Origin of the sequence: Nocardiopsis potens DSM 45234 (assembly GCF_000341105.1) — a bacterium.
Taxonomy (GTDB): domain Bacteria; phylum Actinomycetota; class Actinomycetes; order Streptosporangiales; family Streptosporangiaceae; genus Nocardiopsis_A; species Nocardiopsis_A potens.
Window position 1 is genome coordinate 1 of the sequence record NZ_ANBB01000022.1, and the last position, 114,634, is coordinate 114,634.

Sequence of the window (114,634 nt, forward strand, 5' to 3'; positions counted from 1 at the left end):
CCCGGGGCGGTGCGCCGGAGCCGCTCCAGCGCGGCGGGGACGTCCCCGCTGGGCCCGGTGCCCTGGTCCACAGCGATGCGCAGCGCTCCGGCCGACTCCATGCGCCCCCCATGACTCCGCGAGTGTGATGTTCGCGGACCCACTCTAGACGCAGGGATCGACCGATTCATTGCGTTCCACCCGGGGGTTCGTTGCGCATTCTTGGCAGTCCAGCGCGATTCATTGCGCCTCGGCGTCATGCTTCCACGGGGCCGCGGACGCGCCGCGGGGCGCCGGTCACCGACCGGCGCCCCGCGGCGGGCGGCCCGCCGTCCCTCCGGGCCGGCGGCCTCAGCCGGCCGCCTGCTCCTGCTCGGTCTCCCGGTGCAGCACCGAGCGCTTCATCGAGTAGCCGAAGTAGACGGCGAAGCCGACGGCCATCCAGACCGCGAAGGTGATCCAGGTGGCGACGCCCATGCTGAGCATCAGGTAGGCGCAGGAGGCGACGCCGAGGATCGGGGTGAGCGGGGCGAGCGGCATGCGGAACCGGCGCTCGATGTCCGGGCGGCTCCGGCGCAGCACCAGCACGGCCACGTTGACCAGCCCGAAGGCGAACAGGGTGCCGATGGAGGTGGCGTCGGCGAGGTGGCCGAGCGGGACCACCGCGGCCAGCACCGCGATCGCGACCGCGAGGATGACCGTGTTGGCCGAGGGGTTGCCGCGCCGGTCCAGCTTGGAGAAGACCTTGGGGATCAGGCCGTCCCTGGACATCGCGAACAGGATCCGGGTCTGGCCGTACAGCACGACCAGGACGACGCTGGCGATGGCGATGACCGCGCCGACCGCGAACACCACCGACCAGATCGGGGTGCCGGTCACCACGGTGAGGATGTGCGCGAGGCTGGCCTCGGTGTCGGCGAAGTCGGTCCACGGCATGGCGCCGACCGCGACGAAGGCCACCAGGCAGTAGATGGCGGTGACGATGATCAGCGAGAGCATGATCGCGCGGGGGAGGTCGCGCTGCGGGTTCTTGGCCTCCTCGCCGGCGGTGGAGGCGGCGTCGAAGCCGATGTAGGAGAAGAACAGGGTGGCACCGGCCGCGCTCACCCCCGCCATGCCCAGCGGCATGAACGGGGCGAAGTTGCCGTCCTGGATCGCGGTGAAGGCGATGGCCACGAACATGACCATCACGGCGACCTTGATCGCGACCATCACGCCGTTCAGCGCGGCGCTCTCCCGGACCCCGCCGAGCAGCGCGACCATGGCGAGCAGCACCACCACCGCGGCGGGGATGTTGACGATCCCGCCGTCGGCGCCGGGCGGCTGGGTCAGCGCGGCGGGCAGAGTGGCCCCGGTGAGCAGGCGGAGCAGCTCGTTGATGTACTCGCCCCAGCCGACCGCCACCGCGGCCACCGAGACGCCGTAGGTGAGCATCAGGCACCAGCCGCACACCCAGGCGACCAGCTCGCCCATGGTGGCGTAGGCGTAGGAGTAGGCCGACCCCGACGCCGGGATCATGCCCGCGAGCTCGGCGTAGGCCAGCGCGGAGAAGAGCGCGGTGACCCCGGCGATCACGAAGGAGAGGACCACCGCCGGGCCGGCGATCGGGACCGCCTCGCCCAGCACCACGAAGATGCCGGTGCCCAGGGTGGCGCCGATGCTGATCATGGTCAGCTGCGCGAGCCCCATGGAGCGCCGCAGGCTTCCCCCTTCGCCCTGTCCGGCCTCGGAGGCGAGGCGCTCGACCGGCTTGCGGCGCAGGATGCGCTCAGCGAGCGCGCCCCGCCGGGGGCCGGCCGCCGCCTGCGGCGCACCGGCCGTCTTCTGCTCAACCAACTGCGGACTCCTAGGGGGATTTCGGACATCGTGGCCGGACACGCACATAGGGAACCCTCCCCAGGAGAGTTCGCACTCGGCCCATGGCAGAACAAAGCGCGCCTCGGAAACAGTAGCGATGTTACCTGGATGACAGAACCACTGTTCATTGCCCATTAACCCGAGAAGCCCGCCGTTCGTTGCCATGTCATGCAATGATCCCGCGTTGAATGTGCAGGATGTCACACATGTTCGACACATGGCGTCCGTCACGCCACACTCGGTCGCGAGTGTCCGGTTATGCGCAACCACCCCCGCGAACATGCATCGGGAACGCCCGAAAACCCCGTCCGCGCCGGGTCCGCGGGCACCGAAAAGCCGAGGGGCGGGACGCGTCCGCGTCCCGCCCCTCGGCCGGTTCTCGGTTCCCCTCAGGGGCCCTTCCGGGTCAGCCCGCCACGGAGACGGTGGGCTCGCCGGAGTCGGCGCCGCCGTCCTTCATCTCCTCGGCGATCCGCATGGCCTCCTCGATCAGGGTCTCCACGATCTTGGACTCCGGCACGGTCTTGATGACCTCGCCCTTGACGAAGATCTGGCCCTTGCCGTTGCCCGAGGCCACGCCCAGGTCGGCCTCGCGCGCCTCGCCCGGACCGTTGACCACGCAGCCCATGACGGCCACCCGCAGCGGCACGTCCAGGCCGTCCAGCCCGGCGGTCACCTCGTCGGCCAGGGTGTAGACGTCCACCTGGGCCCGGCCGCAGCTGGGGCAGGAGACGATCTCCAGGCCGCGCTCGCGCAGGCCCAGCGACTCCAGGATCTGGGTGCCGACCTTGACCTCCTCGGCCGGCGGCGCGGACAGCGACACCCGGATGGTGTCGCCGATGCCCTCGGCCAGCAGCGCGCCGAAGGCCACCGCGGACTTGACGGTGCCCTGGAAGGCCGGGCCGGCCTCGGTGACGCCCAGGTGCAGCGGGTAGTCGCACTGCTCGGCGAGCTGCCGGTAGGCGTTGATCATCACGACCGGGTCGTTGTGCTTGACCGAGATCTTGATGTCGCGGAAGCCGTGCTCCTCGAAGAGCGAGCACTCCCACAGCGCCGACTCCACCAGCGCCTCGGGGGTGGCCTTGCCGTACTTGGCCAGCAGCCGCTTGTCCAGCGAGCCGGCGTTGACGCCGATCCGGATCGGGGTGCCTGCCTCGCTCGCGGCCTTGGCGATCTCGCCGACCTTGTCGTCGAACTTCTTGATGTTGCCCGGGTTGACCCGCACCGCCGCGCACCCCGCGTCGATGGCGGCGAAGACGTACTTGGGCTGGAAGTGGATGTCGGCGATGACCGGGATCTGCGACTTCTTCGCGATGATCGGCAGCGCCTCGGCGTCGTCGGCGCTGGGCACCGCCACGCGGACGATCTGGCAGCCGCTGGCGGTCAGCTCCGCGATCTGCTGGAGCGTGGCGTTGATGTCGGAGGTGACGGTGGTCGTCATCGACTGCACCGACACCGGGGCGTCCCCGCCGACGGGAACGTTGCCGACCATGATCTGCCGGGACTTGCGCCGCTGCGCCAGCGGGCGCGGACGGGCCACAGGGATGCCAAGATCGACGGTCACGCGGTCTCACCTCATGGGCCGCCGGGCCGATCCGGCGGCTTCGGTTGAAGTCGAAGGTACGGGGGCGCGTCCGGGCGCCCGCGGCGGAGCGGCACGGGAAGGGGCCGAGCGGCCGAGGGAACCTCGCCGTCCGCGCGCGCTGCCCAGGTTACCCGCCGCCCGCGCCGGGGTGTGCCAATCCGCGAAGGGCCCCGGAACGGCACCGCCCGGGGCGCCGAGGGTTCACCTCCGCGCCCCGGGCGGTGCCCGCGCCGTTCACCGCGGCGGGCCGCTCCGCGGTCCGGGCGTCACTGCATGATCCGGACCGGGTTGACCACGTCGGCGATGAGCAGCATGGCGCTGAACACCAGGAAGCAGGCGACCACCACGTAGGCGACCGGCATCAGCTTGGCCACGTCGAACGGGCCGGGGTCGGGGCGCTTGAAGACCTTGGCCAGGCCGCGGCGGACCCACTCCCACAGCGCGCCGAGCATGTGCCCGCCGTCCAGCGGCAGGATCGGCAGCATGTTGAAGGCGAACAGGAAGAGGTTGACCCCGGCCAGCATGTTCAGCATGAAGGCGGCGCGGTCCAGCAGCGGGATGGGCTGGGCCAGCACCTCGCCGCCGATCCGGGAGGCGCCCACGATGCCCACCGGGGAGTCCACGCCGCGCTCCTCGCCGAGGAAGGCTGCCCGGAACACGTCGTCCACCTTGCTCGGCAGCGAGACGATGGCCTGGCCCACGCCGACGATGGTGTCGCCCATGTAGGCGGCGGTCTCGCCGGCGGTGAGCGGGGCCCGCTCGTTCTGGAAGGTGATGCCGAGGAAGCCGGCCTTCTCCGTCTCCGGGATCTGGTAGCCCTGCTCGTCGGTGAGCGGCTCGCCGTCCGGGCCGGTCTTGACGATGACCTCGCCGTCGGCGTCCCGGGCGACGACGTCGTTCTCGATCAGGTCGGCGGTGAGCTCGACCCGCTCGCCGCCGCGCTCCACGGTGAACTCGGTCGGGCCGATCGAGGCGCGGATCAGCTCGTTGGCGGCGGCCCAGTCCGGGGCCGGCTCGCCGCCGACCTCGACGATCCGGTCGCCCGGCTTGAACCCGGCGTCGGCGGCGGGCGTGGGCGGGGCGTCCTCCGGGCAGGTCGGATCCGCCGCGTCCGCGGCCACCACGCACTCGGCGACCGACTCGACCGCGGTGCCCGGCTGCTGGACGCCGATGCCCATCAGGACCACGGTGAACAGCACCACGGCCAGGATGAGGTTCATGCCCGGTCCGGCGAACATGACGATCAGCCGCTTCCACGGGGCGCGCTGGTAGAACTGGCGCTCCTCGTCGCCCTCCTCCAGCTCGACGAAGCTGGCCTCCCGGGCGTCCTCGATCATCCGCCGCCAGCGGCCCATCGGCTTGCCCTCGTCCCGCTCCGAGGCGGGCGGGATCATCCCGACCATGCGCACGTAGCCGCCGAGCGGGACCGCCTTGACGCCGTACTCGGTGTCGCCCTTGGTCCGCGACCACAGGGTGGGGCCGAAGCCCACCATGTACTGGGTGCAGCGGATGCCGAACATCTTCGCCGTGGACAGGTGGCCGAGCTCGTGCCAGGCGATGGAGAAGAGCAGGCCCAGGAAGAACAGGACGATCCCGGCGACGGTCAGCACTGTGGCCATGTAGCTCGTTACCCCTCCATCAGGCGGCCCCGGAGATCAGCTCCCTGGCCCGGGCGCGGGCCCAGGCGTCGGCGGCCCGGACGTCCTCCGGCGTCAGCGCGGACGTTTCGTCGGCCCGCTGTCGTTCTGAGACTACCCGTGCCACCGTGTCCACGATCGCGGGAAATGCCAGGCGTCCGCCGAGGAAGGCGTCGACCGCCTCCTCGTTGGCCGCGTTGTAGACGGCGGGGGCGGTGCCGCCCGCCTCGCCCACCTCGCAGGCCAGCCGGACGGCGGGGAACGCCTCGTGGTCCAGGGGCTCGAAGGTCCAGTTCTGCGCGCGGGTCCAGTCGACGCCGGGCGCCGCCCCGCCGACCCGGTGCGGCCAGGACATGCCGTAGGCGATGGGGATGAGCATGCTGGGCGGGCTGGCCTGGGCGAGGGTGGAGCCGTCGGTGTACTCCACCATGGAGTGGATCACCGACTGCGGGTGCACCACGACCTCGATCCGCTCCAGCGGGACGTCGAAGAGCAGGTGCGCCTCGATCACCTCCAGGCCCTTGTTGACCAGGGTCGCGGAGTTGACCGTGATCACCGGCCCCATGCTCCAGGTGGGGTGGCGCAGCGCGTCCTCGGGGCCGACGCCGGCCAGGTCGGCCCGGCTCCGGCCGCGGAACGGGCCGCCGCTGGCGGTGATGACCAGCCGGCGCACGTCCTCCGGCCGGGCGTCGACCTGGCCCTGGGCCAGGCTGGTGAGCTCGGCGGCGGGCACCCGGGGGTAGCACTGGGCGAGCGCGAAGTGCTCGGAGTCGACCGGGACGATCTGCCCGGGCTGGGCCGCCTCCCGGACCAGCGGGCCGCCGATGATCAGCGACTCCTTGTTGGCCAGTGCGAGGAGCCGCCCTGCGCGCAGCGCGGCCAGGGTGGACTCCAGGCCCAGCGCCCCGGTGATGCCGTTCAGCACCACGTCGCACTGCCAGGCGGCGAGCTCGGCGACCCCCTCGGCGCCGGCCAGCACCTTCGCGTGGCAGCCGCGCTCCCGCAGCAGCCGCTCCACCTGCGCGGCCGCGCCGGCGTCGGCGACGGCCACCGCCTCGGCCCGCACCTCGGCGGCCTGGTCGGCGAGGAGGTCCGGGCGGCCGCCGCCGGCGGCCAGGCCGACGACCCGGAACCGGCCCGGGGCGCCCCGGACGACGTCCAGCGCCTGGGTGCCGATGGATCCGGTGGAGCCGAGGATCACCACCTCGCGCGGTTCGGACGGGGCGGGGTTCTGGAGGAGCTGTTCGGCGATTCGCACCCCGCCATTGTCCCGCACCGGGCGGTGCGCCGCCGCGCCCTGCGGGGACGTCCCGGTTTCGGGCCCTTTACAAGCCGGTGCGCCCCGCTTTACGTTACCGGCGTGTAAGTTACCTCACAGTAAAAAGCCGCGCGGTCCGCGGCACCCCGCGGGCCGCACCCCCCGGAGGACGCCGGCGGCGCCCCTCCCATCCGAGGCGCCCGCCGGCGCCGGCGCGACCCCGGGGCCACGGGGCGGTCCCCCGCACCGCCCTTCCCCCGTCATCCCCTGTTCCGGCCCGCCCCGCCGGGCCGGAGTGAGGAAGCCATGCGCACACTCAGAGCGGCCTGCGCCGCCGCACTCTCGACCCTGCTCGCCGTCGCGCTGACCGCGCCGCCCGCGCACGCCGGCACCGGTACCGACGTCGAGTACCAGACCATCACCGGCCACGGCGGGATCGACATCCCCGCCCTGGTCATCACCCCCACCGGCCACGAGGGGCCGCGCCCGCTGCTGGTGATGCCCTCCGCGTGGGCCACCAACAAGCTGCTCTACGTCGGCGCCGCGAAGAAGCTCGCCTACGAGTCCGGCTACCAGGTCGTCTCCTACACCTCCCGGGGGTTCTGGAACTCCGGCGGCCGGATCGAGGTCGCCGGCCCGGAGGACGTCGCCGACGCCCGCGCGGTCATCGACTGGGCGCTGGAGAACACCGACGCCGACCCGGACCGCGTCGGCATGGCCGGGATCTCCTACGGGGCCGGCATCAGCCTGCTCACCGCGGCCGCCGACGACCGGGTCAAGGCGGTGGGCGCGCTCAGCGGCTGGGCCGACCTGGCCGAGTCCATCTACGGCAACGAGACCATCGGCTACCAGGCGGTGGAGATGCTCATCGCGGCCGGCCACCTCACCGGCGACCCCGGGGAGAAGCTGCTGGAGATGGAGCGGGAGTACCGCAAGGGCAACGTCCAGCCCGCCCTCGACCTGGCGCCGGAGCGGTCGGTGTCCACCAAGGTCGACGCGCTCAACGCGAACGGGACCGCGGTGATGATCGGGCACGCCTGGAACGACGGGATCTTCCCGCCCGGCCAGATGACCGACTTCTACCGGGAGCTGGAGGGCCCCAAGCGGCTCATGCTCTCGGCCGGCGACCACGCCACCCCGGAGGCGTTCGGCGCGGTCGGCCTGCCCAACGAGACCTGGGCGGAGCTGAACCGCTGGTTCGACCACCACCTCAAGGGCGCGGACAACGGGGTGGACGCAGAGGACCCGGTGCGGGTCAAGCCGAACAACGGGCGCGGCGGGTGGGCCTCCTACCCCGACTGGGACGCGGTCTCGGAGGGCGAGCTCTCCTACGGGCTGGGCGAGCCGCGCCGCTCCTGGACGAACTGGCAGTCCACCGGCGCCCTGGAGGAAGGGGCCCAGACCGGCTGGGACTACCGGGTCGGCGCCGGCCGCGGCACCACCGCCGAGAGCGGGACGCTGCTGCTCAGCGGGGCCCTCCAGCAATTCGCCGACATCCCCACCGGGGTGTCGCTGCCGCTGGTGAACCGCTCGTACGCGGGCGTGTGGACCGGCCCGGAGCTGCCCGGCGGCACCCGGGTCAGCGGCTCCCCGGAGGCCACGGTGACGGTCACCCCGTCCGCCTCCGACCAGTCGCTCTACTTCTACCTGTACGCCGTGGACCGGCACGGCACCGGGGCGCTGGTCACGCACGAGCCCTACACGCTGCGCGGCGTCGAGCCGGGCGCCCCGGCCACGATCGGCGTCGAGTTCGAACCGGTGGTCTGGGACGTGCCCGCCGGCCACCGACTGGCGCTGGTCGTCGACACCGAGGACGCCCGCTACACCGACTCCGGTGCGCGCGGCGAGACGGTGGAGTTCTCCTCGCCCGAGGACGCCCCGTCCGGGCTGACCGTCCCCACCGCGGCGCCTCCGTCCGGCGCCGCCTGACCGAGCGCACCCGGTTCCGGTCACCGCCGTGCCCGTAGGGCACACGGCCGGAACCGGGGCCCGGTCGCGGGCGGCCCCGCCCCGGCAGGGCCGCCCGCCGCTCCGCGCCGCGCCGCCCGCCCTACCGACACCGAACCCAAAGTAGGGGCAAGATAACTCTCCGTGTGGCATGATCCCGTTCCATGACACCGTCCCTAGCCCGCATCCTGCTCGCGCCGGTGGCCGCCGCCGTCCTCGCGGCGACCGCGACCGGCGCCGCCTCCGCCGTCCCCGGCCCCCGCGCCGACCCCTCCGCCGAGGTCGCCCGGTACTCGGCCGCCGAGTCCCCGGCGGAGTCCCTCGCCTACTGGACCGAGGAGCGGATGGCCGCCGCCCGCCCGATCGCCCGGATCCTGGAGGGCACCGTCGGCGGCCTGCTCCCGCGGCCCCCCGCGGACGCCCCTGCGGAGCCGGGCGCCCGGCCGGACGGGGAGACCCGGCCGCAGAGCGCCGGGGCCACCGGGAAGCGCTGGACCGGCGGCGGGAAGGTCGCCCGGACCACCGGCCGGGTCTTCCTGACCATGGGCGGCCGCGACTTCACCTGCACCGCCTCGGTGGTGCCCTCGGACAACGGCGACACCGTCGTCACCGCCGGCCACTGCCTCAAGGACGGCACCGGCGACTGGGCCTCCAAGTGGGTCTTCGTGCCCGGCTACGACGACGGCAAGGCCCCCTACGGCCGGTTCGCCGCCCGGGAGCTGCTGGTGACCTCGCAGTGGTCCAGCCGCGCCGATGACAGCCACGACTTCGGCGCCGCCGTGCTGGAGACCCGGGAGGGCCGGCACGTCCGCCAGGCCGCCGGGGCGCAGCGGATCGCCTTCACCGGCGAGGGCGCCGGTACGGTGCACGCCTTCGGCTACCCGTCCCGCTCGCCCTACGACGGGCGGCACCTGCACTACTGCTCCGGCTCCACCCGGCCGGACGACGGCGGCACCACCGCCTACGGCATGTCCTGCGGCATGACCGAGGGGTCCAGCGGCGGCCCGTGGCTGTCCGGGTTCGACCCCTCCACCGGAGCCGGCACCGTGGTCTCGGTGGTCAGCTTCAAGTACGCCGGCCGGGACGGCATGCAGTACGGCCCGGTGCTCGGCTCCTCCGAGCGGGCCGTCTACGACCGGGCCCGGGCGCTCTAGCCCGGCCCCGGGGAAGGACCGGGGGCGCGGACGAGGAAGGGGGAGGGGCGTACGCCCCTCCCCCTCAGCGTGTCCGGCTCACTCCGTCCGGTTCACCGCGCCCGGCCGCGTCAGGACGCCCCGGTGCCGGCCGCCTCGCGCTGCGCGCCGCCGCCGGCGGCGGCCATGGCCTTGCGCCGCCCCATCAGGCCGATGAAGAGCGCGACCGCCATGGTCGCGGCCATCATGCCGAGGAAGCCCCACGGGCCGATCTGCGGGCTGGCGATCAGCGGGATCGCCGCGGCGGTGATCAGGCCGCCGCCGAAGAACGGCTCGAAGATCAGCTGCTTGTAGCCGAACGCCGAGTAGGCGGGGGTCTTCATCTCCGGGTCGACGACCCGCAGCAGCACCATGCCGGTCGCGGTGACGCCGAGGGACTGGCCGAACTCGGCGATCGCCCGCTCGAACCAGTGGCTGGGCATGATCCGCGGCGCCAGCACCAGGAAGGCGAACAGGCACCAGGCGATGCCGCTCAGGGCGAGCAGCAGGAACGGGACGAGGTTCTCCGCGATGGCCTGCAGCGAGAGGGTGGCCATGGCGGAGATGATCAGCAGGTCCAGGGAGAGGCCCTGGATCCGCTCGACCGTCCGCTCGTCCACGACGTGGTTCTTGTCGAACCGGTCGATGACCATCTGCAGCAGGATGCCGCCGATCATCGCCAGCGGGAAGAGCGGCACGAAGGCCATGATCTCGATGGTGTCGGCCCACAGCGCCTGCTCCAGGGCCTGCAGCCCCATCAGGATGACCTGGCCGATGAGGACCGCGACGGCGATCAGGCCGAAGTGCAGGGTGAGCGGGTCCATCGACGAGGGGTGGACGGTCATGACCGCGCCGGCGGAGCGGTTCTCCTTCTCGATCAGCCCGGCCTGCTCGCGCGCGGTCCCCCGCGCGTCGGCGCTGATCGCGCTGGTCTTCTTGCGGCGCGCACCCCAGTTGATCAGGATGATGCCCACGATGATCCCGCTGAGCAGGCCGACGGTGGCCATGCCGACCGACAGGTCCTTGCCCTCGGCCCAGCCGACCTGGTCGAACGTGGGGCCGAGCCCGGCCGCGGTGCCGTGCCCGCCGAGGAAGCCGATCTCGATCAGCGCGCCGGACATCGCCGGGATGTTGAACAGCGGCACCAGCACGAGCAGGGCCAGCAGCAGGCCGACCACGTACTGGCCGCTGGCCACCGTGATGCCGAAGGCCAGGTTGGGGCCGGCCAGGGAGACCGCCTGGCGGAACCGCGGCAGCGGCTTTCCCAGGAACAGGCCGGCGAAGACGACCGAGATGAGCAGCCCGGGCATGGCCGACCAGACCTGCATCACCCCGTCGCCGAACAGGCCGCCCTCGGCGAACCGGTCGGTGCCGATCGCTTGCAGCACCGGTCCGAGGAAGCCGCCCTCGGCATTCTCCATCGCGGCCATCGCCCGCCCGAACAGGTCGGGGCCGAAGAGCAGCGCGATGGCTCCCCCGATGATCGAACCGGGCAGGTAGAGCTTCTGCATCAGCTTCCACTTGACCCGGACCAGCTTAGAGACCAGCAGCAACACCCCCAGAAGGAGGAGTGCGAGGCCGACAATGTCGGGGGACATCTATACCTCTCCGTTGAAGTACGCCTACGCTCGGCGAGCAGCACGGAGCGGCGGTACGGGACCGCTGGACACCCGGCTCTCGGCCGAAGATGGGGGGATGCGCGGTGGCCGCGCCGGGCCACCCTAACGGCACTGTGACCCCGGGAACACCCAGGGGGTGTTCACCCCCGCGTCCACCGGGACGAACGCGCCCGTCACCGGAGAGTCTGCCACCCGACGCTTACCAATGGGTAACCCCTGGTTCCCGTGCGGGGCGACACACGGGGACCAGGGGTTTCTCACCGGACCGCCGGGGAGGCCCGATCCTCCGGCGGCCCAGGGCTCCGGGGCGGCGCGGCCCCCCGGACGGTGGTACTGCTCACACCTGCGCGTTCACCGCGTCACAGCTGGACGCCGGTGAGCACCAGGACGCGCTCGTAGGTGAGGTCGTCCATCGCGGCGCGGACGCCCTCCTTGCCCACGCCGGACTTCTTCACCCCGCCGTAGGGCATCTGGTCGGCGCGGAAGGTCGGGACGTCGCCGATCACCACGCCGCCCACCTCCAGCTCCCGGTGGGCCCGGAACGCGGTCTGCAGGTCGGAGGTGAACACCCCGGCCTGGAGCCCGTAGTCACCGGCGTTGACCTCGGCGAACGCCTCGTCGGCGCCGTCCACCCGCTGCACGGTGAGGACCGGCCCGAAGACCTCCTCGCGGACCACCTTGGCGTCGGCGGGCACCTCGGCCAGCACCGTCGGGGCGACGGTCACGCCGTCCCGGCCGCCGCCGGTGAGCGCCTTGGCGCCGGCCGCGACCGCCTCGTCGATCCAGTCCGCCACCCGCTCGGCGGCGGCCTCGTCGATCATCGGTCCGACGTGGGTGGCCGGGTCGGCCGGGTCGCCGGTGCCCAGCGCCTCGACCTCGCGCACCAGCTCGGGCAGGAACGACTCGTAGACCGCGGAGTCCACCAGCACCCGCTGCACCCCGATGCAGACCTGCCCGGCCTGGTTGTTGCCGAACAGCGCGATCCGCTTGGCCGCCCAGGCCAGGTCGGCGTCGGCGAGCACCACCGCGGCGGCGTTGCCGCCCAGCTCCAGGGTGACGTGCTTGTGCGGGGCCATCCGCTGCAGCTCCCAGCCGAACTGGCCGCCGGTGAACGAGATCACCGGCAGCCGCTCGTCGGTGATCAGCGAGGACGCGCGCTCGTTGGGCATCGGCAGCACGGAGAACGCGCCGCGCGGCAGGTCCGTCTCGGCGAGGATCTCGCCGAGCAGCAGCGCGGTCATCGGCGTGCCCGGGGCCGGCTTGAGGATGATCGGCGCGCCCACCGCCAGCGCGGGGGCGATCTTGTGCGCGACCAGGTTGAGCGGGAAGTTGAACGGGGAGATGCCCAGCACCGGGCCCTTGGGGACGCGGCGCACCATGGCGATGCGGCCGGTGCCGCCCGGGTCGGTGTCCAGCCGCTGCAGCTCGCCGCTGTCCCGCCGGGCCTCCTCCGAGGCCAGCCGGAACACCGAGGCGGCGCGGCCGGCCTCGCCGCGGGAGAGCGTGATCGGCTTGCCGCTCTCCGCGGTGATCAGCCGGGCGAACTCCTCGGTCCGCTCGGTGATCCGGCGGGCGACGTGCGCCAGCGCCTCGGCGCGGACGTAGGCGGGCAGCGCCGCGAAGGACGCGGCCACCGAGTCGGCCGCCGCGACGGCCTCCTCGATCTGCTCGGGGGAGGGCACCGCGACGGTCCCCGCGAGCTCCCCGGTGTAGGGGTTGGTCACCTGGATCTCGCTGTCACCGGTCATCGCCGCACCGGCCAGCCAAAACGGACGCGTAGACATGCCAGTGACGCTAACGCCCGCGGCCGCCCCGCCTCTTGTCCGATTTGGCCAATCCGCTGCCCGCGTTCATCGGTTTCGGCCTAGAGGCCCCGGCCTCGGCGCCGTCGCGGGGAGGGGCCGGTCAGTCTCCGGCGGAGCGGCGGGACCGGCCGCTCCCCTGCCACCAGCGGAGCAGCCGGGTGAGCAGGTCGTCGGGGCGCTCCTCGGCGGCGGGGGCGGCCGGGGCCGGCGGCGGCGCGGGGGCCTCCCGCTGCGGCGCCTCGACCGGGTCGAACAGCACCGGCAGCTCCACCAGGCCGCGGCTGAACAGGGCCGGCGCCCAGGCCAGCTCGTCCGCGGGGACCGCCGCGCGGAGCCGGGGCAGCCGGTCGAGCAGGCGCCGCACGCCGATGCCGACCACCCGCTCGGCGAGCGAGCGGGCCGGGCAGCGGTGCTCCCCCGCCCCCCACATCAGGTGGGCGCTGTTGCCCCCGGAGTCCAGCGCGGACCCGCCGGCGCCGCCCGGGCGCCCCAGCTTCGGGTCGGCGTGCGCGGGCGCGAACCCGATGATCAGCGGCTCGCCCTCGGCGACCGGGGTGCCGCCGACGACCACATCCCGGGTGGGGAACCGGGCGGCCAGCATCGGCAGCGGCGGCTCGGTCCAGATGACGTGGTTGACCAGGTCGTTCAGGGGCAGCGCCCCGGAGGCGAACTCGCGGGCGGTGGCCGGCTCGGCCAGCAGCGCGCGCAGCACGTTGCCGATCAGGTTGGAGGTGGGCAGGTGCGCCGCGCCGACCAGGAGCACCAGCTGGTCGGCCATCTCCTCGTCCGTCATGCCGAACTCCGGCGCCATCATCCAGCTGGTGACGTCCTCGCCGGGGGCGCTCCGCTTCCGCTGCACCAGGCCGCCGAAGTAGTTCCGCATCTGGGCGACGGACTCCGCCGCCCGGGCCCCGTCGTCCAGCCAGAGGCCGGCGCTGAGCTCGCCGAGCACGTAGCCGTAGGCGTCCTCCAGGCCGAAGAACCGGTTCATCAGCATGGCGGGCAGCATCATCGCGTAGTCGCCGATCAGGTCGGCCCTGCCGTGCTCGCAGAAGTCGTCGATCAGCCGGTCGGCGACGTCGGTGGCCTCGGCCCGGATCCGGGCGTCGGAGAGCCGGGAGAGCGCGTCGTCGATCGGCGCGATCAGCCGGGCGTGCTCGGCGCCGTCGGCGTAGAGCGCGCTGGACCGGTAGGACATGGTGGGGCGCAGTTCGGCGCCGAGCACCCGGCGGCCGTCGCGGATCTCGTTCCACCGGCGGGTGTCCCGGGAGTAGGTGGACCGGTCCCGGAGCACGTGCAGGTTCTCCTCGTAGCCGAGGAGCAGCCAGGCGCGCAGGTCGGGTTCGAGCAGCACCGGGGCGATCCGGCCGAACCGGGAGCGCAGCTCCTCCCAGAGCGGGCCGTCCAGCGATCCCGCCTGCTCGTAGAGCGGGACGGCGCCGTCGCGCAGGGGGCAGCGCGGGGCGCCGCCGTTCCGGGGGTCCGCGTTCAAGGACTCGGTCACGTTCTCACTCGCAGCCTGCTCAGCGACATGGGGGACGGCGCGCCCGGAGGCCCGGGCGCGCAGGGCTCATGAGAGTAGCCGCAGGTGCACCGGGGGTGCCAGCCCCGTTTTCCGGCCATGTCACTCGATTCCGGGACGGTCCCGCGCTATCGTGCTCACACACCGTGAAGCGGCCGCCACGCTCTCCAGCCGCCTCTGCCCGAGCCCGCCGACTGGAAAGGGACCGACCGATGGCGACCCCCCGCCTCCTTCCGGCGCCCCCGTCCCATCCGCACCGACCGCGCGGCACCGTCCGGCGTCCGGCCGTCCTCGCCGCCGCGCCGCTGGCCGCCGCCGCGCTCGTCCTGGGCGCGGCCGCACCGGCCGCGGCCGACGCCCCGTCCGGTGTCGCCGACCTCCGCCGCGACCTCGACGCCCTGCTGGCCGACCCCTCCCTGGAGGGCGCCTCCTCCGGCGTGGTGGTGCGCAGCCTGGACAACGGCGACGAGCTGTACAGCAGCGGCGCCGGCCGGAAGCTCACCCCCGCCTCCAACGCCAAGCTGCTGACCTCGGCCGCCGCCCTGGAGGTGCTCGGCCCGGACCACCGGTTCGGCACCGAGGTCAGCGCCGACTCCGCGCCCTCGGGCGGCAGGGTCGAGGGCGACCTGTACATCACCGGCGGCGGCGACCCCACGCTCACCGCCGAGGCCTTCGACGAGCTGGCCGCGGACGTCGCCGCGGCCGGGGTGCGCAGCGTCGGCGGCGACCTGGTCGCCGACGCCACGCTCTTCGACGACGAGCGGTACCACCCCGACTGGGACCCCGAGGACGCCCCCTACTACTACGCGGCGGAGATCTCCGCGCTGACCGCCGCGTCCAACGACGACTACGACACCGGCACCGTCACGGTGCGGGCCGAGCCCGGCGCCGCCCAGGGCGACGGCGTCGAGGTCGCCCTGGAGCCGATGGGCGCCAACCTGGAGGTGGTCAACGAGGCCGGCACCGGGCCGGCCGGCGGCACGCCGGACCTGAGCGTGACCCGCGCCCCGGGCACCAACGAGTTCACCGTCCGGGGCACCCTGCCGGCCGGCGGCGGGGCCGTCGAGGAGCTGCGCACCGTGCACGACCCGGCCGCGCACGCCGCGCACGTGTTCGCGGCCGCGCTGGAGGAGCAGGGGGTGCGGGTCGAGGGCGCCGTCGAGTCCGGCGAGACCCCGGACGGCACCGCCGAGCTGGCCCGGCGCGACTCCGCCCCGCTCGCCGACCTGCTGGTGCCGTTCATGAAGCTCTCCAACAACGGCCACGCCGAGATGCTGGTCAAGGCGATGGGCGCGGAGGAGGCCGGCTCGGGCACCTGGAAGGCGGGGCTGGCCGAGGTGGACGCCGCGGTGGAGCGGATCGGCGTGAACACCTCCCGGGTGGTGCAGACCGACGGCTCCGGGCTGGCGCACAGCAACAAGCTGCCCGCCGGCACCATCGCCGACCTGCTGCAGGCCGTGCAGGACGAGCCGTGGGCCGCGGTGTGGACGGCGTCGCTGCCGGTCGCCGGGGACCCGGACCGCATGGTCGGCGGCACCCTGTCCAACCGGATGCGCGACACCCCGGCGGCCGGGAACGTGCAGGCCAAGACCGGGACGCTGACCGGCGCCAGCTCCCTGTCCGGCTACGTCACCGGCGCCGACGGCGAGCGGCTCGTCTTCGCCGTGGTCAACAACGACTACCCGGGCGGCGCACCGCGCGGCGTGCAGGACCGGATCGCGATCCGGCTGGCCGAGTTCTCCCGCCACGCGGTGGTCGGCACCGGCCGCGCCACCCACTCGCCCCGGCCGAGCGAGGCACCGGGCGCCACCGGCACCGGCCTCGAATGCAGCTGGGCGGGCACCTGCTGACCGCAGCGGCCGCGGACGCCGGCCACGGCCCTCCGTGACCCGCGCAGAAGGCCTCCGCGCGACGGCCCCCTCGGGGACCCCGCCGCACGGAGGCCTTCGCGCTCCCCCGCGGCCCGCCCCGACGGCGGCTCGACCGCCGGCGCGGGCCGCACCTCCTCCGCCGGCGCCCCGTCTCCTGAGCCGCCGGTCCGATGGGGACCAGGGCGCGCCCGTTCCGCGAGGACGCCCGGAGGGGCGCCCTGCCGGGAAGGGCCCGGTCGGCGCGGGTCCCCGGCGCTGGGAGGCGGCCCGGCCGGGCGCCCCTGGGCCGTCCGCGCCGCCGTTCTCCCCTCCCCGGTGGCGCCTTTCCGTGTTCCATCCGGGTCCCTCCCCGATCGCGCGGCTTTCCACCGATCCCGTATCGGCGCTGGTGCCCGGGGTCGGCTTGGGCCAAAGTGGGAGAGGAGGCCCGGTGGACCGGCGCTTCGCAGGCCACAGCCGCGCGGCCCGCCGGGGCCGGAACCGACCGGGAGAGAACCACGGGTGTCGCTCGTCTACCGCAGCATCACGACCACGGCCCTCGACCGCGATCTGCCCGAGCAGGCCGCCTCCGCGCTGTCGGAGTGGCTGACCAGGCGCGGCGGCGCCGGGGCCCGGGTGGATTTCGCCCGGTCCGGCTCCTATGAGCTGAGCAAGCGCTCCAGAGCCATGGTGGTGCGCCACGACGACCCGGCGGAGCGCATCGCCCTCCTGCGGCTCACCACCGAATCCGACAAGCCCGACGGCAGGTGGCGCACGACCGTCACCGTCGTCTCCGCCCCCCGCCGCCTCCCGCACGGCTACCTGTGGACCGACATGACGGCGCACCCGCGCAACGGCGCCGGGAGCGCGGACCGGCTCGACATCGCCCCGCCCGACGCGGTCCGGCTCCTCCTGGAGCGCCTGCCCTGCCTCGACGGCGGGCACCCCGTCTCCGCCGAGCCGCAGATCGTCCGCGGCCGCGACGCGCACGCCGTCCCCGCCCTGCTGGACGCCATCGGCGACCCCGGCCGCCGGCTCGCCCTGGTGGTGTCCGGTCCGCCGCTGCGGACGACCGTCGCGGCCTGGCGCACCGCGATGACCGCGGCGCTCTCCCGCACCATCGGCATGTGCACCGTCCACGTGCTCGACGGCGCCGCCCACGAGCAGCTCTCCGGGAAGCTGCCCAAGGGGCTCGACGTGCCGGCCGGCGGCGTGCGCACCTTCCTCCCGGACGCCGTCCCCGGCTCCCCCGCCGACCCGCGGCGCCACCCGCTGATGAGCCCGCGCACCCTGGAGGGCGCCTGGGAGGGCGGCCGGATCCGCGCCTGGGTGGGCCGGGCCCTGGCCCGCTCGGTCCGGGACAACGCGGTGGACTCGCCGCTGCCGCCGGAGCTGCGCGACATCGACTCGCTGCTCAATGAGGAGGAGCTGGACGCCTTCCTCGGCACCGCGGAGGGACGCCACGGCTCCTCCGCCGCCCCCGCCGCGCCGGCCGCCTCGGACTCCCAGGCGGCCGTCCACATTTCACTGCTCAAATCGCGGCTGGCCGAGGCCGCCCGGGACAACGACCGGCTGCGCGCCGAGACCAAGCGGCTGAGCACCCGGGTCGGCGAGCACACCAAGGAGCGCGAGCGGCTCGCCGGCGAGCTGGCCGAGGCCACCGAGGAGCTGGAGTCCTCCCGCGCCGAGCTGCACGCCGCCCGGAGCGAGCTGGCCTGGCTCCGCCGCCGGCTGCGGGAGGAGGGCCGGTTCCGGCTGGCCGCGGAGCGCCCCCCGGCCGACCCCCGGCAGGCCCCTCCGCAGCGGGTCGAGGAGCTCCTGGACCGGATCACCGACGAGCAGGCCCTGCCCCACCTGTTCTTCACCATCGAGGACCGGGACACCGTCCGCGAGCTCACTGGGAGCCGCAAGGAGAGCCTGTGGGTCACCCGCGCCTGGGAGGCGCTGCTGGCGCTCGACGACTACGCCCGCTACCAGCTGGAGAACCCCTCCTCCGGGCTGGGCTTCCACGACTACCTGCGGGAGCCGCCGGACGGCTACACCGCGATCCCGGTCCGCCGGCTGGCCTCCCGGGAGAGCGACACCGTGCGCAACCGCGACAAGTTCAGCGAGAAGCGGGTGTTCCGGGTGCCCGAGGAGGTCAGCCCGGGCGGCGAGGTGCCGATGTTCGCGCACATCAAGCTGGACAGCGAGTACGGCATCTGCCCGCGGCTGTACTTCTACCCCGACCTCGGGCCGGGCACCACCAACCGCATCTACATCGGCTACCTCGGCCGGCACCTGCCGGTGCAGGGCACCAACTGAGCCGGGGCCGCCCGGGCCGGTGCGCCCCCGGGCCCGGATAGCCTCGAAAGGGTGGACACCAGGACCGAAACGCCGCCCGCGGGGCCGGCCGCGCCGGAGGCGCCCCGCGTGCTCCCCGAGGCCCGGTGGCGCGCCGCAGAGGAGCGGCACCGGGCGCGGGTCGACGCCCTCACCGCCGGCCATCTGGCCCGCCGGGAGCGGGGCGAGAAGCACCCCGTCGAGGACTTCCTGTTCACCTACTACAGCCACAAGCCGGCCCAGCTCCGGCGCTGGCACCCGGGGGCCGGAGCGGTGCTGGCCGGGTGCTCCGCCGACGGGCTGCGCTGGTACCGGCCGGCGACCGAGCGGCGGGACGGCGCCGACGGCGCGGTGCTCGACACCGGGGCGTTCCTGGCGAAGAAGGCGTCCACGGTCGGCTTCGTGCTGGGGCTGCTCCGCTCGGTGCAGGGCCGCCCCGCGCACCTGGGCTGCTTCGGCCTGCACGAGTGGGCCATGGCCTACCGGGCCGGCCAGGGCGGGGTGCGGCACTCCGCGGTCCCGCTGCGGCTGGGCCCGGAGGGCACCGACGCGGTCGTCGAGTCGCACCGCATCAGCTGCTCGCACTACGACGCGTTCCGCTTCTTCACCCCCGAGGCGCGGCCGCTCAACCGGCTCGCCCCCACCCGGGAGAGCCAGGCCGAACTCGACCAGCCCGGCTGCCTGCACGCCAACATGGACCTGTACAAGTGGGCCTACAAGCTCACCCCGCTGGCCCCGGCCGAGCTGGTCGCCGACTGCTTCGAGCTGGCCCGCGACATCCGCGAGCTGGACATGCGGGCCTCCCCCTACGACCTGTCCGGGCACGGGTACGAGCCGGTGCGGATCGAGACCGCGGAGGGCAAGGCCGCCTACATGGAGGCGCAGCGCGGCTTCGCCGACCGCGCCCGCGCGCTGCGCGGCCGGCTCATCGGGGTACTCGCCGCGGTCGAGCCGCTGCTCGACCGGGAGGCCGCCGCGCCCGGCACCGCCCGCGCGGAGTGACGGCGGCCCGGGGCGCCCGGCACCGCCGCCCCTCCCCGTGATCCGCCCGGCGGCGGAAGACGGCCCGCGCGGCCACGCGGCACAGAGCCGCCCCGCACCCCGGCGGGCCGCATGCGCGAGGCGGCGCGGCCGGAGCGAACACCGCGCGGTCCGCCCCGCGCGGGGCGCGCCGGTCAGCGGGGCGCGCCGTCCCGTCCGCCGGCGCCGGCCCGGACCAGGCCGGAGTCGTAGGCCGCGATGACCGCCTGGGTGCGGTCCCGGACGCCGAGCTTGGCCAGGATGTTGGAGACGTGCGTCTTCACGGTCTCCACGCCGACGAACGCCTCGGCCGCGATCTCGGCGTTGGACAGCCCGCGGGCCATCCGCATCAGCGTGTCGGCCTCCCGCTCGGTGAGCGAGGCGACCGCCCGGGCCGCCGGGCCCCCGCCGGCGGCGTGCGCGGCCGCCAGCGAGCGGATCGCGGCGGGGAAGAGCAGCGAGTCCCCGGAGTGCACCAGGCGGACCGCGGCCAGGATGTCCTCCGGGCGGCTCCGCTTGAGCAGGAAGCCCGAGGCCCCGGCGCGCAGCGCGCCGTAGACGTAGTCGTCGTTCTCGAAGGTGGTGACGACGATGACCTTGGGCGGGCGGTCCCGGCCGGAGGTGAGCGCCGCGGTGGCCTGGATGCCGTCCAGGCGGGGCATCCGGACGTCCATCAGCACCACGTCGGGGGCGGTGCGCCGGACCAGGTCGGCGACGGCCGCGCCGTCGTCGGCCTCCCCGGCGACCTCCATGTCCTCCTCGGCGCGGATCAGGGCCGCCAGCCCGGCGCGGATCAGCGCCTCGTCGTCCACCAGCGCCACCTTGATCATCGCTCTCCCTTCCCGGGGATCTCCGCTTCCAGCAGCCATGTTCCGCCGTCCGCGCCGTAGCGCAGCTCCCCGCCGAGGAGCCGGACCCGCTCCGCCATGCCGAGCAGGCCCCGGCCGCCGCGCCGCCGCGCCGGCCGCCGCCCCGGGGGCACCGGGTTGGCGACCGACACCCGCACCGAACCGCCGTCCGCCGACACCCGGACCCGCACCCCGCCGCCCCGGGCGCCGTGCCGCAGCGCGTTGGTCACGCCCTCCTGGCAGATCCGGTACAGCTCGCGGGAGATCACCGGCGGGACATCGCCGATCGGTCCCTCTGCGGCGCAGTCCAGGTCGGTCCCCGCCGCCCGGGCCGCCTCGGCCAGGTGCGGCAGGTCGGCCAGGGTGCGCCGCGGGGCCCGGTCGCGCTGCTCCTCGCGGAGCAGGCCCAGCACGTGGTCGAGTTCGGCGGTGGCGGTGCGGGCCTGCTCGGCGATGGCGTCCAGGGCGGTGCGGGCGAACTCCGGGTCCCGGTCCAGCACCCGCGCCGCCGCCCCCGCCTGCAGGGTGACCACCGACAGCGCATGGCCGATGGAGTCGTGCAGCTCGGCGGCGAGCCGGTTCCGCTCGGACAGGTCGTCGGCGCGGCTCTGCAGCGCCGCCAGCCGGTCGGCCGCCGAGGCGCCGAGGAACCGCGGCGCCGCCCGCGCGGCCGCCGCGCCGATCAGCGCGGCCCCGTAGATCAGCGCCAGCACCAGCGCGGCGCCCAGGAACGGGTCGGCCCAGCGGGTGCCGAGCAGCGAACCGGTGCCGTTCGGCAGCGCGACGAGCCGGCCGGCGGAGAGGCCGGGGTCGCGCACGATCGGGCTGAGCGCGAGCGAGGCGGCGTCGGTGAGCAGCACCATCGTGGCCAGCGCGGCCGCCATCCCGATCAGGAAGTGCAGGGCCAGCCAGCAGGCGGCGCGGACCCGGGCGGACCGGCCGGCCGACGGCGCCGGCGGCTCCTCGGCGAGCGGGCCGCCGACCAGGTGCCGGGTGAGCTGCACCTGCTGCCGGCGCACCCCGGGCAGCAGCCCGGTCGCCCCGCCGAGGACCGCGGCGATCACGCAGCCCAGCAGCAGCTGCCAGGTCGGCGGGCCCTGCCCCGGGGAGAGGTCCCACGGGGTGATCAGCGAGATCAGCACCAGCACCGCGATGAGGAACGGGGTGAACAGCACGCCGCCCAGGACGATGTAGACCCAGCGGGTGTAGGTCTCCGCGCTGATCAGCGGGGCGGCGGCGAACCGGAGGATCCTCACCCCTGGATCTTGGCACGCCCGCCCCGGCCCGCGCGTCCCTCCGGCGGGGGAGGAGGACCGCCCCTCGCCGGGGAGGAGGTTCACCTCGCGCCGGGAGGCGGCGCGACGCGCTGGAGGCGACCGTGGAGCCATCGGCAGACGGCACGGCGGCAGGAGGCCTCCATGAGTTCGCACACCACCGGTTCCGGGCGCGGCGGGCCCGCCCCCGCGGACCCCGCCCCGGAGCGCGCCCCCGCCGCCGGCGGGCACCGGCGGTACTGGGCCCCGCTCGCACTGGCCTGGTCGGCCGGGGCGGTGCTGCTCGCGCTGTGCTGGGCGGCGGGGCTGCTCCCGCACCCGTTCGGCGACCGGGGCGCGGTCGGCATCGGCGCGGTGCTGAACGCCTTCGACCCGCTGGTCGGAACGTCGTTCACGCTGGTCCTCGGGGCGATCGGGGTGGTCTTCGCGGCGGCGCTGGCGCGGTCCCGGAACCGGGCGGCGCTGCGCGCCGGGGCGGCGGTGGGGTGGCTGACCACCGGCGTGATCGTGCTGGTCCCGCTGCACGGGGCGCTGCTGACCCTGTTCGGCTACCTGCCGGTGGTGGTGTTCGCCGGCTGGACGCTGCCCGGGCTGCCGTCCCGGTACGTCGAGGTGGTCTCCGAGCCCGGCTCGCTGTTCCTGCTGTACTGCCTGGCCGGCGCGGTGCTGTGGGGGATGGCGGCGCAGACCGGCGCCCGCGCCCAGCGCGGCGCCTGCCCGCGGTGCGGCCGGCCGCACGGCTGGACCGGGGCGGACGAGCGGCGCTGCCGGACCGCGGCGCTGCGCACCGGGCGGATCGCGGTCGCGGCGGGCGTCGCCGCCGCACTGGCCTACCCGGCCATCCGGATCCCGTGGATCTTCGGCCACTACCCCGGGTTCTCCGCCGCGGAGGGCGCCGCGTTCCGGGAGAGCGGGATGGCGATCGTCGGCATCGGCCTCGGGCTGGCCGGGCTGGGCGGCGCGGTCCTCATGCTCGGCCTGGTGCAGCGCTGGGGCGTCCGGTTCCCGTTCTGGATGGCCGGCCTGGCCGGACGGCGGGTCCCGGTCCCGCTGGCGGTGGTGCCCGCGGGCATCGTCACCCTGGCGCTGCTCGCGATGGGCAAGGGAATCCTGGTGGGCTGGCTGGACGAGACCCTGGGCGGGGGCTCGGTGAGCCTGGCCTCCGCCCCGGGAGGGCACGGGCTGCTGTTCCTGGTGGCCTTCCCGGTCTGGGGCGTCGCGCTCGCGGTCGGCACCGCCGCCTACGCGCTGCGCCGCCGCGCCGAATGCGGCGCCTGCGGCCGCGGGCTGCCCGAGCCGGACGGGGTGCGCTGAGCACCCCGGCGGCGGGCCCGCACGGGCCCGCACGAGGGGGCCGCCTCCGCCGGGGCGGCCCCCTCCCCCGTCCCCGCCCCGGGGTCACAGGGAGGTGGAGACCGCCCAGCCCGCCACCCCGATGAGCAGCAGCGACACCAGCACCGACAGGGCGAAGAAGGGGTAGTGCAGCCACGGCCACCGGGCGTTGTTCCAGACCGTCCGGTTCCACTGGGAGGCCGCGGCGACCGCGGAGGCGGCGACCGCGCCGAGGCCCGCCGCCCACAGCGCCGGCGGGGTCACCGCCCAGGAGCCGAGCGGCAGCGCCAGCGCCAGCACGGCCACCGCCCCCAGCGGCATGGACACGATCCGCATCCGGTCCATCCGCCGCTGCCCGACCAGGGTCCGCCGCCGCACCGCGAACGCCCCGGCGAGCAGCACCGGGAGCAGCACCAGCGGCAGCGTCAGGCCCAGCGACAGCGCCGGCGGCCGCAGATCCTCCAGCGCGGCCGCGCCCATCACGTCCTCGCCGGCGAGCAGCTCCTGCCCGAACACCGCGGGCAGCGGGACCAGGCCGGTGTTGGTGAACGCGGCGACCGCGCGGCCGGACTCCCGGTCCACGGCGAGGAAGGCGGCGGTCCCGTAGGTGCCGCCGTCGTGGACGTGGAGCACGGTGCCGTCCTCCGCGGTCAGCTCGATCCAGCCGAGCCCCTGCCGCCCGGCGTCGCCGAGGCCGCTCTCGGCGCGCGGCTCCAGCGCGCCCATCCCCGGCGCGGAGCCGTCGGCCACCGCGCCCGCGAAGCGCCCCAGGTCCGCCAGGGTGGTCCAGGTGCCGACGCCGGCCGGGGCGTAGACGGTCGACTCCCAGGGCTCGGCCCGGGCGCCCGGCTCCTTGTGCGGCAGGGCCGCCCCTTCCGGCACCTCCTGGAAGTCGGCGCCGAGCACCCCGGTGGCGTCCATGCCGAGCGGCTCGAAGACCCGCTCCCGGACCAGCTCGGGGTAGCCGGTCCCGGCCTCGCGCGCCAGCGCCTCCCCGAGCACGGCGTAGCCGAAGTTGGAGTAGGCCCACTCGCCGCGCCCGGACGGCTCGACGCCGGCCAGCGCGGTCTCCACCGGGGGAAGCCCGGCGTAGACGTTGTCCATCGCGACCGAGGAGAGCGCCTGCCGCCCCGGGGAGGACCCGACCAGCGGCGGCAGCCCGGCGTGGTGGACGGCCAGCTCCTCCAGGGTGATCGAGGCCGTCTCCGCGGAGGCGAAGTCGACGTCGGCGAAGACCTCGCCGAGCGTCCGGTCCAGGGAGGTCTCGCCGTCCTCCGCCATATCGGCCAGGGTCATCGCGGTGAAGACCTTCCACACCGACCCGGTCTCGAACGGCGTCTCCGCCCCGATCGGCGCCGCGCCGTCCGCCGTACCGCCGAACGCCTCGGCGGTCCCGCCTCCGTCCACCAGCACCGCGCCGAAGCCCTGGTAGGCCCCTGCCGAGTCGCCGACCGCCCGCTCCGCGGCGGCGACGAGCTCCGGGGCCCCTTCGACCCGCAGCTCCGGCGCGCCCTTGAAGGGCATCAGCGCATACCCCGCGGCCGCGACCACCGCCCCGGCGAGCAGCGCCGCGCCCCACACCCGCCCGGACGCCCGCGGCGGGACCGGCGCCCGCCCGCCGCCGGCCGCTCCCCGCGGCGGAGTCCCCCCGCCCCCGCCCGGAGGCGCCTCCCGGACCTGCACACTCTCTGCCGCATCCATGCCCCCACCCTCCCGGCCCGCCGCAGGCGGGGGTAGACGGCGCTGTCACCGATCCCCGGTGACAGTTGTCAGTACGCGGACGGTGAGGATCGCACCCTCGCTAGAATCGGCCCCCATGCGGCGATTCGCACCGAGTTCCCCCGTTTCCGAGACGGCGCCTCGCCGCTCCGCTAGCATCGATGGTGTAGATAGTGGTGGAGCCCAGGAGCCCAGGAGCCCAGGAGCCCAGGAGCCCAGGAGCCCAGGAGCCCAGGAGCCCGTCTCCCTCTGGGCGCGCCCGCTTCCCGAGATCCGGCGCTGGACCACGTTCCGCGGCCCGATCGTCCTCGCGGTGGCGCGCACCCTGACCTCCGCCATCCGGCTGCTCGACGCGCTGACCGTCGCCTTCCGCGGCGACCAGCACCGCCTCCAGGTCCTCTTCACCTTCGACGGCGGATCCGCGTTCAGCACCCGCACCATGGAGATGCTGGAGGCGCTCGGCGGCACCGTCGTGCCCTGGGACGAGGCGCCACTGGTGCCCGCCTCGCTCACCGTCACCGCCAGTGAGAACGTCGACCTGGAGCGCCTGTCCGCGCCGGTGGTCGTCCTGCCGCACGGCATCGGCTTCCAGAAGTGGGTCCCCGACTCCGAGAGCGGCGACCGGCGGCTGTCCGGGGTGGTCCGCAAGGAGTTCGCGGACCGGCCGGGCATCGTGACCGTGGTGTCGCATCCGGCCCAGCGCGAGCAGCTGCGGAGCGTGCACGCCGGGCTCGCGGACGCCGCCGAGGTGACCGGCGACCACGTGCACGACCGGATCCGGGCCGGCCTCCGCCACCGCGCCCGCTACCGGGCGCACCTCGGCGTTCCGCGGCGCGCCCGGTTGGCCGTGCTCTCCTCCACCTGGGGCGGGCAGGGGCTGCTCGGCTCCCGGCCCGACCTGCCGGAGCGGCTCCTCGCCGGGCTCCCCTACGACGAGTACCGGGTCGCCGCCGTGCTGCACCCCAACATCGGCACCGCGCACGGCCCCTGGGCGGTGCGCCAGGCGCTGGCCCGCGCCGTCGACGCCGGCCTGCTCGTCCTGCCGCCCGAAGAGGGGTGGGAGGCGGCGCTGGCGGCGGCCGACGTCGTGGTGGGCGACCATGGCTCGGTCACGCTGTACGCCGCCGCGGCCGACCGCCCGGTGCTGCTCGGCGCGTTCGGCGAGGAGTCGGTGCCGGGGACCGCGGCGGCCCTCCTGGCCGCCTCCGCGGACCGGCTCGACCCGGCGGCGGACCTCCGGAAGCAGCTCGACGCCGCCGTGGACGGCCACGTCCCGGGGCGCCACGCCGAGGCCGCCGGGCACGCGTTCGCCCACCCGGGTGAGGGCGCCGAGCGCCTGCGGCGGCTGCTCTATCGCCTCATCGGCCTCACCCCGCCGCCCGGCCCGCAGGGGCCGCTGCGGACCTCCCCGCCGCCGGAACCGGAGAGCAGGCCGGTGACCTCGTTCGAGGTGTTCGGCCGCCTCTCCGAGGACGGCCGCACGGTCACCGCGGAGCGCTTCCCGGCCGCGGTCCGCCGCCCCGCCGACTCCCCCGGCGCCGTCCGGCACCTGGCCGCCTGGGACACCGAGCCGGACGCCGCCCTCGCCCGCTCCGCCTCGGTGGTGCTGCGGTCCCCGGCGCCCGCCGCCGACGACCGGACCGGCTCGGAGTGGGCCGCCGACGCCTTGGCCCACCACCCCGGCGCGCTCTTCGCCGCCGCCCCGGAGCCGGACGGCTGCGCCGCCCGCCTGCGCGACGGCCGGACCGTCGCGGTCCGCGTCCTCCCCGACCCCGGCGGCCCCCGCGCACCGGGCCTCTGCCCGGCCTCGGCGCTGGTCTACACCCTGCTCAGAACCGGCGCCCCGGTCCAGGGCGAGTACCTGCTGAAGGTCGGCCCCGACCAGTGGCGGTGCGAGGTGCACACGGCGCCCTGATCCTCCACCCCGACAGAGGTGGACGTCTCTGCGATGATCTTGACGTTCCGGCCCTATCAGAGCGCTCTGATAGGGCCGGAACGTCAAGATCATCGCGATCCCGGGTCAGCCCTCCCCGTCCTCCTCCAGGCGCCGCTCCAGGTCCCGGGCGCGCGGGCCGCCGCCCTCGCGGTGGATCGCCAGGGCCCTGCGCAGGTGGCGCCGGGCCTCGCCGCGCAGGCCGAGGGCGGTGAGCGCGTCGGCCAGGGACTCCCGGGCCGTCGCCTCGTAGTGGGAGTTCCCGCCCTGCCGCTCCAGGGCGCTGATCGCATCGGTGAAGTAGGGCAGGGCCCGCTGGGGGTCCCCCTCCTTCAGGTGGAGGTCGCCGAGGCTCGCGCGGACCCGGGCCGCCATCCGCTCGTCGGGCTCGGGCAGCCCCAGGAAGCGGCCGAGGGCGTCCTCCAGCTCGGCGGCGGCCTCCCCGGTCCGGCCCAGTCCGGCCAGGGTGCGGCCGCGGAAGTAGACGGCGAGGGCGGCGCCGCGGCGCGCGTTCTCCCCGTCCTCCCCGCCCTCCGCGGAGGAGCAGAGCTCCTCGGCCCGGGTGTAGGCGGCGAGGGCGCGCTCCCGGTCGACCAGGTCGAGGTAGCGGCCGTGGAACTCGTGCGCGGACGCCTCCAGCAGCACGTCTCCGATCGAGCCGGCGAGTTCCATGGCCCGTTCGATCTGCCGCTCCGCCTGGTCCATCCGGCCCAGGTCGGCCAGCGGCCGGGAGACCGTCGTGCGCAGCCGGATCTCGCCGCGGGGGTCGCCGTCCTCCCGCGCGGCCTCCGCGCCGAGCAGGCCGCTCTCCGCCCAGTCCTGCAGGTAGCGGATGTTCATGTAGAGCGCGGTGGCCAGCACGGCGGTCTTCCAGGCCCTGTCGTACAGGCCGGCGGCCGCGGCCGCGCGCACCGCGGCGGGCAGCGTCCCGCGCTCGCTCCGGAGCCAGGCCAGTGCGGCCTTCTTCCGCCCGTCCCCCGCCGGGAACGGGTCGCGGGCGCCGGCGGTCAGCGCGTCCAGGTCGACCGGGCTGGTCCGCTTCCCCATCACGGCGCGGTCGGCGAAGGCCAGCGGGACCATGAACAGGTCGAGCATCCGCCGCAGCCGCCCGGTGCGCACCGCCTCGGAATCCTCCTCCTCGGCGCGGTCCCGGGCGTCCAGCACGATCAGCCCGTGCCGGAAGCGGAACCGCCCGCCGGCCTCCTCGACCAGCAGGTTGGCCGCGGTGAGCTCGTCGAGGAGCGGCGCCGCGCCGCCCGACCCGGCGCTCTCGCCGAGCGCCGCCGCGGCCAGCCCGGCATCGAACGCCTCCCCCGGCCAGGCGCCCAGCGCCCGGTACAGCTCCGCCGCCCCGGCGGAGAGCCGCCGGTAGCAGAGGCCGAACGCGGCGGAGAGGGTGGTGCCGCCGTTCACCCGGATCGCGGCGAGCCTGCGCTTCTCGTCGGAGAGCTCGTCGGCGAGGGCGGCGGGGTCCGCGCGCCGGTCGCGGCCGAGCCGGCCGGCCACCATGACCAGCGCCAGCGGCAGGCCTTCGCAGGCGGCGGCCAGGCGGTCCAGCGCCGGGCCGTCCGCGTCCCGGTCCAACCGGGGGCAGAGGGCGCGCAGCAGCTCCCGGGCGTGCTCCTCGGACAGGGGGTCGAGCGGCAGCGGAAGCGCTCCCCCGGGTTCGATGCTCAGCTCGGCCAGGGCCGGCCCGTCACCGCAGGCCAGCAGGGCGCTCCGCGGTCCGGTGGGGACGAGCTGGCGCACCTGGGCGGGCTCTTCGGCGCCTTCCACGACCACCAGCACCGCGCGGCCGGCGGTGCGGTTCCGGTACTCGGCGAGCCGCCCTTCATAGGTGCCGGGCAGGAACTCCTCCCGCACCCCCAGGGTGAGCAGGAACTGGGTGAGGGCCGCGTCGGGGTCGGCGCGCCGGGGGCCGTCGTCCTGGGAGTAGTCGTAGTAGAGCCGCCCGTCGGGGAAGCGCGGCGCGAACTCGTCGGCGGCGCGCAGCAGCAGGGCGCTCTTCCCGATGCCGCGCGGCCCCTCGCAGAGCACCACGCAGGTGCCGGTGGCGCGGTCCAGCAGGCGCCCGATCTCCCCCAGGTCGTGCTCGCGGTCCACGAAGACCGCGGGCGCGGCCGGCATGTTGGTCCGCGCGGACTCCCGGTCCGCGCCGACGACGATCGTGGTCCGGTGGCTGGTGCTGTGCACGTCGCCGCGGACGGTTCCGGCCTGTACCGCCGAGCCCGCGTCTCCGCCGATCTCGTTGCCGACCTCGTCGCGGTGCGGACGGCCGTCGTGGTTCTTCAAGGCGCCTCCTGCGCTGGGGTCCACAGGAAATCCCGGAGCCGCCGCGGCCCGCGGGGATCACGGCGACCTTACCCCGGCGGTACACCTTGCTCGCACGTGCTGACCGGTTCGTGCCACGGCGCCCGCCGGGGCGGGAGTCCGGGCATCACGGAGGGTGCGCACCCCCGGCGCCCTCGTGAGGAGGCCGACCGTGTCACTGCTGCCCGTCCGCTCCCCCGTCCCCGAGCACCCGTACCACCGGTTGGACGGCCGCATCATGCTCCAGGTGAAGAACGCAGAGGACGCCCCGCTGGCGGACGTCTCACCGCTGGACAGCGGCATCGTCTTCTGCGGGGGCAAGGCCGCCGAGGACCTCCGGGCGCTGACCTCCGGGCACGGCTTCAGCGGCCCGGTGCTCATCGACCCCGCCGCCTACGAGCGGCACGCCGCCACGCCCGAGCGGCCGTTCATCGTCGGCCAGGCCTCGCTGTTCAACGACGATGAGCTGGAGGAGGAACTCGACCGGCTCCTGGAGCAGAAGTCGCTGATGGCCCTTACCCCGACCGGCTACCTGCGGGCCGGCGACACCCGGTCGCTCTCGGCCGCGGTCCACAGGGTCACCGGGTTGAACCGGAGCGACGTCCTGCTGACCGTCCCCATCGATTCCGGGTGGCTGACCGGGAACGCGTTCCCCGAACTGGTCTCGCTTCTGCGCCGGACCCCGGTGCCCAAGGCCGTGGTCCTCGGCGCGTCTTGGGATCCGCTGGACCGCGTCGGCGCCGCCGAACGGCTCCGCGAGCTGTTCGCCTCGGTCCCGGGGTGCGGCCTGCTCCGAACCGACCTCGCCGCGATCGACGCCATGGTGCACGGCGCCGACTTCGCCGCCATCGGCGACTCCCCGTCGGCCCGGCACACCCGTCCGCCCAGGCCCGAGGGGGGCGGTCCGCGTGCGCGGAGCAGCCCCGCCGTGCTCATCCCCCGGATGCTGACCTACCGCAGAGGAGAGGAGTTCGCGACCGTCCTCGCGGAGGCCGACCCGCCGCGTTGCCCCTGCGGATTCTGCGCCTCCTGGATGCGGCGGAGGGGTCTCCGCGACGACGGCAGGCCGCTCACCTCGTTCACCACGGAGCTGGAGAAGGCGGATGCGCACGCGCACAACCTCGCCGTGTGGAGCGCCCTGTGGAGTTGGGTCCAGGACGTGGACAGCCGGGCGCAGGGGCTCTCGAGATGGAAGCGGCTCTGCGACAGGGCGGTGCAGGAGCACCGGTCGCTGAACGAGGTCGCCCGGTCGCCGGGCGGCGGCTTCGAGGTCCCTCAGGCGCTGAAGGCCTGGGCCGGCCCGGTGTAGTGCGATCGCGGCAGGGCCTGCGGAGCGGCTCCGCCGGGGAGCAGGCCGCGAGCGCTCTGCGCGCCTTCCAGCCGTCCATCGGAGGCGGAGGTCAGTGGTCCGCCGCGGCCAGCACCCGCTCGGCGAACTTCCACTTCGGCGCCGAAAGCCGGCGCGGGCGGAAGGGCTCCGGGGGTGCCAGCCAGACGGCGTCCGAACCGTCCCGGACGGCCAGGCCGACCCCGTAGTAGTCGGCCTCGGCGGCGGCCGGGGCGGCGTCGCGCGGGGGCCGGTCGGCGAGGGCCGCGCGGGCGCAGAACGGGGCGAACCGGGCGGCCCGGGCGAGCGCCGCCCGCCAGGTCGGGCCGGTCGCGACGGCCAGTTCGACGCGGAGCGGGACCGAGGCCAGCCGCACCACCCGGCCGGCGTCTCGGGCGACCGCGCCCGGGGGCGCGGTACGGAGCAGCGCCCGCTCGCGCTCGGTCAGCGACGCCTCCGGGACCGGTTCGCCCAGCGGCAGCCCCATCAGCGCCTCCAGCGCCCCGAGGCGGAGGATCGGCGGCTGCCCGGCCTCCCTCCGGCGGCGCAGCTCGGCCCGGTCGGGCCGGTGGAACAGCAGGGCGGAGACGCCGAACACGCGCAGCTCGACGCTGTCCACCCCGGCGGCGGGCACGCCCAGTGCGTCCAGGGCGGCCTTCCCGCAGCCCAGCGCCGCGGCGTCCGCCCCGCCCCGCCGGGCCGGAGCGGACGCCGGGATGTCCAGGGGCAGGGTGCCCGCTTCGCCGTCCGTCCGCACCGTCCCGATTCTGCCGGAATCCGCCCGGCGCCGCGGCCGAACGCGCGCAGAGGCCGCGATCCCGGCGCCCCGCCGCCGGCGCCGCTCCCCGAGGGACGGCGGCGGCCTGCGCGGACGGCGGCGGCCGGCCCGGTGCCGGAGCGATCCCGGCGCACCGTCCGCACCTCCGTCTAAGGTCGTGCCATGGCACCCGCCCTGCTCGCCGACGGCACCGGCCCCCGCCCCTCCCCGGCCGGCCGCCGCCCCGACCGGGTGCCCGGAAGCGGCGCTTTGGCCGCTTCCCGCCACGCACCGCACGGCCCGCGGCGCGCTCCGTGCGGCACGATTGCGGTAGCGGTCACCACCGGAAGGACGCACCCGTGCACGTCTCCGCCCTTCTCGAATTCGACGCGGTCCCCCTGGAGACCGAGGACGAGGTCACCGTTCTGCTCGACATCACGGCGCCCGTCCGCGCCGGGGAAGAGGAGCGGCCGCCGTCGACGCTCCAGGTCGTGCTGGACCGCAGCTCCTCGATGAGCCGGGACGACCGGCTCGGCGGCGCGGTCCGCGCGCTGCTGTCCGTCGTCGACCGGCTCGACCCGGCCGACCGGTTCGGCGTGGTGGTCTTCTCCGACCAGGCCCGGGTGCTGGTCCCGGCGGGGCCGCTGACCGACAAGGCCGCGGTGAAGGAGCGGATCCGCTCGGTGCGCCCGGGCGGCTCGACCGACCTGTCCAGCGGGCTGATGCGCGGGGTGCAGGAGGCCCGCCGGGCCTCCCAGGACGGCGGCGCCACCCTGCTGCTCATCTCGGACGGCCACGCCAACCAGGGCATCACCGAGCACGGCCGGCTGGCCGAGATCGCCCGGTCGGCGCACGTGTCGGGGGTCTCGGTGACCACCATCGGCTACGGGCTGGGCTACGACGAGGCGCTGCTGGGCGCGGTGGCCGACGGCGGTGCGGGGGACGCCCTGTTCGCCGAGGACCCGGACACCGCGGTCGGGCTCATCCAGGGCGAGGCCGACCACCTGCTGGCCAAGACCGCGCAGGCGGCGTCGCTGCGGATCCGCCCCGAACCGGTGGTCGGCGCCGTGGGCCTGGTGGGCGGGCTGCCCGCGGACCGGCTGCCCGGCGGCGAGGTCATGGTCGAGCTCGGCGACTTCTACTCCGGCGAGCAGCGCCGGCTTCTGGTCCGGCTGGAGATCCCCGGCATCCCCCGCCTCGGGCCGGTCACGGTCGCCTCGCTGGAGACCACCTACGTCGACCCGGGCACGCTCGAATCGTTCACCGTGACGCTGCCGGTCCCGGTGAACGTGGTGCCCGGCTCGGAGGCGGCGGGCCGCGTCGCCGACCCGGCGGTCAGCACGGAGAAGGCCTACCAGCGGGCCCAGGAGGCCAAGCACACCGCGAGCGAGGCACTGCGCCGCGGAGACAGGGGGGCGGCGGCGCGCGCCCTGGACGAGGCGCGGCGCACCCTCGGCGCCCAGCTGGACGCGGCCCCCGAGGAGATGCGCGGCGGCGTCGCCGACCAGCTCGCCGAACTCGACCTGCTGGCCCGGAGCGCGCGCCGGGACGACACCTCGCTCGCCGCGAAGGCCGCCTACACCAGCGGCCACAGCCAGAGCCGCAAGCGCGGCAGCCGGCAGCAGTCCTACGGGCAGAACCTCCGCCTGCCCCGGGCCGCGCGGAGCGCGCCCGCCTCCCGCCTCCTGCTGGCCTCGCTGGAGGGGCTGGCGGTGGGGGACGCCTTCGGCGACCGGCACTTCCCGACCGCCGCCGCGGGCCGCCCGGAGGGGGTGCTGCCGCCGTCGCCGTGGCCGTGGACCGACGACACCCTGATGGCCTGCTCGATCGCGGACCTGCTGCTCAGGCGGGGCGGCATCGCCCCGGACGCGCTGGCCGCCTCGTTCGCGGAGCACTTCGACGTCGCCCGCAAGTACGGCGCGGCCACCGTGGACCTGCTGGAGCGGGTCCGGGACGGCGAGCCGTGGGCCGCCCTCGCGGCCGCCCAGTTCAACGGCTCCGGCTCCTGGGGCAACGGCGCGGCGATGCGGGTCGCCCCGCTGGGCGCGTTCTTCGCCGGCGACCTGGACCGGGTCCGCACCGAGGCGGCGGCCTCGGCCTCGGTCACCCACACCCACCCGGAGGGCGTGGCGGGCGCGATCGCCGTCGCCGTCGCCGCCGCCACCGCCGCGGGCGACCCCGCGGCCACCGGCCCGCTCGTCCTCGACGCCGCCGCCGAGCACACCCCGCCCGGCGCGGTCCGCGACGGCCTCCTCCGCGCCCGCACCCTGCTCTCCGCCCCGCCCGCCACCGCCGCCCTGGCCCTGGGCACCGGCACCCGGGTCAGCGCCCCGGACACCGTCCCCTTCGCCCTCTGGTCGGTCGCCGTGCACTGGGACGACTACGAGTCCACCGTCCGCACCTGCGCCCTGGCCGGCGGCGACCGCGACACCACCGCCGCCATAGCCGGCGGCATCACCGCCGCCCGCACCGGCACCGAGGGCATCCCCCCTGAATGGCGCCGCCGCACCGAGCCCCTGCCGGAGTGGGTGGACGGCTGACCCACCTCGGCGACCCCGGGTTTCGACCGCTTTTCCTGCGCCGCAGGGGGATCGGTAGGCCTGCCTCGACCGATGCCGAGACGCAGGAGTTCCTGCGGAGTCTGGTCCCTGCGGCGAAGAAGTGAGACCGGGGGCGGTGAGGCCCCCGGCCGGTCATGAGGAGCGGGGCGGGAACCGCTCCTCGTTGATGGCGACCTTCTCTTTGAGGGCGGCCTCCAGGTCGATGTCGAGGACGGTGGCCATGCGCAGGAGGTAGCTGAGGACGTCGGCCATCTCCAGGCGGACGGCCTTGGCCTTCTCCGGGTCGTCCATGACCCGGAGGGCCTCGTCCTGCTCCAGCCACTGGAATTCGGCGGCCAGCTCACCGGCCTCGCCGGCCAGGGCCATGGCGAGGTTCTTGGGGGTGTGGTAGCGGTTCCAGTCCCGTCGGTCGGCGAAGTCGGCCAGCAGGTCCTGCATTGACGAGATGCTCACCCGTCCATGCCTACCACCGGCCGGCCCCGTCAGCGACCGGCTTCGCCCTTGCGGAGGCCGAGGAGGAAGGCGCTCCACTCGGAGGAGGGGAAGGCGAGTACGGCGGCACGGGGGTGCTTGGAGTCGCGGACGGCGGCGCCGCCGGGGAGGTCGGCTACTTCGACGCAGTTGTTGTGCTGCCCGCTGTAGCTACTCTTCCTCCACACCGACTGTTCAGACACTGGGCTCACTTTTCTAGGGAATCGATGATGGTACGGATGAACTTGAGAGACTTGTCCGGGCTCAAAGCAGCCCCTTGAGCACCACCGAACATGGACTCGAACTCGGCGAGGTCATGATCTTCCTCTAGATACAAGCTAGAGGTGGGGGTGTCCATGTACGCGAGGCTCGCATCTCGCGAATCCGGGAAGTCCATGATGACGAAGCTCCCCGTGGTGGCCGTATGAGCACCTTCTTCAAAGGGAAGCACCTGGATGTCGATGTTATGGCGGGCGGCCATGTGGGTCAGATGCCTCAACTGGACGAGCATCGTCTCCGGTGAGCCCACGATGCGCCTGATCGCGGCCTCGTCCAAGATGACCCAGTACCTGGGCGGATCGACGCGGTTCAAGATCTCTTGCCGCTTCAGCCTGGCAGTGACCCTCGCCCTGACCTCATCATCGGTGCGCACTCGGTTGGCACGGAAGATCGCTTCCGCGTAGTCCGCAGTCTGGAGCAATCCGGGTACTACTTGGCACTCGTAGGTGCGGATGCGCGACGCCTCTGCTTCGAAATCCGGCAGAGCACCGGACAGAACATGCTGGTACCTCCACCACCAGCCCCGCTGCTTGGCTTGGCGGGCACATTCCTGCAGCTCGCTCCTCAACCGGGGATCTTTCTCCCCATAGAAGTCCAGGAGGGCATCCAGGTCAGTGGTCGTAACGCTCTTCTTGCTTCCGGTCTCGATCCTGGAGACCTTGGTCTGCTGCCACCCCAGCTCTTTGGCGACTTGCCCGGTCGTCATCCCCTTCGCCTCACGGTAGCGCCGCAGCTGAGCACTGAGGCGGCGGCGTCTCACGCTTGGGCTGTAGACCTCCTGCATGCGCGGCAGTCTATCCCCCTCTCACGAGTTTTTGCATAATGCAGTTTTTTGCTTGACTTTCAGCATAACCTAGCTAACGATGAGTTAGCCCTAGCTAGGTCAAGTCTGCTGGGACCGACGGAACTTCGCAGGAGAACAGCTGATGTCCTCACGACTCGATGGCAGCTCCATCCGCACCTCCCTCCTCACCCGCCTGCTCACCGCCGTCCGCGCCCGGGGCGGCCAGGCGCTTCTCGCGCTCGGGGAGACCGAGCACCCCGTCCTCTACGTCCGCTACCGGGGGCGGACGGTCCCGGTGGTCGTCGTGCAGGCGATCGGCGGCGGGCACTGGTTCATCTGGGGCAGGTCCTCGTTCCTGGACACCTCGCAGGTGGAGCGGGCCGCCGAGGTCCTGGCCCCCGCGCCGTCCCTCCGGCCGCCGCGGCTCAGGGCGGTGGCGTGACGATGGGCGTGCCGCCTCCGGGGCGGGTCGCCACCGTCTCCGCGTTCTGGACGCTGCCCGGCGAGGCCGCCTACTGCCCGTGCGCACGCGCGATGACCAGGGCCGCGCTCTCCGATGTCCCACGGGTGGCCGAGGACGCCGAACTGGTCGTCGCGGAGCTGTTCTCGAACGGCTGCCGGCACACCCGCAGCGGTGAGGCGGGCGGCAGCATCGACCTCAGCGTCAACCTGCTGGCCGACGGCCTGACCCTGGTCTCCGTCGCCGACGAGGGACCGCTGTGGTCCGCGCCGGGGCTGCGCCCGCTCCTCCCCCCGCTCCCGCCTTCCGGCCCGCTCCGCACCGGCCTGCACGGGCTCCGCCTCGTCGCGTCGGTCTCCGACGAGTGGGGGTGCGACGGCAACGAACGCGGCGGCCACACCGTCTGGGCCGCGTTCCGCCCGTAGCGCCTCCGCGAACAGGCGGAGGACTGACCGTCGCCTCTCCCTGATGATCTTGACGTTGCGGGGGTTTCAGAGCGCTCTGATACCCCCGCAAAACGCCAAGATCATCGGCCTGGGCGGCCTAGCGGAGGAACCTGCGGGCGGACGAGCGGCGGCGCGGGCGTGGCCGGGAGGCTTCGAGGCGCCTGGCGAGGAGTGCCGCGCCGAGGCCGGCCAGGAGGCCGGCGGCGGCTCCGGCCGCGGTGGGGAGGGCGGCGGGCGCCGGTGGGCGGGCGGGGGCCGAGGGCCGGTCCGGGGCCGGGGTGGGCGCCGCCGGGCGGCGCGGGCGTCCGGCGAACTCCTCGTCGAGGATCGCGTGGAAGCGGCGGCTGCGCCGGGAGGCCGCGGTGGAGATGCGGACCTCGCGGACGTCGGCCCAGAAGTCCCAGCCGACCCGGCCCGCGAAGAGCCTCGCGGCGAGGGCGCGGAGGTGGCCGTCGTCGATGGAGCGGGACTCGTAGGCCATCTCCCACTGGGACAGGATCATGTTGGTGTACATGCTCTGCCGCTGGGCGGTGCCGCCCGCGTCGGTCAGGTTCTCTCCCCAGCAGGCGGCGTAGACCGGGTCCTCCATCGCCATCCGGAGCAGTTCCGCGTTGGATTCCCGCAGGGCGTTCTCCCTGGACAGGCGGGTCTCCCGGGCCTGCAGGACGAGGGTGGCGGCGACTCCGATCAGCGCCGCGCCGGCGAGCAGCGCCGAGGCGGCGCCGTAGGTCTGGCCGATGAAGCTCAGCCGCTCCCAGTACTCGGGGCCGCCGCCGAGGCCGTCCAGGGCCAGCGGTGAGAGGCCGAGCAGGACGGCGCCGACGACGAACACCAGGACCAGCGAGAGCAGCGGCCAGGGGCGGAACGCGCCCCGGTCGGCCCCGCGCGGCGGGCGGGCGCGGTTCAGCGCCGGGCCGGGGCCGGTGCGGGCAGGCCCGCGATCTCCCGGTCGAAGAACGCGGTCAGCGGCTCGGCCCGGGCGAAGAGCCCCGCCAGCTGCGCTGCGCAGCGCGCGATCGCCCCGGGGTCGTCGATCCTGCGGCCTCCGCATGGGGCCCCTTCCCCGTCGTAGCGGACTTCGTACATCACCCTCTCCCCGAGTATGACGACCTCGGGAAGGGGGCGCTGCCGTTCCAGCCCGGCGACCTGGCCGGCGCGCAGGACCCGCAGCGACTGGCCGGCCTCGGCCAGCATCCGCAGGAACTGCATCTCCCACTGCACGTACGGGGTGACCGGGAACTCGACGATCCTGATCCGCTTGGTGGCGATGCCCTGCTCGGCGTCCTGGCGCGCCATCGCGTCGGCCTCGGTGCGGTCCTGCTCGTTGAGTTCCAGGGACCGCTCCCAGTCCCCCGCAGCGAACGCCTCCCAGCTGGCGTCACCGTGCTCCTTGAAGGTCTGCCCGCGTTCCAGTTTCCAGAAGACGCCCCGGGTCCGCCGGTATTCGGCCCAGTAGTCGGCAAGGTAGTCGGGGCTCGCCATCTCCCTTCCCGGCAGGTCCGCCACCTTCTCAAGCATCGGGGATCTCCCTCTTCGCCTCGGTCAGCATGATCCTGGGGATGACCACCAGGCTCTCGTCGTCTCCGATACTGACCTCCGAGGGCAGCCGGCCGCGGTAGGCGCGAGTGAGATCGCGGCCGATCACCGCGAAATCCCCGTTGTCGAGCTCCCATATGTCCGGGCATTGCGGACCTGCCTTGGTCACTCCCAATTCAATGGGCGATCTCCCGATTCGCCGGTTGAACTCCGATTCCGGGTCGGCCTCCCAGAGACGGGGCATGCGGGGCTCCTCCGATCTTTCCGGTCTCGCGATGCCCCGCCTATACCCGGGTTCACGCCGCGGACACGACCCATTCCGGTGAGGCTTCCTTCACCTGCCGCTTCCGGCCATAAATATTCTCCGGGGCGGCGGATGATCCATTCGCACAGCACTCAAGAGATATCGGGCCGGAGCCCTCGCGGCACCGCTTTCAGGAGAAACGGAAAGGGGATTTCGGAACTCTGATGCATTCCGCCCGCACGATCACCGATGGGCCGCCGGCTCGGCTCCGGCGCGAGGCGCTGCGGGCGAGCCGGGTCTCGGTCCGGGCGCGGGGTCATCGGAGCGCCTCGGCGACCTCGGCGACCAGGTGCCTCGGGCGGGCGAGGTCGTCGCCGGTGAACCTGAGCAGGCGCAGGCCGGGGCGGGCGCGGCGGAGGGCGCGCTCCTGCCCCGGGGAGAGGCGGCGGTCGGGGTCGGCGACGACCGGGCCGCGCTCCCACCAGAGCGGGGCGTGGACCGTTCCTCCGCCGGGGACCGGGACCGGGTGGTAGAGGTCGTCCGGGGAGACGCCCGCGTCGGCACAGACCAGCCGGATCCGGGTCTCCAGCGGGCTGCGGGCGCGCGGGTCGGCCAGCCACCACCAGCGCTCGGAGGCGGCCCCGCCGGCCCTCGCCTCGTTCAGCCCCGGCTGCTCGAACAGCCGCCGGCCGGTGATCAGCCCCTGGGCCAGGGCCGAGTCCATGAGCGAGACGGCGGTGTCCCGGTCGACGCAGAGCACGGTGTCGCGCAGGGTGCGGGCGGGATCGGTGACCCGGAGCCCCTCCCGGCAGGCCAGCTCGTGCCGGCCGATGTACCAGGTGCCGACCCGGACGCCGGGCGGCCGGGCCCGGCGGCAGGAGGCGGGCACGGTCATGTGCACCGCCCCGCCGTTCCAGGCGGGCAGCCCTTCCAGCCCCCACAGCCGGGCCGCGGTGGGCCCGGAGGCGACCGCCCCCGGCCCCAGCGCCAGCTGGGCCGCCTTCACCGCCCTGCGCAGCCGCGCGACGGCGGAGGGGGTGCGCTCCGCGCAGGCGGCGCGCACGGTGTAGACGTCCGGCAGCAGGCGCCCCCACTCGCGGCGGCGCAGCAGCAGGTGGATGCGGTTGTCGTCGATGCCGAAGTGCCGGGCCTGCCGGTGGCTGATCAGCCCGTACTGGCGGGAGGCGGTGTTCAGGACTTCGCGGATCTCGCGGGGGTGCAGACGCATGCCTCCACGGTGCGCTCCCGGGGCGGGTTCCGGTAGGGCGGATCACCGGGCTGTGGACGGCTCCGCGGCGCCCCCTGTGGACAACCTGAAAAGCCCGGTACGCAGTGGATTGCGGCGCGTCGCCGGGCGATAGCATCGCCGGGTCGGGCACAGCGCTCCGGGCGCCCCGCGCCGCGGGGCGCCGCCGGGGCCGGCGGGAGAGCCACAGGAGCCATGGGAACGGACGACACGACGCAGATGGAAAACGAAACGACCCAGGTCATGAGCAGGACGGGCGAGTTCTCCACCACGCTGGGCTGGGAGGAGTCGACGCGCAACCGGTTGGCCGCGGCGATGGACCGGTTCTCCGGGCCGCTGGCCGACCTGGTGGAGCGCGACGCCAACGACGGCGACACCCGCATGCTGGTCACCGATTTCCTGAGCTACGGCCTCAACTTCAGCAAGTACGAGGAACTCACCACCGAGTACCGCACCAGCGGCGACTCCATCGACTACGCGCTCCGCCTGGACGGGAAGCTGTTCGCGCCGATCGAGGTGAAGCGGGTCGGCCAGTCCCTGGACGCGCGCAACCTCCAGCCGTCCCGCCGGCTCGCCCTGGACGAGGGCGCCGAATGGCTCATCCTCACCAACGGCCGGGCCTGGCAGGTCTACCACCTGCGCCCCGACCCCGACGGCGGTTCCCCCGAAACCGTGCGGATCCTCGACGTGGACCTGACCGCCGAGGGCGAGGAGGCGCACAACCGCAGCGTGGACGCCCTGTTCCACATCACCCACGAGGCCATCGAGCACGGCCGGCTGGACGACCTCCGCAAGTGGCGGGAGGCGGTCGAACCGGCCCCGCTGGCCGAGGTGCTGCAGAGCGGGCCGGTGGTCCGCGCCATCCGCCACGAGCTGCGCCGGATCACCGGCCACTCCGGCCACATCGGGGACGACGAGGAGATCCTGCGCACCCTGGCGGAGGAGGTCATCGGGCGCCGGGTCGCCACCTCCTGACCGGATCCGGCCCGGCGGCGGGCGCCGCTCCCCGGGGCGGCCGGGCGGGGCGCGCCGCCGGGCGCCGGCGCCCGGCCGGAGGCGGCCCGCCGCTATAGCGTTGAAGCCCGACCCGACTCCGGAGAGGACGACCACATGCCGGACCACGCCACCTCTGGACACGTGAGACAGCTGGCCCGGGGGCGCCGCCGCAGCCCCGCGGTGGCGGCCCTCACCGGGCTGCTGGAGCGGACCGGCGCCGTCTCCCGGGTCGACGCCGCCTTCGGCGATCCGGTCTCGGCCGGGGGCGCGACGGTGGTGCCGGTCGCGCGGGTCCGGCACATCGCCTCGGCCGGGCTGGCCGCGGGCCGGGTCCCGGGGACCGGTGCCGACGGCGGCGGGGGCGCCGGCTACGCCAGCGTCCGCCCGATGGGCTACATCCTGCTGAACGGGGGCGGGGCCGAGTTCCACCCGATCCGCAGGCCGGCGGCGCTGCTGGTGCTGCCCCTCGCCGTGATCACCGCCGCCACCGCGGCCCGCATCGTCGGCGTATCGGTCCGCGCGGCCCGCCGGCGCCGCCGGGACCGCCTGGCCGCCCGCTGCGACTCCGCCCCGGCCGCCGCGCCCGCGGAGGACCCGGCGGAGGACTGACCCGCCCGGGATCGGGCGCTTCAGCCCAGGACGTACGGCCCGGCGGCTCTTCCAGGGGCGGCCGTTCCGCCTCCGGGGATGTGCGGTTTTCGCGTTCCGCCTCGCCCGCCTTCCCGGCCGGTTCCCGGAGGCGCCTTGCCGCCGAAGGCCTCCGGCCCCGGCCGAGGTGCCATCGCAGAACCCGGTGGGCGGGCGTCCGAAGGCGTCGGCGGGAAGCGCCCGGGCCGAATGCGGCATGCGGCTCCCGTGCTCCCCGCCTCTGCTCGGGCGGCCCGGGGAAGGCCCGCGAGGCGGCCGTCGCCCCTGAGCAGCCGAGACGGCGGCAGGGGCGCGCACCGCCCGACGGGCCGCTCCGCCCGCCCCGGGTCCTCTCCCGGGCGATGATCTCGGCGTTGCGGCCCCGTCGACGCGCGTCGACGGGGCCGCAACGCCGAGATCATCGGAGAAGGGACAGGGGCGGGGCGCTCTCCGGTGCTCGCGGTCCTTTCCCGTCAACGATCCCGGGCTCTTCCGGGAGGACTGCCGGGCGCCCGGCAGTCCGCGGCGATGCGCAGCAGGTCCTCCGGGGCGACCGCGCCGTCCGGGGCCGTCGGCCAGGAGAGGGCGCCGCGCCGAGGGGGCGGGGCGCCGTCCATGTCGGCCATGGCCGCGAACCCGGTGAGGGCGGTGAAGCGGAGCGCCTCGCCGGTCCGGAGCGGGACGGCCGGGTCGGCGCCGATCTCCACCGCCGCGCGCTCCTCGGCGAGCAGCCGGGATCCGGCCGCCGTCCGCGGCTCGGGGCGGCCGGCGGTCCGGTCCGCCAGTACGGCCGCCCCGAGCAGGCAGAGCAGCAGCACCGCGCCGAGGAGTTCCCAGCGGACCGAGGCGCCCGGCAGCGGGGCGGCCGCGAGCTGCAGCGCCGACCAGAGCACGAGCAGTGCGGCGAGGACGCCGATGAGCCGCAGCGCCCCCGCCCGGGCGGCGCGGGCGCCCGGCAGGCGCGGGTCGTCCCGGTAGAGGCCGAGGCCGGCCAGGCGCCGTACGGTCTCCGGGTGCTCGCCGGCCGCCGCCTCGGACAGCGCCGCCGCGGGGTCGGCCGGGCCCTCGCCGAGCGTGCGCAGCAGCGCCCACCCGGCCTCGGAGTCCTCCGGCGAGGGGCCCGGCGGAGCGGCCCGCTCCAGGCGGCCGCCGCTCCCGAGGCGGATCCGCCCGGCCAGGGCGAGGCCGGTGAGCGCCGTCTCCGCGGCGCGCAGCGGTCCGCCCGCAAGGAAGCCCAGCTCCTCCGGGGTGAGCGCGCCGACCGGCGCGCCCGGCCCGGACCCCGGGGCGGGGGCGCGGTGCAGCAGGTGCGCGCGGCCCAGCCGGACCAGCGCGAACAGGGCGGCGAGCCAGGCGGCGAGCAGCGGCCACATCTGCGGCCGGAGCAGGACCGCCCACCAGCCCGCGTCCTCCGGCATCGCTCCCCCGGCCTCCCGTTCCCGCAGGGCGGTCGTCCCGTACGGCCACCCTAACGACGACCTCGGCGCCGGGGCGGCTCCGAGCGGCCCTGCAGGGGCGGGAGAAATGGAGCCGGTCCGGTTCGCGTGCAGGGCTGGTATTCGGGGTGGGGCGGGGCGGGCGGCCTCGATCAGTAAAGAAACCTATCTATTTGGGCGCCGGTGATTTACGATGCGGTTCCCCCGGGAAAAGGCCGAGGTCTCAACGGTGCGACGCGGCCGGACCGGGGTCACCCCGCTCATGCAATGCAGGAGATTCCATGACCGAGAAGGCACCGGAGTCCGCCCCGCGCACCCGAAGCACCGCCCCCTCCGACATCGCCTCCCTCATCGGCCGGCTCGCCGTCGGCTCCGTCTTCATCGCCCACGGCCTGCCCAAGGCCACCGACCCGCAGGGCGCCGCGCAGGACTTCGCCGACCTGGGCGTCCCCTTCCCCGCCCTCTCCGCCCTGCTGGGGGCCGCCATCGAGGTGGGCGGCGGCCTGGCGCTGATCATCGGCCTGGCACTGCCGCTCGCCGGGCTGGCCCTGGCGTTCATGATGGCCGCCGCCTACTGCTTCGCCCATGTCGGCGCCCCCATGGTCGGCGGCTACGAACTCCTCCTGGTGCTGGGGGCGTCCGCGCTCGCCCTGGGGTTCACCGGAGGGCGCTACTCCCTCGACGGGCTCCTGCCCTGGAGCCGCCTCGGGCGGTCCGGCACCGCCGGGGCCGCCGCCTGAGCGCGGGGCGGCGCGGCGGACGGGTCCGTCACGGGCCCGCCCGCCGCGGCCGCTCCGCGGTGTCCGGGGCGATCTCGCCCGCGGCGATCCGCTCGGCGTGGTGGCAGGCGACCTTGTGCCCCTCGGCCACCTGGCGCAGCTCGGGGCGGACCGTGGCGCACAGCTCCTCCTGGCGCCAGGGGCAGCGGGTGTGGAACCGGCAGCCGGGCGGCGGGTCCGCGGGCGAGGGGAGGTCGCCCTGGAGCAGGATCCGGCGGCGGCCGTCCTCGACCGCCGGGTCGGGCACCGGGACCGCGGAGATGAGCGAGCGGGTGTAGGGGTGCAGCGGTTCGGCGTACAGCCCGTCGCCGGGGGCCTCCTCCACCAGGCCGCCCAGGTACATCACCCCCACCGTGTCGCTGACGTGCCGGACCACCGCCAGGTCGTGCGCGATCACCAGGTAGGCCAGGCCGCGCTCGCGCTGCAGCTCCTCCAGCAGGTTGAGCACCTGGGCCTGGATCGAGACGTCCAGGGCGGAGACCGGTTCGTCGCAGACGATCAGCTCCGGGGAGAGCACCAGCGCCCGGGCGATGCCGATGCGCTGGCGCTGCCCGCCGGAGAACTCGTGCGGGTAGCGGGGCAGGGCGCTCGCGGACAGGCCGACCGCCTCCAGCGCGTCGACCACCGCCGCCCGGCGCGCGGCGCGGTCCGCGCCCAGCCCGTGCACCTCCAGCCCCTCCAGCAGCAGCGACTCGACGTTCTGCCGCGGGTCGAGGCTGCCCAGCGGGTCCTGGAAGACCATCTGCACCCGGCGGCGGGACCGGCGCAGCTCCTCGGCGGGCAGCCCGGCCAGGTCGACGCCGCCCAGCCGGACCTGGCCGGCGGTGACGTCGACCAGGCGCAGCACCGCGCGGCCCAGGGTGGTCTTCCCGCAGCCGGACTCCCCCACCAGCCCGTAGGTGGTCCCGGCGGCGACGGAGAGGCTCACCCCGTCCACCGCGCGGACCCGGCCGACGGTGCGCTCCAGCAGGACGCCGCGACGGATCGGGAAGTGGACCTCGAGGTCCTCGATCTCCAGCAGGCTCATCGTCCCTCGCTCTCCTCACCCGGTGCGGGCTCGGTCGGGTGCAGGCAGCGGAAGCGGTGCCCGGCGCCCCGCTCGCGCATCGGCGGCGGGCCGCCCAGGCAGTCGTCGGCGAAGCGGTCGCAGCGGGGCGCGAACGCGCACCCGTCGTCCCAGGCGATCGCGTCGTCGACGGTGCCGCGGACCGGCGTCAGCGGCTCGTCGCGCGGGGCGTCCAGCCGGGGGATGGAGCCGAGCAGCCCCGCGGTGTAGGGGTGGGTGGGCGCGGCGAACAGCTCGTGCCGCTCGGCGCCCTCCACGGTCCGGCCGGAGTAGAGCACGTTGATCTCGTCGCACAGCCCCGCCACCACGCCCAGGTCGTGGGTGATCATCAGCAGCGCGGTGCCCTCCTCGGCGACGAGCCCGGAGAGCAGCTCCAGGATCTGGGCCTGGATGGTGACGTCGAGCGCGGTGGTGGGCTCGTCGGCGATCAGCAGCCGCGGCCGGCAGGCGACCGCCATCGCGATGAGGGCCCGCTGGCGCATCCCCCCGGAGAGCTCGTGCGGGTACTCGCGGAGCCGCCGGCCGGGGTCGGGGATGCCGACCCGGTCGAGCAGCTCGGCGGCCTGGTCCCGGGCGGCGGCGCCCTTGACCCCGCGGTGCCGGGTGAGCACCTCGGCGACCTGGCGGCCGATCGGCACCACCGGGTTGAGCGAGGAGAGCGGGTCCTGGAAGACCATCGCGATCTCGGAGCCGCGCAGGTCGCGCATGCGCGCGGGGGGCAGGGCGAGCAGGTCGGCCTCGCCGCCGCCGCCGAGGCGGAACCGGGCCGTGCCGCCCACCCGCACGCCGCGCGCGGGCAGCAGCCCCATCAGCGCCAGCGAGGTGACGCTCTTGCCGCACCCGGACTCCCCCACCAGGCCGGTGATCCGGCCCTCGTCCAGGGAGAAGGAGATCCGGTCCACGGCCTGGACGTCGCGCCGCCGGCGGCGGGTGAAGGCGACCGAGAGCTCGTCCACGTCGAGCAGCGGGCTTCGGGTCATGCTCACTTCCTCAGTCTCGGGTCGAGCGACTCGCGCATCGCCTCGCCCATCAGGGTGAAGCCGAGGGCGGTCACGATGATCGCCAGCGCGGGGAAGACCGCCAGCTGCGGTGCGCCGCCGAGGAACCGCTGGGCGTCGGCGAGCATGGTGCCCCACTCGGGGACCGACGGGTCGGGGTTGCCCAGCCCCAGGTAGGACAGGGCGGCGGCGTCGATGATGGCGGTGGCCAGGCTCAGGGTGAGCTGGACCAGCACCGGCCCCATCGAGTTGGGCAGGATGTGCGCCAGCGCGATCCTGCGCCGGCGGGCGCCCAGCGCCCGGGCCGCCAGCACGTAGTCCCGGCCCCCCTGGGCGATCATCGCGCCGCGCAGCAGCCGGGCGAAGATCGGGATCTGCGCGGCGCCGACCGCGATCATCACCGTGGTCAGGCCCTGGCCGAGCAGGGCCGCGATGCTCACCGCCAGCAGCAGGGTGGGCAGCGCCAGCATCATGTCGGTGAGGCGCATCAGCACCGTGTCGATCCGGCGGCCGGCCCGGCCGCCGAGGGTGTGCGCGGCCCCGGAGACCCCGCCGAGCAGCGCCCCGGCGGTGAAGCCCAGCCCGGCCGCCACCACGCCGACCAGCAGCGTCTGCCGGGCCCCGATCACCATCCGGGAGAACTGGTCCCGCCCGAGGTTGTCCAGGCCGAGCCAGTTCTCCGCGCGCGGCCCGACGAACACGTTGCGGTTGGGGAAGACCTCGGTGCCCCAGGTCTGCGCGGTGGGGCTGTACGGGGCGATCAGCTCCCCCAGGACGGCGACCAGCAGGAACACCCCGACGACGGCGGCGCCGGTGATCGCCATCGGGTCGCGGCGCATCCGGGTGAAGGCCTCGCGCCACACCCCGCGCCCCGCGCCGTCCTCCCGGCGGGCGGCGACCAGCTCGGCCAGCCGGTCGATCCGTTCGGCCCTGGACGTCATCAGCTCACCCGCACTCTCGGGTCGAGGAGGCTGTAGGAGATGTCCACCAGCAGGTTGATCAGGACGTAGACGGTGGCGATGATCAGGATGAAGCCGAGCAGCACCGGGTAGTCGCGGGTCTGCGTCGCCGCGTAGATGAACTCGCCGATGCCGCCGAAGGCGAACACGCTCTCGGTGAGCACCGCGCCCGCCAGCAGGCTGCCGCTGAGCAGCCCGATCGCGGTCACCACCGGGAGCATCGCGTTGCGCAGCACGTGCCGGGTGCGGATCGTGCCGCGGTGCAGCCCCTTGGCCTCGGCGGTGCGCACGTAGTCCTCGCCGAGCACCTCGATGACGCTGGCCCTGGTCATCCGCACGATCACCGCCAGCGGGATGCTGGACAGCGCCAGCCCGGGCAGGACCAGGTGCATGAGCGCGTCGGCGGCGGCGTCCCACTCCCGGGTGGCGATCCCGTCGACGACGAAGAAGCCGGTGATCCGGGTGGCGTCCAGCCCCGGCGACTGGCGGAAGGCCGACGGGAACAGCCCGAGCTGCTCGGCGAAGACCAGCTTGAGCACGAAGGCCAGGAAGAACACCGGGGTGCAGATGCCCAGCAGGGAGCCGCCGACGGCCAGCGCGTCCAGCGGCCCGCCGCGGCGGCGCGCCGCCAGGTAGCCCAGCGGGATGCCGATGGCCACCGCGAACAGCATCGCCATGGCGGCGAGCTCGGCGGTGGCCGGGAACTTGATCAGGAACTCGGTGAGCACCGGCCGCCCGGTCTGCAGCGAGGTGCCCATGTCGCCTTGGAGGAGCTGCAGCACGAACCGGCCGTACTGCTCGAGGATCGGGTCGTCCAGGCCCATCGTCCTGCGCAGTGCCGCCCGCTGCTCGGCCGAGGCGTCCTCGGGCAGCAGCGCGTACTCGGGTCCCCCGGGCAGCAGCCGCACCCAGAAGAAGAGCAGGACCGAGAGGCCGAAGAGGGTCGGCACGGCCGTCAGGACGCGCCTGGTGATGAAACGGAGCACCGTTGCAGCCGCCTGCCTGTCGGAGCGGCCGGCCCGCCGGGGCCGCCCGCCGGTCGTCGGTGGGTCTGCGGGCCGGGGCGGCGGCCGCCGCCCCGGCCCCTGTCGCCGGGTCCGGGCTCCGGCTAGCGGAAGGAGGCCTCGGCGAAGCTCTCCTGGGTGAGCGGGCTGACCGCGGGCGGTTCGACGTCGGGGGAGAACACGATGGAGGGCGCCGAGTGCGAGATCGGCAGGCCCGGCAGGTAGTCCATGATGACCTCGTTGGCGTCCTGGTAGAGGCCGGTGCGGGCCTCCGGGTCGGGTTCGGAGGCGGCCGCCTCCATCGCCTCGAAGACGCCGTCGTCGCGGAACCCCCAGGCGGTCTTGTAGCCGTCGAACCAGGTGCCGAGGAAGTTGTAGGCCTCGTTGTAGTCGCCGGTCCAGCCGAGCAGGTAGAGGCTGCACTCGCCGGCGTCGGTGTAGGGGATGTACTCGTCCCACGGCTTGGACTCGGGCTCCACGGCGATGCCCGCGGCCTCCAGGTCGGCCTGGACGATGTCGAAGATGTCCTTGGGCGCCGGCATGTAGGGCCGGGAGACGTCGGTGGGGTAGCAGGCGTTGAGGGTCAGGTCCGACTCGCCGGCGTCCTCCAGCAGCCCGGTGGCCTTGTCCGGGTCGTACTCGTAGGCGGTGACGTCGGGCGACCAGCCCTGCACGGTCTCCGGGACGAACTGGGTGGCCACCTCGCCGCCCTCGGGCAGGATGGTGTCGACGATGCGCTGCCGGTCGACCGCGTGCGCGATGGCCCGCCGCACGTCCGGTTCGTCCAGCGCCTCGTTCGCCTCGGGGTTGTAGGCCAGGTAGAGGACGTTGAACACGTCCCGGACCGGGACCTGGAAGCCGGCCTCCTTCAGCGGTTCGACGTCGGCGGGCGCGGCCAGGTCGTAGCCGTGCACGTCGCCGGCCTCCAGTGCCTGCCGGCGGGCGGTCTCCTCGGAGATGGTCTTGATGATCAGCGTCTTGACCCCGGCCGGCTCGCCCCAGTAGTCCTCGTAGCGGGTGAGGGTGACCTCCCTGGCGTCGTGGTCCCAGGACTCGTAGGTGTAGGGGCCGGTTCCGGCGATCACGCCGGCCTCCTGGCTGTAGTCCGGGAGCACCGGGGAGCCCTCGTCGCCGCCGACCTCCTGGCCCGCCGCGGCCTCGATGGAGGCGGGGCTCATGATCGCGAACGAACTCAGGCTGAAGGCGCCGGGGAAGGCGGCCGACGGCTCGGTGACGGCGATGGTGACCGTGGTGTCGTCCTCGGCGGTGCAGGACTCGTAGAGCGACTCGGGCAGGTCCTCGTCCTCGTTCTCCGCGAACCCCCCGAAGACGGCCTGCCAGTAGTAGGTCTGGTTGCTGCTCTGGTAGCCGCCGGTGAACTCGTTCCACCGGTCGAAGTTGGCGCAGACCGCCTCGGCGTCGAACACCTCCCCGTCATGGAAGGTGACGCCCTCGCGCAGCCGGAAGGTCCACTCGGTGCCCTCCTCGTTGGACTCCCAGCTCTCGGCGAGCCCGCCGATGATCTCGGTGCCGCCGGGCTCGTGCTCGAGCAGCGTCTCCATCACCTGCCGGGTGACCCGGAAGCTCTCCCCGTCGTTGACGAGGACCGGGTCGAGGGAGCGGGGGTCGCCCGCGCCCGCGAAGACCAGGGGCCTGCTCTCGTTGGGGTCGCCGCCGGCGTCCCGCTCGCTCTGCGCGCACCCCGCGGCGGCGACGGCGGTGGCCGCGGCCGCCGCCAGGGGCGCGAGGAACCTCTTGGACGTCCTCGTGAACACTGTCCACCTCATCCGGGGGTTGGTGGCACTTCCGGGAACTGGCCCGGACCCTATTTTCTTTTTCCCGCGGCGGCGGCGCCGTGATCGGCCGTCAACGGAAACGTTTCCTTTCCGCGCCTTACCGGGCCCAGAAATAAAGGCGCTTCCACGGCGAATCCACACCATCCACCCGTTCAGGTGCGGTTTCGCACCGGAAATCACCTTGGTGAACGGTGGTGCAGGCGGGGACCGCGCGAATGCCGCCCTTACCCCGGGGCCACTCCTCTTTCACCTTTCCCGATTCGGCGGCCGGCCGCCCCGGAAACCGATCTTCCGATACCCGGACCCGGGCCGGCCGACCGGAGGAGCCGCTTTTCCGGAAGAGGGCCGGGGAAAGGGCCGGGCGGCCCGGGCCCCGGGGCGACGCGGCCCCGGTGCGGCCGCACCGGGGCTCGGGCGCGGGCCGCGGCCGCCTCGAGCGCCGAACCCGGCCGCCCGGACCTCTCGCGCCGGAACGCGCCGCCGAGGTAAAGTCACCGGCCGCCGGGTAAAAACCCGGCAATGCGCGGGTGCCCCACCCTGCGCATTTCATCCCCTACCAGCAGAATCACCCCTGCCGTACCTGTGGGCACGTGTGTCCCGCACTGCTCCGCAGCCCCGGGAATCCGATTGGCACCACCCGATTCCCCCGTTTCAGGCCGGCCCCGACCGGGGCCCGGTCCCGATGCATACGGAGAGGACCCGAATGCGCGTCTCCCCCGCCGGCCGCCCGCGCCTCATCGCGGCCACCGCACTCGCAGCCCTGGCCGCCCTCGCGGCGTCCCCCGCTCCGGCCGCCGCGGACACCCTCCCCCCGGAGGAGCTGCGCGGCATCACCGACGACTACGTCTTCGCCTACTCGCTCCCCGAGTTCACCTCGGTCAGCGCCGAGCGCCCGTACGACGGGCAGCTCGACTGGTCCAACGACGGCTGCTCCTACTCCCCCGACCAGCCGCTCGGCAACGACTTCCTGCCCGGCTGCGCCCGGCACGACTTCGGCTACCGCAACTTCAAGCTGCAGGAGCGGTTCACCGAGGAGAACCGGGCGCGCATCGACAACGTGTTCCGCGACGACCTGTACGGCATCTGCGACGGCGACTGGGTGTGCCGCGGCGTCGCGGACATCTACTACGCGGCGGTGCGGGCCTTCGGCGGCCAGAACACCGACACCGGCGAGGCGCTGGAGCGCGGCCGGGTGGAGGAGAAGGCCGAGCTGCTGATGCTCACCGCCGAGAGGGTCGAGTCCGCCGACGACCCGGCCGAGGCGGAGCGCCTGCTGGAGACCTTCGAGGACAGCACCGGGGTCGAGCTGGCGACCGAGCACCCGGCCGCGGGCTGACCCGCCGCCGCCCGCGCCGGGCCGGCGCGGGCGGCACGGCCCCGGCTACTTCTTCTGGCAGCCGGGGCACCAGTAGAGGGTGCGCCCGGCCAGCTCCGCGGAGCGCACGCCGGTGCCGCACACCCGGCACGGCTCGCCGGTGCGGTAGCAGACGTAGAGCGTGTCCGGCCGGGGCACCGGGGCGGCGTCCGGGTCCGTCCGGTGCTCGGGGCGGGTGGTGACGATCTGCCCCTCCCGGACGCCGATCCGGAGCAGCTCGACCAGGTCCTCCCAGAGCGCCTCCCACTCGGACCGGTCGATCTCCCGGCCCGGCCGGTAGGGGTCGATGCCGGCCCGGAACAGCGCCTCCGCCCGGTAGATGTTGCCGATGCCGGCGATGACGTCCTGGCGCATCAGCAGCGCCGCGACGGTGGTCCGGGACCGGGAGACGGTGCGCCAGGCCCGCTCGGGGTCGGCGTCGGCGCGCAGCGGGTCGGGGCCCAGCTTCGCCTGCGCGGCGAGCTTGGCGTCCTCCCCGATGACCTCGCAGGCCGAGGGGCCGCGCAGGTCGGCCCAGCCGGTACCGCTGACCAGCCGGGCGCGGACCGCGCCGACCGGCTCGGGCGGCAGCACGAACCCCTCGCCGTCGCGCTCCAGGGTCCGGCTGCGGCCGCCGGGCGCCCGGGGCGCGCCCAGGTACCGCTCGCCGTCGGCGTCGCCGAAGGTCCACGCCCCGTACAGGCCCAGGTGGACGCGGAGCCATTCGCCGGAGTCGAAGCCGAGGAAGAGCTGCTTGCCGTGGGCCTCGCCCTCCTCCAGGACCCGCCCGTCCAGGCGCCGCGCCCCGTCGGCGAACCGGCCCTGCGGGCTGGACACCCGCAGCCGGGCACCCGCGTAGTTCTCGGTGAAGTGCGCCGCCAACCGGTGCAGCGTGTGGCCTTCGGGCACCCCGCCCCCTCGTCCCCGGGCAGGTCGGCCCGGCCTGTTCGTCCGCCTTCGCGGCCCGCTCCGCGCGGACCGAAGCGCACTCTATCCGGAGGCCGGCGGTGCCCGGTCCCGGGGCTCCGGCGACGGCGCCCCGGGACCGGCGCCCGGAGGCGGCGCACCGCGGGAGCGGCGGGGAGGAGCGGGGACCTCGGCGCCGCGCGGACGGGCGGGCGGCGGCCCCGGTGGTCTGCGGGGTCAGTCGCGGGGGTGCCGCCGCTCCGGTGCGGCGGCGAGGATCTCGGCCGCGGCGGAGCCGGGGGCGCTGAGGCAGCGCCAGGCCGGCACGCACACCACCGGTTCGCCGGAGTGGCGCTCCAGCAGCCGGCCCCGGTGCAGCAGGCGGCGCAGGCCGATGCCGGTCCGGGCCTGGTCGACCAGGACCAGCAGCGTGCCGTCGGGGGTGCGGACCCGCAGGTCGGCGCGGTATCCGGCGACGCGGGGGCCCGGTTCGGCCCCGGCTCCGCGGGCGCGCAGCGCGGGCAGCAGCGCGAGCGCCGCCGGGCCCGGCGGCTCGCCGGCGCCCGGTTCGCCCCCCGCCGCCCCGGGGGCCGTCTCCTCCGCGCTCGCCGCGCGGCACAGCGCGCCGCCCGTCCCCTCCCGGCCGGACCAGTGCGCCCTGTCCCCCACCACGATCAGCCGGGCCCGGGTGCGGGTGAGCGCGGCGGCCCACGCCCGGCTCGGGGCGTCGCCCGGGGAGGGCCGCCACCCGTCGGGGACGCCGGTCGCCGAGACCACCATGACGTCGACCGCACCGCCGTCCAGGGCGTCCCAGAGGCCCTCGCCGCGCCCGCCGAGTCGGAAGTGCCCGGCGCCGCCCACCCGGACCTCGTGCGCGAAGGTGCGCCGGCGCAGCAGCCGGCGGAGGAGCGTCCACTGCGCCTGGAACGGGGCGATGACGCCGATCCGCGCCCCGGGCGGCAGCGACCCGTCGAGCTGCTGGAGCAGGACCGCGACCCGGTAGGCCTCGTCCCGGTTGACCGCGGAGCCGCCCGGCACCGGCTCGCACCGGCCCGGGGCGTGCCGCCACTCCACCGCCGGCCCGGAGCGGACCGGCAGCGCCTCCGGGTCGGTCAGCGCGTGCAGCCGGCCGCCGTAGCAGTGCCGGGCGGCCAGGGCGGTGATCTCCGGGTGGGCGCCGTCCCGACCGTCCAGCCGGTGCACGGCCCCGCCCGACTCCTCCGCCGCCGCGGCGCACGCCCGGTAGGCCGACCCGTCCGCGCCTCCGCGGCGGGGCGGCCGGTCGGCGGGCAGCCCGGCCCGCTCCCGCATGGCGCGCTCCTCCTCCGGGTCCAGGGCGGCGGCCGGGGCGGGCGCCGCCGGGTCGCCGATCACCAGCGCGCGCTTGGCCCGGTACAGCAGCGGGACCAGTTCGGCGGTGCCGAACCGGTCCGCCTCGGCCACCACCACCAGGTCGAACAGGCCCGGGACCGGGGGCAGGGCACGCGCCCGGCGGACCGCGACCGACCAGGCGGGCACCGCCGCGAGCAGCCGCGCGAAGCCGCCCCAGGGGTCGTCCGGCCGGTTCAGCGCCTCCAGCCGGTCGGCGATGGCGGAGCGCCCCCGGGCGGTCCGGCGCTCCTCGGCGGCCTCCAGGTGGGCGGCGCCGGAGAGCAGGTGGCAGGCGAGCGCGGCGTCCAGGCCGGAGAGCAGTTCGGGCAGCGGTGCGGCGCGCCCGCGCCGGTCGAGCGCGGCCCGCCACTCCTCCTCCAGCGCCGCGGCGCGGCAGAGCAGGTCCAGGTTCTCCGCCGTGGGCTCCACGCCCAGGTCGCGCCGGATCGCGGAGCGGTGCGCGAGCCCGGTGAAGCCGCCCTCCCGGGCGCGCCGGGCGCGGCGCAGCCAGTAGCCGGGCTCCCGGCCGGCCGCCCCGAACAGCTCCTCGGGGTCCCAGCCCTGCTCGGCGAGGCGGCGGCGCTCGGCGGCGATCAGCGCCAGGGCGTGCCCGCCGGAGGCCGCCGCGTCGATCGCCCGCCACGCCTCCCGCACCCGGCCCCAGTCGTCGCGCAGGCTCCGCCGCCGGGCCACGTGGTCGGAGGGCTCCCCGGCCGGTCCGGCGAGCCGGGTGAGCACGGCCGCCTCGACGGCGCGCGCCCCGGGGCCGCCGGCCCGCATCACCGGGCCGCCCGGTCCGCCGCCGGGGCCGGCGCCGGGGAACGGCGGCAGCCGGTCCTCCGGGACGGCGACCAGAACGCTCTGCCCGTCGGCCCGGGCGGTGCGCACCGCGGCGTCGACCAGCGGGCCGACGCCGGTGCCCGGAGGTGCGGCGACCGCGGTGAGCGTGCGGCGCATCGCCGAGTCCAGGGCGGCGTGGTGCTCCTCGCCGAACCGCTCCGCCGCCACCGGGAGGACCGGTTCGTCCCGGGTCCGGGAGGCCCCGCCGAGGAGCGGCCCCAGGGCCGTGGCGGCGGCCCGCTCGGGGCGCACCGCGTCCCTGCGCCCGGGGTCGAGGTCGGCGACCACCCCGGTGCGGCCGGGGTGGGAGCCCCGGTCCCCGGTCCCGTGGCCCGCGCCGAATCCGGCCCGGAAGAGCAGGGCGGTGTTGTGCGCGCCGGGCCGCAGGTCGGCCAGGGGGACGGGGCCGCGCAGCAGGCCGGGGTCGACGTCGTCGATCCGGTCGATGTGCAGCCGGGCCAGCACGGCCAGTGCGGCGTCGCGCAGCCCGGGGCGGTCCGGGCCGCGCAGCGCCTCCCGGAAGGCGGCGAACTCCTGGGCGGTGTCGATCCCCAGGAAGCGGAGGAGGGCCGGGTTGACCTCGGGCGGCGCGGAGAGCCGGATCCGCGGCCGGCCGCCCGCCGCCGCGGGCGCGGCCACGGCGTCGGCGACGAACAGCGGTGCGGCCCGGAGCGGCCGGTCCGCCGGGACCGGGGGCGCACCGCCGGCGGGGAGGTGGTGGTCCGGTTCGGCGGCGTCCCGGGCGGCGAGCACGACGAGGGGGTAGCCGTAGCGGAGCCGGCCGCCGCGCGCCCCGTCCAGCGGGCCCGCGGCGCCGGGCGGTATCCCGATGCTGTTCTCCGCGCCGCTGAGCAGCTCCTCGGCGCCGCCGGGCAGCATCGCCCAGCGGCCCGCGGGCGGCTCGTCCGGGTCGATCAGGTGCTCCAGCTCGTCCTCCCGGACCAGGCACTCCCGGTAATGGGCGAGGAGGGCGGCGGCCCGCTCCTCGGCGGCCGCCTGCGGGGAGCGGGCCACGCTGCGGCGCACCGCGTCCGGCACCGCGACGGCCGCCACCGGCCCCTCCGCCTGCGCGGGGGCCGGGAGCACCCGGACCGCCGCCGGCCGCCGCGCCTCGGAGCCGCCGTGCACCGCCGGGTCGTGCTGGGGGACCGCCACGTCGCACCTCACGTGTCGAGGAGGGATCGGTACCGCCCGGAAAGGGCGGGAGGGACACCCGAAGCCGCTCGGTGAGCGCGATGTCACCCAGCGCCATCCCGGCCATTCTCCGCCGGTCCCCGCCTTCCCGCAGGAAGACGGCGGATTCCGCCCGGATGCCCTTTTCCCCGCCCCTTTTCGGCCCTCTCCCCTCCGCCCCGCCTCCGTTTCCCCGCCCGGGGCGGGCGCTCCCCGGTCCGGCGGCGGCTCGGCACGGGCGGCAGGCGTCCGCTCTCTTCTCCATGACGGCCGCATTCCCCGCGAGGCGGACGCGCGGAGGCGCCCGCCGTTCCCGCTGCGCAGGGTTCAGGGGCCGCCGGGGGCCTTTCGTTCCGCCATCAGCGCGGCGACGTCCTCGGCATCGAGAACCCTGCCGGCCCGGACGTCCTCCTCGGACTCGGCGAGCCGCCCCATCAGCTCGGAGTCGCCCTGGACCTCCAGGGTCTCCTCCAGCGCCGCCAGGTCGCCGGGGGCGATGAGGACCGCCGCCTCTCTGCCGTCTCTGGTGATCACCGCCCTCTCCCCGGTGCGCTCGATATCGTCCACGAGTTCGGAGAGCCGCTCTCGGGCCTCGGCCAGGGACATGGTCACCATGCCTGCAGCATGCCCGATCCCCGCCCCGCAGTCCTGCGGAACGCCCGGTACGGAGCGGAGGCGGTCCCGTTCCTCCCCGTCAGCCCCGGTCGCGTTCGAGGGTGCGCAGGGCGAGCCAGAGTTCGGTGCGGTAGTCGGGGTCGTCGAGGTCGCCGGGGAGCAGTTCGCGGATCCGGTTGATCCGGTACCGGAGGGTGTGCCGGTGGACGCCGATCGACTCGGCCGCGGCGTCCCAGCGGCCGGAGGCGGCGAGGTAGGCGCGGAGCGAGGCGAGCAGGTCCGCCGCGGAGCGGCGGCCGGTGAGCGGGGCGAGGACCTCGCCGGCGATGCGGGTCCCGGCCGGGCCGCCGACCAGGCCGAGGAAGCCGCCGGGGAGCTCGGCGGCGCGGACCACCGCGGCGCCCTCGCCGCGCGCCGCCTCCAGGGCGCGCTCGGCCTCGGCGCGCGCGGCGGGCAGGCCGGGCAGCGGCGCGGGGCGGCTCGCGCCGACCGGCCCCCCGGTGAGGCCGGCCAGCACCCCGGCGGGGTCGGCGGACTCCGGGCCCAGCACCGCGATCCGCGTCCGCCGCCCGCCCCCGCCGGAGGCCCTCCGGGCCGCCGGCTCCGGTTCGGCCCGGGCCGGCAACCGGGCGGCGAGGCAGTCGCCCGCGACCGCGGGGAGCGGCGCCGCGGCGTCCTCCGGCGGCGCCTCGGCCACCGCCACCACCAGCGGCGGTGCGGGCAGGGCCGCGCGCAGCCGGTCCGCGCCGGCCAGGTCCAGGCCGCCCTCCAGGAGGGCCTCCACCAGGCCGCCGACCAGGTCGCCGCCGGCCGGGTCGCGGTGCTCCAGCTCCAGGGAGAGCAGCGAGGCCGCGGCGCTGACCAGGGTCCGCTCGTCCGGGCCGAACCGGTGCGCGGCGCCGATCGCCAGGAAGCCGCGGACCCGGCCGGCCACCCCCAGGGCCTGCACCGCGACGGTCTCCCCGTGCGCGGCGACCGACGCCCCGGCGGGCCGCTTGGAGGCGCGGAGCCGGCGCACCTCGCCGGCGAGCCCGTCGGCGCGCTCCGCCGCGGCCGGCGGCACCGCGTGCCGGGGGCGGCCGTCCTGGTCGAGCAGGAGGACCCAGCCGCCGGCGCCGCTCTCCTCCGCCGCCGCCTCCGGGGCCGCCCCGCCCGGTCCGCCGGCGCCCGGCTCCGGTGCGCCGGCCTCCCTTCCGGCACGCGCGGCGGCCCGGGCCAGCTCGGTGGCGAGGCGCTCGACGACCGCGGCCTCGCCGCGCAGGGCCGCCTGGGTGAGCCGGCGCTGGGCGTCGAAGGCGCGGGTCAGCCCCTCGTACTCCTCCTCGGCGAGCAGCCGGGAGACGGCCTTGCCGACCGCCATGAACGGGGTGGGGCGGGGCACCTCGATGAGCGGGAGGCCGACCTCCCCGGCCGCCTCCAGCAGGGGCGCCGGGATGTCGTCGTGCGCCACCTCGACGCCGAACCCCAGCCCGGCCGCGCCCCGGTCGGCCAGGCGGCGGACGTAGGACAGCGCCGCGTCCCGGCCCGGCTCCTCCGGCCAGCGGATGCCGGTGGTCAGCACCAGCTCGCCGCCCTCCAGGTAGGGGGTGGGGTCGGTGAGCTCGCTGATGGCGACCCAGCGCACCCGGCGGGCGCCGGCGTCGTCGCCGCCGGCCCGCAGCCGCAGGCCGAGGCGGGGAATGCGCAGCACGGCACCGAGGGTCGGCGGCACGGGGCTCCCTTCCGGGCGGCGCTCCCGCCCGCCCTTCCAATTCGGCCAGGTGGCGGCTTGATTTTATCCGGAACGGAGATGGGGGGTCCGCTCCGAGCGGCCATAAGGTCGCAGGCGTCGAGCAGGCCGCCAGCGGCCGAAGCCAGGCACCAGGGGGCGGGCACACCGGCACGCCGCCGCACAGACGAGGGAGGAGAGCACCCATGGCCACCAGCGAGGTCGCCCAGGCCCGGCGGATCGTCACCGAGATCCCCGGCCCCCAGTCCCGCGCGCTCCAGGAGCGCCGACTCAGCGCGGTCGCGAAGGGCGTCGGCAGCACCATGCCGATCTACGTGCAGCGGGCGGGCGGCGGCATCGTCGAGGACGTCGACGGCAACGCGCTGATCGACTTCGGCTCCGGCATCGCGGTGACCAACGTCGGCAACGCCGACCCGCGGGTGGTCGAGCGCGCCTCCGAGCAGCTCTCCCGGTTCACCCACACCTGCTTCATGGTCAACCCCTACGACTCCTACGTCGAGGTCTGCGAGGCGCTGAACCGGCTCACCCCGGGCGGCCACGAGAAGCGCTCCGTGCTGCTCAACTCCGGCGCGGAGGCGGTGGAGAACGCGGTCAAGATCGCGCGCAGCGCCACCGGTCGCCAGGCGGTCGTCGCCTTCGACCACGCCTACCACGGCCGCACCAACCTCACCATGGCGCTCACCGCCAAGAACATGCCCTACAAGGAGGGCTTCGGGCCGTTCGCCGGCGAGGTGCACCGGATGCCGATGGCCTACCCCTACCGGTGGGCGACCGGCCCGGAGAACTGCGGGCCGGAGGCGGCCGCGCAGGCCATCGAGCAGATCACCAAGCAGATCGGCGCGCACAACGTGGCGGCCGTGGTGATCGAGCCGATCCAGGGCGAGGGCGGCTTCATCGTCCCGGGCGAGGGCTTCCTGCCCGCGATCGCCGAGTTCTGCCGCGCCAACGGCATCGTGTTCATCGCCGACGAGGTGCAGACCGGCTTCGCGCGCACCGGCCGGATGTTCGCCTGCGACCACGAGGGCGTGGTGCCCGACCTCATCACCACCGCCAAGGGCATCGCCGGCGGCCTGCCGCTGGCCGCGGTCACCGGCCGCGCCGAGCTGATGGACGCGGTGCACGGCGGCGGCCTGGGCGGCACCTACGGCGGCAACCCGGCCGCCTGCGCCGCCGCGCTCGCCACCATCGAGGCCATCGAGGCCGATGGGCTCGCCGAGCGGGCCGCCGCGATCGGCGAGCGGATGCTGGGCCGGCTGCGCGCCCTGGCCGGCAAGCACGACATCATCGGCGACGTGCGCGGCCGCGGCGCGATGATCGCCATCGAGCTGGTCAAGGGCGGCGGCGACAAGACGCCGAACACCGAGGCGCTGGCCGAGGTCGTGAAGTACTGCCACTCCCAGGGCCTCATCCTGCTGACCGCCGGCACCTACGGCAACGTGATCCGGATGCTGCCGCCGCTGGTCATCGGGGACGACCTGATCGACGAGGGGCTGTCCATCCTGGAGGAGGCCTTCGCCCGGCTGTAGCCCCCAAGGGCCGGCCGGACGGGCAGGACGGGCCCGCACTCCGCTGGGGTGCGGGCCCCTTCGCGTCCCCCATGGCCACCGCGGGCCGGGGGTGCGGCAGCATGGGTGCGCACGATGTGTTCACGGCGGTGGGAGGCTGGCCATGGTGGCGGTCGCGGTCGGGCAGTTCGCGCCCGGCGAGGACAAGGACGAGAACCTGGCGGCGGTGCGCGGCCTGGTGGCCGAGGCGGCGGGGAAGGGCGCCCGGGTGGTGCTGCTGCCGGAGTACGCGATGTTCACCGCGCCCCGCACCGACGAGCGGTTCGTCGCGGCCGCCGAGCCGCTGGACGGCCCGTTCGCCTCCGGCCTGGCGGCGCTCGCCCGGGAGTACGGCGTGCACGTGGTGGCCGGGGTGAACGAGTTCCTGCCCGATGCCCCCGAGCGGTTCTCCAACACCCTGGCGGCTTTCGGTCCGGACGGCGCCCTGGAGGCCCGCTACCGGAAACTGCACCTCTACGACGCGTTCGGGGTGACCGAATCCGCCGTCGTCGCCCCCGGCCCGATCACCGAGCCGGAGACCTTCGAGGTGGACGGCGTCCTCTTCGGCCTGCAGACCTGCTACGACCTCCGGTTCCCCGAGGTGACCCGGCGGATCGCCGACGCCGGCGCGCACGTGCTGCTGCTGGCCGCGGAGTGGGTGCCCGGCCCGCTCAAGGAGGACCACTGGACGACGCTGGTGCGCGCCCGGGCCATCGAGAACACGGTCTATGTGGCGGCCGCCGGGCAGAACGCGCCGATGGGCTCGGGCAACAGCATGCTGGTCGATCCGATGGGCACGCGCGTCGTCGCCCTGGGTGAGCAGACCGGGGTAGCGGTCGGCCGTATCGACCTGGCCCGTATCGCCGAGGTCCGGGAGCGGAACCCGGCACTCCGGCTGCGCCGGTTCACGGTCGTCCCCCGCTAGCTCAGCCAAGCGTCACCAACAAACCGGACAAAATACCCCATGCACCCCAAGACTTGACCGAGGTATTCCCTGGATGACTACCAAGAGTTAAGATGCATGGGCTTAGAGTCACATGAAACGGGCTGAGCCATTCCCGTCGCAGACCGTTTCTGGTTCAATAAGAGCCGATCTCTATAGGTCCGCCAGACTGTCCTAAACCACGGGGGGAGCAGGGACGTTGAGCGGTCTGAGCATATTGCCGTATGCGGGCACCGACGACGAAACGACCGATAACCACACTTTCAGTCCCGAGCTGTTGAGCGACGCGCAGTGCATGGGGGATGCCTGCGCAATCTGCCACGCGCGCTGGCCGCGCCCGCGCCACCCGCTGGGCGTGCTTCCCGACGGCGGCTGCGTCTTCGGGTGCGCGGAGTGCAGCGGCCTCGCCGCCGCCTATGGCGCGCGCGGCGAGGCGCCCGAGTTCGCCGTCCGCTGAGGGTCCGCCCGCCACGGCGGGCGTGCGGCGGAGCGAGCGGAGCGGGGAATCGAAGAGGGGGTGCCCCGGGCCCAGGGGGAGAGCGGGCCCGGTGGCACCCCCTCGACGCGCCCGCTTCCGTGGGGAGGAGGGGAATTGAGCGCGTCTTCCGGTTATGTCGGTTCTCGCCGGTGCGGTATTGCGCCCCCAGGCCGCCGCACGGCGAATCGGTCCCCACGATACTGCCCGCGGCCGCACTCCGACCCCTGGTAGAACGGATCCCTTCCGGAAATACCGCGCCGGGCGGCCCCGCCGGGGCGCCGCGCGCTCAGCCGTTGGTCGGGAAGCCCAGCTCCACCCCGCCGTGCGACGGGTCGAGCCAGCGCGCGGTGACCGCCTTGGTCCGGGTGTAGAAGTGCACCCCCTCCATGCCGTGCGCGTGCGAGTCGCCGAACAGCGACTTCTTCCAGCCGCCGAAGGAGTAGTAGGCCATCGGCACCGGGATCGGCACGTTGATGCCGACCATCCCGACCTCCACCTCGTTCTGGAACCGCCGGGCCGCGCCGCCGTCGTTGGTGAAGATCGCCGTGCCGTTGCCGTAGGGGTTGGCGTTGACCAGGTCCAGCGCCTCGGTGTAGCCGGAGACCCGGAGCAGCGAGAGCACCGGGCCGAAGATCTCGTCGGTGTAGCAGCTCATCTCCGGGGTCACGTGGTCCAGCAGCGACGGGCCGAGCCAGAACCCGTCGGCGGCGCCGCCCAGCACCGGGTGCACCCGGCCGTCGATGGCCAGGGTCGCCCCCTGGCGCACCCCGGTCTCCAGGTAGCCGGCGACCTTGTCCCGGTGCGCCCGGGTGACCAGCGGCCCCATCTCGCTGCGCTCGTCGTCGCCCGGCCCCACCCGGAGCTCGGCGACCCGGGCGCGGATCCGCTCCAGCAGGTCGTCGGCGATGGAGTCCACCGCGACCACCGCGGAGATCGCCATGCACCGCTCCCCCGCCGAGCCGAAGCCGGCCGACACCGCGGCGTCGGCGGCCAGGTCCAGGTCGGCGTCGGGCAGCACCACCATGTGGTTCTTGGCCCCGCCCAGCGCCTGGACCCGCTTGCCGTGCCGGGCCGCCGTCTCGTAGACGTACTGCGCGATCGGGGTCGAGCCGACGAAGCTGACCGCCTTGACGTCCTCGTGCTCCAGCAGGCCGTCGACGGCGGCCTTGTCGCCGTGCAGCACGTTGAAGACGCCCTCGGGGAGCCCGGCCTCGGCCCACAGCTCGGCGATGCGCACCGACGCCGAGGGGTCCTTCTCGCTGGGCTTGAGGACGAAGGTGTTGCCGCAGGCGATCGCGACGGGGAACATCCACATCGGCACCATGGCCGGGAAGTTGAACGGGGAGATCCCCGCGACGACGCCCAGCGGCTGCAGGATGGAGTAGGCGTCGACGCCGGTGGAGACGTTCTCCGAGTAGCCGCCCTTGAGCAGGTGGGGGATGCCGCAGGCGAACTCGACGACCTCCAGGCCGCGGGCGACCTCGCCGGCCGCGTCCGAGCGGACCTTGCCGTGCTCGGCGCCGATCAGCTCGGCCAGCTCCGGCGCGTGCCGCTTGAGCAGCTCGCGGAAGCGGAACAGCACCGCGACCCGCTTGGTCAGCGAGGTGTCGCGCCAGCCGGGGAAGGCGGCCTTCGCCGCCGCCACCGCGGCGTCGACGTCGGCCGGGGAGGCGAAGTCGACGGTGCCGGCGACCTTGCCGGTGGCCGGGTTGTAGATGTCCCCCCGGCGCTCCGCGGCGCCCGCGGCGGGCCTGCCGCCGATCCAGTGGGTGACGTGCTTGGACATGCTGGTGGACCTCTCGGCTCGGTGCTCTCGCGCCGGTCTCGGCGGCGGCGCCGGGACCGGCGTATGGGACAGGGGGGCGGGCGGGGCGGCGGAGCCCGGGAGGCCCGCCGCCCCGGCGGATCGGGCTAGCGCGCCGCGGCGTCGACCGCGCGGACCGCCTCGGCCAGGACGTCCCGGCCCTCGCGGGCCTCCTCCTCGGTGAGGGTGAGCGGCGGCGCCATCCGCAGCACGTTGCCGCGCAGCCCGCCCTTGCCGATGAGCAGCCCCCGGCGGCGGGCCTCCTCCAGGACCGCGCCGGCCAGCTCCGGCGACGGCGCGCCGGTGCCCGGGTCGACCATGTCGAGGGCGAACATCAGGCCCTTGCCGCGGACCCCGCCCACGGTGGGCAGCGAGGCCAGCGGGGCCAGCCCGCCGAGCACGACCCGGCCGAGCCGGTCCGCGTTGGCCTGCAGGTCGTGGTCGAGCACGTAGTCCAGGGTGGCGTTGGCCGCGGCGGTGGAGACCGGGTTGCCGCCGAAGGTGGACAGCCCGTTGGCGGGCAGGCCGTCCATCAGGTCGCCGCGGGCGACCACGCCGCCGATCGCGAAGCCGTTGCCGAGGCCCTTGGCGAAGGTCAGCGCGTCCGGGACCACGCCGTGGTTGCCGATGCCCCAGAACGAGGAGCCGGTCCGCCCCCAGCCGGTCTGCACCTCGTCGGAGATGAGCAGGGCGCCGTGCTCGTCCAGCACCTCCTTGTAGGCGGCGAGCAGGCCGTCGGGGGCCATGGTGAACCCGCCGACGCCCTGCACCGGCTCGGCGATCAGGCAGGCGACGTCGCCGGTGACCGCGGTGGCCAGCACCTCCCGCAGGTCGGCGACGCAGGCCTCGGTGTAGGCCGCGTCGTCCATGCCGCGGAAGGCGGGCAGCTCCCGGTCGGTGCCGTGCAGGTAGTGCACGTTGAGCGGGGAGAGGGAGGAGTTCTTCCACGCCTTGTTGCCGGTGACGGCGACGGCGCCGAAGGAGCGGCCGTGGTAGCTGCCGCGCATGGCCAGCACCTCGTCGGAGCGGCGCGCCGCGGTGGCCAGCAGCAGGGCGGTCTCGTTGGCCTCGGTGCCCGAGTTGGTGAAGAAGACCTTGGCGTCGGGGATGCCGGAGAGCCGGGCGATCTTCTCGGCCAGCTCGACCTGGCCGCGCAGCAGGTACAGCGTGGAGGTGTGCACGACGCCCCTGGCGAGCTGCCGCTCGACGGCCTCGCGCACCTCGGCCACGTCGTAGCCGATCATGTTGGTCAGGATGCCGGCGAAGAAGTCCAGGTAGGTCTCGCCGGCGGCGTCGGTGACGCGGTTCCCCTTGCCGCCGGTGATCTCGATCGGGTCGTCGTAGTAGAGGGAGAGCCACGAAGGCATGACAGCGCGGTGACGCTCGTGCAGTTCCGACATGACCTCAGTCTCACTCCGCCGCCCCTCCGCCCGCCAGCGCCACTGTGAAGTTTCCGCCGCTATGGATCTGACACTCTGTAAAGTATTTTTCTGGGTTTCCGCCATCACTCTGTAAATCGGGCGGCACTCGCGTTTGACACATAGCAGGAACCCCCGCCGTAGACTCGGAGTGTGCTCCCCACTCTCGCCGAAGTCCTCCGCATCCCCGTCGTGCAGCGGGCGCGCCCCCGCGTCGTGGTCGGCGAGGACCTGCTCGACGTCACCGTCCGCTGGGTCCACATCGCCGAGGTCACCGACCTGGCCCACCTGCTGCGCGGCGGCGAGCTGGTGCTGACCACCGGCATCGCCATGCCGGACTCCGCCGACGAGCTCCGCCGCTACGTGCAGGACCTGGCCTCGGTCGGGGTCAGCGGGATCGCCGTCGAGCTGGGCCGCAAGTACGGCGCCGAGTCGGAGCTGCCGCGCGCCCTGCTGGAGGCCGCCCGCGACGCCCGCATCCCGGTGGTCTCGCTGGAGCGGGAGACCCGCTTCGTGGAGATCACCGAGGCGGTGCACGTCCGGGTGGTCAACCGGCAGCTGGAGGAGTCCCGCGAGTCCGAGCGGCTGCACGAGGTGTTCACCCGGCTCTCGGTGGAGGGCGCCCGCCCCGAGCGGGTGCTGCACGAGGTGGCGCGGCTCTCCGGCTGCCCGGTGGTGCTGGAGAACCTCAGCCACCAGGTGCTCCTCTGCGAGCTCGGCGGGGAGGACCCGGAGGCGGTCCTGGCCTCCTGGGAGTCGCGCTCGCGCACCCTGCGCTCGGAGACCCGCACCGTGCACGACGCCTCGATGGGCTGGCTGGCCACCGTGGTCGGGGCCCGCGGGCAGGACTGGGGGCGGCTGATCCTGATCTGCGGCGCCGCGCCCTCGCCCCGGCACTCGATGCTGCTGGAGCGCGCCGCCACCACGCTGGCCCTGGGCCGGCTGCTGGAGCGGCACCAGGAGAGCCTGGAGCGCCAGACGCACCGCACCATCATCGCGGGCATCGTGGACCGCTCCTACTCCGACCCGCAGGAGGCGCTGGTGCGCGCCCGCGCCGTCGGGGTGCCGCTGGACGGCCGGTCGCTGAGCGGGCTGGTGCTGCGGCTGCCGGACGGCGGCACCGGGCTCAGCGCGGAGGCCCGGCTGGCCGACGGGGCCGAGGCGGTCGCCCGCGCCTGCCGAGAGGTCCGGCTGCCGGCGCTGGTCGGGTCGCTGGACGACGTCCGGGTCGGCGTGCTGCTGGCGCTGCCCCGCGGGCGCGACCCCGAACCCCAGCTGCAGCGGCTCGCCGAGCGGATCCGCGAGCTCACCGGGACCGGGCCGGTGCTGGCCGTCGGCTCGCCCACCGACGACATCCGCGAGGTCCGCCGCTCGTTCCTGGAGGCCCGGCAGGTGGGCGACGTGGCGCTGCGCCAGCCCGGCCGGCTGCTGTACCGCCTGCCCGACCTGCACCTGCGCGGCCTGCTGCACCTGTTCCGGGACGACGAGCGGCTGCAGACCTACGTGGAGCGGGAGCTGGGCGCGCTGCTCGCCTACGACGCCCGGCACGGCAGCGACCTGACCGAGATGCTCCGCTGCTACCTGGAGGCCGGCCGGAACAAGGCCCTGGCCGCGTCCACCGCGCACCTGTCCCGGCCCGCCTTCTACGAGCGGCTGCGCCGCATCTCCCGGGTGCTCGGCGCCGACCTCGACTCGGTGGAGACCTGCGTGTCGCTGCACGTGGCGCTGCTCTCCCTGGACGCGGTGCGGGACCGCCTCGGCCCGGTGGACGGGTGAGCGAGCGGTTCCCGGGACGGCCGCCCGTACCGTGCAGTAGTTTTGTTTCCGTCGTCCGACCGACCCCGAACGGCCGATTCCGTGCCCGCCGCCCCGGGCACCGGCCCTCTCTCCCAGCGGAGGAGCATGTGACCGAGCAGGAGGGCAAGTCCCCGGCGCCCCGGCGGAACCACGCCGCGCCGGTGCTCGACGAGACCGCCAAGCGCATCATCGAGCAGCTCCAGGAGGACGGCCGGCGCTCCTACGCCGCGATCGGCAAGGCCGTCGGGCTCTCCGAGGCCGCCGTGCGGCAGCGCGTGCAGCGGCTGCTGGAGACCGGGGTGGTGCAGGTCGTCGGGGTCACCGATCCGATGATGCTGGGCTTCAGCCGGCAGGCGATGATCGGGGTGCGCTGCGACGGCGACCTGACCGCGGTCGCCGACACCATCGCCGACCTGGACGGCTGCGAGTACGTGGTGGTCACCGCCGGCTCCTTCGACGTGCTGGTCGAGGTGGTCGCGGAGGACGACGAGCGGCTGCTGCGGATCCTCGGCTCGATCCGCGCCGTGGAGGGCGTCCGCTCCACCGAGAGCTTCCTCTACCTCAAGCTCCGCAAGCAGGCCTACGCCTGGGGAACGCGCTGACGCCGGCGCCCCCGGTGCCGCGGCACCGGGGGCGCCGGGGCGGTGCTCAGCCGGTCCGCAGGGCGGCGGAGACCGCGGCGACGGCCCCGGGCGCGTAGACCAGCACCAGGAACCGGGCGGAGCGGGTGGCCATGGTCACCGACGCGAACACGCTCAGCCGCATCCGCACCGCCCCGGCCAGCACGCAGACCACCATCAGCGGCGGGACGCTCACCAGCGAGGAGAGCGCCAGCAGCCCCGCCCCCCACCAGGGCTGCTCCTCGGCCCGGCGCCGCCACCGCCCGGCCCGCTCGGCCCACCTGCCCGGCGGCCGCTCGGCCTTCCGCTTCAGCCAGCGGACGTTCAGCACGCCCATGCCCGCGTAGTAGAACGCGATCTTGCCCAGCGTCTGCCCGGCCGCCGCGGCCAGCGCGACCGCGATCCGCAGCGCGTCGTCGCCGACGACCGCCGCGCCCAGCAGGTAGACCTCGATGTTGATGAACGGGACGAGGCCGGCGACGGCGCCCACCGCGAAGGCGAGGAGCGTCTCCGCCATCCGCCCCGCCCGGGATCAGTTCTCGGCGGCGGCGAGCTGGCCGCAGGCGCCGTCGATCTCCTGGCCCCGGGTGTCGCGCACGGTGACCGGGACGCCGTGCGACTCCAGGCGGCGGACGAACTCCCGCTCGTCCTCGGGCCGGGAGGCGGTCCACTTCGACCCCGGGGTGGGGTTGAGCGGGATCAGGTTGACGTGCACCAGGTTCCCCTTGAGCAGCCGGCCGAGCAGGTCGGCGCGCCAGGCCTGGTCGTTGATGTCGCGGATGAGCGCGTACTCGATGGAGACCCGGCGGCCGGTGGTGTCGGCGTAGCGCCAGGCCGCGTCGAGCACCTCGTCGATCTTCCACCGGTTGTTGACCGGGACCAGCTCGTCGCGGAGCTCGTCGTCGGGGGCGTGCAGCGAGATGGCCAGCCGGACCTGCATCCGCTCGGCGATCAGCTTGTCGATCGCGGGCACCAGGCCGACGGTGGACACGGTGACGCCGCGCTGGGAGATGCCCAGCCCGCCCGGGACCGGGTCGGTCATCCGGCGGACCGACTCCAGCACCCGCTTGTAGTTGGCCAGCGGCTCGCCCATGCCCATGAAGACGATGTTGCTGATCCGCCCGGGGCCGCCGGCGACCTCGCCGCGGGCCAGGTCGCGGGCGACCGAGACCACCTGGTCCACGATCTCGCCGGTGGACAGGTTCCGGGTCAGCCCGTTCTGGCCGGTGGCGCAGAACGGGCAGTTCATCCCGCACCCGGCCTGCGAGGAGACGCAGAGCGTGGCGCGGTCGGGGTAGCGCATCAGCACCGACTCGAACAGCACCCCGTCGAAGGCCCGCCACAGGGTCTTGCGGGTCATCCCGTCGTCGCAGGTGATGTGCCGGACCGGGGTGAGCAGGTTCGGCAGCAGCGCCTCGCCCAGGCGCTCCCGGGAGGCCTCGGGCAGGTCCGTCATCGCGGAGGTGTCGGACTCCAGGTGGCCGAAGTAGTGCTGGGCCAGCTGCTTGGCCCGGAACGGCTTCTCACCGAGTTCGGTGACGACGGCCCGCCGCTCCTCGGGGCTGAGGTCGGCGAGGTGCCGCGGCGGCTTGGCGCGGCGGGGAGCGGCGAAGGTGAGCTCGGCAGGCATGAACATCCACTAGGACGGCGGGCGGGGCTGCGGCCGGCGTGGCCGGCTGCGGACGGGAACCTTGAGGACCGATAACGCTCTTGCTCGCGCTAGTGCGGCGCAGCCGGACGGGCACTACGGTCATACTATGCGCCCCCTGGAGGATGCGGCACGCCGAAGACCCGCGGCCGCACGCCCCGCCCCGGTCCCCTCCCCCCTCGGCGCCGGCCCGCACCGCCGGGCCGCAGGGACCCCGCGGCCTGCGGAGCGGCCGCCACCGCTCCCGGAGGGAACCGCAGGCAGCCGGGCGGCACGGCCCGGAGGAGCACCGGGCCGCGGTCGCCGGGAGGCGCCCGGAGAGCAGAGAAGGGAGCCAGGGTGGCCGGAACGCGCGTGCTGCTCGACGAGTTCAGCCCCTACCGGAGCCGCCGTGTCCTCGTCGAGCACGACTTCCGCACCACCGCCGCCTACCTGATGGACGCCCGGGGCCGGATCCGGGTGCCGGTGTGGCTGGCCAACCACGAGCCGGCGCCGGAGACCAACGACCCGGCCGGGCTGTACCGGGGCCGGGCCCCGCTGATGCCGGCCGCCTACACCCGCCACCCGCAGGGCAGGGCGCCGTTCGACGCGGCGGCGCTGCGCGCCGTCTGGTTCGAGGAGGGCGACGGGGTCGCGCTGCTGGAGGGCGAGGAGCTGCTGGCGATCATCCCGGGCTGGGCCGAGGCCGACAGCGGGCTGCCCGGCTACGCCCGCGAGGCGATCGGGCGCAGCCCCTACGCCTGGGCGCTGGAACCGGTCCGCGCGCAGCTGTGGCCGCGGGTGGTGCACGCCGAGGCGTACTGGTCCTGGCGGGACGCGCCGAACGCCTGGCGCACCGTGCAGCGGGCCGTCTTCAACCACCTGACCGACGCCGTCGGCCCGCCGGGGCACTACTGGGACGTCTCCGACGGCCACGCCCCGCTGATCCGGGTCACCGAGCGCCCGCCCACCGCGGACCGCCCCTACACGGTGCTGAGCACGGTGGGCATGTGCGGGCAGCGGATGCCCACCCTGGACCGCTACATGGCCGACACCTCCGACTACGCCCGGATCGAGCTGGCGCTGGCGACGACGCTGCCGGCGCACGCGGCGGCCCGGGTCTTCCGGTGGATCGGCGCCTTCCCGTGGCGGGCGGTCACCTGGTTCGGCCCGGGGCACAGCGTGAAGTGGCTGGACAACCCGGAGGACCGGCTGATGCGCGGGGACAGCTCGGCGATGCTGCTGGTCTCCGACCCCGAGGTGCTGGCGGGCGGGGGCCACCGGCCGCCGGACACCTCGGGCCTGGCCTTCCACGGCGACCCGGTGCGCTGGCTGTGGCTGGTCCCGATCACCCGCCCCGAGCACCTGTTCGCCAAGGAGCACGACGCGGCCACCCTCATCGACAAGCTCGCCGCCGAGGGCCGCAGCTGGATCCTGGGCTGACCCGCACCCCCCTTTCCCCCTTCCCCGATGAGCTCGGCGCTGCGGGGGCACCGGAGCGTTCCGGTGCCCCCGCAGCGAGCGCCGAGCTCATCGCCCTGGGCGGCCCCTCCCGTTCGGCGACCGGCCCCCTGCGAGGACCCCGCCCGGCCACCGCCTCCTTCGGCGCCGCACGCTCATCGCCGCGGCGCGCCAGGACGCCGCCGCAGCGACCGCTTCGGGCGCCTCGCCCACAACCCCCAAATAACCCTTTGACGGTCGGCGCCGGATCCGCCATGATCGCGGCCATGAACGATTCAGACGGGCCGCCGCCCCGCCCCGAGCGCCCCCGGGGCGCGCCCGACGAGGCCGTGCGCGGTCTGCGCGTCCTCGCCCACCCGCTGCGGCTCCGGCTGCTCTCCCTGCTCACCGGGGCCGCGATGAGCGCCGCCGAGGCCGCCCGCGAGCTCGGCGAGTCCCAGGCCAACGTCAGCTACCACCTGCGGCGGCTGCACAAGGCCGGGCTGCTGGAGCTCGCCGAGGAGGTGCCGGTCCGCGGCGGCCTGGCCCGCCGCTACCGGCACGATCCGGAGAGCGGGCGGCTCGCCCCGAGCCCGCTGGAGGACCCCGCCGCCCTGCAGGCCGCCCTGGGCGACGAGCCGCGCCGCCGCGCCGCCCTGCACGACCCCGCCCTGCGCCGGCACTTCACCGACGCCGAGGTGTGGGTGGACGCCGCCGAGTGGGACCGGATCGTCGAGCGGGCCGAGGAGCTGGGCACCGCACTGCACCGGGCGGCCCGGGCGCCGCGCTCCCCCGGCACCGTCCGGGTCAGCGCCACCATGCTGCTCTTCGGCATGTCGGACGCCGACCCGGCCGCCCCGGCCGAACCGCACGGCGGCGCGCCGGGCGCCGGCCCCGGGGAGGAGGCGTGACCGGGACCGGCCGCGCCGGCCGCGCGGCACCGGCGCTGACCGCCCCGCTGCGCCACCGCCCGTTCCGCGCGCTGGCCGCGGGCCGCACGCTGCTCTACTTCGGCAACGGGCTGGCCACCGTCGCGCTGGCCTTCGCGGTGCTCGACGCGACCGGCTCGGTCGCCCAGCTCGGCCTGGTCGTCGGCGCCCGGAGCCTGGCCAACGTGCTGCTCCTGCTGGCCGGCGGGGTGCTGGCCGACCGGATGCCGCGCGGCCTGCTGCTCTGCGGCGCCTGCGCGGTGGCCGCCGGCTCCCAGGGCCTGCTCGCCGCCTCGCTGCTGCTCGACGCGGCGTCGCTGCCGCTGATGCTGGTGCTGGCCGCGGTGAACGGCGCGGCCTCGGCGGCCAACCTGCCGGCGGCCGCCGCCCTGGTCCCGCAGACCGTCCCGGCGGCGCTGCTGCGCCAGGCCAACGCGCTGGCGCGGATCGGCATGGAGGGCGGCCGGATCATCGGGATGTCGTTCGGCACCCTGCTGGTCGCGCTGATCGGGGCGAGCGGGGCCATCGCCGCCGACGGGGCCGCGTTCGCGCTGGCCGGGGTCTGCTTCACGGCCGTCCGGGCGGTCTCCCCGCGGCGCCCCTCCGGCCCGCCCGCCGACCCGCTGCGGGAGCTCGCCGAGGGGTGGGCCGAGTTCACCCGGCGCCGCTGGGTGTGGCTGGTCGTGGTCCAGTTCATGGTGGTCAACGCGGCGATGAGCGCGACGGTGTCGGTGCTCGGGCCGGCCATCGCCGACGCCTCGTTCGGGCGCACCGCCTGGGGGCTGCTGCTCACCGTGAACAGCCTCGGCATGCTGCTGGGCGGGCTGCTCGCGGCGCGCTGGCAGCCGCGGCGCGCGCTCTGCTACGGCGTCGCGCTGATCGCGGTGGACGCCGTCCCGCTCCTGGTCCTGGGCCTCTCCCCGGTGCTGCCGGTGCTGTTCGCGGCGATGTTCCTGGCCGGGATGGCCGTGGAGCAGTTCACCGTGGCCTGGGAGGTCTCGCTGCAGCAGAACGTCCCGCAGGAGCGGCTGGCCCGGGTCTACTCCTATGACGCGCTCGGGTCCTTCCTGGCCATGCCGCTGGGGCAGGTCGCGGTCGGCCCGGTGGCCGAGGCGGCCGGCGCCGGCCCGGCCCTGGTCGGCGCGGCGGCGCTGATGCTGGCCGCGACGGGGGTCGCGCTGACCGACCGCGGCCTGCGCACCCTGCGCCGGGTGGACGGGCCCGCCCCCGCGGCTTGACTTCAACCAAGGTTGAGGTTGTTGGCTTGTCCGCGAAGCCACGCAGGGGGCGCCCCGGGCGCCCCGCGACCATGAGGAGGACCTTGCGATGATCCTGGTGACGGGTGCGACCGGCAATGTCGGCGGGCAGGCGGTCCGGCAGCTGCACGCGGCCGGCGAGAGCGTCCGGGCCCTGGTCCGCACGCCCGGCAAGGCGGTCTTCCCCGACGGGGTGGAGGAGACGGTCGGGGACCTCTCCGACCCGGCCTCGCTGGAGGGCGCGTTCAACGGCGTCGACGCGGTCTTCCTGGTCTGGCCGCTGTTCGGCGCGGAGACCGCGCCGGCCGTGCTCGAGGCCGCCGCCCGGCACACCGAGCGGGTGGTCTACCTCTCCTCCGGCGGGGTGGACGACACCGCCCTGGAGCAGGGCGACGCGATCAACGACTTCCACGGGCGGATCGAGCTGCTGCTGGCCCGGTCGGGCCTGCGCTGGACGGCGGTGCGCGGCGGCGGCTTCGCCTCCAACGACCTGGGCTGGGCCGAGCGGGTGCGGCAGGGCGCGACGTCCATCGCCACCCCGTTCCCGGGCGCCGTGCGCTCGGTGGTGCACGAGGGCGACCTGGCGGCGGCCGCCGTGCACGTGCTCACCGACCCCGACGGCGGAAAGCGGCACGACGGGATGAAGTACACGGTCACCGGCCCGGAGATGCTGACCGAGGCGGAGCGCATCGCGATCATCGGTGAGGCCGTGGGCCGCCCGATCAGCGCCGAGCCGATGCCGCTGGACGAGGCCCGCGCCGAGCTGATCGCCTCCGGCCTGCCGCCCGAGTACGCCGACGGCATCCTGGAGGCGCATGCGGGGTTCGCCTCGCCGGACCACACCGAGGAGCTGCACCCGGTGCAGGAGCTGACCGGGGAGGCCCCGCGCACCTACCGGCAGTGGGTCGCCGACCACCTCGCGGACTTCCGCCCCTGAGGAACCGCCCCCTCCGCGCCGGTCTCGGCGCCGCCGCCTCGACCGACCCTGGAAGAGCGGCGGTGCCGGGACCGGCGCCTTGCGGGGAGCGGGGCCGGCCGCCCCCGCGCTCTGGGTCCGCCGCCCTCTTGACCCGGAAAGCTAAGGGAATTAGCTTTACGGTTAATCAGGATATGCGAACTTTGCGGAGGAGCCATGCACCGCCTCGACCGGCCCGGTGGACGGATCGCCTACGACCTGCACGGCCCGGCCGGCGGGCCGCTCGTGGTGTGCGTGCCGGGGATGGCCGACGTCCGGGCCACCTACCGGCACCTCGCCCCGGCGCTGGCCGGGGCCGGGTACCGGGTGGCCGTGATGGACCTGCGCGGGCACGGCGACAGCGACGCGACCTTCACCGACTACGGCACCCTCGCCACCGCCACCGACACCGCGGCGCTCATCGAGGAGCTGGGCGGGCCCGCGATCGCGGTCGGCAACTCGCTCGGCGCCACCGCCGCCGCCTGGGTCGCCGCCACCCGCCCGGAACTGGTCTCCGGCACCGTGCTGCTCGGCGCCTTCCTCCGCGGCGACGGGCTCCGCGGGCCCCTCGCGCTGCTGCTCCGCGCGATGCTGCTCCGCCCCTGGGGGCCCGCACTGGGCACCGCCTACCTGCGCGGCCTGTTCAAGGGGCGCACCACCGAGGGGCACGCCGAGCACATCGCGGCGATCCGTGCCGGGTTCGGCCCGGCGGACCGCTACCGCGCCGTCACCGCCACCATCGCCAACGCCTTCCGGCCGGTCCCGGCCCGGCTGGACGACGTGGCCGCGCCCGCCCTGGTGGTGATGGGCGCCGACGACCCCGACTGGCCGGACCCCGCCGCCGAGGCCGACTGGATCGCCGGCCGACTCGGCGCCCGGCGGCTCGTCGTGCCCGAGTGCGGCCACTACCCGGCGGCGCAGCGCCCCGACCTGGTGGCTCCGGCGGTGCTGGAGTTCGCCGCCGCGGTCGCCCCGGCCGCCCCGGCCGGCGCGGAGGGGGGCGCCGGTGCCTAGGGCCGGACTCACCCCCGCCTCGGTGGCCGGGATCGCGGCCCGCCTCGCCGACGAGGAGGGCTTCGACCGGCTCTCCCTCTCCTCGGTGGCCAAGGCCGCCGGCGTCTCGGTGCCCAGCCTGTACAAGCACGTGGCCGGGCTGAACGGGCTGCGGCGGGCGGTCGGCCTGCTCAGCGCCCGCGAGTTCGGCGCCGTGGTCGCCCGCGCCTGCCTGGGCCGCTCCGGCGAGGAGGCGCTCCGCTCGGTCGCCGCCGCCTACCGGGGCTACGCCCGGGCGCACCCCGGCCGGTACGAGTCGCTGAACCTCGCCCCCTCCCCGGAGGACGCGGAGGCCGCCGAGGCCTACCGGGTCCCGGTGGACGTGCTGGCCGCGGCGCTGCGCGGTTTCGGCGTCCCCGACGAGGAGGCGGTGGACGAGGTCCGGGCGCTGCGCAGCGCCCTGCACGGCTTCGTCGACCTGGAGGCCCGCGGCGGCTTCGGGCTCCCCCGGGACGTGGACCGCAGCTTCGAGGTGCTGGTCGACCGGTGCGTGGCCGGCCTGCGCGCCAGGTCCGGCCCGCCCTGACCCGGAACGCGCGCGGGGCGGCGGCCGATCGTCCGGCCGCCGCCCCGCGCACTCGCCGTGCGGAGCCGCTCAGAGCAGCAGGGCCAGGACCACCCAGGCCACCGGCCCCGCGATGAGCAGCGAGTCGACCCGGTCCAGCAGGCCGCCGTGGCCGGGCATGAACCGGCCCATGTCCTTCATTCCGAGATCGCGCTTGATCAGCGACTCGATCAGGTCGCCGAGGATCGCGGCGCAGACCACCGCGACGCCCAGCACCAGGCCCACCCAGACCGGCCCGCCCAGCATCAGGGACACGGTCAGCGCGCCGGCGATCATGCAGGCCAGCACCGAGCCGGCGAAGCCCTCCCAGGTCTTGTTCGGGCTGATCACCGGCGCCATCTTGTGCTTCCCGAGCAGGATTCCGGCGAAGTAGCCGCCGATGTCGCTGCTGATCGTCACCACGATGAACGCGATGAGCCGGGCCCGGCCGTCGTCCGGGTCGGCCACCAGCAGCTGCCAGGTGCCGAGCAGGAACGGCAGGTAGCAGAGGGTGAACAGGTTCGCCGCGGCATCGCGGACATAGCCCTCCGCACCGCCGCGCAGCCGCCAGCCCAGCGCCGCGATCGCGGTCAGCGCCGTGGCCCCGACCAGCCAGTCGGGGCCGCCGAAGTGGGCGCAGAACTGCATCGCCACACCGCCGACCGCCAGCGGCGGCAGGGCCAGGCGGGCGCCCTGGCCGCCGACGGCGCGGTTCAGCTCGCGCAGTCCGATGAGCGTCGCCGCCGCCGTGATCAGGGCGAAGGCTTGGGGGAAGGGGTAGAGGGAGAGCAGGACCAGGGCACCGAGGGCGACGCCGCTGGCGATCGCCACCGGGAGGTTGCGCCCGGTGCGGACCGGCTCTCCGTTCGGTTTGTGCAGTTTGAAACGCTGGTCGGCGCCGGCCGCACCGCTCTCCGCGGCCGGCTCGGCGCTCTCACCGCCTGCCTCGGCTCTGTGGTCCGGCTCGGAACCCGAGTCAGAGTTGGCCACCGGGTCTTGCTTCTTCCTAGACTTCGAGCAGCTCGGCTTCCTTGGCCTTCAGCATCTCGTCGATCTCCGCGCTGTACTTGTGCGTGATCTCGTCGAGCTCGGCCTGGCCGCGGTGCCCCTCGTCCTCGCCGATCTCGCCGTCCTTGACGGCCTTGTCGATCAGCTCCTTGGCCCGCCGGCGCACGTTGCGGATGGAGACCTTGCCGTCCTCGGCCTTGGTCCGCACCACCTTCACGTACTCCTTGCGGCGCTCCTCGGACAGCTCGGGGAAGACCACCCGGATGATGTTGCCGTCGTTGGCGGGGTTGACCCCGAGGTCGCTCTCCCGGATGGCGCGCTCGATGGCGCTCATCGAGCTCTTGTCGAAGGGGGAGACGACCACCATGCGCGGCTCCGGGACGGAGAACGAGGCCAGCTGGTTGATCGGCGTCCTGGCCCCGTAGTACTCGGCCGTGATCTTGTTGAAGGCCGCGGGCCCCGGGCGGCCGGTGCGGACCGCGGCGAAGTCCTCCTTCGCGACCCCGACGGCCTTCTCCATCTTCTCCTCCGCTTCGAGGAGGGTCTCTTCGATCATTTCGGCTCCCGTGTGTCGCTGTGGTCCGTGGGGTCGTACGGCTGGGGCCGCGCGGCCGGTGCACCGCGCAGGCGGGCCGGGGCTGCTCAGGCGTCCGGCGGGCAGACGATGGTGCCGATCTTCTCGCCCCGCACGGCGCGGACGATGTTGCCCTCGCCCATCAGGTCGAACACCACGATCGGCAGCCCGTTGTCCATGCACAGGCTCACCGCGGTGGCGTCCATGACCTTCAGGCCGCGGGTGAGGACCTCGTTGTAGTTGAGCCGGTCGAACTTGGCCGCGTCGCTGTTGCGCCGCGGGTCGGAGTCGTACACCCCGTCGACCTGGGTCCCCTTGAGGACCGCCTGGGCCCCGATCTCCAGGGCGCGCTGGGCCGCCGTGGTGTCGGTGGAGAAGAACGGCGCTCCGAGGCCGGCGCCGAAGATGACGACCCGGCCCTTCTCCAGGTGGCGGACGGCGCGGCGGGGGATGTAGGCCTCCGCGACCTGGCTCATGTGGATGGCGGTCTGCACCCGCGTCTCGATGCCCTGGCGCTCCAGGAAGTCCTGCAGCGCGAGGCAGTTGATGACGGTGCCGAGCATGCCCATGTAGTCGGCGCGGCCCCGCTCGACGCCGCTGGCGGACAGCTCCGCGCCGCGCATCATGTTGCCGCCGCCGACCACGACGGCGACCTGAATGCCCTCCTTGACCGCCTGCGCGATGGCCTCGGCGACGTACTGGACGACACCCGCGTCGATACCGAGCTGCTCTCCGCCGGCGAACGCCTCGCCGGAGAGCTTCAGTACGACACGGCGCCATCCGGCATCGTGCATCTCCGGCATGTCCGCGGCGCTCTGGCCCTCGTTCTCCGGCACGGCGCTCGGCCTCCTTCTGGTTCCCCCGAGTGGTACGGCGCGGGGGCACCCGTTGACCGTGTCCCCGCCTTGATCCACCGAAGGTGCCGGGGATCAGCGCTCCCCGGCACCTCCATCATGTCAAAGTCCTCAGGACTACTGGCCGACCTTGAAGCGGACGAAGCGCTTCACGGTCACCCCGGCCTCGTCCACGACCTTCTGCACGGTCTTCTTGTTCTCCTTGACGAACGGCTGCCCGAGCAGCGTCGCCTCCTTGAAGAACCCGTTGACCCGGCCCTCGATGATCTTCGGCAGGGCCTGCTCCGGCTTGCCCTCCTCGCGGGCGGTGGCCTCGGCGATCTCGCGCTCCTTGGCGACGACGTCCGCGGGGACCTCGTCCTTGCTCACGTACTTCGGCGCGAGCGCGGCGATCTGCTGGGCGAGGTCCTTGCCGACCTCGACGTCGGCCTTGTCCAGCTCGACCAGGACGCCCATGGTCGGCGGCAGGTCCGGGTCGGACTTGTGCATGTAGCTGGCCACGTAGGCGCCCTGCACCTTGGCGAAGCGGCGGAGCTCCAGCTTCTCGCCGATGACGGCGCTGCGCTCCTCGATGACCTGCTGGACGGACTTGCCCTCGCTGAACTCGGCGGAGAGCAGGGAGGCCACGTCGGCGTAGTCGCCGGCCGCGACGAAGGCGGCGATCTCGTCGGCGAGCTTGATGAAGCTGTCGTTCTTGGCGACGAAGTCGGTCTCGCAGTTGAGCTCGACCAGGACCGCGCTGCTGTCGTCGTCCTGCTTGAGCACGACGAGGCCGTTGGCGGCGGTGCGGTCCGCGCGCTTGGTGACGGACTTGGCGCCCTTGATCCGGAGGAACTCGACGGCCTTGTCGAAGTCGCCGTCGTTCTCCTGCAGGGCCTTCTTGCTGTCCATCATGCCGGCGCCGGTCATGTCGCGCAGCTTCTTGATGTCGGCGGCGCTGAAGTTCGCCATAGCTGTTCTCTGTTTCCCTTGACGTGGGTCGACGTGGACGCGGGGAGAAAGGGGCCCTCCCGCCCGGGGGCGGGAGGGCGCGGGCCTAGGCCTGCTCCTGGCCCTCGGCGGCCGGGGCCTCGGCGGCCGGGGCCTCGGCGTCGGCGGCCGGAGCGGCCTCCTCCGCCGGGGCGGCCTCAGCGGCCGGAGCCTCAGCGGCCGGAGCGGCCTCGGCGGGCTTCTCCTCGGCCTTGCCCTCCAGGAGCTCGCGCTCCCACTCGGCCAGCGGCTCCTCGGCGGACTTCTTCTCGCCGGCGGAGGCGCCGCCGGAGCGGACCAGGAGGCCGTCGGCCACCGCGTCGGCGACCACGCGGGTCAGCAGGCTGACGCTGCGGATCGCGTCGTCGTTGCCCGGGATCGGGTAGTCGACCTCGTCCGGGTCGCAGTTGGTGTCGAGGATCGCGACGACCGGGATGTTCAGCTTCCGGGCCTCGCTGATCGCGATGTGCTCCTTCTTGGTGTCCACGACCCAGACCGCGCTGGGCACGCGGGCCATGTCGCGGATACCGCCGAGGGTGCGCTCCAGCTTCTCCTTCTCGCGGCGCAGCCCGAGCAGCTCCTTCTTGGTGAGGCCGGAGGCGGCGACGTCGTCGAAGTCGATCTCCTCCAGCTCCTTGAGGCGCTGGAGCCGCTTGTGCACGGTGGAGAAGTTGGTGAGCATGCCGCCCAGCCAGCGCTGGTTGACGTAGGGCATGCCGACCCGGCGGGCCTGCTCGTCGATGGCCTCCTGGGCCTGCTTCTTCGTGCCGACGAAGAGGATGGTGCCGCCGTGGGCGACCGTCTCCTTGACGAACTCGTAGGCGCGGTCGATGTAGGCCAGCGACTTCTGCAGGTCGATGATGTAGATGCCGTTGCGCTCGGTGAAGATGAAGCGCTTCATCTTCGGGTTCCAGCGACGGGTCTGGTGCCCGAAGTGGACGCCGCTCTCGAGCAGCTGACGGATGGTCACGACAGTGGCCATGACACTTCCTCCCTGGCGCGGCGGGCGCGGCCCGCCTCGGTTGTCTCCTGACGCCCCGGCCGGACCGCCGCGCCGCCGAGTGGCGGTGCGGACCGTGGATACGACCCCTCCCTCGCGGAAGGCGCGTGGGCGTGCGAATTGGTCGGCTCACAGTGAGCCGCCCACGATTCTAACCGGCATCGGATGGCGGCGCGCCCCGTAACCGCCGACTCCGCGAGATGTCAAGCACATGCGCCCCGGAACCCGCGTGTCGCGGCGGCGGAACCGCCCGTCCACAGCCCGCGGATTCCCCCTGGAGAGACGGGCGCGTCCCGGCCACCCTGGGGACATGAGCCCCACCCGCCTCTCCGCCCTCTGCCGCTCCGTCCTCTGCCGCCCCCTCCTCTGTCGCTCCGCCCTCTGCCGCCCGCTCCGCCTCCGCCGCCTGCTGCGCCCGGTGCCCGCCGCGGCGCTGCCGCTCCTCGCCGCGGTCCTGCTGCTCGCCTGCTGCCGCCCCCAGCCGGCCGCCGCCGACGCGCACCGCTGGCAGTGGCCGCTGGACGGCCGGCCGCGCGTGGTCCGCCCGTTCTCCCCGCCTCCCGAACCGTGGCTGCCCGGCCACCGCGGGGTGGACCTGGCCGCTCCGGCCGGCGCGGAGGTGCGCGCCGCGGGCCCCGGCCGGGTGGCGTTCGCCGGGCGCGTCGCGGGCGTCGGCGCGGTCTCGGTCCGGCACGGCGCGCTGCGCACCACCTACCTGCCGGTCAGGGCCTCGGTGGCGCGCGGGGACCCGGTCGCCGCGGGCGACCCGCTGGGCACCCTGGCCCCGGGGGCCCGGCACTGCCCGCGCGGCCCCTGCCTGCACTGGGGGCTGCGCCTGGGCCGCGACTACCTCGACCCGCTGGCCCTCCTCGGCCTGGGCGAGGTCCGGCTGCTCCCACCGGACGGCCGGTCCCCGGCCCGCGCCCCGACCGCCCGGAACCGGCCGGGCGGCCGCCGCCGTGCTTTCCAGCCCGTGCGACCGGCCCGAACACGGCCGAGGGGCGGCACGGCGGAGGAAACGGCGGAGAAACGGGGGCCGGCGCCGCACCGGGCCGCGCCCTTCGGCCGCCCCGTTCCGGGGTCCCCCTCACCGCAGAGCGCCCCGGAGGCGGGGCCGGGCGACCGCCGCAGCGCCCTCCGGTCCGCGCGGCCGGGCCGGCGCGGTGCGGACGCGCCGCGCCGCGCCTGCGGGGCCGGTACGGCGGGCGCGCGGGTCAGGCGCGGGGGTGCGCCCGCCGGTAGACCTCCTTGAGGCGGTCGATGGAGACATGGGTGTAGATCTGCGTGCTGTCCAGCGAGGAGTGGCCCAGGTACTCCTGGACGCTGCGCAGGTCGGCGCCGCCGTTGAGCAGGTGGGTGGCGGCGCTGTGCCGCAGGGCGTGCGGGGAGGCCGCGGTGCCGTCCTCGCCCGGCCCCATCCGCTCGCGCACGTCCTGCCGGGCGCCCCGGACGCCCAGCCGCCCGCCGCGCGCGCCGAGGAACAGCGCCCGCCCGCCGGCCCCGGTGGCGAACGCCGGGCGGCCGTCGCGCAGCCAGGCGTCCAGGGCGTCCAGGGCCGGCGCGCCGATCGGCACCGCCCGCTCCTTGCCGCCCTTGCCGAGGACGCGCAGGGTCCCGCGCTCCCGGTCCACGTCGTCCAGGTCCAGGCCGCACAGCTCGGCCACCCGGATGCCGGTCGCGTAGAGCACCTCGACCACCGCGGTCCGGCGCAGGCCGCGCGGGCTCCCCTCGTCCTCCGCCGGGCGCTCCAGGGCGGCGGCGGCCTGCTCCTCCCCCAGCACCTTGGGCAGCCGCCGGTGCCGCGCGGGGGTGGCGAGCAGCGGGCCGGGGTCGTCGCCGAGCCGCCCGAGCCGGTGCAGGTGGGCGGTGAGCGCCCGCGCCGCCGCGATCCGCCGGGCGACGGTGGCGCGGCTCGCCCCGGCCTCGGCCATCCGGGACAGCCAGCCGCGGAGCAGGGCGATGTCGATGCCCTCCGGCCCGGCGCCGCGGCCGGCGGCGTAGGCCAGCAGGCTCCGGGCGTCGCCCAGGTAGGCGCGGACCGTGTGCGGGGAGCGGCCGCGCTCGGCGTCCAGGTGCCGGGCGAAGTCGTCCAGCAGCTCCCGGTGCTCCTCCGCGCTCACCGCTCCCCTCCCGGCTCCCGGGGCAGGCAGGCCACCCCGTCCACCTCCACCAGGTAGCGGGAGTCGGCCAGCCCGGTCACCTCCACCAGGGTCGCCGCGGGCCGGGGCTGGTGCACCAGGAACTCGCGCAGCACCTGCCGGACCGACTGCAGGTCGGCGATGTGCCGCAGGTAGTAGTTGACCTTGACCAGGTGGCGGATGTCCGCCCCGTGCGCGCCGAGCACCGCCTCGATGTTCCGGAAGACCTGCCGGGTCTGCGCCACGGCGTCCCCCTCGGCGACGCTGCCGTCCGGGGCCTCGGGGACCTGGCCGGAGATGAACAGCAGCGGACCGTCCGCGACGAAGCCGTCGCTGTAGTTCTTCGCCATGCGCCAACCCTAGCCGCGCCCCGCCCCGCTCCCCTGGACGAACCGGGGCGTTTCCCGCACCGCTTCCCCGCGCTTCACCCCGCGTTCGGCAGCGGAGACCGCCCCCACCGCGCCTCACCCTCCGGATCACCGCCCCGCCGGGCCGCCGGGGCCGGCGGAAGGGCGCGAAGCGGACCACGGTCGGCGGCCGCCCCGAGGCGGGAGGCCCTCTCCGGCTCGCCGCCGGGGTAGGGGGACCGCGAGGAGGCGCATCGCTCCCGGCGGCCGAGACGCCGGGCCCCGCGTTCTCCGTCGGCGATCCGGTGCCCCGCCCAACGGCCCGCTGGACGAGCGCGCGGAACCGCTCCCCCACGGCGGGCGGGGAAGCGCGGGGGCTCCGCAGGGGGAGGCGGGGAAAGGCCGACGCCCCTGGTCCGGCGCAGGCCGCCGGGCGCCGGGCGCCGGACGGCGGGCGGCGGCGTCACGGGGGCTCGCTGTTCCTCCGGCGGCGCCAGCCGGAGGGGCAGCGTTCGATGAATCCTCCGGCCGCCAGCAGGCCCAGATGGCGCAGGGCGGTGTCCAGGCCGGTGCCGGCCTGGGCCGCGACGGCGGCCGGCCCGGCCCCGGGGCGCTCCGGGACTGCGTCCAGGATGCGGCGGGCCTCCTCGTCCAACCCGTCGCAGGCCATCACGGTGCCGCCGGAGGCGGCCAGCTCCTCCCCGATGGAGCCGAGCTGCTCGGCGACCTCCGCGGCGCCGCCGACGCAGACCGCCTGCCAGTCCCGGAGCAGCCGGTGGCAGCCGGCCGAGAGCGCCGAGGTGACCGGCCCCGGCACCGCCATCACCGTGCGGTGCAGCTCCTGGGCGTGGTGCGCGGTGTTCAGCGCACCGCTGCGCAGACCCGCCTCCACCACGACGGTGCCCGGGGTGAGCGCGGCGATCAGCCGGTTGCGCACCAGGAACCCGTACCTGGTGGGCGCGGCGCCCGGGGCGTTCTCGGTGACCAGGACCCCGTGCTCGGCGATCTCGCCGAAGAGCGCCTCGTTCCCCCTCGGGTAGAACCGGTCCGGCCCGCAGGCCAGCACGGCCACCGTGGGCGTCCCGCCGGCCAGCGCCCCGCGGTGCGCCGCGGAGTCGATGCCGTACGCCCCGCCGGAGACCACGGTCCAGGCCCGCACGGACAGCGCGTGGCCCAGTTCCGAGGCGACGTGCAGCCCGTAGGCGGTGGCGGCCCGCGACCCGACCACCGCCACCGAGCGCAGGCAGGAGTTGCGCAGGTCCTTGCGGCCGCGGACCCACAGCGCATAGGGGCGCCGGTCGCCGAGCGGGTCGAGCCGGCCGGGCCACTCGGGGTCTCCGGGCGCCACCAGCCGCGCACCGGCCTCGGCCGCCCGGTCCAGCAGCCGGTCCGCCTCGACCCGCTCGGCCCGCAGCCGCCACCGCTCCGCCCGGTCCCCGCGGCGGTCCTCCGCGGTCGCCGGGAGCAGCCGGTCCAGGGTCCCGCCGCGCAGCGCCGCCCACACCTCGGCCGCGGGCCGCTCGCGCAGCAGCCGCCCCAGCGCGGCGTCCCCTGCCTCAGCCGCCGCGGTGAGGCAGGCCCGCGCCATGCCCTCGTCCTCCACCGGCCCGGTCACCGCACGTCTCCCGCCCCGCCGCGATGAAAGGCGGGCGGCGCCCCGCACCGCCCCCTCCCCTCGCCGCCCCAGGCGGCCCCGAACACCCGGCGCGGTCCGGCGGGGACACCGGCAGAACCGAGCCCCTGGAGCATGCGAACCGGGCCGAGCGCCCGAGACGGCCGGGCGGGCACACAGGCCGAGCCGATCACCCGGCGCAACCCGGCGGGCCGCCCTCTCCTCCGGCTGCTCCCAGCGCCGTTCCCCCGCGCCCGTGTGAGCGCGCAGGCCGGACCGGACGCCCGAGGCGCGCGGGCAGAGGCGGTCGGCGGCACCGCTGCCGTTCCTTCCGGCACGGCCTCGGGGCGATCCCTGCGGCGCCCCCTGGGGCCGTCGGCGGTTCTGTTCTCTGCGGCTCTGCTCCCCTCTGCGGCTCTGCTCCACGAGGGACGGAAGCGGGCCCTGGACCGGCCCGGGTCTCGGGTCATGGGTGGCCTCCCGACCAGAGGGCGTAGGCGAGGGCCGCGTGGTCGCCCTCGGGGATCGGACTGCCGTCGAGGTCGGCCAGGGTCCAGGCGACGCGCAGGGTGCGGTCGACCCCGCGGGCGCTGACCTCGCCGCGCTCCATCGCCCCGGCCAGCACCCCGCGGGCGGCGTCGCCCACCGGGAAGGTGCGGCGCAGCTCGGCCCCGGGCACCTCCGCGTTGGCCCGCCAAGGGGTGCCCTTGAAGCGGCGGGCAGCGCGCTCCCTCGCCTCGGCGACCCGGGCGGCGACGGTGGCGGAGTCCTCGGTGAAGGCCCGGTCGGCGAGGAGTTCGGCGCGGGTCACCGGCTGGAGTTCGAGCTTGAGGTCGACCCGGTCGAGCAGCGGCCCGGAGAGCGTACCCAGGTAGCGACGGCGCACCGCGGCCGGGCAGATGCAGGCCGCCCCCGGGCGCGCGCAGGGGCACGGGTTGGCGGCCATCATCAGCTGGAAGCGGGCGGGGAACCGGACCGCGCCCGCCGCCCGGGAGACCAGGACCTCGCCCGTCTCCAGCGGCTGGCGGAGCGCGTCGAGGACGCCCCGCTGGAATTCCGGGGCCTCGTCCAGGAAGAGCACGCCCCGGTGGGCGTGCGAGACGCAGCCCGGGCGGATGACACTGCTGCCGCCGCCGACCATCGCCGCGCGGGTGGCCGAGTGGTGCGGGGCGCTGTACGGGGGCCGGGTGATCAGGGGCTCGCCCCGGGGCAGGGTGCCTGCGACCGAGTGCACCGCGGTGACCTCCACCGCGTCCTCGGTGCACAGCTCGGGGAGGATGGTGGGCAGCCGCTCGGCGAGCAGGCTCTTCCCTGTTCCGGGCGGGCCGACCAGCAGCAGGTGGTGGCCGCCGGCCGCGGCGATCTCCAGGGCGCGGCGGGCCATCGGCTGGCCGGCGACGTCGGCGAGGTCGGGGCGGCGCCTGGGCGGCTCCGGCTCCTCGGCGATGTCCTCCTCGTCGTCGATCTCCTCGACCGGGCGACCGCGCAGCCGGGCGAACAGCTCGGGCAGCGAGCCGACCGCGATCACCTCGACGTCGGGGACGAGGCGGGCCTCGGCGGCGTTCTCCCGGGCGACGACGAAGGTCCTCAGGCCGGCCCGCGCGGCGGCCAGCACCGCGGGGAGCACCCCGCCGACCGGGCGGGTGCGTCCGTCCAGGCCGAGTTCGGCGAGGAAGACGCTGTCGTGCACGCCCTCGGCGGGGACCGCGCCGTCGGCGCCGAGCACGGCGGCGGCGATGGCCAGGTCGAACCCGCTGCCGCGCTTGGGCAGGCTGGCCGGGGAGAGGCTCACCGTGATGCCGCAGTCGGGCCAGCTCTCCCCGGAGTTGGCCACGGCGGCGCGGATCCGGTCCCGGGCCTCGCGCAGGGCGGTGTCGGGCAGGCCGACCAGGGTGACCGCGGCCGGCCCGGTCCCCAGATGGGCCTCGACCTCGACCGGGTGCCCCTCGACACCGACCAGCGCCACCGACCGGGTGCGGGCGATCGGCATTCAGGCCACCCCCCGGTCGTGCCGGAGGTAGGCGCGGCCGTCCCTGCGGACCAGCACGCCGATCACGTCGACCCGGGTGCGCGGCGGGGCGGTGCGCCGGTTCTCCTCCCGCCACAGCCGGGCCAGCCGCCGCAGCCGTCTGCGCTTGCCCCGGTCGACCGCCTCCAGCGGCGTGCCGAACCGCAGCCCGGTGCGGGTCTTCACCTCGACCACGATCAGGGTGCCGCCCCAGCGGGCGAGGATGTCGATCTCGCCCTCCCGGCACCGCCAGTTGCGCGCCAGGATCCGCAGCCCGGTCCGGCGCAGGTGCGCCGCGGCCAGGTCCTCCCCGTACCGGGCGAGCGCCGCCCGGCTCCAGGCCCGCTCCCGCGTCTCGAAGCCCATCTCCGACCACCTCCGCCCTCCACGGTGACCGCTCCGCCCCCACCGCGGGGAACCGATCCGCCGCCTGTGGACAGCCCCCTGTGGACGAGCGTGCTCCGGCGACGGGTGGACGGCACCATGCGGCGGCGACGGCAGAGGTAGGGGCGTGGCGAAGGCGATCACCCGAGCGCGGTGCCCCACGGGGTCGGGGTTCAAGCTGGCAGCGACGGCAGGGAGGGGGACCGGCCGGTCGGTCCGGCGCGGCGCATCGCGGAGTGCAGGTTCAAGCGAGCAGCGACGGTGGGGAGGGGGACCGGCCGGTCGGTCGGGCGCGGCGCCTCACCGGGTGACGGCTCAAACCGGCGGCGACGGCGGGAAGGGGCGGGGTCGGGCGCCCCGGCCGGGTGCGAGCCCCACGGAGCGAAGGTTCAAACGGGCAGCGAAGGCAGCAGTGGGGCGGGGCGAAGGTGGTCGCCCGGGCGCGGGCCCCACGGAGCGGGGGTTCGAGCAGGCGGCGACGGCGGCGGTGGGCACCGGCCGGTCGGTCGGGTGCGGCAGAGCAGATGGGGGCGGTCGGAGTGAGCCGGGGCGGCGGGATCGCCGCGCCCGCGTCGCCCGGGCGCCGGGGCCGGCCGCCATCGAAACCACCACCCCTCTCCGACCTGGGCAAATACGCAGGGTGATGGTGGGATGAGGCGCCCTGCGCACCGCGAGAGCACCCCGGTGATTCCTGGGCGCGCATCCTGGGCCGGATCGCCCCCTGGCAGGCCCGGTTGGGGCCGATCGGGCCGGTGTTCGGGGATTCGAGCAACCCGGAAGGCCGCAAAGCAGGGGGCCGGAACCCAGGGAGGGCAGAAGTGGGGGCGGTATGACGCTTTTGTTCTCCCGAGGGAGCCCTACTTGGCCACTCTGGGTAATCGACGAGGGGGTGGTGGAGGCTTCGAGGCTTACTACTCGCTGGTAGATGCAATCGAGGTGCTGCGGAGGTGCGCAGGGCGCCCCCGCCCCCGCCCGTTCCTCGCCGCAAACCAGGCAGATAGGGATAAGGCCCCCTGACGGACCCGGGCGGCGCGGGCCGGCCCGCGCCGCCGGGGCGCCGCCCTGCTCCCCTCGCCGGGAGCACGCGCCGGGCCCGGCCGGTGAACGCGGCGCCCGGCCCGCTCCCCCCTCGCCGCCCGCTCGAACCTGCACTCCGCGGGGCGCCGCACCCGACCGACTGGCCGGTCCCCCTTCCCCGCCGTCGCCGCCCGTTTGGACCTTCCCCCGTGGGGCGCCGTGCTCAACCGGAGTGCCCGACCACGCCCCTACCACTGCCGTCGCCGCCCCGCCCCGTCCCTTCTCCCCCCTCTGCGGTTCGGGGAGGGGCCGGGAACGGGTGAGGCGGGGGCCGCGGTGCGGCCCCCGCCTCGGGTCGGGTCGGTGTACCGGGGTCAGCTCTGCGGGCGGCCGCCCGGGGGGACTTCGAGGTCGGACTTGGTGATCTCTTCGACGTTGACGTCCTTGAAGGTCACCACTCGGACGTTGCGCACGAACCGGGCCGGGCGGTACATGTCCCAGACCCAGGCGTCCTCCATCGCGACCTCGAAGTACATCTCGCCGTTCTCGGTGCTCCTCGGCTGCAGATCCACGTGGTTGGTGAGGTAGAACCGGCGCTCGGTCTCCACCACGTAGCTGAACAGGCCGACGACGTCGCGGTACTCCCGATAGAGCTGGAGCTCCATCTCGGCCTCGTACTTCTCCAGGTCCTCAGAACTCATCTCGCACTCGCTTCCGTCGTGCACTTCAGGTCCGCCGGCCCGGCCCCCTTCGCCCCGTTCGGCGCCTACTGGTCCCGCCATGCTCGAAAGCGGACGTCTTCCGCCCCAGGTCCATGATGCGGCATCTGTCAACCGCGCGCTGTCATTCGGCGGAATCCTGCGCGTACGGGGCGCGCCGGCGGAGCCGGCGGGAGAGCAGGGGCAGCGGGAGCACGCCGACCACGCCGAGGGCGAGCGGGGACGCGTCCGGCACCGGCGCGGCGGCCGCGGCCTTCTCCCCTTCCTCCCCCTCCTCGTTCAGCGGCTCGAAGGTCTCCGGGATGGGCAGCGTGGTCATCCGGTCGAACGGCCACACCAGCACGAACGCCCGGCCGATCACGTTCTCCTCGGCGATGGTCCCCTCGCCCGGATCGTTCTGGTGCAGCCGGGAGTCGTAGGAGATCTGCCGGTGGTCGCCCATCAGCCACAGCCGGCCCTCGGGCACCTTGACCGGGCCGAACTCGGTGTGCGTCTCCTGGCTGCCCGGGTAGAGGTAGTCCTCTTCGTCCAGCGGCTCGCCGTTGACCATGACCCGGCCCTCGGCGTCGCAGCACTCCACGGTGTCGCCGCCGACGCCGATCACCCGCTTGATGTAGTCCTTGCCGGTGGGCTGCACCCCGAGCTGCTGGCCGACCCAGGTGAACGCCCGGTTCACCGGGTTGCCGGAGGGCTCCGGCTGGACGCCCTCCTCGTCCCAGGTGCCCGCGCCGTTGAACACCACCACGTCGCCGCGCTCGATCTCGCGGACCTGGTAGACGAGCTTGTTGACCAGGACCCGGTCGCCGATCTGGAGAGTGTCCTCCATCGACTTGGACGGGATGAAGAACGGCTGGACCACCCAGGTCTTGATGACGAACGCCAAGACCAGCGCGATCACGATCAACAGGGGAAGCTCTCTCCAGAAGGAGCCCGACTTCCCGCCCGTGTCCTGTTTCTTGGCGTTCATCTCGTTCTGCGCGCTCCCCACCGGATCGTCCGGCCCATCGGCCCCTTCCGCCCCGGATACGGGTCTGGCTCCCCCGTGCTCGTGCTCGGGGGAGCCAGTCTGCTTCGGGTCGGACGCTTCGTTGCTCATCGGGAACGAAGCTTATCCGAGCGGCGCCGCGGGCGCCGTGCAATGCGCCGGGCCCGAACCGGCGCGGCCGGAGGCTACTTGGCGACCGGCTCGCGGCGCTCGCGGATGCGGGCGGCCTTCCCGCGCAGGTCGCGCAGGTAGTACAGCTTGGCGCGGCGGACGCGGCCGCGGGAGGCGACCTCGATCTTCTCGATCACCGGGGTGTGCACGGGGAAGGTGCGCTCGACACCGACGCCGTAGCTGATCTTGCGGACCGTGAAGGTCTCCCGGGCGCCCGGGCCCTGCCGCCGGATCACGACGCCCTTGAAGACCTGGACACGGGTCCGGTTGCCCTCGGTGACCCGCACGTGCACGTTGAGCGTGTCGCCCGGGCGGAAGTCGGGAACGTCGGAGCGCAGCTGGGTCTTCTCAAGCTCCTGGATAGCGGTGTGCATCTCAGCGATTCCTCATCGGTTGCGCGCCGCGGCGACGGACATTGCGGTTCGCGCGGGCGGATTCTGCTGCCGGGGTCGAAGTGTGTGCCTCTGGCGGAATTCTCCGCGGCCGTGGGCGACAGCCGACAGCGTACGGACAAACGTCTACGGCAGGGGCAACTCGTCTAGTCTGCCATAGATTCGGGCCCGGCCTGTAACCGGACGCCTTCGAGGACTTCCTGGTCGTGGCGGTCGAGGCGGTCGGCCGGAATGCGGTCCAGCAGCTCCGGGCGGTTCCGCGCGGTCTTGCGCAGCGCCTGGTCCCGGCGCCACCGGTCGACCGCCCCGTGGTTGCCGGAGAGCAGCACCGGGGGCACCTCCCGGCCACGCCACACCGACGGCTTGGTGTAGACCGGCCCCTCCAGCAGGTTCTCCATCTCACCGGGGGCGAAGGAGTCCTGGGTGACCGACTCGGTGTTGCCGAGCACACCGGGGAGCAGCCGGGAGACCGTCTCGACCATGACCAGCGTGGCCGACTCCCCGCCGGCCAGCACGTAGTCGCCGATGCTCAGCTCCACCACCGGCATCCGCCCGGCGGCCTCCTCCGCGACCCGGGAGTCGATCCCCTCGTAGCGGCCGCAGGCGAACAGCAGCCACGGCTCCGCGGCCAGGTCGCCCGCCTTCGCCTGGGTGAACGGCACCCCGCTGGGGGTGGGCAGCACCAGGGTGGGCACCGCGTCCGGGCGGCCGAGCGCCGCGGCGCCGGCCGCGATGACGGCGTCCAGCGCCTCCCCCCACGGCTCGGGCTTCATCACCATGCCCGGCCCGCCGCCGTAGGGCGTGTCGTCGACGGTGCTGTGCCGGTCGTAGGTCCAGGAGCGCAGGTCGTGCAGGTGCACGTCGAGGATCCCGGCGGCCCGGGCCTTGCCGATGAGCGAGAGCTCCAGCGGCGCGAAGTAGTCCGGGAAGATGGTGACGATGTCGATGCGCATGGGCGGTCAGTCGGTTCTCTCGGGGGCGCCCAGTTCGAGCAGCCCGGGGGGCGGGTCGATGGTGATCCGCCCGGCCTCGGTGTCGACCTCGGGCACGATCTCCCGGACGAACGGCACCAGCGCCTCGGCGCCGGAGCCGCGGTCGATCACCAGCGTGTCCTGGGCGTGGTGCAGCACGTCGGCGACGGTGCCGACCTCGGCCCCGTCGGCGGTGACCGCGCGCAGCCCGATCAGCTCGTGGTCGTGGAACTCGTCCGGGTCGTCCAGCGGGGCGATCTCGGCGGAGTCCACCAGCAGCACGGTGCCGCGCAGCGCCTCGGCCGCGTCCCGGTCGCCGACCGATTCGAAGCGGACCAGCAGCCGGCCCGAGTGCCTCCGGACCGCGGCCACCGTCAGCGGCCCGGTCCGCTCGGGGTCGGTGAGCAGCCGGGCGCCGACCGCGAAGCGCAGGACGGGATCGTCGGTGCGCACGTCCACCGCGACGTCGCCGCGGATTCCGTGGGCCCGGCCGATCCGGCCGACAACGAGGCGCATCCCTCTCCCAAGTCGTCTCTCGATGGTTCCGCGCGGGCGGCGGTGTGCCGCCTTCCCCTCGGCGAGGGGTGCCGGGCGCGGTCCGGCGGGTCCGGGGCCGCTCGGCCCTCTTTCGGACATGACGCCGGGGCGCCGACCCGTCAGGATCGGCGCCCCGGCGCGCGGTTCAGCGCACTTCGTGAAGGTCCAGCAGGTCGACGCGGACGTACTTGCCGCCGGCCAGTGAGCCGATGACGGTCCGCAGCGCCTTGGCGGTGCGGCCGTTGCGGCCGATCACCTTCCCGAGGTCGTCGGGGTGGACCCGGACTTCGAGCACCTTGCCCTTGCGGAGCCTGCGGGCTCTCACCTGGACATCGTCGGCGTTGGCCACGATGCCCTTGACCAGGTGCTCAAGCGCCTCTTCCAGCACGTCAGGCCTCGCCCTCGGGCTTCTCCTCGGCCTCGGCGGGCTTCTCGGCCGCCTTGTCGGCCTTCTTCTCGGACTTCTTGGCCTTGCCCTTGCCCTCGTTGTCGGGCAGCACGAGCTCCTTGAGCACGGCCTGGAAGGCGGCCTCCTCGGCCTCCTTGTCCCGGGGCTCGGCGACCTGGAGCGGCTTCTGCGGCTTGGGCAGGCCCTTGAACTCCTGCCAGTCGCCGGTGCGCTTCAGGATGGTCTTCACCGCGTCGGTGGGCTGGGCCCCCTGCGACAGCCAGTACTGCGCCCGGTCGGACTTGACCTCGATGAAGGAGGGGTGCTCCTTCGGGTGGTACTTGCCGATCTCCTCGATGGCCTTGCCATCGCGCTTGGTGCGGGCGTCGGCGACGACGATGCGGTACTGCGGCGTACGGATCTTCCCCATACGCTTGAGCTTGATCTTGACGGCCACGGAGTGGTTTCTCCTGCTATGACGATGTGAGTGCCGGAAGGCGCTCCGCGTGGGGTTGCGGGGGCCGCCCGGGCCGGACGTGGGCGCCGGGCAAGTAGAGGGCCGGCCCGGTGCCGTGAGTCGCACCGTCGATTATGCCAGAGCCGCGGCGGCACCGGGTGCGTCCGGGCCGCTCCGGGCGGGTCGATCCGCGCCCGCCGCCCCCCGGAGGCCGACCGCGGCGGCCGGACCGGTGCCGCGGTGCGCCCGAACTCACACCGGACGGCACCGCCCCGGGCCGGAGTCCGGCCCGGGGCGGAGGGTCACTTCTCGGGGAGCTTGAACGCGGAGAGGTCGGGCATCTTGCCTCCGCCCAGGGCCGGCGGGAGCTGCCCGCCGCCCAGGCCCGGGGGCAGGTCCGGCATCTGCTGCCGGTCGCCGCCCTCTTCGCGGCGGCGCTGCCGCTCGGCGGCCTTCTCCGCCTCCTGCTGCTTGGCCTTGAGCGGGTTGCCGCTGCGCTGCTTGCCCTTCTTGGCCTTCTTCGCCTGGGCCTTGGCCTTCTTCCGGTTGCCCCCCATGCCCGGCATCCCCGGCATGCCGGGCATCCCGCCGTTCTTCATCTGGCGCATCATCTTCTGCGCCTCGAAGAACCGGGTGACCAGGCCGCTCACGTCCCCGACCTGGGTGCCGGAGCCGTTGGCGATGCGCAGCCGCCGGGAGCCGTTGATCAGCTTGGGGTTCTGCCGCTCCGCCGGAGTCATCGAGCGGATGATCGCGGTGATCCGGTCCAGGTCGCGGTCGTCGACGTTGTTGATCTGGTCCCGCATCTGCCCCATGCCGGGCATCATGCCGAGCAGGTTGCCGATCGGGCCCAGCTTGCGGACCATGCTGATCTGCTCGAGGAAGTCGTCGAGGGTGAAGTCCTCGTCGGAGGCCAGCTTGCCGGCCATCTTGTCGACTTCTTCTTGCTCGAACGTGCGCTGCGCCTGCTCGATCAGGGTCAGCACGTCACCCATGTCCAGGATGCGCGAGGCCATCCGGTCCGGGTGGAAGAGGTCGAAGTCCTCCAGCTTCTCACCGGTGGAGGCGAACATGATCGGCCGCCCGGTGATGTGCCGGATTGACAGCGCCGCGCCGCCGCGGGCGTCGCCGTCCAGCTTGGTGAGGGCGACCGCGTCGTAGCCGACGCCGTCCAGGAAGGCCTGGGCGGTGTTGACCGCGTCCTGGCCGATCATCGCGTCGACGACGAAGAGGATCTCGTCCGGCTGCACCGCGTCGCGGATGTCCGCGGCCTGCTGCATCATCTCGGCGTCCACGCCGAGGCGGCCCGCGGTGTCGACGATGACGACGTTGTGGTTGGACCGCTTCGCGTGCTCGACGGCCTCCCGGGCGACCTCGACCGGGTCGCCCACCCCGTTGCCCGGCTGCGGCGCGAACACCGGGACCTTGGCCCGCTCGCCCACCACCTGCAGCTGGGTGACGGCGTTGGGGCGCTGCAGGTCGGCGGCGACCAGCAGCGGCGTGTTGCGCTGGGCGGCCAGCCAGCGGGCCAGCTTGCCGGCCAGCGTCGTCTTGCCCGCGCCCTGCAGGCCGGCGAGCATGATGACGGTCGGCGGGTTCTTGGCGAACCGGATCTCGCGGGTCTCGCCGCCGAGGACCTCGACGAGCTCCTCGTTGACGATCTTGATGACCTGCTGCGCCGGGTTGAGGGCCTTGGAGACCTCCTCGCCGCGCGCACGCTCCTTGATCCGCCCGATGAACTCGCGGACCACGGGCAGCGCGACATCCGCCTCCAGCAGCGCGAGGCGGATCTCCCGCGCGGTGGCGTTGATGTCCTCCTCGGACAGCCGGCCCTTGCCGCGCAGCGAGGTGAAGACCGATGTCAGCCGGTCGGAGAGCGTCTCGAACACGAGTGTGGCCAGTCCTTCGTCTCGGGATTGGCTTCCTAGGTTACCTGCCGGGGCGCCCGTCGCGCGCCCCCCGGTCGCGGCCCCTTTCGGACCGCGTGCGAGCGCCCCGGGCCGGTCGGCCGGCCCGGGGCGCAGAGGGGCGGGGTCAGTTCCCGCCGCCCCCGGCGGGCTCCTCGGAGGCGCCCTCCTCCTCGGGGGAGGCCTCGCCGCCGGAGGCCCCGGCCTTCTTGGCCTCCTTCAGGCTCTTGGCGATCTCCTCGCCGGCCGACTTGCTCAGCCCGCGGGTGGAGAGCAGGCCGCTGGCGTTGATCTCGTACTCCTGCGGCTGCTCGGTGGGCTCCAGCGCGTAGTCGGCGCTGCACGAGATGCCCACGCTGCCGCCCGCCTCCAGCACCTCGGAGGCGTTGCACTTCTTCTCGCCGAGCTCGTCGTTCTTGAACGTCGCGTCGAGCCGGACGATGACCTTGCCCTCGCCCTTGCCCTCGGAGACGTCCTTGGCGGTGCCGGAGATGGTGCACTGGCCGCCGGTCTGGCAGTCGAGCTGGAGCTGGCCGTCCCACTGCAGCGCGATCCGGGCGTCCCGGGAGGAGGTGAGCTCCTCCTCGGTGGCGGTGATCGCGTCGTCGTAGACCTTGTCCACGTCGGCCTGCTCCGGCTGGGTCAGGTCGAGCTGGACCCGGGAGCCCTCCTCCCCCTCCGGGGCGAGGTTCTCGATCTCCATCCGGAGCAGCCGGTAGGGCTCCTCCTCGCTGATCCACACCCGGTTCTTCTCGCCGCCCTCCAGGTCGACGCGGTAGCCCGGGGTGCCGTCCAGGTCCTCCAGCTGGGCCTTGGCCGATGCGGTCCCCAGCCCCTCCAGGATGTCGGCGAGCGCGTCCGGCGCCAGCACCTCGCCGGGGTCGACCCCCAGCATCGACGGCGCGACCCGGACCCAGGACCCGGCGTACTCGCCGGAGTCGGGGTTGGCGATGCTCTGGTCGAGCCAGAACTCGTCGGCGGCGTTCACGAAGAGGCGGCCGTCGACCTCCAGCACCTCGGCCTCGTTCTCCCCTTCCTTGTAGGTGCCCTGCGTGGTGCCGGCACTGGTGACGGTGAGGGCGGTGTCGTTCACGCCCTCCTTGCCCTCACCTGCGGCGACCTTGCCCTGGACCGCGACGGCCGGGGCGGAGCGCAGCTGCTCCAGGGCCCCTTCGAACACCGGCGCGGCGTCGACCGGGGCGGCCTCGGTCGCGCTGGGCTCCTCCCCGCCGCCCGGGGTCAGATCGCTCAGGTCGAGGGAGCAGCCGGACGCGCCGAGCGCGACCGCAGCCGCCATCGCGGCATAGGTGAGCGGTCCGTTCGACCGTCGTCTGCTGGACTTAACCGGCGCCATCTTGCCTCCAGGCCCGTTGCGGGCGCTCCCGCGGCACGGCTCTCGTTCCGGGGTGCGCGGAGATGTCGGGCTCTCTTCAGTCGGTCACGGGACGCGCGGGAGCCTCCGAGGGCTCCGGGGCGCGGCTCGGAGGGCCGCTCCAGGCGATACCGGCCGCGGCCGAGCGGCCGCGGGCGCCTTCCGGCCCTTCCGTGCGTGCCAGGGTACCGAATCCCGCCCTCACTCCTGGCAAACGACGGCTTACGAATCCGCCGGAGTTCCGGCGCCGCCCCGGTTCCCGGCCGGTGACGCCCCCGGACACACCGCTGGGCCGGCGCGGGCTCTCGCCCGTCGTCGGCCCAGGGTCCGCCCCGCGGCGTCACCGGCCCGGCCCCGCCGCTCGGCGCTGAGCGGCGGGGGCCGGGGCCTACCGCGAGGCCACCTCCTCGCCCGGAGGCGTCGGCGAGGAGAGCTCGTACTCGTCCAGTTCGTCGAAGGCGTAGGCGGTCTCGGCGTGCAGCTCGCCGTCGAGGCCGTTGGTCTCCACGTGGACCGGGATCCGGAAGCCCATCACCAGGTCGATGGCCTTGCCGATGGCGTAGGTGAGGACGAAGGAGTAGAGCGCCACCCCGGCCACCGCGACCAGCTGCACCAGCAGCAGGTAGCCGTCGCCGCCGTAGAGCAGCCCGTCGATGTCGCCGGCGGCCTCGGAGGCGAGCAGCCCCAGCGCCAGGGAGCCGATGATCCCGCCGACCATGTGGATGCCGACCACGTCCAGGGCGTCGTCGTACTTGAACCGGTACTTCCAGCTGATGGCGTAGGCGCAGACGCCGCCGGCGAGCAGGCCCAGGGCGATCGCGCCGACCGGGGTCACGTCGGCCGCGGCCGGGGTGATGGCGACCAGGCCGGCGATGGCGCCGGAGGCGAAGCCGAGCGCGGTCACCTTGCCGTAGCGCAGCCGCTCCACCAGCATCCAGGCGCCGGTCGCGGCGGCGGTGGCGACCTGGGTGTTGACCAGCGCCAGGGCGGCCGAGGCGTCCGCCGCGTAGGCGGAGCCGCCGTTGAAGCCGAACCAGCCGAACCAGAGCAGGGCCGCGCCGAGCAGCACGAAGGGCAGGTTGTGCGGGCGCATCGACTCCGAGCCGAAGCCCTTGCGGCGGCCCAGCACGAAGGTGAGGGCGAGCGCGGCCGCGCCGGCGTTGATGTGCACCGCGGTGCCGCCGGCGAAGTCGATCACCTCGGCGCCGCCGATGTTCAGCATCTGCACCAGGCCGCCGCCCCAGACCCAGTGCGCCACCGGGAAGTAGACCAGCAGGGACCAGACCGGGACGAACAGCAGCCAGGCGCCGAACTTGGCCCGGTCGGCGATGGCGCCGCTGATCAGGGCGACGGTGATGACCGCGAACATCATCTGGAAGCCGGCGTCGACCAGGAGCGGGTAGCCGCCCTCCTCGTCGATCTCGCCGATCATGCTGCTCAGCCCGGCGTCGTCGAGCCCGCCGATGAACGGGCTCAGCGGGCCGGAGCCGCCGCCGTAGGTCAGCGTGTGCCCGACCAGCACCCACAGCACGCTGACCACCGCGATGCTGGCGAAGCTCATCAGCATCATGTTCAGCACGCTCTTGGCGCGGGACATGCCTCCGTAGAAGAACGCCAGCCCCGGCGTCATCAGCATCACCAGAGCGGCACTGATCAGCAGCCACGCGGTGGTGCCCGTGTCGAGCCCTTCCATGGGTCGCCTCCTTGAACGGCCTGCAGGGAAAACGGGTGGGGGATGCGGGGATCCGCCGGCGGACGGCGCGAGCACGTCGTCGGGCACCGCGTGAACGCCTCGGTGATCACTGTCCGCCCGCCGTGTTTCCCCACCGCTCTGGGCTTGTTGCGCGGCGGTAAAACACCTCGTCCGCGCGTTACGGGCGGGTGACGCGGGCCCGCGCGGGCCGGCCGGGGAGGGGCGCCCGGCCCCGGAGACGGCGAAGGGCCGGCCCCCCTGCTGGGAGGCCGGCCCCGGTGCTGCGCGCCCGGTGCGGCGGGCTAGTCCTCCTCCGCGCCGCCGAGGATCGCGTCGACGAAGCCCTCCGGGTCGAACGGCGCCAGGTCGTCCGGGCCCTCGCCGAGGCCGACCAGCTTGACCGGGACGCCGAGCTCGCGCTGGACCTGGACGATGATGCCGCCCTTGGCGGTGCCGTCCAGCTTGGTGAGGACGATGCCGGTGATGTTGACGACCTCCGCGAAGACCCGGGCCTGGCGGAGCCCGTTCTGCCCGGTGGTGGCGTCCAGCACCAGCAGCACCTCGTCCACCTGGGACTTCTTCTCCACCACCCGCTTGACCTTGCCGAGCTCGTCCATCAGCCCGGTCTTGGTGTGCAGCCGGCCGGCGGTGTCCACGATGACGGTGTCGGCGCCCTCCTCGACGCCGCGGGAGACCGCGTCGAAGGCGACGCTGGCGGGGTCGGCGCCCTCGTCCTTGCGGACGACCGGCGCGCCGACCCGGCTCCCCCAGGTCTCCAGCTGGTCGGCGGCGGCGGCGCGGAAGGTGTCGGCGGCGCCCAGCACCACGCTGCGGCCGTCGCCGACCAGCACCCGGGCGAGCTTGCCGGTGGTGGTGGTCTTGCCGGTGCCGTTCACCCCGACGACCATCACCACGCCCGGCCGGTCGCCGTGCGGGCCGGTGTGCACGGTGCGGTCGGTCTCGGTGCCGATCTGCGCGAGCAGCTCCTCGCGGAGCAGGCCGCGCACCTCCTCGGGGGTGCGGCTGCCCAGCACCTTGACCTTGGTGCGCAGGTTCTCGACGATCTGGGAGGCCGAGGTCACGCCGATGTCGGCGGTGATCAGGGTGTCCTCGATCTCGTCCCAGGCGTCGTCGTCCAGCTTGTCCGAGGAGAGCAGGGTGAGCAGGCCCTGGCCGAAGACGCTCTGCGAGCGGGCCAGCCGGGCGCGCAGCCGGACCAGCCGGCCGGCGGACGGCGGGGGCGTCTCGATCTCGGGCGCGGCGGGCTCCGGCTCCGCCGGCGGGGCGTGCTCGGCCCCCTCGGTCACGTCGACCCGCTCGGCCGGCTCGGCCTCCTTCTCCGGCGCCTCGGGCTCCGCGGTCGCGGTGGCGGTGGCGCTCTGCCCCTCGCCGGTGGGCTGGTCGGCTCCGCCTCCGGGGCGCCTCGGCCTGATCAGGAAGACGCCGCCGAACACCAGGAGGGCGACGACGAATACGGCAACGGCGAAGATCGTGTAGTCCATCAGTCTCCTTGCGAGGTCCCCCGGCCCGCGGTCGAGAAGTGGGACGCGTCGGTGGCACCGCCCCTCGTCGCGGGGCGCCGCGCCCGTTCGGCCGCAGGCCCGGCCTGGTCGGGGGCGGAAGGCGTGGCGCAGACCAGTTTCGCAGACCACCGGCCGCGATCCGGTCACGCCCGGGGCCCGGTCAGGTCGCGCGGTGCCGGGTGGTGCGCAGGATCACGATGAAGAACGGGGCGCCGAGGAAGGCGGTGACCACCCCCAGCGGGAGCTCCGCCGGGGCGATGACGGTGCGCGCCAGGACGTCGACCAGGACCAGGAACCCGGCCCCGCACAGCAGCGACATCGGCAGGATGAGCCGGTAGCCGGTGCCCACCAGGCGGCGCACCACGTGCGGCACCACGATGCCGACGAACCCGATCAGCCCGGCGACCGCGACCGCCGACGCGGTGGCCAGCGATGCGGCGCCGATCACCACCAGCCGCACCGCGGTGGTGTTCAGGCCCAGGCTGACCGCCTTCTCGTCGCCCAGGGCCAGCAGGTCCAGCAGCGGGCCGCAGACCAGCACGACCGCGGTGCCCAGGATCGCGTAGGGGGCGACCATCGCCACGTCCTCCCAGCCGCCCTTGGACAGCCCGCCGAGCAGCCAGGCGTAGATGCGCTGCAGCTCGTCGATGCGCATCTGCTGGACCAGGGTCTGCACCGCGGACAGGAAGGAGGAGACCGCGACGCCGGCCAGCACCAGGGAGGCGGTGCCGTTCCGCCCGGCGGAGCGGCCCAGCAGGTAGGCGGCGGCCACGCCGAGCAGCGCGCCGAGGAAGGCGGCCACCGGGACCATGGCGCGGGGCCCGTCGAACCAGGCCGCGCCGAAGGCCATCACCAGGGTGGCGCCGAGCCCGGCGCCCCCGGCCGCCCCGAGCAGGTACGGGTCGGCCAGGGGGTTGCGGAAGACGCCCTGGTAGGCGGCGCCGGCGACGGCGAGCAGCGCACCCACCATCGCCCCCAGCACCACCCGGGGCAGGCGCAGTTCCACCAGCACCGCGAGCTGCCGGTCGTTCAGCGGGGGCTCCATCCCCGGCACGGCCTTGGCGACCAGCGTCCCGGCGATCTGGCCGGGGGTGATCGAGGCGTAGCCGGCCGCGACGCCGAGCAGGAGCGCCGCCGCGAGGAAGGCGGCCGCGCCGGCGAACCAGGCCCACGCCGCCGCTCTCCGGCCCCTCACCCCGATCAGGCCCCCTGTGCGGCCAGGGCCGCGTCGGAGACGCTCTGCGCCAGGTCGACGATGCGCGGCCCCCACCGGGAGGCGATGTCCTCGTCGAACTGGACCACGCCGTCCTCCTTGACCGCGGTCACGGTGTCGAAGGCGTCCCGCTTCTTCAGTTCGGAGACGGCGTCGTCGCCGGGGTAGGCGACGAAGATCAGGTCCGGGTTCTCCTCGACGATGAACTCCGGGGAGAGCTGCGGGTAGCCGCCGGACTCGGCGGCGCCCTCGGCCTGGTCGGCGATGTTGGTCAGCCCCAGCTCGGAGTAGACCTGGCCGATGAAGGTGTCGGAGGTGGCGGAGTACATCCCCTCGTCGACCTCGTGGTAGACGGTGGGCGATTCGTCGCCGAGCCTCTCCTTGGTCTCGGCGGCGATCTCCTCGATCTCGCTCTGCACCTCGCCGGCGGCTGTGTCGGCCTCTTCTGCGTTGCCGGTGGCCTCGCCGAGCAGCCGCATCTGGGCGTAGGTGTCGTCGAAGGTCTGCGCGGCGTCCAGGACCAGCACCGGGACGTCGATCTTCTCCAGCTGGTCGGCGGTCTCCTCCGCGTCCCGGGCGAGGACGACCAGGTCGGGGTCCTCCTCGGCGATCGCCTCCACGTTGGGGGTGAACCCGGACAGGTCCGTGGTGGGCGCCTCCTCCGGGTAGTTGGAGTACTCGTCGACGGCGGCGACCTGCTCGCCGGCGCCGACCGCGAACAGCATCTCGGTGGAGCTCGGGGAGAGCGAGACGATCCGCTCCGGGCGGGCGTCCAGGGTGACCTCGCCCCGGGCGTCGGTGACGGTGACCGGGAAGGCGCCGCCGCCCTCCGCCTTGTCCTCGGCGGGCTGCTCGCCGCCGCCGCAGCCGGTGAGTACGAGAACGGCGGGCAGCAGGGCCGCCGGTGCCAGGCGTGCGATGCGCACGGGACTCCTTCGTCGAGGGTGGAAGGTGCCCAGCCCGCAGGGTGCGGACCCGCCCTTTCCACGAGGACAGTGGTCGCGGGCACCGGCGAGGCGGCCTGGCTCGTCCCGCCTCTCGGCGGGCGTCACAGTTGCGGGACAGCGCCGGATCACCGGGCGGCGGGGCCGCCCGCCGGACTTCGCTCGGTCGGTGCCGCGGCCCGGCGCCCCGCCTGCGGGGCACTCGGGCCGTGGTGTCCACTTTAGGGCAACGCGGAAAAGGGGTTCAGCCCGCGGCGCGGTCCAGTTTCTGGCTGATCACCTTGGAGATCCCGTCGCCCTGCATGGTGACGCCGTACAGCGCGTCGCCCGCCTCCATGGTGCGCTTCTGGTGGGTGATCACGATCAGCTGCGAGGAGGAGCGCAGCTCCTCGAAGATGAGCAGCAGCCGCTGCAGGTTGGTGTCGTCCAGGGCCGCCTCGACCTCGTCCATCACGTAGAACGGGGAGGGGCGCGCCTTGAAGATCGCGGCGAGGAAGGCGACCGCGGTCAGCGACCGCTCGCCGCCGGAGAGCAGGGAGAGCCGCTTGACCCGCTTGCCGGGCGGGCGGGCCTCCACCTCGACGCCGGTGGCCAGCATGTCCTCCGGCTCGGTGAGCACCAGGCGGCCGTCGCCGCCGGGGAACAGCCGGGCGAAGATCTGCTCGAACTCGCGCTGCACGTCGGTGTAGGCGGCGGAGAAGACCTCCTGCACCCGGTCGTCCACCTCCTTGACCACGGTGAGCAGGTCGCGCCGGGTCTTCTTGAGGTCCTCCAGCTGGGCGTTGAGGAAGGAGTGCCGCTCCTCCAGGGCGGCGAACTCCTCCAGCGCCAGTGGGTTGATCTTGCCCAGCCGGTTGAGCTGCCGCTCGGCCTCCTTGGCCCGCTTCTCCTGCACCTCGCGGACGTAGGGCAGCGGGACGGCGTCCTCCCCCTCGGCGCCGGGCGGCGGCGGGACCGGGACCCGCGGGCCGTACTCGGCGACGAGCACCGGCACCTCCACGCCCATCTCCTCCAGGGCGCGGGTCTCCAGCTGCTCCAGGCGGAGCCTGCGCTCGGCCCGCGCGACCTCGCTGCCGTGCACCACGTTGACCAGCTTCTCCAGCTCGACGGAGAGCTCGCGGACCCGGGCCCGGACCGTCTTCAGCTCGGCGTCGCGCTCGGCGCGGAGCCGCTCGGCCGCGGCGCGCCGGGTGTCCGCCTCGGCCAGCGAGGAGCCGATCCGCTCCAGGGCCAGCCCGGCCGCCTGCGCGACCGCCTCGGCCACCCGGGACTGCTCGGCGCGGAGCCGGCGCCGCTCCTCGGCGCGGCGCCGCGCCTCCCGCTCCGCCTCGGCCTGGCGGAGCAGGCCGTCGGCGCGCCCGGCGATGGAGCGGGCCCGCTCCTCGGCGGTGCGCACCGCCAGCCGGGCCTCCATCTCCAGCCGCCGCGCCTCGGTCGCCTCCAGGGCCAGCTCGTCGCGGATCCCGGTGTCCGGTTCGGCGTCCTCGGCCGGCTCGGCCTCGGCGGCGGCCAGCCGCCGCTCCTGATCGGCCAGCCGGTCCAGGTCGGCGGTGCGCCCGGCGGCGGCCTTGGCCGCGGCGGCCGCGTACCGCTCCACCTCGGCCTCGGCGGCGCGCGCCTGGCCGCCCAGCTTGCCCAGGCGCCCGGCGATCTCGTTCCGCCGCTTGTCCGCCTGGCGGCGGCGGGCGTCCAGCTCGGACAGGGCGGCCTTGGCCGCGGCGCGCCGCTCCTCGGCGCCGGCGATCCCGGCGGCGGCGCGCTCGCACTCGTCGGCGGCGGCGGCGATCCGCTCGCCGGCCTCCTCCACCGCGGCCTGCACCTCCAGCAGGCTCGGCGCCGACGCCGAGCCGCCGCGCACCAGCACCGGCCCGAACACGTCGCCGTCGGCGGTGACGCAGCTCAGCCGTGGGTCGGCGGCGCGCACCGAGCGGGCCTGGGCGGCGTCGGCCACCAGCACCACCCGGTCCAGCAGGGCGGTGAGGGCGGCGTCCAGCGCCTCGGGGGCGGTGACCGCGTCCCGGGCGTAGCGCAGCCCCTCCGGCGGCTCCGGCCACCGCGAGCGGGGCCCGGCGCCTCCGGGGGCGTCCGCGACGACGATCCCGGCGCGGCCGGCGTCGTCCTCCCGGAGCAGGGCGAGCGCGGCCTCGGCGGTGCCGTGCCGGTCCACCGCGACCGCGTCGGAGGCGGCGCCCAGGGCGGCGGCGACCGCGGTCTCCCGGCCCGGTTCGACGTCGATCAGCGCGGCCAGCGAGCCGATCAGGCCGGGCAGCCGCTCGCCGGCGCCGAGCAGCGCGGCCGCGCCGTCCTTGCGCTCCAGCCCCATCTCCAGGGCCTCTTTCCGGGCGGTGAGCGCGGCGCGCTCCCGCTCGGCGGTGCGCTCGGCGGCGCGCAGCCCGCCCAGTTCGGCCTCGGCCGCCTCCAGTTCGGCGCGGGCGGCCTCCAGGGCCGAGTCGAGCTCGGCGTCGCCCTCCTCCAGGCCCTCGGCGGCGGCCGCGGCCTCCTCGTGCTCCAGCCGGGCGGCCTCGGCCCGCTCCCGGGCCTCCACCGCGGCGTCGTCCAGCCGGCGCACCTCGTCCTCGCTGGCGGTGAGCCTGCTGCGCAGCGCCTCGACCTTGCCGCGCAGCCGGACCAGGCCCTCCCTGCGGTCGGCGGCGGCCCGGGCCGCGGCGGCCAGCCGGCGCTCCTCGGTCTCCAGCGCCGACTCCGAGGCGGCGCGCCGCGCGACGGCCTCCTCCAGCGAGGCGCGCGCCTCGTCCAGCCGGTACTGCAGCTCCTCCTCCTGGGCGGCGGCCTCCTCGGCCTCGCGCTCCAGTTCCTCGGGGTCGCGCCCGGTGCGCTGCTCCTCCGGCTCGGCGGAGAGGTTGCGGTGCCGCTCGGCGGCCAGCCCGGCCACCGCGTCCAGCCGCTCCTTGAGCCGGGACAGGCCGTGGTAGGCCTCCTGGGCGCGGGCCAGCGCGGGCGCCGCCTCGGCGGCCGCCTCGTCCAGCACCGACTCGCGGCGCTGGGCGTCGGCGAGCGACCGCTCGGCGGCCTCCCGGCGGCCGCGCACCTCCGCCTCGTCGGCCTCCTCCTTGTCCAGGGCCTCCTTGAGGGTGACGATGTCGTCGGCGAGCAGCCGGAGCCGGGAGTCGCGCAGGTCGGCCTGGATGACGGCGGCGCGCCGGGCCAGCTCGGCCTGGCGGCCCAGCGGTTTGAGCCGGCGGCGCAGCTCCGCGGTGAGGTCGGTGACCCGGTCCAGGTTGCCCTGCATCGCGTCGAGCTTGCGGAGCGCCTTCTCCTTGCGCTTGCGGTGCTTGAGGATGCCGGCGGCCTCCTCGATGAGGGCGCGGCGCTCCTCCGGGCCGGCGTGCAGCACGGTGTCCAGCTGGCCCTGGCCGACGATGACGTGCATCTCGCGGCCGATGCCGGAGTCGCTGAGCAGGTCCTGGATGTCGAGGAGGCGGCAGGTGTCGCCGTTGATGGCGTACTCCGAGCCGCCGTTGCGGAACATCGTCCGCCTGATGGTGACCTCGGTGTAGTCGATCGGCAGCGCGCCGTCGGAGTTGTCGATGGTCAGGCTGACCTCGGCGCGCCCCAGGGGGGCGCGGGAGGACGTCCCCGCGAAGATGACGTCCTCCATCTTGCCGCCGCGCAGGCTCTTCGCCCCCTGCTCGCCCATCACCCAGGCGAGCGCGTCCACCACGTTGGACTTGCCCGATCCGTTCGGGCCGACGACGCAGGTGATCCCGGGCTCGAAGCGGAGCGTGGTGGCGGAGGCGAAGGACTTGAAGCCGCGCAGCGTCAGGTTCTTCAGGTACACCCCCGGGCCCCTTCACTCGGTCGACCTCCCCGGCCGCCCCCCGACCGGTCAGTCAAGGGTGCCACGACCGGCGGTTCGCGGTGGCCGCATCGGGTCCGAGAGTCCGCCCTCCGGGCAAGGATTGTGAGAAAAGTCCCGGGGTACACCGACCGTGAAAGGGTCGGGGTCGTCAAGAGGGTCGGAATTGCGTAGAGCGCGATCGGGCACGGCGGGGCGCCTGCACGTTCCGCCGCGCGGATGCGCCCGCGGGCCGCCGTGAGGGGGCGGTTCCGCCGTACCGGGTCTGCCGGGGGCTGCTCTGCGCGGAAGGGGGGCACCGGGGGTGTGGTGGAGCGTTCCCGGAGGTGCACCCGAGGGACGCCGGGTTCGTTCTGTTCGGGCGCCCCTTGCCGTGGTGCGTCGCGTACCGCGGGTCGCTAGGCGAGAGCGGGCTCGCGCTCGGTCGCGTTCACCGCGACCTCGGCCATGGCCTCGGACAGGCGATCGTTGCTGTCCTGCAGCCGCCCGATCTCGTCCTCAAGGTCGCGTACCCGCTTCTGCAGCCGTCGCATCTCCTGAACCATACGCGGGTCAGGACCACCGACGTGGCCGAACAGAGCCTTCGCCATGATGTGGGTCCTCCACATTGAGTGACCAGATGAGGTTCACGCGCCCATGAGCCACGGCGGGCAGAGTCGCGCCGCCTTCCTCGTGGGTCTCGGAGCGCGGTCTGTCTTCCAGAGTCTCACCGCGAACGTCACCGGTCAAGGTTGTAAGGAACTGTACGTAACTGCGCCGTGACCAGGGCAGGAAACGGCGCACGATCCGCCTGAAAGGCGCCCCCTCCCCGCCTCGCGGAGAGTCGTGCGGGGCGGCCCGCGGACCGCGTCACCGAACCAGGATACTCACCGCTCGGCGAAACCGGTGAAGGAACCCCGGTACTCGCCCCAGCGCGGCACCACCGAATCGACCCTGCCGGGCGTCCCGCCGCCCTCCAGCAGCTCCAGCAGGCGCGCGCAGCCGTCCCGGCCGCCCTCCGCCACCACCTCGACCCTGCCGTCGGCCAGGTTGGTCGCGGCGCCGGTCAGCCCCAGTTCCAGCGCCCGGGCCCGGGTCCACCAGCGGAACCCGACCCCCTGCACCCGGCCGCGCACCCAGGCCGTCAGCCGCACCGGCTCCCCGTCGGCGCCCATCTCGTCCCCCGTTCCCCGCGGATCCCGGATCCCGTCCCGCACTTCTCCCCGTCCTCCCCGCCCGCAGCGGTCCCCGGCGCCCCCCGGGGCCCCGGGGCCGCGCGGGGGTCCGCCGGCGGCTACCGCCGGGCGGCCGCCCGGGCGCCGGCCGCGGCGCCCCGCGGGCGGGGCTGGCAGCGCGGGCAGCTGTAGGAGGAGCGGTTCATGAACGGCTCGCGGCGGATCGGCGCCCCGCACCGCTCGCACGGCTCGTCCTCGCGGCCGTAGGCCTTGAGCCCGCGCTCGAAGTAGCCGCTCTCCCCGTTCACGTCGACGTAGAGGCCGTCGAAGGAGGTGCCCCCTTCGGCCAGCGCCTCGGCGAGCACCGCGCGCACGTGCCCGAGCAGCTCGGCGACCTGCGCCGGGCGCAGCCCCGAGGCGGGCCGGGCCCAGTGCAGCCGGCTGCGCCACAGCGCCTCGTCGGCGTAGATGTTGCCGACCCCGCTGATCAGGGACTGGTCCAGCAGGGCCCGCTTGATCTCGGTGCGCTTGCGGCGCAGCGCCGCGGTGAACGCCCCGTCGTCGAAGAGCGGGTCCATCGGGTCGGCGGCGATGTGCGCGATCACGTCCGGGAGCGCGCCGCCGCCGGCCGCGGGCACCAGCGGTGCGACCATCAGGTGGCCGAACGTGCGCTGGTCGACGAAGCGCAGCTCGCGGCCGTCGGCGGGCAGGCCCAGGCGCACCCTCAGGTGCCGCTCGTCGGGGCCGCCGCCCGGCTGCACCAGCAGCTGGCCGCTCATCCCCAGGTGCGCCAGGAGCGCATCGCCGGAGTCCAGGGTGAGCCACATGTACTTGCCGCGGCGGTCGGCGGAGACGGCGGTCCGCCCGGCGAGCCGGCCGGCGAAGTCGGCCGCGCCGGCCGCGTGCCGGCGGACCGAGCGCGGGTGCAGCACCTCGACCGGGCCCAGGGCGCGGCCGACCACCCAGCGCTCCAGGCCGGCCCGGACCACCTCGACCTCGGGGAGCTCGGGCACCTCAGGCCCGCCCCTGCTGCCCGCCGGCCTCGGCGGCGCGCGCCTCGGCCCGCGCCTTGATCGCCTTCCACGCCGACTCGGCGGCCTGCTGCTCGGCCTCCTTCTTGCTGCGGCCCTCGCCCGCGCCGTAGTCGTCGCCGGCGACGCGCACCGTGGCGCGGAAGGTCTTCTGGTGGTCGGGGCCGCTCTCGTCGACGTGGTACTCGGGCACCCCGAGCATCTCCGAGGCGGTCAGCTCCTGCAGCGAGGTCTTCCAGTCCAGGCCCGCGCCGAGCCCGGAGGCGGTGGCGATGAGCGGGTCGAACAGCCGGTGCACCAGCTCGGAGGCGGCGTCCAGGCCGAGGTCCAGGTAGACCGCGCCGATCAGGGCCTCCAGGGTGTCGGCGAGGATGGAGGACTTGTCCCGGCCGCCGGTGCCCTCCTCGCCCCGGCCCAGCCGGATGAACCCGCCGATGCGCAGGCCGCGGGCCACGTCGGCGAGGGCCCGCATGTTGACCACGGCCGCACGCAGCTTGGCCAGCTGCCCCTCGGGCAGGTCGGGGTGGTTGCGGAACAGCGTGTCGGTGACGATGAGGCCCAGCACCGAGTCGCCCAGGAACTCCAGGCGCTCGTTGGTGGGCAGCCCGCCCTTCTCGTAGGCGTACGAGCGGTGCGTCAGGGCCCGGCTGAGCACCTCCGGGCTGATCTCGACACCGACCGCCCGCTTGAACTCCCGCGCCTCGGCCGCGCTGATCTGAAAGGCCACTGGTCGTCACACTCCCCTGGTCTCCGGCGGCCCCGCGGGCCCTCCCCGGGCGGGGAGCGCGGCGGCCGCGACCGCGCCGTCCAGGGTCGCTCGAAGGCGTGGTGGCCGCCGCTGCTGCGCACAGACGGCGGGAGGGCCCCGCTGCCGGCGGCCACCGCGACCTCGGGATGGCCCGGATCGGCGCGGTCCCAAGCTTATTCACATGTACTCGACGAGCCTATTGCCCGTCCCGGCCTCGGACAGCCGAAAAAGCGGGCCCGCCCCGGCGCCGGGGCGGGCCCGCGGGACCGCGGGTCAGGCCGGGTTGACGACCTGGCGGTTGTTGTAGGTGCCGCAGGTCGGGCACGCGGTGTGCGGCAGCTTGGGGTCGCGGCAGCGCGGGCAGTTCACCAGCGACGGGCGCGACGCCTTCCACTGCGAACGGCGGGTACGGGTGTTGCTCCGCGACATCTTCCGCTTCGGGACGGCCACTTCAATCCTCCTGGGTCACCCCCGCGGGCGCGGGAGCTCACTTACCGGGTCACCCCGCGGGCGCGGGGTCCACCATGCACGCTCCGACGGCGGCCCGCCTGCCCCTCCCGCGGAGCGGGAGGGGCCTCAGGCCGCCGAACGCGAACTCAAGCGCGAACTCAAGCGTCGCCGGACGAGCCGCCCAGCTTCCGCAGCGCCTCCCACCGGGGATCGACGCGCTCGCCGTGGCCGTGGTCCGCACCGGCCTCGGCGAGTTTCACCCCGCACTCGACGCACAGGCCGGGGCAGTCTTCCCGGCAGAGCGGCGAGAGCGGCAACGCGAGCACCGTCGCGTCGCGGAGCACCTGTTCGAGATCGAGCAGGTCTCCCTCAAGATAGTAGTCCTCCTCGCCCTCCTCCTCGTCCGGGACGTCCTCGGCGCGGCCGTAGGCGTCCTCCTCCGGGTACCGGAAGAGCTCCTGGTAGGAGGCCTCGAACGAGTGGGAGACGGGGTCCAGGCAGCGCGCGCACTCACCCTCGTACCTGGCCTCGGCGGTGCCGGTGACCAGGACCCCCTCCATCACCGCCTCCAGCCGGAAGTCCAGCTCGATCTCCGACCCCTCGGGGATGGCGGAGGTCCCGGCCGCGAGCGAACCGGGGGCGGGGACCACGCGGGTGGCGGTCCTCATGGAGCCGGGCTGCCGCCCCAGTGGCCGGGTGTCGACCACGTACGGGGAGCGGGGGTCGAGTCGAGTCAGTGTGATCGCGCTTTCCGTGGAGTCGGCCCGGTGCACCGGGGCCGAGGGGACCTTTATCTCGCCGGCCGCGGCTCCCCGTACCGGTCGGGTGTGCAGCGGCCGAACCTGGATTCTAGCGATCGGCACTGGTCCTGCCCAAATCAGCGCCGCCGCGCCCGCCCCGCGCGGCGGGTCAGTCCGCGGCGGACCGGCGGGCCGCGTACTTGCGCCGCAGCCGCTCCTCCACGAACGGGGTGACCAGGCTGCTCACGTCGCCGCCGTACTGGGCGACCTCCTTGACCAGGCTGGAGCTGAGGAAGGAGTACTGCGGGTTGGCCGTCATGAAGATGGTCTCCACCCCGGCCAGCTTGTAGTTCATCTGGGCGATCTGCAGCTCGTAGTCGAAGTCGCTGACCGAGCGGAGGCTGCGGACGATCATGTCCACCCCGTTCTCCCGGCAGAAGTCGACCAGCAGCCCGTCGAAGGTGGAGACCGAGACGTTGCCGAAGCCCTTGGTCCCCTCCTCCAGCATCTCCAGCTTCTCTTCGACGCTGAACAGGCCCTTCTTGTTGACGTTGTTCAGCACCGCGGCGACGACCTCGTCGTACTGGCGCGCGGCCCGGCCGATGATGTCGATGTGCCCGTTGGTGACGGGGTCGAAGGATCCGGAACAGACGACTCGGCGCACGGCGACCGCTCTCCTCTCCTGCGGGCGGGCGGCCGGTACCGCCTCACCCGGAATTGTGCCCCGCGGCCGGGGTGGATTCGTGGTGACTCGCGGCGCGACCGTACCAAAGTGCGGCTTCTCCGTATCTGCGCCCCCTGGTACCGGTGTACCCCTCCGGCCAGACCGGCTCCGGGCCGCGGGCCGAGCGCTCCAGCACCACCAGGGCGTCCTCGGCCAGCCAGCCGCCGTCGCGGAGCGCCGCCAGCACCTCGCCGACCTCCTCCTCGGAGACGGCGTAGGGCGGGTCGGCGACCACCAGGTCGTACCCGCCGCCGGAGGGCCCGCGGGAGAGCACCCGCCGCACCCGGTCGGCGGCCAGCAGGGCGCCGGGCAGGCCGAGCGCCTCGATGTTGCGCCGGATCACCGCCGCCGCCCTGCGGTCCGCCTCCACCATCAGGGCGTGGGCGGCGCCGCGGGAGAGCGCCTCCAGCCCGATCGCCCCGGACCCGGCGTACAGGTCGAGCACCCGGGCGCCGTCCAGGCCGCCCAGTTCGGACAGGACCGAGGAGAACAGGGCCTCCCGGGCCCGGTCGCTGGTGGGGCGGGTGGTGCGCCCGTCGGGAACGGAGATCCGGCGCCCGCCCGCGGCGCCGGCGATGATGCGGCTCATGCCCAGAACGCTACCCGCGCCCGGACCCGGACGCCCCCGTCCGCCCGCCGCCCGCGGGCGGTGCTCTCGACGCCGCGGCCCTGCCAGAGCGCTCTGGCAGGGCCGCGGCGTCGAGAGCACCGGGACGGCACGGGCCTCAGGTCTTCTCCAGGTAGTCGGCGCGGTCCTCGGTGAGCATCTCCTCCAGGGCGGCGGCCAGCCCGGGGTGCTCCTTGAGCTCGGGGTCGGCGCCGATCAGCGCGCCGGCCTCCTCCCGGGCCCGGCGGATCAGCTCCTCGTCGCGGAGCAGGGTGAGCAGCCGCAGCGAGGAGCGCCGGCCGGACTGGGCCCCGCCCAGCACGTCGCCTTCGCGGCGCTGCTCCAGGTCGACCCGGGAGAGCTCGAAGCCGTCGGTGGTGGCGGCGACCGCGGCCAGGCGCTCGCGCGCCGGGCCGTCCGGTTCGGCGTCGGTCACCAGCAGGCAGAGCCCGGGCAGCGAGCCCCGGCCGACCCGGCCGCGGAGCTGGTGCAGCTGGGAGACGCCGAACCGGTCCGCGTCCAGGATCGCCATCACCGAGGCGTTGGGCACGTCCACGCCGACCTCGATCACGGTGGTGGCGACCAGCACCTGGGTCTCCCCCGCCGCGAACCGGCCCATCACCGCCTCCTTCTCGTCCGGGGCGAGCCGGCCGTGCAGGGCCTCCACCCGCAGCCCGGAGAGCGGCCCCGCGGCCAGCTCCGCGGCGACGTCCAGCACGGCCAGCGGCGGCCGCCGGTCGGCCTGGGCCTCGGCGCCCTCGTCGGGGGCGTCGGTGCGGTCCGGCCCCTCCTCCTCGGCCCCGGCGTCGCCGCCGATCCGCGGGCAGACCACGTAGGCCTGGCGGCCCTGGGCGACCTCCTCCCGGATCCGCTCCCAGGCGCGGGCCAGGTAGTGCGGCTTCTCCCGGGCGGGCACCACGTGCGTGGAGATCGGCGCCCGGCCGCCGGGCAGCTGGGTGAGCGAGACCACGTCCAGGTCGCCGTAGACGGTCATGGCCACGGTGCGCGGGATGGGGGTGGCGGTCATCACCAGCACGTGCGGGCGGCCCTCGGCGGCCTTCTCGCGCAGGGCGTCGCGCTGCTCCACGCCGAACCGGTGCTGCTCGTCCACCACGACCAGGCCCAGGTCGGCGAAGGAGACGTGCTCCTGGAGCAGGGCGTGCGTGCCGACCACGATCCCGGCCTGGCCGGAGGCGGCCTCCAGCAGCGCCTCGCGCCGGGCGGCGGCCCCCTGCGAGCCGGTGAGCAGCGCCACCCGGGTGGCCTCCTCCGCGCCGCCGATCCGGCCCGCCTCGGCCAGCGGGCCCAGCATCTTCGTGATCGACCGGTGGTGCTGCTGGGCGAGGACCTCGGTGGGGGCGAGCAGCACCGCCTGCCCGCCGGCGTCGACCACCTGCAGCATCGCGCGCAGCGCGACCAGGGTCTTGCCCGCCCCGACGTCGCCCTGGAGCAGGCGGTGCATGGGGTGGGCGGAGTCGAGGCCGGCCGCGACGGACTCGCCGACCTCGCGCTGGCCGTCGGTGAGCTCGAACGGGAGCCGGGCGTCGAAGGCGTCGAGCAGGCCGCCGGAGCGGCGCGGCCGGGGGCGGGCCGGGACCTCCTCGGCCGCCCGGCGCCGCTGCGCCAGGGCCAGCTGGAGCACGAACGCCTCGTCCCACTTGAGCCGCTTGCGGGCCGGGCCGATCTCGGCCATGTCGTCGGGGCGGTGGATCTTCTCCAGCGCGGCGCCCAGGCCGATCAGGCGCTGCCGGTCGCGGACCTCGGCGGGCATCGGGTCGTCGATCCCGGGGTCGCCGCCGCGCGGGCCGAGCAGCGCGGCGATGCAGCGGGTGATGTCCATCGAGGACACGCCCTTGGTCGCGGGGTAGATCGGGATCGGGCGCTCGGCGAACTCCTGGGCGCGCCCCTCGCCGGTGCCGTCGTCGGGGAGCATCTCGTAGACCGGGTGGGCCAGCTGCTTCTTGCCCCGGTAGGTGGAGACCTTGCCGGCGAACATGCCGCGCCGCCCGGGGCGGAGTTCGCGCAGGTGGTAGCCGGTGTTGTGGAAGAAGGCCAGGGTGAGCCGGCCGGTTCCGTCGGTGATGGCCGCCTCCAGCAGGCTGCGCGGCCCGCGGCCGCCGCGCAGGTCCCGGCGGGTCGCGCTGAGCACCTCGGCGACCACCGTCACCTGCTCCCCCTCGGCGAGCGAGGCCAGGTCGGTGAGCTCGCCGCGGGTGGCGTACCGGCGCGGGTAGTGGCGCAGGAGGTCGCCCGCGGTGTGCAGGTCCAACTCCGCGGCGAGCTTCTTCGCCGCCGTCCCGCCCTGCGTCGTGCGCAGCGGTTCGTCCTGAACGACCACCGGTTCCCCTCCCGGTCCCTGGGCGTTCCCGCGTTCGCGGACCGCCCGCGTGCCACGGCCTGTGCGGCCCCGCGGGTCCCACCGTAGGACCCCCCGCCGACTTCGCGCGACGCCCGCGGACCCGGGGCCGGGTTATACTCGTTCGAGCATTCCCGGCGGGGGAGGCACGCCGACGGCGCCCCTCCGGGGAACACGCGGACACCGACCGATCAGCGGCGACCGCTCCGTTTAGCGGACGCCCAGGTCATCGTGTACGCTTCCACGGTTGGCGCACCGCGCCGACCTGCCTTGATCATCAGACCTCTCTCGGGTCGACACAGCAACGCGTGCCGAGCGCATGCGGGCCCGAGCGCTTGAATGGAGTTACCGTGGCTTCCGTCTGCGACGTCTGCGGCAAGGGCCCAGGGTTCGGTAACAGTGTCTCCCACTCGCACCGCCGCACCCGCCGCCGCTGGAACCCCAACATCCAGACCGTGCGCACCCAGCAGGGCGGTACGCCCAAGCGCCTGAAGGTGTGCACCTCCTGCATCAAGGCGGGCAAGGTCGACCACTGATCCGGGAGCGGGCCGCACCGCCCGCCCACCGGGGCAGTACAGCAGAGCGCCGCACGGCCGGACACGGCCGCGCGGCGCTTTCGTCGTTCCCCGGAACCGGTGGTCTCGACGCTGCGGGGGCCGCTAGGAGCAGGGGGCGCCGTTCAGCGTGCAGCTGGTCGGCTCCTGGGCGGGGCCCTCGGCGGTGAAGTTCACCGTCACCGACTCGCCGGGGGCGATGCCGCCGGACCAGGAGGGCTGCCGGGCGACGACGCCGTCGGAGGTGGCCTCCCAATCGACGTCCCAGGCCGAGGTGACGGTGGCGTCGGAGAAGCCGAGCACCAGCTCCCAGCCGTCCATCGCGCCGTCGCCGGTGTTGGTGACGGTGACCCGGCCGGTGAAGTTGGACTCCGAGGACTCGACCGTGGAGTAGCTGACCGCGCCGGCGCCGCCGGGCGCCTCCGCGCCGTCCTCCTCCTGGGCGGCCTGCGGGGACCGCTCCGGCTCCTCGGCGTCCTGCCCGGGCTCCTCGCCGGGCTGCTCCGCGCCGGTCTGCGAGGTGGTGTCGTCCCGCTCCCCGCCCGCGTCCGGGCTGGGCGCGGAGTCGAGCTCACCGCCGGGCGCGGGGCCGGCCCCGTGGTCGACCGGGGGTTCGCTGAACCGGAGGTAGATCTGGGTGGTGCTGTAGCCGAACAGCACCAGCCCGATCATCACCCCGGAGATGATCAGGACGCTGAGCAGCCGGGGCGGGCGGACCCGCTTGGGGACGGTGCTCTCCAGGACGTGGCCGACCGTCGCCAGGGGGCCGGAGTTCTCCGGCTCGGACCGGTGCGCGCCGCGCCGGCCCCGACCGGCTGCCTCTGACCGCCCCATACAACGCCTTCCGACCGTTTCCCGAGCCGCAGCGGAGGGCGCCCCGTCGGCGCCGTTCCCGTACCGCTCGGCCGCGCCTCGCTCCCCGGCCCGGAGGCCGGGGCGCCCTCTCGGCTCTGTTCCATGCCCGCCGGGCCCGCATGCCCTGTGGCCGCATCGGCGGCACGGGGCGACAGCTTAGCGTGATTTACCCCCTAAGCCCGACCCGGCTAACGCGCTCTGGAGAAGCCTGACGCATCGTTTGCCGTCCGCCCCGGGCACGGCGGCGCCTCAGCCGAAATGGTCCCATCCGGACCGGGCCGGCGGGCGGCCGTCCACGGTGACGCCCCCGCCTTCCCGGACCTCGCCGATGACCGCCCAGCCCTCGGGGACCGCCTCCGGGGGGAAGGCCGCGGCCAGGGCGTGGTCCTCTCCCCCGGCCAGCATGTAGTCGGCGGCCTCCCGGCGGTGGCCGTATCCGGCCAGCAGCGCGGCGGCCTCGGCCAGCCCCGGAGGCGGGACGAGGGCCGCGCGGCGCAGGTCGACGGCGACCCCCGAGGCCGCGGCGATGTGCCCGAGGTCCTGCAGCAGCCCGTCGCTGACGTCGAGCATGGCGGTGGCGCCGGCCCGGGCCGCGCGCGGCCCCGCGCCGTAGGGCGGGGCGGGGCGGCGGTGCTCGTCCAGGGCGGCCCGGGCCCCGGCCTTCTCCACCGCCTCCTCCTCGGCGCCCGCGATGAGCAGCGCCATCCCGGCCGCGGACAGCCCGAGCGTCCCGGCGACCGCGACCGCGTCCCCCGGCCGGGCGCCCGCGCGGGTCACCGCCCGGCCCCCGTCCAGGGAGCCGAGCGCGGTGACGGAGACCGTGATCCGGTCGGAGCGCACGGTGTCCCCGCCGGCCACCGCGGCGCCGGCCGCCGCGCACTCGGCGCGCACCCCTTCGGCGAACCCGTCGGCCCAGTCGACCGGCAGGTCGGGGGGGACGGCCAGGCCGATGAGGAGCGCGGTGGGGCGGGCGCCCATCGCCTCGACGTCGGCGCAGTTCTGCGCGACCGCCTTGTGCCCGACGTCGCGCGCGGCCGACCAGTCCCGGCGGAAGTGGGCCCCCTCCACCAGGACGTCCATGGTCGCCACCACGCGCCGGTCGGGGGCGCCGACGACGGCGGCGTCGTCCCCGGGTCCGAGGATTACATCGTCCGTCTCGGGGAATCTGGCCGTCACGCGTGCGATCAGCCCGAATTCGCCCAGGTCCCCAATCGTGCTCGCCACGGGCAACAGGGTACGGTGTCGGCCTGGCGCACTGGTCTGGACCCGCGCGCGTTCCCCCGCCGGGCGGTACCGTGCCGCCGCGGCATCCGTAGTTCCCTGGGAGGGTTCCACCATGGTGCAGGCCTATGTTCTCGTGCAGACCGACGCCGGGCTCGCCGGCGACCTGGTCGACCGGATCCGCGGCATCGACGGCGTCACCCGGGCCGATGACGTGACGGGCCCCTACGATGTGATCGTGCACGCCGAGGCCGGCGACATCGACGAGCTGGGCCGCCTGGTGGTCGCCCGGATCCAGCGGCTGGACGGCATCGCGCGCACGCTGACCTGTCCGATCGTGCAGATCTGAGCCGGCCCGTGAGCCCCGGGCCGAGCCGAGGGGCTGGAGGACCGATGAGACGACGCGCCGCCGCGGGGGCATCCGCGGCGACCCTGCTGCTCCTCGCCGGCTGCACCGCGGGCGCGGTCCAGGTCCCCCTCCCCTCCCCGGAGCCGGAGGCCGAGCGGCTCTGCGGCGCGCTCGCCGAGGGCCTTCCGGACGAGATCTTCGGCCAGCGGCAGGTCCCCACCGAGCCGGAGTCGGACCTGGTCGCGGCCTGGGGTGACCCGGCCATCGCGCTGCGCTGCGGGGTGGAGCGCCCGGAGGCCTACCGGCCCGACTCCCAGCTGACCGTGGTCAACGGCGTGGCCTGGCTGCCCGAGCCCGCGGACCGGCCGACCACCTACACCGCGCTGGGCCGCGAGGCCTACGTGGAGGTGACCGTGCCGCCGTCCTACTCGCCGCCGGCCGAGGCGCTGGTGGCGGTCGGCGACGCGATCGGCGAGGCGGTCCCGGCGCTGCCCGACGGGGAGCTCTGAGCCGGGCGGGCCCCGCCCGCGTGTTCCCCGTCACCCCGGACCGGCCGGCGGCCGCGGCGCACCGCGCCCCGCCCTCCCGCCCCGCCTTCCCCTTTTCCCGTGTCCGCGCTGCTCGGAGCGGTCCGTGCCGGTTACGGAGGCGGCCCGGCGCCGGCCGCCGCGCTCCGGCTCCGCGCACCGCCCCGCTGTGATCTTCCACCCCGGGCTCGCTCTCCTACACGCCGTAGCACTACAGTTTGTAGTACTACGGCTCGTCGACGCCGTGGCAGCACGAGATCCGGCAGCAGGAGAGGCGCATGGAAGCACTGGACCTGGCGCGGTGGCAGTTCGGGATCACCACCGTCTACCACTTCCTGTTCGTACCGCTCACGATCGGCCTCTCGGTCATCGTCGCCGTGTTCCAGACGGCCTGGTACCGGACGGGGAAGCACTCCTACCTCCAGGCCACCAAGTTCTTCGGGAAGCTCTTCCTGATCAACTTCGCCATGGGCGTGGTCACCGGGATCGTGCAGGAGTTCCAGTTCGGCATGAACTGGAGCGAGTACTCCCGCTTCGTCGGCGACGTGTTCGGTGCCCCGCTGGCGATGGAGGCGCTGCTCGCCTTCTTCCTGGAGTCCACCTTCATCGGGCTGTGGATCTTCGGCTGGGACCGGCTCTCCCGCCGGCTGCACCTGGCCTGCATCTGGATCGTGGCGATCGGGAGCAACCTGTCCGCCTACTTCATCCTCGCCGCCAACGCCTGGATGCGGCACCCGGTCGGCTTCGACGTCGACCCGGAGACCGGGCGCGCCCGGCTCACCGACATCTGGGCGGTGCTCTCCAACACCCAGGCCTGGTCCACCTACCTGCACGTGGTCTCGGCGTCGTTCATCACCGCCGGGCTGTTCGTGGTCGCGGTCAGCGCCTTCAAGCTCTGGCGCGCCCGGCACCACGGCGACACCGGGAACAAGGGCGTCGCCCCGTCCGCCGGCGAGGGCGAGCTGTTCCGCAAGGCCCTGCGCACCGGCATGGTCGTCACGCTCATCGCCGGCGCGGTCGTCGTCCTCTCCGGCGACCACCAGGCCAAGCTCGCCGCGCGGTACGAGCCGATGAAGCTCGCCGCCGCCGAGGCGCACTGGGAGACCGAGGACGGCGCCGCGTTCTCCACCTTCGCCGTCGGCGACACCGAGGCCGGCGAGA

99 protein-coding genes (1 of these 99 cut by a window edge) are annotated in these 114,634 nt (G+C 74.9%); 31 read left to right on the plus strand and 68 right to left on the minus strand.

All coding sequences use genetic code 11. The features are described 5' to 3' along the window. Positions 1–330 precede the first annotated feature (330 nt). The 4 genes from D459_RS0108225 to dxr all read right to left on the minus strand — a co-directional run bounded on the left by D459_RS0108225 (position 331) and on the right by dxr (position 6,259). On the minus strand, positions 331–1,815 hold the full coding sequence (locus tag D459_RS0108225) for an amino acid permease (RefSeq protein ID WP_017592518.1): 1,485 nt from the start codon (positions 1,813–1,815) through the stop codon (positions 331–333). Positions 1,816–2,242: 427 nt separating this feature from the next. Beyond that, positions 2,243–3,400, minus strand: coding sequence for a flavodoxin-dependent (E)-4-hydroxy-3-methylbut-2-enyl-diphosphate synthase (ispG, locus tag D459_RS0108230; RefSeq protein ID WP_026120183.1), 1,158 nt, complete (start codon positions 3,398–3,400; stop codon positions 2,243–2,245). Between the two features lie 287 nt (positions 3,401–3,687). Next, complete coding sequence (locus tag D459_RS0108235) at positions 3,688–5,040, minus strand: M50 family metallopeptidase (protein WP_017592520.1); 1,353 nt, start codon at positions 5,038–5,040, stop codon at positions 3,688–3,690. A gap of 19 nt (positions 5,041–5,059) precedes the next feature. Continuing rightward, on the minus strand, positions 5,060–6,259 hold the full coding sequence (gene dxr, locus D459_RS0108240; protein WP_026120184.1) for a 1-deoxy-D-xylulose-5-phosphate reductoisomerase: 1,200 nt from the start codon (positions 6,257–6,259) through the stop codon (positions 5,060–5,062). A 363-nt stretch (positions 6,260–6,622) separates the two neighbouring features. Here dxr and D459_RS0108245 point away from each other — a divergent pair, with 363 nt between their 5' ends. Together D459_RS0108245 and D459_RS0108250 are read left to right on the plus strand one after the other, a co-directional pair. Continuing rightward, complete coding sequence (locus tag D459_RS0108245) at positions 6,623–8,245, plus strand: CocE/NonD family hydrolase (protein WP_017592522.1); 1,623 nt, start codon at positions 6,623–6,625, stop codon at positions 8,243–8,245. A gap of 182 nt (positions 8,246–8,427) precedes the next feature. Continuing rightward, a complete protein-coding gene (locus tag D459_RS0108250) occupies positions 8,428–9,417 on the plus strand; it encodes a trypsin-like serine peptidase (RefSeq protein WP_026120185.1) in 990 nt (329 codons plus the stop codon). Positions 9,418–9,527: 110 nt separating this feature from the next. On the opposite strand, the gene D459_RS0108255 is transcribed toward D459_RS0108250, so the two are convergent. The 3 genes from D459_RS0108255 to D459_RS0108265 all read right to left on the minus strand — a co-directional run bounded on the left by D459_RS0108255 (position 9,528) and on the right by D459_RS0108265 (position 14,363). Next, positions 9,528–11,033, minus strand: coding sequence for a sodium/glutamate symporter (locus D459_RS0108255; RefSeq protein ID WP_017592524.1), 1,506 nt, complete (start codon positions 11,031–11,033; stop codon positions 9,528–9,530). 380 nt (positions 11,034–11,413) lie between these two features. Continuing rightward, positions 11,414–12,838, minus strand: coding sequence for an aldehyde dehydrogenase family protein (locus D459_RS0108260; RefSeq protein WP_026120186.1), 1,425 nt, complete (start codon positions 12,836–12,838; stop codon positions 11,414–11,416). A gap of 121 nt (positions 12,839–12,959) precedes the next feature. Further along, positions 12,960–14,363, minus strand: coding sequence for a cytochrome P450 family protein (locus tag D459_RS0108265; RefSeq protein WP_017592526.1), 1,404 nt, complete (start codon positions 14,361–14,363; stop codon positions 12,960–12,962). Between the two features lie 230 nt (positions 14,364–14,593). On the opposite strand from D459_RS0108265, the gene dacB reads away from it, so the two are divergent. The 3 genes from dacB (at position 14,594) to D459_RS31085 (ending at position 19,555) form a co-directional block, all read left to right on the plus strand. Beyond that, the gene (gene dacB, locus D459_RS0108270) at positions 14,594–16,231 is read left to right on the plus strand and encodes a D-alanyl-D-alanine carboxypeptidase/D-alanyl-D-alanine endopeptidase (protein WP_017592527.1); all 1,638 of its coding nucleotides are present in this window, start codon (positions 14,594–14,596) and stop codon (positions 16,229–16,231) included. Between the two features lie 522 nt (positions 16,232–16,753). Beyond that, complete coding sequence (locus tag D459_RS0108275) at positions 16,754–18,535, plus strand: hypothetical protein (protein ID WP_017592528.1); 1,782 nt, start codon at positions 16,754–16,756, stop codon at positions 18,533–18,535. Positions 18,536–18,586: 51 nt separating this feature from the next. Then, positions 18,587–19,555: a hypothetical protein gene (locus D459_RS31085; RefSeq protein ID WP_051065359.1), complete on the plus strand. Its 969-nt coding sequence runs from the start codon at positions 18,587–18,589 to the stop codon at positions 19,553–19,555. Positions 19,556–19,728: 173 nt separating this feature from the next. Here the strand turns inward: D459_RS31085 and D459_RS0108285 are convergent, their stop codons facing one another. Together D459_RS0108285 and D459_RS0108290 are read right to left on the minus strand one after the other, a co-directional pair. Continuing rightward, the gene (locus D459_RS0108285; protein WP_017592530.1) at positions 19,729–20,403 is read right to left on the minus strand and encodes a response regulator transcription factor; all 675 of its coding nucleotides are present in this window, start codon (positions 20,401–20,403) and stop codon (positions 19,729–19,731) included. Next, the gene (locus tag D459_RS0108290) at positions 20,400–21,677 is read right to left on the minus strand and encodes a sensor histidine kinase (RefSeq protein ID WP_017592531.1); all 1,278 of its coding nucleotides are present in this window, start codon (positions 21,675–21,677) and stop codon (positions 20,400–20,402) included. Before D459_RS0108290 ends, D459_RS0108285 begins: the two co-directional genes overlap by 4 nt. 162 nt (positions 21,678–21,839) lie before the next feature. Between D459_RS0108290 and D459_RS0108295 the strand changes: the two genes are divergently transcribed. Further along, on the plus strand, positions 21,840–23,009 hold the full coding sequence (locus D459_RS0108295; protein WP_017592532.1) for a hypothetical protein: 1,170 nt from the start codon (positions 21,840–21,842) through the stop codon (positions 23,007–23,009). Between the two features lie 84 nt (positions 23,010–23,093). On the opposite strand, the gene D459_RS31090 is transcribed toward D459_RS0108295, so the two are convergent. Beyond that, entirely contained in the window at positions 23,094–24,728 is a 1,635-nt protein-coding gene (locus D459_RS31090) for a serine hydrolase domain-containing protein (RefSeq protein WP_081620494.1), read from the minus strand. Between the two features lie 331 nt (positions 24,729–25,059). Between D459_RS31090 and D459_RS31095 the strand changes: the two genes are divergently transcribed. Beyond that, positions 25,060–26,661 carry a hypothetical protein gene (locus tag D459_RS31095; RefSeq protein ID WP_017592534.1) on the plus strand — a complete coding sequence of 534 codons (1,602 nt, stop codon included), beginning with the start codon at positions 25,060–25,062 and terminating at the stop codon, positions 26,659–26,661. A 105-nt stretch (positions 26,662–26,766) separates the two neighbouring features. Here the strand turns inward: D459_RS31095 and D459_RS31100 are convergent, their stop codons facing one another. Next, complete coding sequence (locus D459_RS31100) at positions 26,767–28,971, minus strand: tetratricopeptide repeat protein (protein ID WP_017592535.1); 2,205 nt, start codon at positions 28,969–28,971, stop codon at positions 26,767–26,769. A gap of 190 nt (positions 28,972–29,161) precedes the next feature. Between D459_RS31100 and D459_RS0108315 the strand changes: the two genes are divergently transcribed. Continuing rightward, complete coding sequence (locus D459_RS0108315; protein WP_017592536.1) at positions 29,162–30,298, plus strand: hypothetical protein; 1,137 nt, start codon at positions 29,162–29,164, stop codon at positions 30,296–30,298. Positions 30,299–30,389: 91 nt separating this feature from the next. Here the strand turns inward: D459_RS0108315 and D459_RS31105 are convergent, their stop codons facing one another. Continuing rightward, the gene (locus D459_RS31105; RefSeq protein ID WP_017592537.1) at positions 30,390–31,073 is read right to left on the minus strand and encodes a hypothetical protein; all 684 of its coding nucleotides are present in this window, start codon (positions 31,071–31,073) and stop codon (positions 30,390–30,392) included. 359 nt (positions 31,074–31,432) lie between these two features. On the opposite strand from D459_RS31105, the gene D459_RS0108325 reads away from it, so the two are divergent. Further along, positions 31,433–33,613: an ADP-ribosylglycohydrolase family protein gene (locus tag D459_RS0108325; protein ID WP_017592538.1), complete on the plus strand. Its 2,181-nt coding sequence runs from the start codon at positions 31,433–31,435 to the stop codon at positions 33,611–33,613. Between the two features lie 153 nt (positions 33,614–33,766). On the opposite strand, the gene D459_RS0108330 is transcribed toward D459_RS0108325, so the two are convergent. The 3 genes from D459_RS0108330 to D459_RS0108340 are packed head-to-tail and all read right to left on the minus strand — an operon-like array spanning position 33,767 to position 35,168. Continuing rightward, the gene (locus tag D459_RS0108330) at positions 33,767–34,072 is read right to left on the minus strand and encodes a nucleotide pyrophosphohydrolase (RefSeq protein WP_017592539.1); all 306 of its coding nucleotides are present in this window, start codon (positions 34,070–34,072) and stop codon (positions 33,767–33,769) included. Positions 34,073–34,116: 44 nt separating this feature from the next. Further along, on the minus strand, positions 34,117–34,308 hold the full coding sequence (locus tag D459_RS0108335; RefSeq protein WP_017592540.1) for a DUF397 domain-containing protein: 192 nt from the start codon (positions 34,306–34,308) through the stop codon (positions 34,117–34,119). A 5-nt stretch (positions 34,309–34,313) separates the two neighbouring features. Next, positions 34,314–35,168 (minus strand): helix-turn-helix domain-containing protein, encoded by an 855-nt coding sequence (locus D459_RS0108340; protein ID WP_017592541.1) that lies wholly within the window; start codon positions 35,166–35,168, stop codon positions 34,314–34,316. Positions 35,169–35,310: 142 nt separating this feature from the next. Here D459_RS0108340 and D459_RS0108345 point away from each other — a divergent pair, with 142 nt between their 5' ends. Together D459_RS0108345 and D459_RS0108350 are read left to right on the plus strand one after the other, a co-directional pair. Next, a complete protein-coding gene (locus D459_RS0108345; RefSeq protein WP_017592542.1) occupies positions 35,311–35,610 on the plus strand; it encodes a hypothetical protein in 300 nt (99 codons plus the stop codon). A gap of 2 nt (positions 35,611–35,612) precedes the next feature. Next, positions 35,613–36,053, plus strand: a complete 441-nt coding sequence (locus tag D459_RS0108350) for an ATP-binding protein (protein ID WP_017592543.1) — start codon at positions 35,613–35,615, stop codon at positions 36,051–36,053. 118 nt (positions 36,054–36,171) lie between these two features. Here D459_RS0108350 and D459_RS33545 read toward each other — a convergent pair whose 3' ends face one another. The 4 genes from D459_RS33545 to D459_RS0108370 all read right to left on the minus strand — a co-directional run bounded on the left by D459_RS33545 (position 36,172) and on the right by D459_RS0108370 (position 39,082). Then, on the minus strand, positions 36,172–36,906 hold the full coding sequence (locus D459_RS33545; protein WP_017592544.1) for a DUF6082 family protein: 735 nt from the start codon (positions 36,904–36,906) through the stop codon (positions 36,172–36,174). Positions 36,907–36,977: 71 nt separating this feature from the next. Further along, a complete protein-coding gene (locus tag D459_RS0108360; RefSeq protein WP_017592545.1) occupies positions 36,978–37,592 on the minus strand; it encodes a DUF6879 family protein in 615 nt (204 codons plus the stop codon). After that, entirely contained in the window at positions 37,585–37,854 is a 270-nt protein-coding gene (locus D459_RS0108365) for a hypothetical protein (RefSeq protein ID WP_017592546.1), read from the minus strand. The genes D459_RS0108360 and D459_RS0108365 overlap by 8 nt, the downstream gene beginning before the upstream one ends. 316 nt (positions 37,855–38,170) lie before the next feature. After that, the gene (locus D459_RS0108370) at positions 38,171–39,082 is read right to left on the minus strand and encodes a hypothetical protein (RefSeq protein ID WP_017592547.1); all 912 of its coding nucleotides are present in this window, start codon (positions 39,080–39,082) and stop codon (positions 38,171–38,173) included. Between the two features lie 261 nt (positions 39,083–39,343). Here D459_RS0108370 and D459_RS0108375 point away from each other — a divergent pair, with 261 nt between their 5' ends. Together D459_RS0108375 and D459_RS0108380 are read left to right on the plus strand one after the other, a co-directional pair. Further along, positions 39,344–40,075, plus strand: coding sequence for a hypothetical protein (locus D459_RS0108375; protein WP_017592548.1), 732 nt, complete (start codon positions 39,344–39,346; stop codon positions 40,073–40,075). 135 nt (positions 40,076–40,210) lie between these two features. Next, positions 40,211–40,705 (plus strand): hypothetical protein, encoded by a 495-nt coding sequence (locus tag D459_RS0108380; RefSeq protein ID WP_026120190.1) that lies wholly within the window; start codon positions 40,211–40,213, stop codon positions 40,703–40,705. 491 nt (positions 40,706–41,196) lie between these two features. On the opposite strand, the gene D459_RS33550 is transcribed toward D459_RS0108380, so the two are convergent. After that, positions 41,197–42,141, minus strand: a complete 945-nt coding sequence (locus D459_RS33550; RefSeq protein ID WP_017592550.1) for a TIGR04222 domain-containing membrane protein — start codon at positions 42,139–42,141, stop codon at positions 41,197–41,199. A gap of 299 nt (positions 42,142–42,440) precedes the next feature. On the opposite strand from D459_RS33550, the gene D459_RS0108390 reads away from it, so the two are divergent. Further along, the gene (locus D459_RS0108390) at positions 42,441–42,899 is read left to right on the plus strand and encodes a DoxX family protein (protein ID WP_017592551.1); all 459 of its coding nucleotides are present in this window, start codon (positions 42,441–42,443) and stop codon (positions 42,897–42,899) included. 28 nt (positions 42,900–42,927) lie between these two features. Here D459_RS0108390 and D459_RS0108395 read toward each other — a convergent pair whose 3' ends face one another. The 5 genes from D459_RS0108395 to D459_RS0108415 all read right to left on the minus strand — a co-directional run bounded on the left by D459_RS0108395 (position 42,928) and on the right by D459_RS0108415 (position 48,740). Further along, complete coding sequence (locus tag D459_RS0108395) at positions 42,928–43,965, minus strand: ABC transporter ATP-binding protein (protein WP_017592552.1); 1,038 nt, start codon at positions 43,963–43,965, stop codon at positions 42,928–42,930. Beyond that, complete coding sequence (locus D459_RS0108400; RefSeq protein WP_017592553.1) at positions 43,962–44,984, minus strand: ABC transporter ATP-binding protein; 1,023 nt, start codon at positions 44,982–44,984, stop codon at positions 43,962–43,964. Before D459_RS0108400 ends, D459_RS0108395 begins: the two co-directional genes overlap by 4 nt. Positions 44,985–44,986: 2 nt before the next feature. Continuing rightward, on the minus strand, positions 44,987–45,943 hold the full coding sequence (locus D459_RS0108405; RefSeq protein WP_017592554.1) for an ABC transporter permease: 957 nt from the start codon (positions 45,941–45,943) through the stop codon (positions 44,987–44,989). Continuing rightward, positions 45,943–46,947 carry an ABC transporter permease gene (locus tag D459_RS0108410; protein ID WP_017592555.1) on the minus strand — a complete coding sequence of 335 codons (1,005 nt, stop codon included), beginning with the start codon at positions 46,945–46,947 and terminating at the stop codon, positions 45,943–45,945. The genes D459_RS0108405 and D459_RS0108410 overlap by 1 nt, the downstream gene beginning before the upstream one ends. Positions 46,948–47,069: 122 nt before the next feature. Continuing rightward, complete coding sequence (locus D459_RS0108415; protein ID WP_017592556.1) at positions 47,070–48,740, minus strand: ABC transporter substrate-binding protein; 1,671 nt, start codon at positions 48,738–48,740, stop codon at positions 47,070–47,072. Between the two features lie 724 nt (positions 48,741–49,464). On the opposite strand from D459_RS0108415, the gene D459_RS0108420 reads away from it, so the two are divergent. Further along, positions 49,465–50,097 carry a phospholipase gene (locus D459_RS0108420; protein WP_017592557.1) on the plus strand — a complete coding sequence of 211 codons (633 nt, stop codon included), beginning with the start codon at positions 49,465–49,467 and terminating at the stop codon, positions 50,095–50,097. Positions 50,098–50,142: 45 nt separating this feature from the next. On the opposite strand, the gene D459_RS0108425 is transcribed toward D459_RS0108420, so the two are convergent. From D459_RS0108425 to D459_RS0108440, 4 genes are all read right to left on the minus strand, one after another. Further along, on the minus strand, positions 50,143–51,024 hold the full coding sequence (locus D459_RS0108425; RefSeq protein WP_017592558.1) for an Fpg/Nei family DNA glycosylase: 882 nt from the start codon (positions 51,022–51,024) through the stop codon (positions 50,143–50,145). A 234-nt stretch (positions 51,025–51,258) separates the two neighbouring features. Next, on the minus strand, positions 51,259–54,387 hold the full coding sequence (locus D459_RS31125; protein ID WP_017592559.1) for an AAA domain-containing protein: 3,129 nt from the start codon (positions 54,385–54,387) through the stop codon (positions 51,259–51,261). A 345-nt stretch (positions 54,388–54,732) separates the two neighbouring features. Beyond that, positions 54,733–55,020 (minus strand): type II toxin-antitoxin system Phd/YefM family antitoxin, encoded by a 288-nt coding sequence (locus D459_RS0108435; RefSeq protein ID WP_017592560.1) that lies wholly within the window; start codon positions 55,018–55,020, stop codon positions 54,733–54,735. A gap of 79 nt (positions 55,021–55,099) precedes the next feature. Next, positions 55,100–56,731 (minus strand): PucR family transcriptional regulator, encoded by a 1,632-nt coding sequence (locus tag D459_RS0108440; protein ID WP_017592561.1) that lies wholly within the window; start codon positions 56,729–56,731, stop codon positions 55,100–55,102. 203 nt (positions 56,732–56,934) lie between these two features. On the opposite strand from D459_RS0108440, the gene gabT reads away from it, so the two are divergent. The 3 genes from gabT to D459_RS0108455 all read left to right on the plus strand — a co-directional run bounded on the left by gabT (position 56,935) and on the right by D459_RS0108455 (position 59,693). Continuing rightward, positions 56,935–58,275 carry a 4-aminobutyrate--2-oxoglutarate transaminase gene (gabT, locus tag D459_RS0108445; RefSeq protein WP_017592562.1) on the plus strand — a complete coding sequence of 447 codons (1,341 nt, stop codon included), beginning with the start codon at positions 56,935–56,937 and terminating at the stop codon, positions 58,273–58,275. A gap of 142 nt (positions 58,276–58,417) precedes the next feature. Beyond that, positions 58,418–59,218, plus strand: coding sequence for a carbon-nitrogen hydrolase family protein (locus D459_RS0108450; RefSeq protein ID WP_017592563.1), 801 nt, complete (start codon positions 58,418–58,420; stop codon positions 59,216–59,218). 226 nt (positions 59,219–59,444) lie between these two features. Next, positions 59,445–59,693 carry a hypothetical protein gene (locus D459_RS0108455; RefSeq protein ID WP_241484973.1) on the plus strand — a complete coding sequence of 83 codons (249 nt, stop codon included), beginning with the start codon at positions 59,445–59,447 and terminating at the stop codon, positions 59,691–59,693. A gap of 307 nt (positions 59,694–60,000) precedes the next feature. On the opposite strand, the gene D459_RS0108460 is transcribed toward D459_RS0108455, so the two are convergent. Together D459_RS0108460 and D459_RS0108465 are read right to left on the minus strand one after the other, a co-directional pair. After that, complete coding sequence (locus D459_RS0108460) at positions 60,001–61,500, minus strand: CoA-acylating methylmalonate-semialdehyde dehydrogenase (protein WP_017592565.1); 1,500 nt, start codon at positions 61,498–61,500, stop codon at positions 60,001–60,003. Between the two features lie 125 nt (positions 61,501–61,625). Beyond that, a complete protein-coding gene (locus tag D459_RS0108465) occupies positions 61,626–62,918 on the minus strand; it encodes an aspartate aminotransferase family protein (protein WP_026120192.1) in 1,293 nt (430 codons plus the stop codon). Positions 62,919–63,089: 171 nt separating this feature from the next. On the opposite strand from D459_RS0108465, the gene D459_RS0108470 reads away from it, so the two are divergent. Together D459_RS0108470 and D459_RS0108475 are read left to right on the plus strand one after the other, a co-directional pair. After that, on the plus strand, positions 63,090–64,712 hold the full coding sequence (locus D459_RS0108470) for a PucR family transcriptional regulator (protein ID WP_020380094.1): 1,623 nt from the start codon (positions 63,090–63,092) through the stop codon (positions 64,710–64,712). Positions 64,713–64,840: 128 nt separating this feature from the next. Then, positions 64,841–65,335 carry an Lrp/AsnC family transcriptional regulator gene (locus D459_RS0108475; protein ID WP_017592568.1) on the plus strand — a complete coding sequence of 165 codons (495 nt, stop codon included), beginning with the start codon at positions 64,841–64,843 and terminating at the stop codon, positions 65,333–65,335. Positions 65,336–65,381: 46 nt separating this feature from the next. Here D459_RS0108475 and D459_RS0108480 read toward each other — a convergent pair whose 3' ends face one another. Together D459_RS0108480 and rlmN are read right to left on the minus strand one after the other, a co-directional pair. Continuing rightward, positions 65,382–65,870: a YqaA family protein gene (locus tag D459_RS0108480; RefSeq protein WP_017592569.1), complete on the minus strand. Its 489-nt coding sequence runs from the start codon at positions 65,868–65,870 to the stop codon at positions 65,382–65,384. A 15-nt stretch (positions 65,871–65,885) separates the two neighbouring features. Beyond that, positions 65,886–66,983: a 23S rRNA (adenine(2503)-C(2))-methyltransferase RlmN gene (gene rlmN / locus D459_RS0108485; RefSeq protein WP_017592570.1), complete on the minus strand. Its 1,098-nt coding sequence runs from the start codon at positions 66,981–66,983 to the stop codon at positions 65,886–65,888. 357 nt (positions 66,984–67,340) lie between these two features. Here rlmN and D459_RS0108490 point away from each other — a divergent pair, with 357 nt between their 5' ends. From D459_RS0108490 to D459_RS0108515, 6 genes are all read left to right on the plus strand, one after another. Continuing rightward, positions 67,341–68,423 (plus strand): suppressor of fused domain protein, encoded by a 1,083-nt coding sequence (locus D459_RS0108490; protein WP_026120193.1) that lies wholly within the window; start codon positions 67,341–67,343, stop codon positions 68,421–68,423. Positions 68,424–68,707: 284 nt separating this feature from the next. Next, a complete protein-coding gene (locus tag D459_RS31130; RefSeq protein ID WP_152522926.1) occupies positions 68,708–69,331 on the plus strand; it encodes a helix-turn-helix domain-containing protein in 624 nt (207 codons plus the stop codon). Further along, positions 69,328–70,587: an MFS transporter gene (locus D459_RS0108500; protein ID WP_017592573.1), complete on the plus strand. Its 1,260-nt coding sequence runs from the start codon at positions 69,328–69,330 to the stop codon at positions 70,585–70,587. Before D459_RS31130 ends, D459_RS0108500 begins: the two co-directional genes overlap by 4 nt. 88 nt (positions 70,588–70,675) lie before the next feature. After that, positions 70,676–71,542, plus strand: coding sequence for an NAD(P)H-binding protein (locus D459_RS0108505; RefSeq protein WP_017592574.1), 867 nt, complete (start codon positions 70,676–70,678; stop codon positions 71,540–71,542). A 195-nt stretch (positions 71,543–71,737) separates the two neighbouring features. Beyond that, positions 71,738–72,574 (plus strand): alpha/beta fold hydrolase, encoded by an 837-nt coding sequence (locus D459_RS0108510; protein ID WP_017592575.1) that lies wholly within the window; start codon positions 71,738–71,740, stop codon positions 72,572–72,574. Then, entirely contained in the window at positions 72,567–73,139 is a 573-nt protein-coding gene (locus D459_RS0108515; RefSeq protein WP_017592576.1) for a TetR/AcrR family transcriptional regulator, read from the plus strand. Before D459_RS0108510 ends, D459_RS0108515 begins: the two co-directional genes overlap by 8 nt. Positions 73,140–73,208: 69 nt before the next feature. Here the strand turns inward: D459_RS0108515 and D459_RS0108520 are convergent, their stop codons facing one another. From D459_RS0108520 to rpsB, 5 genes are all read right to left on the minus strand, one after another. Beyond that, positions 73,209–74,147, minus strand: coding sequence for a phosphatidate cytidylyltransferase (locus tag D459_RS0108520; protein WP_017592577.1), 939 nt, complete (start codon positions 74,145–74,147; stop codon positions 73,209–73,211). Positions 74,148–74,163: 16 nt separating this feature from the next. Beyond that, complete coding sequence (frr, locus tag D459_RS0108525; protein ID WP_017592578.1) at positions 74,164–74,721, minus strand: ribosome recycling factor; 558 nt, start codon at positions 74,719–74,721, stop codon at positions 74,164–74,166. Positions 74,722–74,807: 86 nt separating this feature from the next. After that, entirely contained in the window at positions 74,808–75,575 is a 768-nt protein-coding gene (gene pyrH / locus D459_RS0108530; protein WP_017592579.1) for a UMP kinase, read from the minus strand. Positions 75,576–75,710: 135 nt separating this feature from the next. Further along, positions 75,711–76,544, minus strand: coding sequence for a translation elongation factor Ts (gene tsf / locus D459_RS0108535; RefSeq protein ID WP_017592580.1), 834 nt, complete (start codon positions 76,542–76,544; stop codon positions 75,711–75,713). An 85-nt stretch (positions 76,545–76,629) separates the two neighbouring features. Further along, on the minus strand, positions 76,630–77,544 hold the full coding sequence (gene rpsB / locus D459_RS0108540; RefSeq protein WP_017592581.1) for a 30S ribosomal protein S2: 915 nt from the start codon (positions 77,542–77,544) through the stop codon (positions 76,630–76,632). 328 nt (positions 77,545–77,872) lie between these two features. On the opposite strand from rpsB, the gene D459_RS36515 reads away from it, so the two are divergent. Beyond that, positions 77,873–78,814 carry a M23 family metallopeptidase gene (locus tag D459_RS36515; protein ID WP_017592582.1) on the plus strand — a complete coding sequence of 314 codons (942 nt, stop codon included), beginning with the start codon at positions 77,873–77,875 and terminating at the stop codon, positions 78,812–78,814. Here the strand turns inward: D459_RS36515 and D459_RS0108550 are convergent. The 28 genes from D459_RS0108550 to recG all read right to left on the minus strand — a co-directional run bounded on the left by D459_RS0108550 (position 78,777) and on the right by recG (position 109,949). Beyond that, a complete protein-coding gene (locus tag D459_RS0108550) occupies positions 78,777–79,682 on the minus strand; it encodes a tyrosine recombinase XerC (protein ID WP_017592583.1) in 906 nt (301 codons plus the stop codon). The genes D459_RS36515 and D459_RS0108550 overlap by 38 nt on opposite strands. Beyond that, on the minus strand, positions 79,679–80,050 hold the full coding sequence (locus tag D459_RS0108555; protein WP_017592584.1) for a RidA family protein: 372 nt from the start codon (positions 80,048–80,050) through the stop codon (positions 79,679–79,681). The genes D459_RS0108550 and D459_RS0108555 overlap by 4 nt, the downstream gene beginning before the upstream one ends. Positions 80,051–80,510: 460 nt before the next feature. Next, positions 80,511–81,662 carry a DNA-processing protein DprA gene (gene dprA, locus D459_RS0108560; RefSeq protein WP_017592585.1) on the minus strand — a complete coding sequence of 384 codons (1,152 nt, stop codon included), beginning with the start codon at positions 81,660–81,662 and terminating at the stop codon, positions 80,511–80,513. Between the two features lie 463 nt (positions 81,663–82,125). Then, complete coding sequence (locus D459_RS0108565) at positions 82,126–83,649, minus strand: YifB family Mg chelatase-like AAA ATPase (protein WP_017592586.1); 1,524 nt, start codon at positions 83,647–83,649, stop codon at positions 82,126–82,128. Further along, positions 83,650–84,033: a YraN family protein gene (locus tag D459_RS0108570; RefSeq protein ID WP_017592587.1), complete on the minus strand. Its 384-nt coding sequence runs from the start codon at positions 84,031–84,033 to the stop codon at positions 83,650–83,652. A 1,409-nt stretch (positions 84,034–85,442) separates the two neighbouring features. Then, positions 85,443–85,769 (minus strand): DUF2469 domain-containing protein, encoded by a 327-nt coding sequence (locus D459_RS0108575; RefSeq protein WP_020380097.1) that lies wholly within the window; start codon positions 85,767–85,769, stop codon positions 85,443–85,445. 142 nt (positions 85,770–85,911) lie between these two features. After that, positions 85,912–86,754, minus strand: a complete 843-nt coding sequence (gene lepB, locus D459_RS0108580; protein ID WP_040709597.1) for a signal peptidase I — start codon at positions 86,752–86,754, stop codon at positions 85,912–85,914. 203 nt (positions 86,755–86,957) lie between these two features. Beyond that, positions 86,958–87,317 carry a 50S ribosomal protein L19 gene (rplS, locus tag D459_RS0108585; protein WP_017592590.1) on the minus strand — a complete coding sequence of 120 codons (360 nt, stop codon included), beginning with the start codon at positions 87,315–87,317 and terminating at the stop codon, positions 86,958–86,960. Positions 87,318–87,481: 164 nt separating this feature from the next. After that, positions 87,482–88,288 (minus strand): tRNA (guanosine(37)-N1)-methyltransferase TrmD, encoded by an 807-nt coding sequence (trmD, locus tag D459_RS0108590; RefSeq protein ID WP_017592591.1) that lies wholly within the window; start codon positions 88,286–88,288, stop codon positions 87,482–87,484. A gap of 6 nt (positions 88,289–88,294) precedes the next feature. Continuing rightward, positions 88,295–88,822 (minus strand): ribosome maturation factor RimM, encoded by a 528-nt coding sequence (gene rimM, locus D459_RS0108595; protein ID WP_017592592.1) that lies wholly within the window; start codon positions 88,820–88,822, stop codon positions 88,295–88,297. A gap of 166 nt (positions 88,823–88,988) precedes the next feature. Further along, positions 88,989–89,231, minus strand: a complete 243-nt coding sequence (locus D459_RS0108600) for an RNA-binding protein (RefSeq protein WP_017592593.1) — start codon at positions 89,229–89,231, stop codon at positions 88,989–88,991. A 1-nt stretch (position 89,232) separates the two neighbouring features. Next, positions 89,233–89,688, minus strand: a complete 456-nt coding sequence (gene rpsP, locus D459_RS0108605; protein ID WP_017592594.1) for a 30S ribosomal protein S16 — start codon at positions 89,686–89,688, stop codon at positions 89,233–89,235. Positions 89,689–89,990: 302 nt separating this feature from the next. Then, positions 89,991–91,577 carry a signal recognition particle protein gene (gene ffh / locus D459_RS0108610; RefSeq protein ID WP_017592595.1) on the minus strand — a complete coding sequence of 529 codons (1,587 nt, stop codon included), beginning with the start codon at positions 91,575–91,577 and terminating at the stop codon, positions 89,991–89,993. A 145-nt stretch (positions 91,578–91,722) separates the two neighbouring features. After that, on the minus strand, positions 91,723–92,892 hold the full coding sequence (locus D459_RS0108615; RefSeq protein WP_017592596.1) for a LolA-like protein: 1,170 nt from the start codon (positions 92,890–92,892) through the stop codon (positions 91,723–91,725). Between the two features lie 463 nt (positions 92,893–93,355). Beyond that, on the minus strand, positions 93,356–94,660 hold the full coding sequence (locus D459_RS0108620; protein ID WP_017592597.1) for an ammonium transporter: 1,305 nt from the start codon (positions 94,658–94,660) through the stop codon (positions 93,356–93,358). Between the two features lie 302 nt (positions 94,661–94,962). Next, a complete protein-coding gene (gene ftsY / locus D459_RS0108625; protein ID WP_017592598.1) occupies positions 94,963–96,162 on the minus strand; it encodes a signal recognition particle-docking protein FtsY in 1,200 nt (399 codons plus the stop codon). A 181-nt stretch (positions 96,163–96,343) separates the two neighbouring features. Further along, positions 96,344–97,378, minus strand: coding sequence for a FecCD family ABC transporter permease (locus D459_RS0108630; protein WP_017592599.1), 1,035 nt, complete (start codon positions 97,376–97,378; stop codon positions 96,344–96,346). Between the two features lie 5 nt (positions 97,379–97,383). Further along, positions 97,384–98,322, minus strand: a complete 939-nt coding sequence (locus D459_RS0108635; protein WP_017592600.1) for an ABC transporter substrate-binding protein — start codon at positions 98,320–98,322, stop codon at positions 97,384–97,386. Positions 98,323–98,584: 262 nt separating this feature from the next. After that, positions 98,585–102,139 carry a chromosome segregation protein SMC gene (smc, locus tag D459_RS0108640; RefSeq protein WP_017592601.1) on the minus strand — a complete coding sequence of 1,185 codons (3,555 nt, stop codon included), beginning with the start codon at positions 102,137–102,139 and terminating at the stop codon, positions 98,585–98,587. Between the two features lie 416 nt (positions 102,140–102,555). Next, positions 102,556–102,747: a hypothetical protein gene (locus tag D459_RS0108645; RefSeq protein ID WP_017592602.1), complete on the minus strand. Its 192-nt coding sequence runs from the start codon at positions 102,745–102,747 to the stop codon at positions 102,556–102,558. A gap of 276 nt (positions 102,748–103,023) precedes the next feature. Further along, positions 103,024–103,311 (minus strand): acylphosphatase, encoded by a 288-nt coding sequence (locus D459_RS0108650; RefSeq protein WP_026120196.1) that lies wholly within the window; start codon positions 103,309–103,311, stop codon positions 103,024–103,026. Between the two features lie 119 nt (positions 103,312–103,430). Next, positions 103,431–104,324, minus strand: coding sequence for a bifunctional DNA-formamidopyrimidine glycosylase/DNA-(apurinic or apyrimidinic site) lyase (gene mutM / locus D459_RS0108655; RefSeq protein WP_017592604.1), 894 nt, complete (start codon positions 104,322–104,324; stop codon positions 103,431–103,433). 1 nt (position 104,325) lies between these two features. After that, the gene (rnc, locus tag D459_RS0108660) at positions 104,326–105,069 is read right to left on the minus strand and encodes a ribonuclease III (protein ID WP_017592605.1); all 744 of its coding nucleotides are present in this window, start codon (positions 105,067–105,069) and stop codon (positions 104,326–104,328) included. Positions 105,070–105,363: 294 nt separating this feature from the next. Then, positions 105,364–105,540 carry a 50S ribosomal protein L32 gene (rpmF, locus tag D459_RS0108665; protein WP_017592606.1) on the minus strand — a complete coding sequence of 59 codons (177 nt, stop codon included), beginning with the start codon at positions 105,538–105,540 and terminating at the stop codon, positions 105,364–105,366. Between the two features lie 158 nt (positions 105,541–105,698). Then, entirely contained in the window at positions 105,699–106,283 is a 585-nt protein-coding gene (locus D459_RS0108670; protein ID WP_026120197.1) for a YceD family protein, read from the minus strand. A 166-nt stretch (positions 106,284–106,449) separates the two neighbouring features. Continuing rightward, positions 106,450–106,944: a pantetheine-phosphate adenylyltransferase gene (gene coaD, locus D459_RS0108675; protein ID WP_017592608.1), complete on the minus strand. Its 495-nt coding sequence runs from the start codon at positions 106,942–106,944 to the stop codon at positions 106,450–106,452. Positions 106,945–106,987: 43 nt separating this feature from the next. Further along, a complete protein-coding gene (gene rsmD, locus D459_RS0108680) occupies positions 106,988–107,593 on the minus strand; it encodes a 16S rRNA (guanine(966)-N(2))-methyltransferase RsmD (protein ID WP_017592609.1) in 606 nt (201 codons plus the stop codon). Between the two features lie 136 nt (positions 107,594–107,729). Then, complete coding sequence (gene recG, locus D459_RS0108685) at positions 107,730–109,949, minus strand: ATP-dependent DNA helicase RecG (protein ID WP_017592610.1); 2,220 nt, start codon at positions 109,947–109,949, stop codon at positions 107,730–107,732. Between the two features lie 368 nt (positions 109,950–110,317). Between recG and rpmB the strand changes: the two genes are divergently transcribed. Next, entirely contained in the window at positions 110,318–110,503 is a 186-nt protein-coding gene (gene rpmB, locus D459_RS31140) for a 50S ribosomal protein L28 (RefSeq protein WP_020380098.1), read from the plus strand. Positions 110,504–110,626: 123 nt separating this feature from the next. Here the strand turns inward: rpmB and D459_RS0108690 are convergent, their stop codons facing one another. Continuing rightward, positions 110,627–111,355: a cellulose binding domain-containing protein gene (locus D459_RS0108690; protein ID WP_017592611.1), complete on the minus strand. Its 729-nt coding sequence runs from the start codon at positions 111,353–111,355 to the stop codon at positions 110,627–110,629. A gap of 270 nt (positions 111,356–111,625) precedes the next feature. Continuing rightward, positions 111,626–112,600 (minus strand): thiamine-phosphate kinase, encoded by a 975-nt coding sequence (locus tag D459_RS0108695; RefSeq protein ID WP_026120198.1) that lies wholly within the window; start codon positions 112,598–112,600, stop codon positions 111,626–111,628. Positions 112,601–112,712: 112 nt separating this feature from the next. Between D459_RS0108695 and D459_RS0108700 the strand changes: the two genes are divergently transcribed. The 3 genes from D459_RS0108700 to D459_RS0108710 form a co-directional block, all read left to right on the plus strand. Further along, positions 112,713–112,946, plus strand: coding sequence for an Lrp/AsnC family transcriptional regulator (locus tag D459_RS0108700; RefSeq protein WP_017592613.1), 234 nt, complete (start codon positions 112,713–112,715; stop codon positions 112,944–112,946). A 44-nt stretch (positions 112,947–112,990) separates the two neighbouring features. Continuing rightward, entirely contained in the window at positions 112,991–113,455 is a 465-nt protein-coding gene (locus D459_RS0108705) for a DUF3515 domain-containing protein (RefSeq protein WP_017592614.1), read from the plus strand. A gap of 296 nt (positions 113,456–113,751) precedes the next feature. Then, positions 113,752–114,634, plus strand: partial view of a cytochrome ubiquinol oxidase subunit I gene (locus D459_RS0108710; RefSeq protein WP_017592615.1) — the 5' portion only. 575 nt of this gene lie beyond the right edge of the window; 883 of the gene's 1,458 nt are visible here — the first part of the coding sequence; its start codon is at positions 113,752–113,754; the stop codon falls past the right edge of the window.

Excerpts from the sequence above, each read along its gene's own strand:
- D459_RS31090 (WP_081620494.1), bottom strand. The coding sequence starts at position 24,728 with ATGGATGCGGCAGAGAGTGTGCAGGTCCGGGAGGCGCCTCCGGGCGGG.
- D459_RS0108395 (WP_017592552.1), bottom strand. The coding sequence starts at position 43,965 with ATGAGCCTGCTGGAGATCGAGGACCTCGAGGTCCACTTCCCGATCCGT.
- D459_RS0108690 (WP_017592611.1), bottom strand. The coding sequence starts at position 111,355 with ATGGGGCGGTCAGAGGCAGCCGGTCGGGGCCGGCGCGGCGCGCACCGG.
- rlmN (WP_017592570.1), bottom strand. The coding sequence starts at position 66,983 with ATGCCTGCCGAGCTCACCTTCGCCGCTCCCCGCCGCGCCAAGCCGCCG.
- D459_RS0108330 (WP_017592539.1), bottom strand. The coding sequence starts at position 34,072 with ATGCAGGACCTGCTGGCCGACTTCGCCGACCGACGGGACTGGAACCGC.
- D459_RS0108295 (WP_017592532.1), top strand. The coding sequence starts at position 21,840 with ATGAGTTCGCACACCACCGGTTCCGGGCGCGGCGGGCCCGCCCCCGCG.
- D459_RS0108450 (WP_017592563.1), top strand. The coding sequence starts at position 58,418 with ATGGTGGCGGTCGCGGTCGGGCAGTTCGCGCCCGGCGAGGACAAGGAC.
- ftsY (WP_017592598.1), bottom strand. The coding sequence starts at position 96,162 with ATGGACTACACGATCTTCGCCGTTGCCGTATTCGTCGTCGCCCTCCTG.
- dacB (WP_017592527.1), top strand. The coding sequence starts at position 14,594 with ATGGCGACCCCCCGCCTCCTTCCGGCGCCCCCGTCCCATCCGCACCGA.
- D459_RS0108370 (WP_017592547.1), bottom strand. The coding sequence starts at position 39,082 with ATGCGTCTGCACCCCCGCGAGATCCGCGAAGTCCTGAACACCGCCTCC.
- gabT (WP_017592562.1), top strand. The coding sequence starts at position 56,935 with ATGGCCACCAGCGAGGTCGCCCAGGCCCGGCGGATCGTCACCGAGATC.
- D459_RS0108460 (WP_017592565.1), bottom strand. The coding sequence starts at position 61,500 with ATGTCCAAGCACGTCACCCACTGGATCGGCGGCAGGCCCGCCGCGGGC.
- rimM (WP_017592592.1), bottom strand. The coding sequence starts at position 88,822 with ATGCGCCTCGTTGTCGGCCGGATCGGCCGGGCCCACGGAATCCGCGGC.
- D459_RS0108350 (WP_017592543.1), top strand. The coding sequence starts at position 35,613 with ATGGGCGTGCCGCCTCCGGGGCGGGTCGCCACCGTCTCCGCGTTCTGG.
- D459_RS0108285 (WP_017592530.1), bottom strand. The coding sequence starts at position 20,403 with ATGATCAAGGTGGCGCTGGTGGACGACGAGGCGCTGATCCGCGCCGGG.
- D459_RS0108505 (WP_017592574.1), top strand. The coding sequence starts at position 70,676 with ATGATCCTGGTGACGGGTGCGACCGGCAATGTCGGCGGGCAGGCGGTC.
- trmD (WP_017592591.1), bottom strand. The coding sequence starts at position 88,288 with ATGCGCATCGACATCGTCACCATCTTCCCGGACTACTTCGCGCCGCTG.
- D459_RS0108405 (WP_017592554.1), bottom strand. The coding sequence starts at position 45,943 with ATGACGTCCAGGGCCGAACGGATCGACCGGCTGGCCGAGCTGGTCGCC.
- D459_RS0108235 (WP_017592520.1), bottom strand. The coding sequence starts at position 5,040 with ATGGCCACAGTGCTGACCGTCGCCGGGATCGTCCTGTTCTTCCTGGGC.
- D459_RS0108705 (WP_017592614.1), top strand. The coding sequence starts at position 112,991 with ATGAGACGACGCGCCGCCGCGGGGGCATCCGCGGCGACCCTGCTGCTC.
- D459_RS0108555 (WP_017592584.1), bottom strand. The coding sequence starts at position 80,050 with ATGGCGAAGAACTACAGCGACGGCTTCGTCGCGGACGGTCCGCTGCTG.
- D459_RS0108390 (WP_017592551.1), top strand. The coding sequence starts at position 42,441 with ATGACCGAGAAGGCACCGGAGTCCGCCCCGCGCACCCGAAGCACCGCC.
- D459_RS0108375 (WP_017592548.1), top strand. The coding sequence starts at position 39,344 with ATGAGCAGGACGGGCGAGTTCTCCACCACGCTGGGCTGGGAGGAGTCG.
- D459_RS0108365 (WP_017592546.1), bottom strand. The coding sequence starts at position 37,854 with ATGCCCCGTCTCTGGGAGGCCGACCCGGAATCGGAGTTCAACCGGCGA.
- D459_RS0108480 (WP_017592569.1), bottom strand. The coding sequence starts at position 65,870 with ATGGCGGAGACGCTCCTCGCCTTCGCGGTGGGCGCCGTCGCCGGCCTC.
- tsf (WP_017592580.1), bottom strand. The coding sequence starts at position 76,544 with ATGGCGAACTTCAGCGCCGCCGACATCAAGAAGCTGCGCGACATGACC.
- D459_RS0108465 (WP_026120192.1), bottom strand. The coding sequence starts at position 62,918 with ATGTCGGAACTGCACGAGCGTCACCGCGCTGTCATGCCTTCGTGGCTC.
- D459_RS0108340 (WP_017592541.1), bottom strand. The coding sequence starts at position 35,168 with ATGCAGGAGGTCTACAGCCCAAGCGTGAGACGCCGCCGCCTCAGTGCT.
- D459_RS0108645 (WP_017592602.1), bottom strand. The coding sequence starts at position 102,747 with ATGGCGAAGGCTCTGTTCGGCCACGTCGGTGGTCCTGACCCGCGTATG.
- D459_RS0108700 (WP_017592613.1), top strand. The coding sequence starts at position 112,713 with ATGGTGCAGGCCTATGTTCTCGTGCAGACCGACGCCGGGCTCGCCGGC.
- rpsB (WP_017592581.1), bottom strand. The coding sequence starts at position 77,544 with ATGGCCACTGTCGTGACCATCCGTCAGCTGCTCGAGAGCGGCGTCCAC.
- D459_RS0108435 (WP_017592560.1), bottom strand. The coding sequence starts at position 55,020 with ATGGTGACCATGTCCCTGGCCGAGGCCCGAGAGCGGCTCTCCGAACTC.
- D459_RS0108245 (WP_017592522.1), top strand. The coding sequence starts at position 6,623 with ATGCGCACACTCAGAGCGGCCTGCGCCGCCGCACTCTCGACCCTGCTC.
- D459_RS0108615 (WP_017592596.1), bottom strand. The coding sequence starts at position 92,892 with ATGGCGGCTGCGGTCGCGCTCGGCGCGTCCGGCTGCTCCCTCGACCTG.
- frr (WP_017592578.1), bottom strand. The coding sequence starts at position 74,721 with ATGATCGAAGAGACCCTCCTCGAAGCGGAGGAGAAGATGGAGAAGGCC.
- D459_RS0108400 (WP_017592553.1), bottom strand. The coding sequence starts at position 44,984 with ATGACCCGAAGCCCGCTGCTCGACGTGGACGAGCTCTCGGTCGCCTTC.
- D459_RS0108570 (WP_017592587.1), bottom strand. The coding sequence starts at position 84,033 with ATGGGCTTCGAGACGCGGGAGCGGGCCTGGAGCCGGGCGGCGCTCGCC.
- D459_RS0108380 (WP_026120190.1), top strand. The coding sequence starts at position 40,211 with ATGCCGGACCACGCCACCTCTGGACACGTGAGACAGCTGGCCCGGGGG.
- D459_RS0108510 (WP_017592575.1), top strand. The coding sequence starts at position 71,738 with ATGCACCGCCTCGACCGGCCCGGTGGACGGATCGCCTACGACCTGCAC.
- D459_RS0108420 (WP_017592557.1), top strand. The coding sequence starts at position 49,465 with ATGCGCGTCTCCCCCGCCGGCCGCCCGCGCCTCATCGCGGCCACCGCA.
- D459_RS0108260 (WP_026120186.1), bottom strand. The coding sequence starts at position 12,838 with ATGTCTACGCGTCCGTTTTGGCTGGCCGGTGCGGCGATGACCGGTGAC.
- rplS (WP_017592590.1), bottom strand. The coding sequence starts at position 87,317 with ATGCACACCGCTATCCAGGAGCTTGAGAAGACCCAGCTGCGCTCCGAC.
- D459_RS31130 (WP_152522926.1), top strand. The coding sequence starts at position 68,708 with ATGAACGATTCAGACGGGCCGCCGCCCCGCCCCGAGCGCCCCCGGGGC.
- D459_RS36515 (WP_017592582.1), top strand. The coding sequence starts at position 77,873 with ATGAGCCCCACCCGCCTCTCCGCCCTCTGCCGCTCCGTCCTCTGCCGC.
- D459_RS0108620 (WP_017592597.1), bottom strand. The coding sequence starts at position 94,660 with ATGGAAGGGCTCGACACGGGCACCACCGCGTGGCTGCTGATCAGTGCC.
- D459_RS0108360 (WP_017592545.1), bottom strand. The coding sequence starts at position 37,592 with ATGCTTGAGAAGGTGGCGGACCTGCCGGGAAGGGAGATGGCGAGCCCC.
- D459_RS0108565 (WP_017592586.1), bottom strand. The coding sequence starts at position 83,649 with ATGCCGATCGCCCGCACCCGGTCGGTGGCGCTGGTCGGTGTCGAGGGG.
- rsmD (WP_017592609.1), bottom strand. The coding sequence starts at position 107,593 with ATGAGCCGCATCATCGCCGGCGCCGCGGGCGGGCGCCGGATCTCCGTT.
- D459_RS0108345 (WP_017592542.1), top strand. The coding sequence starts at position 35,311 with ATGTCCTCACGACTCGATGGCAGCTCCATCCGCACCTCCCTCCTCACC.
- D459_RS0108250 (WP_026120185.1), top strand. The coding sequence starts at position 8,428 with ATGACACCGTCCCTAGCCCGCATCCTGCTCGCGCCGGTGGCCGCCGCC.
- D459_RS0108575 (WP_020380097.1), bottom strand. The coding sequence starts at position 85,769 with ATGAGTTCTGAGGACCTGGAGAAGTACGAGGCCGAGATGGAGCTCCAG.
- lepB (WP_040709597.1), bottom strand. The coding sequence starts at position 86,754 with ATGAACGCCAAGAAACAGGACACGGGCGGGAAGTCGGGCTCCTTCTGG.
- D459_RS33550 (WP_017592550.1), bottom strand. The coding sequence starts at position 42,141 with ATGCCGGAGGACGCGGGCTGGTGGGCGGTCCTGCTCCGGCCGCAGATG.
- D459_RS0108255 (WP_017592524.1), bottom strand. The coding sequence starts at position 11,033 with ATGTCCCCCGACATTGTCGGCCTCGCACTCCTCCTTCTGGGGGTGTTG.
- D459_RS0108650 (WP_026120196.1), bottom strand. The coding sequence starts at position 103,311 with ATGGGCGCCGACGGGGAGCCGGTGCGGCTGACGGCCTGGGTGCGCGGC.